This window comes from Bradyrhizobium sp. cf659 (genome assembly GCF_900113725.1).
Classification (GTDB): domain Bacteria; phylum Pseudomonadota; class Alphaproteobacteria; order Rhizobiales; family Xanthobacteraceae; genus Bradyrhizobium.
Window position 1 is genome coordinate 1 of record NZ_FOQJ01000017.1, and the last position, 111,699, is coordinate 111,699.

Annotated in this window: 89 protein-coding genes and 1 pseudogene; 40 read left to right on the forward strand and 50 right to left on the reverse strand. The window is 64.8% G+C overall.

Annotated features, from left to right (window positions below):
- Nucleotides 1-239 precede the first annotated feature (239 nt).
- Nucleotides 240-1,412, reverse strand: coding sequence for a M20 aminoacylase family protein (locus BM118_RS37730; RefSeq protein WP_092192769.1), 1,173 nt, complete (start codon nt 1,410-1,412; stop codon nt 240-242).
- Between the two features lie 173 nt (nt 1,413-1,585).
- Between BM118_RS37730 and BM118_RS37735 the strand changes: the two genes are divergently transcribed.
- The 6 genes from BM118_RS37735 to BM118_RS37760 all read left to right on the forward strand — a co-directional run bounded on the left by BM118_RS37735 (nt 1,586) and on the right by BM118_RS37760 (nt 7,108).
- Nucleotides 1,586-3,205 (forward strand): GMC family oxidoreductase, encoded by a 1,620-nt coding sequence (locus tag BM118_RS37735; protein WP_092192771.1) that lies wholly within the window; start codon nt 1,586-1,588, stop codon nt 3,203-3,205.
- Between the two features lie 12 nt (nt 3,206-3,217).
- On the forward strand, nt 3,218-4,099 hold the full coding sequence (locus BM118_RS37740; RefSeq protein WP_092192773.1) for an alpha/beta fold hydrolase: 882 nt from the start codon (nt 3,218-3,220) through the stop codon (nt 4,097-4,099).
- Nucleotides 4,100-4,362: 263 nt separating this feature from the next.
- Nucleotides 4,363-5,307, forward strand: coding sequence for a metallophosphoesterase family protein (locus BM118_RS37745; RefSeq protein ID WP_092192775.1), 945 nt, complete (start codon nt 4,363-4,365; stop codon nt 5,305-5,307).
- Between the two features lie 25 nt (nt 5,308-5,332).
- Nucleotides 5,333-5,668, forward strand: coding sequence for a cupredoxin domain-containing protein (locus BM118_RS37750; RefSeq protein ID WP_092192777.1), 336 nt, complete (start codon nt 5,333-5,335; stop codon nt 5,666-5,668).
- Between the two features lie 127 nt (nt 5,669-5,795).
- The gene (locus BM118_RS37755; protein WP_177235044.1) at nt 5,796-6,344 is read left to right on the forward strand and encodes a sigma-70 family RNA polymerase sigma factor; all 549 of its coding nucleotides are present in this window, start codon (nt 5,796-5,798) and stop codon (nt 6,342-6,344) included.
- Nucleotides 6,341-7,108 carry an anti-sigma factor family protein gene (locus BM118_RS37760; RefSeq protein ID WP_092192779.1) on the forward strand — a complete coding sequence of 256 codons (768 nt, stop codon included), beginning with the start codon at nt 6,341-6,343 and terminating at the stop codon, nt 7,106-7,108. Before BM118_RS37755 ends, BM118_RS37760 begins: the two co-directional genes overlap by 4 nt.
- Before the next feature lie 423 nt (nt 7,109-7,531).
- Here BM118_RS37760 and hpnO read toward each other — a convergent pair whose 3' ends face one another.
- Nucleotides 7,532-8,923 carry an aminobacteriohopanetriol synthase HpnO gene (hpnO, locus tag BM118_RS37770; protein WP_092192783.1) on the reverse strand — a complete coding sequence of 464 codons (1,392 nt, stop codon included), beginning with the start codon at nt 8,921-8,923 and terminating at the stop codon, nt 7,532-7,534.
- A gap of 141 nt (nt 8,924-9,064) precedes the next feature.
- On the opposite strand from hpnO, the gene BM118_RS37775 reads away from it, so the two are divergent.
- Nucleotides 9,065-9,745: a DUF2147 domain-containing protein gene (locus tag BM118_RS37775; protein ID WP_177235045.1), complete on the forward strand. Its 681-nt coding sequence runs from the start codon at nt 9,065-9,067 to the stop codon at nt 9,743-9,745.
- On the opposite strand, the gene BM118_RS37780 is transcribed toward BM118_RS37775, so the two are convergent.
- Nucleotides 9,713-12,301 carry a hopanoid transporter HpnN gene (locus BM118_RS37780; protein WP_092192787.1) on the reverse strand — a complete coding sequence of 863 codons (2,589 nt, stop codon included), beginning with the start codon at nt 12,299-12,301 and terminating at the stop codon, nt 9,713-9,715. The two genes, BM118_RS37775 and BM118_RS37780, sit on opposite strands and share 33 nt — an antisense overlap.
- A 463-nt stretch (nt 12,302-12,764) precedes the next feature.
- On the opposite strand from BM118_RS37780, the gene ispH reads away from it, so the two are divergent.
- Together ispH and hpnH are read left to right on the forward strand one after the other, a co-directional pair.
- Nucleotides 12,765-13,691, forward strand: coding sequence for a 4-hydroxy-3-methylbut-2-enyl diphosphate reductase (gene ispH / locus BM118_RS37785; RefSeq protein WP_092192789.1), 927 nt, complete (start codon nt 12,765-12,767; stop codon nt 13,689-13,691).
- A gap of 35 nt (nt 13,692-13,726) precedes the next feature.
- Nucleotides 13,727-14,887 carry an adenosyl-hopene transferase HpnH gene (gene hpnH / locus BM118_RS37790; protein WP_028172325.1) on the forward strand — a complete coding sequence of 387 codons (1,161 nt, stop codon included), beginning with the start codon at nt 13,727-13,729 and terminating at the stop codon, nt 14,885-14,887.
- Between the two features lie 569 nt (nt 14,888-15,456).
- Here the strand turns inward: hpnH and BM118_RS37795 are convergent.
- Nucleotides 15,457-15,789 carry a DUF6572 domain-containing protein gene (locus BM118_RS37795; RefSeq protein ID WP_092192791.1) on the reverse strand — a complete coding sequence of 111 codons (333 nt, stop codon included), beginning with the start codon at nt 15,787-15,789 and terminating at the stop codon, nt 15,457-15,459.
- 148 nt (nt 15,790-15,937) lie between these two features.
- A complete protein-coding gene (locus tag BM118_RS37800; RefSeq protein WP_244550333.1) occupies nt 15,938-16,429 on the reverse strand; it encodes a transposase in 492 nt (163 codons plus the stop codon).
- Between the two features lie 637 nt (nt 16,430-17,066).
- Between BM118_RS37800 and BM118_RS37805 the strand changes: the two genes are divergently transcribed.
- Entirely contained in the window at nt 17,067-17,303 is a 237-nt protein-coding gene (locus BM118_RS37805) for a hypothetical protein (protein WP_143099592.1), read from the forward strand.
- 198 nt (nt 17,304-17,501) lie between these two features.
- Here the strand turns inward: BM118_RS37805 and BM118_RS37810 are convergent, their stop codons facing one another.
- The 6 genes from BM118_RS37810 to BM118_RS40975 all read right to left on the reverse strand — a co-directional run bounded on the left by BM118_RS37810 (nt 17,502) and on the right by BM118_RS40975 (nt 23,679).
- Nucleotides 17,502-18,251: a phosphorylase gene (locus BM118_RS37810; protein WP_177235046.1), complete on the reverse strand. Its 750-nt coding sequence runs from the start codon at nt 18,249-18,251 to the stop codon at nt 17,502-17,504.
- On the reverse strand, nt 18,248-20,230 hold the full coding sequence (shc, locus tag BM118_RS37815; protein WP_092192797.1) for a squalene--hopene cyclase: 1,983 nt from the start codon (nt 20,228-20,230) through the stop codon (nt 18,248-18,250). Before shc ends, BM118_RS37810 begins: the two co-directional genes overlap by 4 nt.
- A 51-nt stretch (nt 20,231-20,281) precedes the next feature.
- Nucleotides 20,282-21,538 carry a hydroxysqualene dehydroxylase HpnE gene (gene hpnE / locus BM118_RS37820; RefSeq protein ID WP_092192799.1) on the reverse strand — a complete coding sequence of 419 codons (1,257 nt, stop codon included), beginning with the start codon at nt 21,536-21,538 and terminating at the stop codon, nt 20,282-20,284.
- The gene (gene hpnD / locus BM118_RS37825) at nt 21,538-22,377 is read right to left on the reverse strand and encodes a presqualene diphosphate synthase HpnD (RefSeq protein ID WP_092192801.1); all 840 of its coding nucleotides are present in this window, start codon (nt 22,375-22,377) and stop codon (nt 21,538-21,540) included. Before hpnD ends, hpnE begins: the two co-directional genes overlap by 1 nt.
- On the reverse strand, nt 22,367-23,251 hold the full coding sequence (hpnC, locus tag BM118_RS37830; RefSeq protein WP_092192803.1) for a squalene synthase HpnC: 885 nt from the start codon (nt 23,249-23,251) through the stop codon (nt 22,367-22,369). Before hpnC ends, hpnD begins: the two co-directional genes overlap by 11 nt.
- Nucleotides 23,252-23,445: 194 nt before the next feature.
- On the reverse strand, nt 23,446-23,679 hold the full coding sequence (locus tag BM118_RS40975; protein WP_008144014.1) for a hypothetical protein: 234 nt from the start codon (nt 23,677-23,679) through the stop codon (nt 23,446-23,448).
- A gap of 460 nt (nt 23,680-24,139) precedes the next feature.
- Here BM118_RS40975 and BM118_RS37845 point away from each other — a divergent pair, with 460 nt between their 5' ends.
- Together BM118_RS37845 and BM118_RS37850 are read left to right on the forward strand one after the other, a co-directional pair.
- Entirely contained in the window at nt 24,140-24,637 is a 498-nt protein-coding gene (locus tag BM118_RS37845; RefSeq protein ID WP_027544089.1) for a hypothetical protein, read from the forward strand.
- 63 nt (nt 24,638-24,700) lie between these two features.
- Nucleotides 24,701-25,546, forward strand: coding sequence for a hypothetical protein (locus BM118_RS37850; protein WP_092192805.1), 846 nt, complete (start codon nt 24,701-24,703; stop codon nt 25,544-25,546).
- Between the two features lie 32 nt (nt 25,547-25,578).
- On the opposite strand, the gene BM118_RS37855 is transcribed toward BM118_RS37850, so the two are convergent.
- The 4 genes from BM118_RS37855 to BM118_RS37870 all read right to left on the reverse strand — a co-directional run bounded on the left by BM118_RS37855 (nt 25,579) and on the right by BM118_RS37870 (nt 32,064).
- Nucleotides 25,579-27,945 carry an efflux RND transporter permease subunit gene (locus BM118_RS37855; protein WP_092192807.1) on the reverse strand — a complete coding sequence of 789 codons (2,367 nt, stop codon included), beginning with the start codon at nt 27,943-27,945 and terminating at the stop codon, nt 25,579-25,581.
- A 205-nt stretch (nt 27,946-28,150) separates the two neighbouring features.
- Complete coding sequence (gene eutC, locus BM118_RS37860; protein WP_092192809.1) at nt 28,151-28,936, reverse strand: ethanolamine ammonia-lyase subunit EutC; 786 nt, start codon at nt 28,934-28,936, stop codon at nt 28,151-28,153.
- Between the two features lie 6 nt (nt 28,937-28,942).
- On the reverse strand, nt 28,943-30,529 hold the full coding sequence (locus tag BM118_RS37865) for a B12-binding domain-containing radical SAM protein (protein ID WP_177235047.1): 1,587 nt from the start codon (nt 30,527-30,529) through the stop codon (nt 28,943-28,945).
- Between the two features lie 152 nt (nt 30,530-30,681).
- Nucleotides 30,682-32,064 (reverse strand): ethanolamine ammonia-lyase subunit EutB, encoded by a 1,383-nt coding sequence (locus BM118_RS37870; RefSeq protein ID WP_092192813.1) that lies wholly within the window; start codon nt 32,062-32,064, stop codon nt 30,682-30,684.
- A 314-nt stretch (nt 32,065-32,378) separates the two neighbouring features.
- Between BM118_RS37870 and BM118_RS37875 the strand changes: the two genes are divergently transcribed.
- Complete coding sequence (locus BM118_RS37875) at nt 32,379-34,109, forward strand: methyl-accepting chemotaxis protein (protein ID WP_092192815.1); 1,731 nt, start codon at nt 32,379-32,381, stop codon at nt 34,107-34,109.
- A 269-nt stretch (nt 34,110-34,378) separates the two neighbouring features.
- Here the strand turns inward: BM118_RS37875 and BM118_RS37880 are convergent, their stop codons facing one another.
- Nucleotides 34,379-34,840, reverse strand: a complete 462-nt coding sequence (locus BM118_RS37880) for a cupin domain-containing protein (protein ID WP_092192924.1) — start codon at nt 34,838-34,840, stop codon at nt 34,379-34,381.
- 108 nt (nt 34,841-34,948) lie between these two features.
- On the opposite strand from BM118_RS37880, the gene BM118_RS37885 reads away from it, so the two are divergent.
- A complete protein-coding gene (locus tag BM118_RS37885; RefSeq protein WP_092192817.1) occupies nt 34,949-36,508 on the forward strand; it encodes a winged helix-turn-helix domain-containing tetratricopeptide repeat protein in 1,560 nt (519 codons plus the stop codon).
- A gap of 238 nt (nt 36,509-36,746) precedes the next feature.
- Nucleotides 36,747-37,262: a GNAT family N-acetyltransferase gene (locus BM118_RS37890; RefSeq protein ID WP_092192819.1), complete on the forward strand. Its 516-nt coding sequence runs from the start codon at nt 36,747-36,749 to the stop codon at nt 37,260-37,262.
- Nucleotides 37,263-37,396: 134 nt separating this feature from the next.
- Here the strand turns inward: BM118_RS37890 and BM118_RS37895 are convergent, their stop codons facing one another.
- Complete coding sequence (locus BM118_RS37895) at nt 37,397-38,617, reverse strand: MFS transporter (RefSeq protein ID WP_092192821.1); 1,221 nt, start codon at nt 38,615-38,617, stop codon at nt 37,397-37,399.
- Between the two features lie 24 nt (nt 38,618-38,641).
- A complete protein-coding gene (locus tag BM118_RS37900; RefSeq protein ID WP_092192823.1) occupies nt 38,642-40,033 on the reverse strand; it encodes an FAD-binding oxidoreductase in 1,392 nt (463 codons plus the stop codon).
- A gap of 114 nt (nt 40,034-40,147) precedes the next feature.
- On the opposite strand from BM118_RS37900, the gene BM118_RS37905 reads away from it, so the two are divergent.
- The gene (locus tag BM118_RS37905) at nt 40,148-41,731 is read left to right on the forward strand and encodes a winged helix-turn-helix domain-containing tetratricopeptide repeat protein (RefSeq protein WP_092192825.1); all 1,584 of its coding nucleotides are present in this window, start codon (nt 40,148-40,150) and stop codon (nt 41,729-41,731) included.
- A 92-nt stretch (nt 41,732-41,823) separates the two neighbouring features.
- Here BM118_RS37905 and BM118_RS37910 read toward each other — a convergent pair whose 3' ends face one another.
- The 17 genes and pseudogenes from BM118_RS37910 to hpaR all read right to left on the reverse strand — a co-directional run bounded on the left by BM118_RS37910 (nt 41,824) and on the right by hpaR (nt 65,433).
- Entirely contained in the window at nt 41,824-43,041 is a 1,218-nt protein-coding gene (locus BM118_RS37910; protein ID WP_092192827.1) for an acyl-CoA dehydrogenase family protein, read from the reverse strand.
- Between the two features lie 110 nt (nt 43,042-43,151).
- Nucleotides 43,152-44,363, reverse strand: a complete 1,212-nt coding sequence (locus BM118_RS37915; protein WP_092192829.1) for an ABC transporter substrate-binding protein — start codon at nt 44,361-44,363, stop codon at nt 43,152-43,154.
- A 119-nt stretch (nt 44,364-44,482) separates the two neighbouring features.
- Nucleotides 44,483-45,058, reverse strand: coding sequence for an HdeD family acid-resistance protein (locus BM118_RS37920; protein WP_092192831.1), 576 nt, complete (start codon nt 45,056-45,058; stop codon nt 44,483-44,485).
- A gap of 128 nt (nt 45,059-45,186) precedes the next feature.
- The gene (locus tag BM118_RS37925) at nt 45,187-46,299 is read right to left on the reverse strand and encodes a sensor histidine kinase (protein ID WP_092192833.1); all 1,113 of its coding nucleotides are present in this window, start codon (nt 46,297-46,299) and stop codon (nt 45,187-45,189) included.
- A gap of 3 nt (nt 46,300-46,302) precedes the next feature.
- On the reverse strand, nt 46,303-48,936 hold the full coding sequence (locus tag BM118_RS37930) for an ATP-binding protein (protein ID WP_177235048.1): 2,634 nt from the start codon (nt 48,934-48,936) through the stop codon (nt 46,303-46,305).
- A 199-nt stretch (nt 48,937-49,135) separates the two neighbouring features.
- Entirely contained in the window at nt 49,136-50,659 is a 1,524-nt protein-coding gene (locus tag BM118_RS37935; protein ID WP_177235049.1) for an FAD-dependent oxidoreductase, read from the reverse strand.
- A gap of 77 nt (nt 50,660-50,736) precedes the next feature.
- Nucleotides 50,737-51,633 (reverse strand): alpha/beta fold hydrolase, encoded by an 897-nt coding sequence (locus BM118_RS37940; protein ID WP_092192835.1) that lies wholly within the window; start codon nt 51,631-51,633, stop codon nt 50,737-50,739.
- A gap of 117 nt (nt 51,634-51,750) precedes the next feature.
- Nucleotides 51,751-52,578: an HD domain-containing protein gene (locus BM118_RS37945; RefSeq protein ID WP_092192837.1), complete on the reverse strand. Its 828-nt coding sequence runs from the start codon at nt 52,576-52,578 to the stop codon at nt 51,751-51,753.
- A gap of 301 nt (nt 52,579-52,879) precedes the next feature.
- On the reverse strand, nt 52,880-53,758 hold the full coding sequence (locus BM118_RS37955) for a transglutaminase family protein (RefSeq protein ID WP_092192839.1): 879 nt from the start codon (nt 53,756-53,758) through the stop codon (nt 52,880-52,882).
- Nucleotides 53,755-56,268, reverse strand: coding sequence for a circularly permuted type 2 ATP-grasp protein (locus BM118_RS37960; protein ID WP_092192841.1), 2,514 nt, complete (start codon nt 56,266-56,268; stop codon nt 53,755-53,757). The genes BM118_RS37955 and BM118_RS37960 overlap by 4 nt, the downstream gene beginning before the upstream one ends.
- Nucleotides 56,269-56,295: 27 nt before the next feature.
- Nucleotides 56,296-59,565: a transglutaminase family protein gene (locus tag BM118_RS37965; RefSeq protein WP_092192843.1), complete on the reverse strand. Its 3,270-nt coding sequence runs from the start codon at nt 59,563-59,565 to the stop codon at nt 56,296-56,298.
- A 308-nt stretch (nt 59,566-59,873) separates the two neighbouring features.
- On the reverse strand, nt 59,874-61,178 hold the full coding sequence (locus BM118_RS37970) for a methyl-accepting chemotaxis protein (RefSeq protein ID WP_177235050.1): 1,305 nt from the start codon (nt 61,176-61,178) through the stop codon (nt 59,874-59,876).
- Nucleotides 61,156-61,674: a PAS domain-containing protein gene (locus BM118_RS37975; RefSeq protein ID WP_092192930.1), complete on the reverse strand. Its 519-nt coding sequence runs from the start codon at nt 61,672-61,674 to the stop codon at nt 61,156-61,158. Before BM118_RS37975 ends, BM118_RS37970 begins: the two co-directional genes overlap by 23 nt.
- Nucleotides 61,675-61,916: 242 nt before the next feature.
- Nucleotides 61,917-63,440, reverse strand: coding sequence for a UxaA family hydrolase (locus BM118_RS37980; RefSeq protein ID WP_092192847.1), 1,524 nt, complete (start codon nt 63,438-63,440; stop codon nt 61,917-61,919).
- A 167-nt stretch (nt 63,441-63,607) separates the two neighbouring features.
- On the reverse strand, nt 63,608-64,384 hold the full coding sequence (locus BM118_RS37985) for an HpcH/HpaI aldolase family protein (protein WP_244550334.1): 777 nt from the start codon (nt 64,382-64,384) through the stop codon (nt 63,608-63,610).
- Between the two features lie 115 nt (nt 64,385-64,499).
- Nucleotides 64,500-64,949 (reverse strand): annotated as a pseudogene (locus BM118_RS41980) (Ldh family oxidoreductase); the annotation flags it as partial.
- Entirely contained in the window at nt 64,915-65,433 is a 519-nt protein-coding gene (gene hpaR / locus BM118_RS37995; protein ID WP_092192851.1) for a homoprotocatechuate degradation operon regulator HpaR, read from the reverse strand. The pseudogene BM118_RS41980 and the gene hpaR, both read right to left, overlap by 35 nt.
- A gap of 111 nt (nt 65,434-65,544) precedes the next feature.
- Between hpaR and hpaH the strand changes: the two genes are divergently transcribed.
- The 6 genes from hpaH to BM118_RS38025 all read left to right on the forward strand — a co-directional run bounded on the left by hpaH (nt 65,545) and on the right by BM118_RS38025 (nt 72,116).
- Complete coding sequence (hpaH, locus tag BM118_RS38000) at nt 65,545-66,351, forward strand: 2-oxo-hept-4-ene-1,7-dioate hydratase (protein ID WP_092192853.1); 807 nt, start codon at nt 65,545-65,547, stop codon at nt 66,349-66,351.
- A 30-nt stretch (nt 66,352-66,381) separates the two neighbouring features.
- Nucleotides 66,382-66,780 carry a 5-carboxymethyl-2-hydroxymuconate Delta-isomerase gene (locus BM118_RS38005; protein ID WP_092192855.1) on the forward strand — a complete coding sequence of 133 codons (399 nt, stop codon included), beginning with the start codon at nt 66,382-66,384 and terminating at the stop codon, nt 66,778-66,780.
- The gene (hpaE, locus tag BM118_RS38010; RefSeq protein ID WP_092192856.1) at nt 66,773-68,311 is read left to right on the forward strand and encodes a 5-carboxymethyl-2-hydroxymuconate semialdehyde dehydrogenase; all 1,539 of its coding nucleotides are present in this window, start codon (nt 66,773-66,775) and stop codon (nt 68,309-68,311) included. The genes BM118_RS38005 and hpaE overlap by 8 nt, the downstream gene beginning before the upstream one ends.
- A gap of 127 nt (nt 68,312-68,438) precedes the next feature.
- On the forward strand, nt 68,439-69,422 hold the full coding sequence (gene hpaD / locus BM118_RS38015) for a 3,4-dihydroxyphenylacetate 2,3-dioxygenase (protein ID WP_092192858.1): 984 nt from the start codon (nt 68,439-68,441) through the stop codon (nt 69,420-69,422).
- Nucleotides 69,423-69,595: 173 nt separating this feature from the next.
- Nucleotides 69,596-70,465: a fumarylacetoacetate hydrolase family protein gene (locus BM118_RS38020; protein WP_092192860.1), complete on the forward strand. Its 870-nt coding sequence runs from the start codon at nt 69,596-69,598 to the stop codon at nt 70,463-70,465.
- A gap of 25 nt (nt 70,466-70,490) precedes the next feature.
- Entirely contained in the window at nt 70,491-72,116 is a 1,626-nt protein-coding gene (locus BM118_RS38025) for a thiamine pyrophosphate-dependent enzyme (protein WP_092192862.1), read from the forward strand.
- Here the strand turns inward: BM118_RS38025 and BM118_RS38030 are convergent.
- From BM118_RS38030 to BM118_RS38040, 3 genes are read right to left on the reverse strand one after another with little or no spacing between them, the layout of a single operon-like run.
- Nucleotides 72,094-73,338 (reverse strand): MFS transporter, encoded by a 1,245-nt coding sequence (locus tag BM118_RS38030; protein ID WP_092192864.1) that lies wholly within the window; start codon nt 73,336-73,338, stop codon nt 72,094-72,096. The genes BM118_RS38025 and BM118_RS38030 overlap by 23 nt on opposite strands.
- Before the next feature lie 54 nt (nt 73,339-73,392).
- On the reverse strand, nt 73,393-74,046 hold the full coding sequence (alkB, locus tag BM118_RS38035) for a DNA oxidative demethylase AlkB (RefSeq protein WP_092192866.1): 654 nt from the start codon (nt 74,044-74,046) through the stop codon (nt 73,393-73,395).
- 9 nt (nt 74,047-74,055) lie between these two features.
- Complete coding sequence (locus BM118_RS38040) at nt 74,056-74,805, reverse strand: 2OG-Fe(II) oxygenase (protein WP_092192934.1); 750 nt, start codon at nt 74,803-74,805, stop codon at nt 74,056-74,058.
- A 252-nt stretch (nt 74,806-75,057) separates the two neighbouring features.
- On the opposite strand from BM118_RS38040, the gene BM118_RS38045 reads away from it, so the two are divergent.
- Nucleotides 75,058-75,816: a transglycosylase domain-containing protein gene (locus tag BM118_RS38045; protein ID WP_092192936.1), complete on the forward strand. Its 759-nt coding sequence runs from the start codon at nt 75,058-75,060 to the stop codon at nt 75,814-75,816.
- Between the two features lie 9 nt (nt 75,817-75,825).
- On the opposite strand, the gene BM118_RS38050 is transcribed toward BM118_RS38045, so the two are convergent.
- Both BM118_RS38050 and BM118_RS38055 read right to left on the reverse strand, forming a co-directional pair.
- Nucleotides 75,826-76,512 (reverse strand): DUF2848 domain-containing protein, encoded by a 687-nt coding sequence (locus BM118_RS38050; protein WP_092192868.1) that lies wholly within the window; start codon nt 76,510-76,512, stop codon nt 75,826-75,828.
- Complete coding sequence (locus BM118_RS38055) at nt 76,505-77,854, reverse strand: amidase (RefSeq protein WP_092192870.1); 1,350 nt, start codon at nt 77,852-77,854, stop codon at nt 76,505-76,507. The genes BM118_RS38050 and BM118_RS38055 overlap by 8 nt, the downstream gene beginning before the upstream one ends.
- A 176-nt stretch (nt 77,855-78,030) precedes the next feature.
- Here BM118_RS38055 and BM118_RS38060 point away from each other — a divergent pair, with 176 nt between their 5' ends.
- The 4 genes from BM118_RS38060 to BM118_RS38075 all read left to right on the forward strand — a co-directional run bounded on the left by BM118_RS38060 (nt 78,031) and on the right by BM118_RS38075 (nt 81,927).
- The gene (locus BM118_RS38060) at nt 78,031-78,444 is read left to right on the forward strand and encodes a Zn-ribbon domain-containing OB-fold protein (RefSeq protein WP_027544056.1); all 414 of its coding nucleotides are present in this window, start codon (nt 78,031-78,033) and stop codon (nt 78,442-78,444) included.
- A 3-nt stretch (nt 78,445-78,447) separates the two neighbouring features.
- On the forward strand, nt 78,448-79,587 hold the full coding sequence (locus BM118_RS38065) for a thiolase C-terminal domain-containing protein (RefSeq protein ID WP_092192872.1): 1,140 nt from the start codon (nt 78,448-78,450) through the stop codon (nt 79,585-79,587).
- Nucleotides 79,588-79,732: 145 nt separating this feature from the next.
- Complete coding sequence (locus BM118_RS38070) at nt 79,733-80,647, forward strand: SDR family oxidoreductase (RefSeq protein ID WP_092192874.1); 915 nt, start codon at nt 79,733-79,735, stop codon at nt 80,645-80,647.
- 113 nt (nt 80,648-80,760) lie between these two features.
- Entirely contained in the window at nt 80,761-81,927 is a 1,167-nt protein-coding gene (locus tag BM118_RS38075; protein WP_092192876.1) for an SMP-30/gluconolactonase/LRE family protein, read from the forward strand.
- A 71-nt stretch (nt 81,928-81,998) separates the two neighbouring features.
- Here the strand turns inward: BM118_RS38075 and ppc are convergent, their stop codons facing one another.
- Nucleotides 81,999-84,797, reverse strand: coding sequence for a phosphoenolpyruvate carboxylase (ppc, locus tag BM118_RS38080; protein WP_092192878.1), 2,799 nt, complete (start codon nt 84,795-84,797; stop codon nt 81,999-82,001).
- A 1,130-nt stretch (nt 84,798-85,927) separates the two neighbouring features.
- Here ppc and BM118_RS38085 point away from each other — a divergent pair.
- Entirely contained in the window at nt 85,928-86,353 is a 426-nt protein-coding gene (locus tag BM118_RS38085; protein ID WP_092192880.1) for a CBS domain-containing protein, read from the forward strand.
- A 1,248-nt stretch (nt 86,354-87,601) separates the two neighbouring features.
- A complete protein-coding gene (locus tag BM118_RS38095; protein ID WP_092192884.1) occupies nt 87,602-88,327 on the forward strand; it encodes a hypothetical protein in 726 nt (241 codons plus the stop codon).
- A 154-nt stretch (nt 88,328-88,481) separates the two neighbouring features.
- Here BM118_RS38095 and BM118_RS38100 read toward each other — a convergent pair whose 3' ends face one another.
- Nucleotides 88,482-88,886 carry a YccF domain-containing protein gene (locus tag BM118_RS38100; protein WP_092192886.1) on the reverse strand — a complete coding sequence of 135 codons (405 nt, stop codon included), beginning with the start codon at nt 88,884-88,886 and terminating at the stop codon, nt 88,482-88,484.
- 187 nt (nt 88,887-89,073) lie between these two features.
- Between BM118_RS38100 and glgX the strand changes: the two genes are divergently transcribed.
- Complete coding sequence (glgX, locus tag BM118_RS38105) at nt 89,074-91,191, forward strand: glycogen debranching protein GlgX (RefSeq protein ID WP_092192888.1); 2,118 nt, start codon at nt 89,074-89,076, stop codon at nt 91,189-91,191.
- A gap of 157 nt (nt 91,192-91,348) precedes the next feature.
- Here the strand turns inward: glgX and BM118_RS38110 are convergent, their stop codons facing one another.
- On the reverse strand, nt 91,349-92,893 hold the full coding sequence (locus tag BM118_RS38110) for an acyl-CoA synthetase (protein ID WP_092192890.1): 1,545 nt from the start codon (nt 92,891-92,893) through the stop codon (nt 91,349-91,351).
- 162 nt (nt 92,894-93,055) lie between these two features.
- Nucleotides 93,056-93,865 carry a crotonase/enoyl-CoA hydratase family protein gene (locus BM118_RS38115; RefSeq protein ID WP_092192892.1) on the reverse strand — a complete coding sequence of 270 codons (810 nt, stop codon included), beginning with the start codon at nt 93,863-93,865 and terminating at the stop codon, nt 93,056-93,058.
- Nucleotides 93,866-93,970: 105 nt separating this feature from the next.
- On the opposite strand from BM118_RS38115, the gene BM118_RS38120 reads away from it, so the two are divergent.
- Nucleotides 93,971-94,843 (forward strand): SDR family oxidoreductase, encoded by an 873-nt coding sequence (locus BM118_RS38120; protein ID WP_092192894.1) that lies wholly within the window; start codon nt 93,971-93,973, stop codon nt 94,841-94,843.
- 224 nt (nt 94,844-95,067) lie between these two features.
- Complete coding sequence (locus tag BM118_RS38125; RefSeq protein ID WP_092192896.1) at nt 95,068-96,645, forward strand: fatty acid--CoA ligase; 1,578 nt, start codon at nt 95,068-95,070, stop codon at nt 96,643-96,645.
- Nucleotides 96,646-96,844: 199 nt separating this feature from the next.
- Here BM118_RS38125 and BM118_RS38130 read toward each other — a convergent pair whose 3' ends face one another.
- On the reverse strand, nt 96,845-98,119 hold the full coding sequence (locus tag BM118_RS38130) for an acyl-CoA dehydrogenase family protein (protein WP_092192898.1): 1,275 nt from the start codon (nt 98,117-98,119) through the stop codon (nt 96,845-96,847).
- 212 nt (nt 98,120-98,331) lie between these two features.
- Between BM118_RS38130 and BM118_RS38135 the strand changes: the two genes are divergently transcribed.
- A complete protein-coding gene (locus BM118_RS38135; protein WP_092192900.1) occupies nt 98,332-99,111 on the forward strand; it encodes an enoyl-CoA hydratase-related protein in 780 nt (259 codons plus the stop codon).
- Nucleotides 99,112-99,360: 249 nt separating this feature from the next.
- On the opposite strand, the gene BM118_RS38140 is transcribed toward BM118_RS38135, so the two are convergent.
- Genes BM118_RS38140 through BM118_RS38150 form a run of 3 tightly spaced genes read right to left on the reverse strand, consistent with a single transcriptional unit; the run spans nt 99,361 to nt 101,513 of the window.
- Nucleotides 99,361-99,738 carry a DUF6285 domain-containing protein gene (locus BM118_RS38140; RefSeq protein WP_092192902.1) on the reverse strand — a complete coding sequence of 126 codons (378 nt, stop codon included), beginning with the start codon at nt 99,736-99,738 and terminating at the stop codon, nt 99,361-99,363.
- Nucleotides 99,739-99,741: 3 nt separating this feature from the next.
- On the reverse strand, nt 99,742-100,728 hold the full coding sequence (locus BM118_RS38145) for a phosphotransferase family protein (RefSeq protein ID WP_092192904.1): 987 nt from the start codon (nt 100,726-100,728) through the stop codon (nt 99,742-99,744).
- Complete coding sequence (locus BM118_RS38150) at nt 100,725-101,513, reverse strand: enoyl-CoA hydratase/isomerase (protein WP_092192906.1); 789 nt, start codon at nt 101,511-101,513, stop codon at nt 100,725-100,727. The genes BM118_RS38145 and BM118_RS38150 overlap by 4 nt, the downstream gene beginning before the upstream one ends.
- Nucleotides 101,514-101,680: 167 nt before the next feature.
- Here BM118_RS38150 and BM118_RS38155 point away from each other — a divergent pair, with 167 nt between their 5' ends.
- The 4 genes from BM118_RS38155 to BM118_RS38170 all read left to right on the forward strand — a co-directional run bounded on the left by BM118_RS38155 (nt 101,681) and on the right by BM118_RS38170 (nt 105,319).
- Nucleotides 101,681-102,460, forward strand: a complete 780-nt coding sequence (locus tag BM118_RS38155) for an SDR family NAD(P)-dependent oxidoreductase (protein ID WP_177235051.1) — start codon at nt 101,681-101,683, stop codon at nt 102,458-102,460.
- A gap of 118 nt (nt 102,461-102,578) precedes the next feature.
- Nucleotides 102,579-102,959 carry a VOC family protein gene (locus tag BM118_RS38160; protein ID WP_092192910.1) on the forward strand — a complete coding sequence of 127 codons (381 nt, stop codon included), beginning with the start codon at nt 102,579-102,581 and terminating at the stop codon, nt 102,957-102,959.
- A gap of 292 nt (nt 102,960-103,251) precedes the next feature.
- Nucleotides 103,252-104,529, forward strand: coding sequence for an acyl-CoA dehydrogenase family protein (locus BM118_RS38165; RefSeq protein ID WP_092192912.1), 1,278 nt, complete (start codon nt 103,252-103,254; stop codon nt 104,527-104,529).
- A 172-nt stretch (nt 104,530-104,701) separates the two neighbouring features.
- Nucleotides 104,702-105,319: a flavin reductase family protein gene (locus tag BM118_RS38170; RefSeq protein ID WP_092192914.1), complete on the forward strand. Its 618-nt coding sequence runs from the start codon at nt 104,702-104,704 to the stop codon at nt 105,317-105,319.
- A 204-nt stretch (nt 105,320-105,523) separates the two neighbouring features.
- Here the strand turns inward: BM118_RS38170 and yghU are convergent, their stop codons facing one another.
- Both yghU and BM118_RS38180 read right to left on the reverse strand, forming a co-directional pair.
- Complete coding sequence (yghU, locus tag BM118_RS38175; protein ID WP_092192915.1) at nt 105,524-106,405, reverse strand: glutathione-dependent disulfide-bond oxidoreductase; 882 nt, start codon at nt 106,403-106,405, stop codon at nt 105,524-105,526.
- Nucleotides 106,406-106,671: 266 nt separating this feature from the next.
- A complete protein-coding gene (locus tag BM118_RS38180) occupies nt 106,672-108,312 on the reverse strand; it encodes a flavin-containing monooxygenase (protein ID WP_092192917.1) in 1,641 nt (546 codons plus the stop codon).
- Nucleotides 108,313-108,580: 268 nt separating this feature from the next.
- Between BM118_RS38180 and BM118_RS38185 the strand changes: the two genes are divergently transcribed.
- The 3 genes from BM118_RS38185 to BM118_RS38195 form a co-directional block, all read left to right on the forward strand.
- Complete coding sequence (locus BM118_RS38185) at nt 108,581-109,714, forward strand: nitronate monooxygenase (RefSeq protein WP_092192918.1); 1,134 nt, start codon at nt 108,581-108,583, stop codon at nt 109,712-109,714.
- A gap of 116 nt (nt 109,715-109,830) precedes the next feature.
- A complete protein-coding gene (locus BM118_RS38190; RefSeq protein WP_092192920.1) occupies nt 109,831-111,348 on the forward strand; it encodes an acetyl-CoA acetyltransferase in 1,518 nt (505 codons plus the stop codon).
- A 125-nt stretch (nt 111,349-111,473) separates the two neighbouring features.
- Nucleotides 111,474-111,699 (forward strand): DUF4372 domain-containing protein (locus BM118_RS38195; RefSeq protein ID WP_143099468.1); only part of this gene is annotated, 226 nt, incomplete at its 3' end.

The window sequence follows — 111,699 nt, forward strand, 5'->3', positions numbered from 1 at the left end:
TTCTGAGTCTCGACAACCAGAAAGTACCTGCTTCACGCCGGTTAAACCGGGCATGCTCCGCGACACAGTGAATCATTCCCCGGACAGCCCTGCGTTCTTACGGGGAGAGGGTTGGGGTGAGGGGCTGCTTCCGCGACCACGGTGAGAGACGGACTCGCGGAGAGTCCCCCTCACCCGGAATCCGCGCTACGCGCGCATTCCGACCTCTCCCCGCAAGCGGGGCGAGGTAAACCTGCGGCTTACGACGCCGCGAGCGATTCCTCGACCAGCTTGACCCAGTAGGACGTGCCGAACACGATCGCCTCGTCGTTGAAATTGTAGGCGGGGTGGTGCAGGCCGGCGCTGTCGCCGTTGCCGCAGAAAATGAAAGCGCCGGGGCGCGCTTCCAGCATGTAGGCGAAATCCTCGCCGCCCATCAGCGGCGGCATCTCGTGCACATTGGCTTCGCCCGCGACTTGCCTCGCGATACGCCGCGCCACCTCGGTCTCCGCGGCGTGGTTGTTCACGACGGGATAGTTGCGCTTGTAGTGCAGGTCGATCTTGGCGCCGGTGATCTGCGCCACGCCCGCCACCACTTCGTGCACGCGCTTCTCGACCAGCTTGCGCACCTCCGGCGACAGCGTGCGGATGGTGCCCTTCAGCGTCGCGGTCTGCGGAATGACGTTGCGGGCGTTGCCGGCGTGGAATTCGCAGATCGAGATCACGGCGGATTCCAGCGGATCGACGCTGCGCGCCACGATCGACTGCAAGGCGGTGATCACCTGCGCGCCGACCAGCACGGAATCGATGCATTTGTGCGGACGCGCGGCATGGCCGCCGAGGCCCTCGATCATGATATCGACCTCGTCGGTCGCTGCCATGATCGGACCCGGCCGGATCGCGAACGAGCCGATCGGGATGCCCGGGCCGTTATGCATGCCGTAGACCTGCTCGATGCCGAAGCGCTCCATCAGGCCGTCCTTGACCATGGCCGCGCCGCCGGCACCGCCCTCCTCGGCCGGCTGGAAGATCACGACGGCATCGCCGGCAAAATTGCGGGTCTCGGCGAGGTAGCGCGCCGCCCCAAGCAGCATCGCGGTATGGCCGTCATGGCCGCAGGCGTGCATCTTGCCCGGATTCTTCGAGGCGTAAGGCAGGTTGGTCTGCTCCTCGACCGGCAGCGCGTCCATGTCGGCGCGCAGGCCAATGGTCTTGAGCCCCTCGCCGGCCGGCTTGCTGCCCTTGATCACGCCGACCACGCCGGTCTGGCCGAGGCCGGTCACGACCTCATCGCAGCCGAATTCACGCAGGCGGTCCGCGACGAATGCTGCGGTGCGGTGAACGTCATACAGCAACTCGGGATGCTGGTGGATGTCCCGGCGCCAGGCCTGAATATCGGGTTGAAGGTCGGCGACGCGGTTCACGATGGGCATGGGGGTCTCAAGCTTTGTTGGGAATACAGGACTGTCTACCATGCAAGCCGCAGTCCACCTAACCGCCGCGGATCGGGGGGAGCCCTGTTCTCTCGTCATGGCCGGGCTTGTCCCGATCCGCTGCGTCTGCCTATTAGGACGGAACGTTAAGTGACCATCCGGGTGGAAGCAGAATGCCAAGGCGGCTCGAAGGTGAGTTTGACTACATTGTCGTCGGGGCGGGCACGGCGGGCTGCATTCTCGCCAATCGCCTGTCGGCCGATCCGAAAAACCGCGTCCTCATTCTCGAAGCCGGCGGCGACGACAACTGGATCTGGTTCCACATTCCGGTCGGCTACCTCTTCGCGATCGGCAATCCGCGCTCGGACTGGATGTTCAAGACCGAGGCCGAGCCGGGCCTGAACGGCCGCGCGCTCGCCTATCCCCGCGGTAAGGTGATCGGCGGCTGCTCGGCGATCAACGCCATGATCTCGATGCGCGGACAGGCCGCCGATTACGACCATTGGCGCCAGCTCGGCATGACCGGCTGGGGCTATGACGACGTGCTGCCGCTATTCAAGCGGCTCGAGGACCACTTCCTGGGCGCAAGCGAGCATCACGGTGCCGGCGGCGGCTGGCGCATCGAGGCGCCGCGGCTGTCGTGGGACGTTCTCGATGCCGTCGGCGATGCCGCAGAAGAAATGGGCATCAAGCGCATCCCGGATTTCAACACCGGCGACAACGAAGGCACGAGCTATTTCCACGTCAACCAGAAGCGCGGCCGGCGCTGGTCGTCGGCGCGCGGCTTTCTCAAGCCGGCACTGAACCGGCCCAATCTGCGGCTCGAGAAGCACGTGCTGGTCGACCGCCTCATCATCGAGCAGGGCCGCGCCGTGGGCGTGCGCTTCATCCAGAACGGCGAGGTCATCGAGGCGCGCGCGAAGCGCGAGGTGGTCCTCTCGGCGGGCTCGATCGGCTCGGTGCAGGTGCTGCATCGCTCCGGTATCGGCCCCGCCGACTGGCTGTCACCGCTCGGCATCGACGTGGTGATGGACAAGCCCGGCGTCGGCCGCAATCTTCAGGACCATCTCCAGCAGCGCGCGATCTACAAGGTCGAGGGCGTGCGCACGCTCAACGAGACCTATTACAACCTGTTCCACCGCGGCCTGATGGGGCTCGACTACGCCTTCCGCCGCCGCGGTCCGCTGACCATGGCGCCGTCGCAGCTCGGCATCTTCACGCGCTCCGATGCAACACGCGCACGCGCCAACATCCAGTTTCACGTGCAGCCGCTGTCGCTCGACAAGTTCGGCGATCCCCTGCACCGCTTCCCCGCCATCACGGTGAGCGCCTGCAATCTCCAGCCGACCTCGCGCGGCACCGTGCGGCTGCGCGCGGCGAGCCCGGACGAGAAGCCGATCATCGCACCGAACTATCTGTCGACCGACGACGACCGCCAGGTCGGCGCCGACGCCATCCGCACCACACGGCGGCTGATGCAGCAGAAGGCACTCGCAAAATACCGCCCCAGCGAATATCTGCCCGGTCCTTCCGTCGGTGACGACGATGCGTCACTCGCCAAAGCCGCGGGCGATATCGGCACCACCATCTTCCATCCCGTCGGCACCGCGAAGATGGGCGCGGCGAGCGATCCGATGGCGGTGGTCGACGAACGGTTGCGCTTCTACGGCCTCAGCGGCCTTCGCGTTGTCGACGCCTCGATCATGCCGACGATCACGTCGGGCAACACCAACACGCCAACCGCGATGATCGCCGAGAAGGGCGCGACGATGATCCTGGAGGATGCGAAGTAGCATCCTGTCCCCATGATCAATCCACATCGCTTCTCCATCGGCCCCACTGATGCGCAGATCGCCATGTTGCAATGGGGCGAGAGCGGGAAGCCGCCCGCCGTGCTCGTGCACGGCACCGGTTTCGTCGCCGACGTCTGGGGCGAGGTCGCTCGCGAGCTTGCGTCGACCTACACCGTCTATGCGCTCGACCGCCGCGGCCATGGCGCGAGCCACAAGCCCGGCACCTATCATTTCCTGGACTATGCCGAGGACGTCTGCCGGGTGTTCGATGCGCTCGATCTGCGCGACGTCTACGGCATCGGCCACAGCGCGGGCGCGACCGATCTTCTGCTTACGGCGAAACTTCGGCCGGGACTTTTCACGCGCTTGTTCGTGATGGAGCCGACCGTGATGGATCCGCGCGCGGCGCGCTCCGGGGGATTGAACGACGAATCCCTCGCCCGCGTCGAGGGCACGCTGCGCCGACGCGCCGAGTTCGACAGTGCCGACGCTGTGTTCGAGCGCTACCGCACCGCGCCGACGTTTGCGGATTGGACCGAGACCTCGCTACGCGCCTATGTCCAACACGGCTTCATGCAACTCGACGATGGCCGGGTCCGACTCTGCTGCACGCCCGAGATCGAGTACGCGATGCTGCGTCCGATCTATGAGGCGATGGAGCAGGTTTACACCGGCGATGCACGTGGCAATCCGTTTATGGGGCTCGCCGAGATCGATTGCCCGGTGCGCATCACGACCGCGGTGAAGTCCGGGCCGATCTACAAGGAGATGGCCTCGCGTGCGGTGTCGCTGATTCCGCGCGTCAGTACGCTGGTCTTTGAGGGCGCCGGGCACTGTGTGGCGCAGGAAGTGCCGGCGGCCGTGGTGGAAGCGATGCGCGAATTCGCGAAGTAAGTCTCGCGCCCCGGACGCGCTGCAGCGTGCAACGCTGCTGCGCAGAGCCGGGGCCCAGACTACCCGAGCCGCGTGGATCCCGGCTCTGCGGCGCACCGCCATAGCTCGTCGAAGACGCGCGTGAACGCGCTTTTGGGCGCTGCACAGCGTCCGGGACACGAGATCTCGCCACCTCACGAAATCGTCATCGCATCCGGGAATAAGTCCCGCCCTCCCCTGATCACCTCCCCGAAGCCCAATTCCGGGTGAAGTGGAGATGTGCGATGAGCGGACACGATCACGGGGAAGACGGCGTCAGCCGCCGCAAGGTGCTGGAATGCATGACCTGGGCCGGCACCGGGGTGCTTTGGACCGTCACGGGCGGCGTGCCGCGCTCGCTCGGCATTATCGATTCCGCGCAAGCTGCGACCGCTGCAGCGCCCGGCATGAGCTTCCTCCAGATCAGCGACAGCCATGTCGGCTTCGACAAGCCGGCCAATCCCAACGCGCTGGGCACGCTGGAGGAAGCCATCAACAAGATCAACGCGATGCCGGCCAAGCCGTCGTTCATGATCCACACCGGCGACATCACCCATCTGTCGAAAGCCGCCGAGTTCGACAATGCCGATCGCATCATCTCGCAGGCCAAGCTGGACGTGCACTACGTCCCCGGCGAACATGATTTCCTCGACGAGGAGGTGAAGTTCTATCGCGAGCGCTATGGCCGCGGCACCAAGGGCCAGGGCTGGTATTCGTTCGATGCCGGCGGCGTGCACTTCGTCGGCCTCGTCAACGTCGTCGACCTCAAGGCCGGCGGGCTCGGCAATCTCGGCGCCGAGCAACTCGCCTGGCTGGAGGACGATCTGCGCGGCAAGTCGAAATCGACGCCGATCGTGCTGTTCGCCCACATCCCGCTCTGGACCGTCTATCCGGAATGGGGCTGGGGCACCGAGGATGGTGGCCGCGCGCTCGAGCACGTCAAGGGTTTCGGCTCGGTCACCGTGCTGAACGGGCACATCCACCAGGTGATGCAGAAGGTCGAGGGCAACGTCACCTTCCACACCGCGCGCTCGACCGCCTTCCCGCAGCCGGCGCCGGGGGCCGCGCCCTCGCCCGGTCCGATGAAGGTCGAGGACGCAAGGCTCCGCTCCATGCTCGGCGTCGCCAGCATCAACTTCAAGCAGAACGAGCAGCGGCTCGCGATCATCGACACGCCGCTCCAGGGCTGAATCCAGGGTTGAACGGAAGCTGACAATGAAGACACTCAATCGCCGCGACTTCGGTATCGACTTCGGTCTCGCTTTGGCCGCGGCCGTCCTGTTGCCCGCCACGACTGCCCGTGCCGACGACATGGACGTGCATATCGACAATTTCGTTTTCCAGCCGGCCGAACTCAAGGTCAAGGCCGGCACCACCGTGACCTGGACCAACCGGGACGACATCCCGCACACGATCGTCTCGGCCGGCAAGTTCAGGTCCAAGACCCTGGACACCGACGACAAGTTCTCGTTCACCTTCACCAATGCGGGCGACTACAAGTATTTTTGTTCGTTGCACCCGCACATGACGGGGATGATCAAGGTTGAGTAACGTCTCGAACCAAGGCATCAACGTCTTGCCCGGCCGGTGGTCCCACGCCGGCCGGGCTCGTGTGCCTCCGGTCACACACAGGGACGAAACGAAGCCGCAAGCGGAACAAGAGGCAAAGCGAGGAGCGATGCCCGCCACCGACGATCTACAGAAGGCGCAGCGCTTCCGCGAAGCGGCGCTGCCCTATCTCGACGACGTCTACACGCTCGCGCGCTATTTGCTGCGCGACGCCTCCGATGCCGAGGACGCCGTGCAGGAGTGCTATCTGCGCGCGCTGAAGCATTTCGACAGCTATCGCGGGCCGACGATGAAGCCCTGGCTGTTCGCGATCCTGCGCAACGTCTGCAACGCCGAATATGCGCGTCGCGCGCACAGGCCCAGCGCGATCGAGGATATGCCCGGCGCCGCCGAACAGACGCCGATCTGGCAAGAGACGGAGGCAAGCCCGGAAACCGAAGTGCTGCGCAGCCGCGATGCCGGCGCCATCCGCAAGCTGATCGACGCGCTCGCCGAACCGTTCAAGGAAACCTTCGTGCTGCGCGAGATCAACAACCTGTCCTATCGTGAAATCGCCGACGCCGTCGGCGTACCCGTCGGCACAGTGATGTCCCGCCTCGCCCGCGCCCGCGCCATGCTGCGCGCGGCCTGGACGGCGGGAGAGGAGCAAGCGAAATGACCTGCGACGAAGCAAGGATCCTGCTTCACGCGCTGCTCGACAACGAGCTCGATGCCGGCCACGCGCGCGAGGTCGAAGCCCATATCGCGAGCTGCCCGGACTGCGCGGCCGAATTCGCAGCACAGCGCGAGATGCAGCGCGTGCTGGCCGACACCAATCTGCGCTACACCGCGCCGGCAAGCCTGCGCATGCGTATCGAAGCCTCTCTGCCTGGGCCGCAGCGCCAGCAACCGACCCGCCGCTCCGTGCTGCGCGGCTTTGCGATGGGCTCGGCGGTCTCCGCGCTCGCCGCCTCCGGCGTCGTCGCCGTGGTGCTGCGCCAGGACGACCAGCAGCGCATCCTGTCGGAGGTCGTCTCCGCCCATCTGCGCTCGCTCCAGGCCGGCCATCTCACCGACGTGGTCTCGACCGACCAGCACACGGTCAAGCCATGGTTCAACGGCAAGCTCGACGTCGCCCCGCCCGTGATCGACCTCACCGCGCAGGGCTTCACGTTGGTCGGCGGCCGGCTCGACTATATCGATGCCCGCGCGATCGGCGCGGTCGTCTACAAGCGCCGGCAGCACGTGGTCAATTTGTTCGTGTCGCAAACCTCGAGCACGGAATATCGCGCGCCCAAGACCGAGACCATGCAGGGCTTCAACTGCCGCCGATGGGGCAATCGCGGCCTGAACTTCTGGGCGGTCAGCGACATCGGCGCCGACGAGCTCGCCGAGTTCGTCGACAAGTTCGAGGCGGCGATGAAGGCGAATGTGGAGGGGTAGATTAAACTCAGTCGAGAAATCCCTGAGGGGCAAATGCTCTCAATGCTACGATTAATAGCCCCATCACGATCCACGTTGTGGCGGCGACCAAAGCTGCAATCTTGAAGTTCTTGAGGTGCGCCAAGCACTCCCGGGATATGTCGGGATCGTCCGGATCGTGCATCGCACGCAGGGAGACACGTATAGCCGTAAGCGGCCCGACCACGCGGGGCTTAGGCATTAGTTCTCTGTAACTGTTGTAGCTGAGCCAAGCGCGAGCGCCGGATACTACAAATGTCAGAAACAGGAAAAGCGAGAGAAGAACAATTGCAAATCGCATGAAGCGATATCTTGAGCCGCGACAGCAAATATGTCGAGCACAACGCGTTCGCCATTGTGCCTCATGCAACCGCGCTGGTCAGGCTGAGCTGCGGAGCGCTCCGCTTACGCCGACCTTCTCACCGCGTTGTCCACCAGCGTCTTGCCGAGCGACCAGATCGCGCCGGGGACCTTGTGGCTGCCGGCGATGACGTCGTCGAACGCCTTCTCGATCCAGCCGCAGTCTTCCTCGGTGATGGTGAGCGGCGGCAGCAGCTTGATGGTGTGGCTGCCGTGACCGGCGACTTGCGTCAGGATCTTGTGATCCTTGAACAGCGGCACGGTGATGAGCTGGCAGAACAGGCCCTTGTTGGCAGCTTCCAGCACGTTCCAGGACGCCCGCAGGCGCAGCGACTTCGGCGGGCCGAACTCGACGCCGATCATCAGGCCCTTGCCGCGCACTTCCTTCATCAGCTCGTAGCCGGGCACCATGCGCGTCAGCGCAAGGCGCAGCTCGGCGCCGCGCTTGGCGGCGGACTCGATCAGCTTCTCGGACTCCATGACATCGAGCGTGGCGATGCCCGCGGCCATCGCCAGGTCGTTCTTGGAGAAGGTGGAGCCGTGCACCACCGCACGGTCCATCTGGTTGAAGATCTTGTCGAAGATGGCCTTGCGCGTCAGCACCGCGCCGACCGGCACGTGGCCGCCCGACAGCGATTTCGACAGCAGCACCATGTCCGGCTCGACGTTCCAGTGCTCGACCGCGAGGAAGCGGCCGGTGCGGCCCATGCCGGTCTGGATCTCGTCGGCGACGAACAGCGTGCCGTATTTCTTGCAGAGTGCGGCCGCGCCGGGCAGGAACTCGTCCGTGGGCATGTTGACGCCCTTGCCCTGGATCGGCTCGACGACGAAGGCCGCAACCTCGCGCGAGGCCAGCGCCTTTTCGAGCGCGGCGAGATCGTTGAAGGGGACCGGGGTGCAGCCGGGCAGCAGCGGCTCGAAACCGGTGCGGAAGTTCGAATCCCCTGTCAGCGACAGCGCGCCATAGGTCAGGCCGTGATAGCCGTGGGCGCAATAGACGATGCCGGGACGCCCCGTGGCCCCTCGCGCGAACTTGATCGCGGCCTCGACGCATTCCGCCCCGGAATTGGCGAAGAACACCTTGTCGAGATAGGGAACGTATTTCAGGAGGCGCTCGGCGAGCACGCCGGCGAGCGTCGAGACGTCGAACTGGACGAGATTGGGCAGGTCGGCATCGAGCACGCTCTTGAGCGCCTCGCGCATGACCGGATGATTGCGCCCGATCGCAAACACGCCAAAGCCGGACAACAGGTCGAGATAGCGCGCCCCGTCGCGGTCGTAGAGGTACTGCCCCTGCCCCTTCTGGAAGCCGACATCGTAGCCGATGGTCTTGAGAACCCGAACGAACTGCTCGTTCAGATACCGATTATGCAGGGCACTGCGCTGGGCCTGACGGTCCGCGAACAGTTGAGACATGTCTGGATTTGGGCTGTGCATCCGCTACATACTTCGGTTGAGGGCCGTCTCGTCAACTGAAAACGGACCGTTACTCAAAACGGTCTGTGCGGCCTTTTGCCCTTTTTCGGACCATCTTCGCAAGCACAGCTTTAAACCATGTTGCACTGCCAAGGAACACTCATGCGTTTGGCCCTTTACACCGGAATTATACTGGCTGGCGGTTACGCCTGCCTGACTCCTGCTCTCGCCGCCGATCCCACCGGCGACTGGCGGGTCGCCGACGGCGTCGCCAACATTCGCGTTGCCCAATGCAATGGCAGCATGTGGGGTGCGGTTTCCTGGGAAAAGCAGCCCGGCGGCCGCGACGAGAACAATCCGGATGTCTCGAAAAAGAACAGGCCGACGCTGGGCATGGCGACCCTGATCGACATGAAGAAGAAGCCCGGCGTCGATCAGTGGGAAGGACAGGTCTACAACGCCAAGGACGGCCAGCTCTACAGCGCCACCATCACGCCGGCCGGTACCGACCAGCTCGAGATCAAGGGCTGCGTGATGGGCTTCCTCTGCGGTGGCGAGACCTGGACCCGGGTTGCCCCGCCGATCCCCTTGAGCCCCGCCAACGCCATGGCCAAGGGCGCCCCGAAGCCCACCGGCGCGGCACCGAAAGCCCAAGGCACGGCACAAGGCACAGCCCAAGCCGCAGCGTCCCAAGGCACGTCCCAAGGCACGACGGGCGCCACGGCGCCTGCGCCCACGCCGGCCCCGAAGACCGCTACCACGGCCAAGCCCGGTCAGAAGGGCGCCGCCGACCCCGTCGGCGACATCTGCCTACTCCCTGAGATTGCGGGGTTTGCCCATTAGGGCCGGCTGGAACAGCAGCACGGCGGCGAGCGTCGTCACCAGCGAGAGCGCCAGCAGCTTGCCCATGCTGGACGTGCCGGGATGGCTCGACAGCCACAGGCTGCCGAACGCGGTCGCCGTCGTCAGCGCGCTGAAAAAGATCGCGCGTGTCAGGCTGGTCTGAAGCAGGTTTGTTCTGCCCGAGCGCCAGGCCACGACATAATAGATCTTGAAGGCGACGCCGACGCCGAGCAGCAGCGGGAAGGCGACGATGTTGGCGAAGTTGAGCGGCAGGCCGATCAGCACGCAGATCTCGAGCGTCACGGCACCGGCAACCAGCAGCGGCACCAGCGTCATCAGCACGTCCACGAACCGGCGGAGCGTGATCCACAGCAGAAGGCCGATCACCAGCAGCGCGTAGATGCCGGCGTGGATGAAAGCCTTCACCACGGTGTCGCCGGATTTCAGGATCGAGACCGGCCCGCCGATCGCGGTCGGCTCGGCAACGAGCACCGCTGCCGCAAATTTGCGCAGCGTGTCGTTGTCGTTGGGATCGCCCTTGGGCAGTGCCTCCACACGGATGATGCCATCCTTGCTCTTCCAGGCACTGACGAGATCGGGCGGCAATGACTTCAGGGTGACCGGCTCGGCCTGCAGCGCGTTCCTGAGCTGGTCGAACACGATCTTCATCGGCGTGACGAACACGTCCTGCGCCTTGTTCCGCATGGCCTCGTCGGCATTGGCGAGCTTCTCGAGCGCGTCCGCAAGGCGGCGCGAGGCGACCGCACCCGCCCCCTTCGCATCACCGGCGGTCCGGCGCAGATTGTCGACCGAGGACTTCAGCGCATCGACGTTCTCCTTGTCCGTCGGCGCGGCATCGATCTGGTCGGGATTGAGCGCGGGGTTCAGCACCTTGGCGCCCTGTGCGATCAGCTTCAGCTTCGGCTGCTGGTCTTGCGGCACGAAGCTGTCGAGCGACATCACTCGCAGCACCTCCGGCACCTTCTCCAGCCTCGCCTCGACCTGCCTTGCCTGCTCCTCGGACGTCGTCATCACGTTGATGGCGTTGGCGCCGGTGTTGGGATCGTTGCGCAGATCGAGGAAGGTCGCGATCGATTCGGCCCTCGGGTTGCGCAGGTTCATCGGGTTGAAGTCGAACTTCATGAAGTAGAGCAGCGGCAGGCCGGCGAGCGCGAGCAGCAGCGTGCCCCCCACCACCAGCACGCGGTGCTTCTCCAGGAAGTGATCGAGCGGCGCCAGGAACGCGTAGCCGACCGGCTCCTTCTCGCCGGGCGGGTTCAGCAGCTTGAGCAACGCCGGCAGGATCGTGATGCTGGAGACAAACGCCACCAGCATGCCGACGCCGGCGATCTGGCCGAGCTCGGAGATGCCCTTGTAGTCGGTCGGCATGAAGCAGAGGAAGCCCGCCGCGGTCGCCATCGCCGCCAGCGACAGCGGCACGGCCGATCGTTTCGCGGCCAGCACCAGCGCACCCGAAAGATCGTTGTGCTTGTAGCGCTCGGAGCGGTAGCGAACGCTGTACTGGATGCCGAAATCGACGCCGAGGCCGACGAACAGCACCGCGAACGCGATCGACAGCAAATTGAGCGAGCCGACCATCATCAGGCCGGCGGCGGTCGTGATCGCGAGCCCGACGAAGAGATTGATGAACACCGCGAAGATGATCTTCGCCGAATGCAGCGCCAGCCACAGGATCAGCAGCACGACGAGGACGGTGCCGATTCCGTTGACGACGGCGCCTTCCTGGACGGTGGCATATTCCTCATTGGCGATCGGCACCGGGCCGGTCAGTCGCACCCGCGCCTGGTATTTGGTCGCGAAATCGAGCTCCGCCGCAGCCTTGCGGATCGCGTCGGTGGCGCCCTTGCCGGGCTCCAGCGCGTTGTAGTCGAGGATCGGCTTGAACTCGATGAAGGCGCGCTTGTCGGAAGCCGACAGCGGCTCGTCGCTGACGAGCTCGCGCCACGAGAAGCTCGCATTGCCCTTGTTGAGCACGGTCTCGACCGTCTGCGCGATCAGGTTGAAAGGCCGCGCGGTATTGTCGAGCTTGACCTGGCCGCGCTTGACGCCGGCAAGTCCCGTCTCCAGCGCGCCGGTCAGGCCGCGGATCGAGGGATCGCCCGCCATGATCTCGATCAGGGGCGCCGCCGCTTCGAACTGGCCGGTGGCCTTGGCGACCTCTTCGGTCGGCAGGAACAGCAGGCCGTTCCTCTCGAAGAACTCGCCGGTGCCGAGCTGCTGCATCGACTGGAAATTGGTCTTGTCGTCCTTCAGCTTGGCAAAGAGCGCGTCCGACGCCGCGGTCGCCATCTCCGGCGTCCTGGCCTCGACCACTGCCGTGATCGTCGCGTCGCGGTCGAAGGCGCGATCGAACTGCTGGTCGCGCTGGCGCCAGTCCAGATTCTGGGCAATCAGCGAATTGATGTCGGTGTTGATGGCGAAGTGCTGGGACGTGTAATAGCCGGCCCCCACCGAAAGCAGGAGCCCGAGAACGACGACGAGGGAGGCAAACCGGGTGCAGGCCCTGACGATGGCAACGACGACGCTTTGCAGCACTTCTTTTCTTTCTGCTGTTAACAGCTTGCCGGAAACGCCCGCTCTTTATCGGAGTTCCCGGGCGAAACCTATTGCTGTTTTGAGTGGTTCTCGCCGCAAGAAGGTTCGAGGCAAACGGCGCAGACCATGGCAAAATCATGCGGGACGGTCGGTATAGCCGGGGACTTGAGGCGGGAAAGTGACGAAGGAGTGAGCACAAATGTCGCCATTTTGCTCACGGCAATTTCTATACTATATTACCGCTTGATTGAGCCGGCAGGGAACCATAGGTCCATCGACCTTTCCTTTCTGCCGATTTTTTGACACAAAGTATTGCGCCTCCATGCGCTGGAGCCCGACGGGGGTGGGTGGCTACCGCGTGCGCGAAACCAATGGTGCGGATATTGCAGTTCATTGGTCAGCATCGGGGTGCCGCCGGGGAACTTTGAAAGCGGATTGGTGCAACTTGCGTGATGGGCGTCCTATGGAAGTTTATCTAGCGCAGCCGCGCGGTTTCTGCGCGGGCGTGGTGCGTGCGATCGAGATCGTGGAACGGGCCCTGGAGAAGTACGGCCCGCCCGTCTACGTGCGCCACGAGATCGTGCACAACAAATACGTGGTCGAGAGCCTGAAGAACAAGGGCGCCATCTTCGTCGAGGAGCTGTCCGAGGTTCCGCCGAAGGCGGTGACCGTTTTCAGCGCCCATGGCGTCGCCCGCAGCGTCGAGGAAGAGGCCGCCGCGCGCGACCTTCCGGTGCTCAATGCCACCTGTCCCCTGGTCACGAAAGTTCACAATCAGGGGAAGCGCTATATCACCAAGGGCCGCACGCTGATCCTGATCGGCCATGCCGGCCACCCCGAGGTCGAGGGCACGATGGGCCAGGTTCCAGGGCCGGTGCTGCTTGTCCAAAGCGTTGAAGAGGTTAAGGCCCTTGTGCTGCCGGCGGATACGCCAGTGGCCTACATCACCCAGACCACCCTGTCGGTGGACGACACCAGGGACATCATTTCGGCCCTCCAGGCCCGCTTTACAGATATTCAAGGCCCGGACATCCGGGATATCTGCTATGCGACACAGAACCGCCAATCTGCGGTAAGGGACTTGAGCAAGCTGGTCGACGTGATCTTGGTGGTGGGCGCTGCCAACAGCTCGAACTCGAACCGGCTCCGCGAAATCGGCACTGAAGCCGGCGTCGCGAGTTATTTGATTGCCGACGGCAGCGCGCTCAATCCGGAGTGGTTGAAAGATGCCAGGACCGTTGGTGTCACGGCCGGCGCTTCGGCGCCCGAGGTACTCGTGGATGACGTGATCGAAGCGATGCGGCGGATCGGACCAGTCAAGGTCTCGGTGCTGCCGGGCCGCGAGGAAAACATCGAATTCCGGCTTCCGGCCGAACTGGCTGCGAGCTGACCCACCCGAATTTCAAGCCCAGAAAGAAACGTGTAATGGCAATCCCCTTCTTCAAGGAAATGCGTATCGGCGGTTATTTGCTCAAGCAGAAACTGCTTGGCCGCAAGCGCTATCCGCTCGTGCTGATGCTGGAGCCGCTGTTTCGCTGCAACCTCGCCTGCGTCGGCTGCGGCAAGATCGATTATCCCGATGCGATCCTCAACCGCCGCATGACGGCGCAGGAGTGCTGGGACGCAGCCGACGAGTGCGGCGCGCCGATGGTCGCCATTCCCGGCGGCGAGCCGCTGATCCACAAGGAGATCGGCGAGATCGTGCGCGGCCTCGTCGCGCGCAAGAAGTTCGTCTCGCTCTGCACCAACGCGCTGCTGCTCGAGAAGAAGCTCGATCTGTTCGAGCCCTCGCCGTACCTGTTCTTCTCCGTGCATCTCGACGGCCTGAAGGACCATCACGACAAGGCCGTGTCGCAGAAAGGCGTGTTCGACCGCGCCGTCTCCGCGATCAAGGCGGCCAAGGCGCGCGGCTTCACCGTCAACGTCAACGCCACCATCTTCGACGGCCATCCGGCCGAGGAGATCGCAAAATTCCTCGACCTCACCGTCGAGCTCGGTGTCGGCGTCTCGATGTCGCCGGGCTACGCCTATGAGCGCGCGCCGGACCAGGAGCACTTCCTCAACCGCACCAAGACCAAGAAGCTGTTCCGCGACGTCTTCGCGATGGGCAAGGGCAAAAAGTGGAACTTCATGCATTCCGGCCTGTTCCTCGACTTCCTCGCCGGCAACCAGGAATACGAGTGCACGCCGTGGGGCATGCCCGCGCGCAACATCTTCGGCTGGCAGAAGCCCTGCTATCTGCTCGGTGAAGGCTATGCCAAGACCTTCAAGGAGCTGATGGACACCACCGACTGGGAGACCTACGGCACCGGCAAGTACGAGAAGTGCGCCGACTGTATGGCCCATTGCGGCTACGAGCCGACCGCGGCGACCGCAGCGCTCAACAACCCGCTGAAGGCGATGTGGGTGTCGCTGCGCGGCGTCAAGACCTCTGGCCCCATGGCGCCCGAGATCGACATGAGCAAGCAGCGCCCGGCGCAGTACATCTTCTCGGAGCAGGTCCAGAAGAAGCTCTCCGAGATCCGCAAGGACGAGGCCGCCGCCGCCGAGCAGAAGGCCGCACGGAAGGCTTCGACGGCCGCGTAAGCGCGGGCTACGAACACCGAAACACGAAAGGCCCGGTCGCCAACGCGACCGGGCCTTTTGCCTGTTCAGCGCGAACGCCCCCGAGGAGGCCGGAAGCGGTCCGCGGGCTGGGCTCCCTACCCTCCTCGCCTCGCCCGCTCGGGAGCCCTCCTACAAAAAATGAAAAACAACCCCATGCACAGTAGAACCGCGGCTGCTGGCCCGCACAGAGCCTCCTCCGTCAAGCCATTGCCGCGTCGAACAAATCGGATGCAAACCGGCAAGGACTGCAGCATCCGCGGCGCGGTTCGTTTTCGCAGCCCGACCCGCAATCAGCCGGACGTAATTCAAGGCCCGCAAGAATTTCGTATTTTACGAACACCATTTGACGCGTCGGGCAAAACAGTGGCACTATGCCATCCTGGCCATCCGGAAGCGGCAACGGCCAATCGCCGTAGGCGACTCGCGGAATCCCTGCTGATACCCAACTTCCGGGCAAACAGTGCGATAGGCAACTGCACTATCCTAGGAATTAGTGTGTCTCACTTAGGGGGGCATTCCATGGGTGTCACAGCAATATCGAGAGCCGCTCAATTGGGGCGCATAAGGTTAAACTGTAACCGAAAGCCCGCGCTTTCTATGGCGGCTCGCGCCTTCCCGAAGAAGAAGTCGGCCTTTTGGCTCAGCGGGAACTTCCCGACCAAGTTTATCACAATACCGCGCCCCTTGGCGTCGGGCACCTTTTTGAGCACTTCACCGCTTTCGATAAAGCGAAGATACGCGTTGAGCTTGTTCTGAAGAAGGACGAGATGGTCGCCTTCGTTGTCGTCCCACGGCAGATGATCGCTGATCGTGAGCCATAGCTCACCGGAAGCCTTGTCGATGGTCGCGACGTCAACTGTATCTGCCTGATCTACTGACATATTCAGGGCCCTCGAATAATTTGGACGGCTGTCGGAGGGAGCTGCGTTCCACCGGGGAAACCAGGTTTACCCACGCCGACGATTGTGCCCCCGGTCTGACCGATCTCCGGGAAAGCCAAGGAATTACGGTGACAGTGCACTAAATACATCATCCGTCTTCCTCCACGGATGTCTTGGGCCCGCGCTTGGCCGGCTTGAGGACGCGCCCGGTCTGGCGCTCGATGCGGGCGAGAAAGCGGCTATCTCCGAGCGGCCGGCCGATGCTCTCGGCCGAACGCAGCGCGCTGAACAGATCGGCTTCCGGTTCGGTTGCCAGCAAATCCGCGAACTCCGGAAAGCGATCGCGGATCGGCGCGAGCGCAGTCAGGCCGTCGTCCCTTCCGCGCAAATGCGCGCGCGTGCTCGACCAGCGCCAGTCCTGTGCCCGCTGCACCAAGCGCGCCCGCACCGGGTTGAGCGACACGTAGCGCAGCGCCGCCGCAAGATGCTGTTCGTCCATGGCGACGGCACCGAAGCGGCCTTGCCAGAAATGTCCGGTGCGCTTGCGTCGCCCCTGGATGGTCCCGGCATAGCTGCGGTGCACGCGCGCAAGCGCGCGGCGCAGCCCGTCGGGATCGGACGGCACCAGGATGAGGTGCACGTGGTTGGGCAGCCCACACCTCGACGCAGGCGGCCTTGCAGTTCGCAGCAAGCAGGTCGCGATACAGCGCATAGTCGCCGTCCTCGAAGAACGTGCGAGCGCGGCCGTTGCCGCGCTGGGTGACATGGTGGGGATGACCGGGGATGACAACGCGAGCAAGACGAGCCATGCCACAGCATGACGGCTGAAACCGGCGGCATCAATTTAGTGCACTGTCACTGTAATTTTCCAGCAGGGAGTTATTGAACTCAAGCTCGGTGATGAGCGCACCGGGACGGACCTATTCAATACCGTCCACGATCAGCTCCTGACCAAATACATGGCGGCAGATGAATGCCGTGCGGGCTGTCTACTCGTGACCATCGCAAGACATCGTCAGTGGGAACATCCAAAGACATGAGAGCGTCTAAGCTTCGAGCAGTTGATCGCCGTTCTTAACGACGAGGCTGAGCGGCTGGCAAATGGCCTCGGCGGCACCGTAAGGCTGATGGCGAGAGGGTTGGATCTCAGACCCAGGCTTTCGAAGGAGAAGGACACCCGATCAGGGGATCGGTAAGGGATGCCGGGCGATGCGGACTTGTGTGAGAGGCGGCGAAACACCATGTGTCAACGTTCGAAGTCCTTGGAGTTTGTGCCCATGAGTACCCGTCAACAAGTCACCTCCACCGAATTGAAGCAGATCATCCAGCAACGGCTTGGTTTTGCTGTTTTCGTCACGATCCATCGGAATGCGCAGCTTGGCTTCACAGCCACAGTAATCGCCCCGATAAAGGCAGTCGCCGTGCAGCAAGCGATCGATGCGATCGTGCAAGATCTGCGGCTTGCCTACGAACTCGTCGATCTGAAGGCTCATTCTTCAGCCTCCGATCGGTGACTGGCAATCAGCTACCTCAATAGCACCAACACCCAGATCAGTACGGCCAGCACGAACGGCGCCGCAGCAGCAGAGTTACGGTGGCTGTCACAGAAATTGGTCATTGAAGTTGCTCCATCGGGCTACAGGCATCAAAAGAAAAAGGCCCGATCGCCAATGGCGAGCGGGCCTTTTCTGTTGCTGGATCGACTACCCCGCTCAGGCCGCCTTGGACACCAGCGCCTCGCTCTCCACGAGCTCCGTCCCGATCAAATAGTCGCGGCAGCCGCGCAAGGAGCGCAGCGCGCGGTTGAAGTCGATGCCGGTCGAGACCAGCGCATGCAGCGTCGTCGGGTTGCGCACGATGCCGCGCAGCACGGCGGCCAGATCGATCTGGCCGTTCGGCTTGATCGCGGCGCGGGCGAGCGCCGGCAGCGCGCGATGGGCGGGATCGCTGATGACGCGCACCGCGGCAAAGGGCAGCCCGGCCTCGGCGGCATAGGCGGCCGCGATGTGGCTCTCCATGTCGACGGCGGAGGCTCCGGTCTCCGAGTGCAGCGCCGCCTTGCAGGACCGCCCGGTGACCACTTCCTCGGCGCCGGCAAGGCTGCCGCGAACGACACGGCGGCGCCCCGACGTCAGGCGGTCGATCAGGTCGTCGCCGAGCGACAGCCCGGCGGCCCAGCGGGTATCGCCCGAGAGCACCTCGGTCGCCAGCACGACGTCGCCGGAGCGCAGCGTCGGGTCGAGCCCGCCGGCCACGCCGAACGAGATCACGCCGCGAATCGTTTCAGGGTCCACCACGGTCAGAAGCGCCCGCAACTGGGTCGGGCTGCTGGACGAGCAGATGACCGCCATTCCGGGCCCGGCCGCGATGCGGGCCTCCTGAACCAGACCGGTCACAATGAGTATTGGCCGCGGATCAATGGCATTGCCCGCGGTAAGATAGTCCCCCGTCCCCAAAGTCACATTCCGACCCCTACCACCCTGCTGTTGGTGTTCCGCAAGTTCCGATACCGCGCCAGCGCCCACAGCGGGAAGAACTTTGGGTAACCATGATACCGTAGATAGAATACACGGGGAAAGCCTGTGGCGGTGTACCGCTGCTCGTCCCACAGTCCTTTTTCGTTCTGTGTTGCAATCAGGTACTCCACCCCGCGGGCGACGGCCGGGTGATCAACCTCGCCTGCCGCCATCAGGGCAAGCAAGGCCCATGCCGTTTGCGAGGCGGTCGAGGGGGCGGGTTCCCAGCCCTTGTAGTCCAGCCGGTAGCTGACGGCGTCCTCGCCCCAGCCGCCGTCCTTGTTCTGGATCGAGGCCAGCCAGGCGGCGGCCTTCCGGATCATCGGGTCGTCGTGGCTGACGCCGGCCATGTTCAGGGCGCAGAGCACCGACCAGGTTCCATAGATGAAGTTCATGCCCCAGCGGCCGTACCAGGACCCTTCCGGGTGCTGGGTCTTCCGGAGGTAGGCAACGCCATCGGCCACATGCTTGCTGGTCTTGGCGGTCTCGCCGAGCTGGGCCAGCATCGAGATGCAGCGCGCGGTGACGTCCTCGGTCGGCGGATCGAGCAGCGCGCCGTGGTCCGAGAACGGGATGTTGTTCAGGTAATATTCGAGATTGTTGACGTCGAAGGCGGCCCAGCCGCCGTCGTCGCTCTGCATGCCCTCGATCCACTCCCGGCCGCGGTCGATCGCAACGTCATAGCCGGTGACGCCGTGCTCCCGGCGCATCCGGTCCATCGACATCACCACGACCGCGGTGTCGTCGAGATCGGGATAATGGGCATTGTTGTACTGGAAGGCCCAGCCGCCGGGGCGCACGTCGGGCCGCTTCACCGCCCAGTCGCCCTTCACGCTGAGCTCCTGCTTCGGGATCAGCCAGTCGAGGCCCTGCTTGGCCGCAGGCACGGCCTTGTCGCCGCCGGCTTCCAGCAGTGCGTGGGCGGTCAGCGTCGTATCCCACACCGGCGAGACGCAGGGCTGGCAGTACGCCTCGTCATCGCCAATCACGAGCAGCTTGTCGATGCCCCGGCGCGTAATCGCGCGCGGCGGAAAGCTCTCGTCCTTGCCGAGCGCGTCGTACATCATGACGATGTTGGCCATCGGCGGATAGATCGCGCCCATGCCGTCCTCGCCGTTGAGCCGCTCCTCGGTGAAGGCGAGCGCGGCATCGATGGCGCGCTTGCGCAGGCTCTTCGGAAACAGCGGCTCGATGACGCGCAGGATCGCATCGAGCGAACGGAATAGCAGGAACCAGGCCATGCTCTGGTGCGGCGCCTTCGCGGTCATGCCGATCGAGCGCGGATCCTGGAGAAACAGCTCGTCGATGCCGACGCCCTTCGGATTCTTCGCGCGCGGCTTGAGCGCGGCGATGACCATCAGCGGCACCATGGTGGTGCGCGCCCAGTAGGAGATCTTGTTGATGTGGAACGGCGACCAGAACGGCAGCAGCACGATCTCGATCGGCAGCACCGGCACCGCGCGCCAGGTCACGACGCCGAACATCGCGAGCATGAAGCGCGTGAAGACGTTGCTGTGAACGGCGCCGCCGCGGGCGTGGATCGCCTCGCGCGCGCGCACCATGTGCGGCGCGTCGATGGAATCCCCGATCATCTTCAGCGCGAAGTACGCCTTCACGCTGGCGCTCATGTCGAACTCGCCGTCATGCACCAGCGGCCAGCCGCCATGGGCGCCCTGCACGCGGCGGAGATAGTTGCCGATCTTGGCTTCGAGCACGGTGTCGACCGGCTCGGCGAGATAATGGCGCAAGAGAATGTATTCGGCCGGAATCGTGCAGTCGGCCTCGAGCTCGAACACCCAATGGCCGTCGGATTGCTGCAAGCCGAGGACGCCTTGCGTCGCTGACGCAATGCTCGATTCCAAGATCTCCGCTTCCAAGATCCTCGATTCCTGGGCTTCGCGGGCGGTCGCGTTCACGGAATCCATCTCGCTCGATTACTCCGATGGTTGATTTGAATTGACCGGGACAAATTCCCGTCAGGGCCGCCGCGCGGCCAGCACCAGATCGGCTGCGCGATCACCGGACCGGACCGATCCCTCGATGGTTGCAGGCAATCCCGTAGCAGTCCAGTCGCCGGCGAGGAACAGGTTTTTCAGCGCCGTGACCGGCCCCGGACGCAGGGCATTCTGCGCCGGCGTGGCGGCAAAGGTGGCGCGGCGTTCGCGCACGATCTGCCAGGGAGGCAGCTCGCCGGAGACGCCCCCTGCTTCGCAGACGTCGTTCCAGATCGCCTGCGCGAGCTCCTCGCGCGGCATGTCGACGAGACGGTCGCCATTGCTGATGGTCACCGAGAGCCGGTTCGGGAACGCGAACAGCCATTCCACGACGCCGCCGATCACGCCCAGGATCGGCGGCGAACCCGGCGGCGGATCAATACGGAAATGCGCATTCACGATGGCGCGGAATTCGGTCGGCGTCTTCAGGCCCGGCAGCAGGCTTGAGGCGGCACGCGGCGGCACCGCCATCACGACGACGTCGCCCTCGGCGAGCTGGATCACATCCTCGCCGCCGAAATTCAGCGCGCCGGCCTTGCCGTCACTGGTCACGAACGAGCGCAGCTCATGGCCGAGCTGAACCGAGTGGCCACGCTCCTGCAAGAATTTTACGGCGGGCTCGATCAGCACCGCGCTGAGGCCGTCGCGCGCGATCAGTGGACGGCAGGCCTGTCCGCCGGCAAGCAGCGTCTCGCGCACAATCGCGCCGGCGAGCCCGGCCGAACCCTCGGGCGGATCGACGTTGAGGGCGGCGAGCAGCAGCGGCTGCACCAGGCGCTGATAGAGCACGCCTTCGGTAGGAATGGACTTGCCGACCAGCGTCGCCTCCGACGCCCAGATCAGCGGCGCCAGCTTGAGATAGTCGGTGAGGCCCGTGTCGGGAACGCGGCGGCTTTCGTCGAGCACCCAGGTCGGCAGCCGGCCGGCGCCGAGATCGATCTGCCAGCGCTGCCCGGTCTTGATATCGACGAAGGGAAACTGCGCGCTGTCAGGGCCGACGAGGCCCGCCTCGGTCCCGATCGCGCGCGCATAGGCGCGCGCATGGCTGTTGCCCGACAGCAGCAGATGATTGCCGTTGTCGATGGTGAGGTTGGTGGCGCCGTCGAAATAGGAACGGCAGCGGCCGCCGGCCTGGTGCGTCGCCTCGTGTACGGCGACCTTGAAGCCGGCATTGGCGAGCCGCACGGCGGCGGAGAGGCCGGAAATTCCAGCGCCGATGATGTGAGCTGTGTTTTGCATCAGATGAAAGCGTAACGGAGCAGGATCAGGATGCGTGTGATCTTCGACACACGCACCGGCTCGCGCGGCGCGTTGAAGCCGCGCGCGATCAGGAGGTCCAGAATGGCATGATAGTATTTCGACATGATCCGCGGCGCACGCACGGCGCGGCGCTTGTTGCGGTTCATGATCTCGTCCGACTTCTCGAAATGCATCTTCGCACGCTGCGTCAGCGGCAGGCAGACCTTTGGCAGCGCCCGCTCGCCGATGACGCGGTTCGGATCATTGGAGGTGATGCCGGCATGCAGCAGCGCTTCGCGCGGCAGATAGAGCCGGCCGAGGCCCGCGTCCTCGTCGATGTCGCGCAGGATGTTGGTGAGCTGGAGCGCGCGGCCGAGATGATGGGCGAGCAGGATGCCGTCCTCTTCCGGCATGCCGAACACCCGTACCGACAGCCGTCCCACGGCGCTCGCGACCCGATCGCAATAGAGATCGAGCGTCGCCATGTCGGGTGCGCGGATGTCCTGCGGCACGTCCATCTCCATGCCGTCGACGATGGCCAGGAAATCTTCGCGCTTGAGCCCGAAGGTCTTCACCGAGGTGACGTAGTCCTTCAGCCGCGGCGGCGGATTGCCCTGATAGAGCGCGTCGATGTCGTTGCGCCACTCCTGAAGCGCGGCGAGCCGCTCCTCGCGCGGACCGTCGGAATCGGCGATGTCGTCGACCTGCCGGCAGAAGCTGTAGATCTGGAACATCGCTTCGCGCTGGTCATGCGGCAGGATGCGCATCGCGGCGTAGAACGAGCTGCCGGATGCGGCCGAGCCATAACTGGCGCCGGGCGAGGTCGCCTCAAGCGTCATGTGCAGTCCCCGGTCTGGAAATGGCCCTGCGTCCGATCGCGCGGCGGCCGACTTCGCCGATCATGCCGGCGAGGCTGAAGGTGAGGAGCTCGAACTTGTTCAGGTGCACGCGCTCGCGCAGGGGATCGCGTACCTTGAGCAGGCGCACGATGCGGTCGGCATAGGCCTGGATCACCGAGATATCGACACCGAGGCGGAAATCCCTCACCTCCGCGCTCAGCGACTTGCTCTCGCCCAGCAGCGCCTCGTTGCGCACGGCGAGCGCCTGCAGGCAGGCCAGCATCGCCGGCGGCGACTGGGCGAGGCCGAGCTGCTCGACGGAGGCGCCGCTCGCGGCCAGCGCATCGCGCGGCAGGTAGACGCGGTTGAGCTCGCGAAAATCCTTGCCGCAATCCTGGAGGTGATTGTTGATCTGGAGCGCCGCGCAAAGCGCGTCCGATGCAGCCCAGGTCGAGGTGCTCTCGCCATGGACGTCGAGCATGAAACGGCCGACCGGCATCGCCGAGTAGCGGCAATAGTGGATCACCTCGTCCCAATTCTCGTAGCGCAGCTTGGTCACGTCCATGCGGAAGGCGATGAGCACGTCGAGCGCATGGCGCGGCGCCATGCCACGCTCGGCCAGCGCGCGCCGCAAGCTGACGGCTTCGGCCTGGGTGTCGCCCTTGCCGAGCAATTCCGCCTCGAGCAGATCGAGATAGGCGAGCTTCTGGTCGGGTGGCAGCGTCGCGTGGTCGGCGATGTCGTCGGCGGTGCGGACGAAATTGTAATACGCCAGGATCAGCGCGCGATGACGCGGATGAATGATCCAGGACGCGACGGGAAAATTCTCGTCGCGGTCACCCTTGCCGGATCGCAATTCGCTCGCAGAGGTCATCGAGGGCTGGTTTACAATCGTTTGGACAGGAAGGGCTTTTTTCGCTCGCGCGGGCCCATGCCGGCGATGCCGCCGCGGCCCCCATATAGGGGAATACGGCCGCAAAACCAATCCTGTCTCTCGATGGCTGCCCGTCGCGGATCGGCCCCGAAAAGGCGGCCCCGGGGGCCACCCTTGTGGGCCAGTGGCCGAGCTTACTGGTTGTGGTTCTTCAGGACCTGGTCGCAGGCCTGCGAGATCTTGGCCCGGTTCTCCTTCAGGCAGGCCAGGATGGTGAAATCGCCCTGGTCGATGACCGGACGGCAGAACTTCTGCACATCGCGCGTGCAGGCCTTCTGCTCGCTGTCCGTGCCGCGCCCCGCCTGGGCAAAGGCCGCCGTCGAAAGGGATGCCGACAGCAGGGTGAGAGCGACGAGAAGCTTACGCATTGTATTCCTTCATTCTGACGGCAGAATCGCACCGATCCCGGACAGCACAGGGCGGACGACCGGAACGGAGTGTTCTGATGGCAAGTCGCCGCGGAACGTGCGGCCTCGGAGAAGGCACAAGCACTGGCAAATGCGGCCAAATTGGCGCCACACTCACCAAATCAGGTCTTCCCTGCGCCTTCATTGGCAGATGTAAGAGGTTGATACTACGTCATAATTCAGGTAGCCCGCATTTTACTGCACGCCTGTTGCAGAGCTGCATCTCTCTGTCCCTCCGTTTCGGCCAGAAACACGCCGAAACACGGGAAATCGCAGCCGCCGGGCATGGCGCAAGGGCTTCGTGAACCACCGTCTCTGGCGGCCAGGCTTTGAACCTGACACAGGCTCGGAACACTAAACCTTCGATGTGGCGAGACGTTCTGATCTTGAGCGGACGTCGTTCCAAAACGGGATATTTGTGATGAAATTCTTTGGGCGATCTGGACTGGCAATCAAGGCGGCCGGCATTGGGGCGGCGCTGCTCTTCTCGGTTTCGGCAAGCCACGCACAGTCGTCCGGACCGTTTGCCGGTTTTGACGGCGCCTGGACCGGCACCGGCACGGTGTCGCTGTCCGACGGCTCCACCGAGCGCATCCGCTGCAAGGCGGACTACAAGGTCGCCGGCAGCGGTCTCAACCTGAAGCAGGCTCTGCACTGCGCGTCCGACAGCTACAAGTTCGACCTCACCAGCGACGTGACGAGCCAGGGCGACCGCATCTCCGGCAACTGGAGCGAGGCCAGCCGCAACATCTTCGGCAATCTCCAGGGCACCGCCGGCGGCGGCCAGATCGAGGTGTTCGTCGAGGCCAACGGCTTCGCCGCCAACCTGTCGCTGCGCACCAACGGCACCAAGCAGACGGTGCAGATCAGCTCCAAGGGCGAGATCCGCGGCGTCAACATCACGATGACGAAGGGCTGACGTCCGTCCCGCGTCGAGAGGAACACGCCCCCGGTTCTCGCGAGCCGGGGGCTTTTTGCTGACATGGACCCTATTCGCAGAAACCTGCTCAAGGCCGCCGGACTGTTCGCCGCCAGTCGCGCATGGGCCAATGATCAACCGTCAAGCCAGCGAGGGACGGACATGCAGCCTTCATCCGTGAAGCCGCGTCACGTGCTCTGCTTCCTCGGCAAGGACGAAAGCCTGCTGAACCCGCCGGAGGCCGCGGCCAGGACGATCGCGGATTTCGGCTTCGAGATCGACCGCACCTATTCGCAGGCCAAACCCGATCCGCATATGGAGCGCTCGTTTGGCGTGTGCTGGGACCGCGTCTTCCCGAAAGCCTGGTCCGCCACCGACGAAGCCGCCGTGGCCAACCACAAATCAGTGCTCTATGTACTGAGCCCGCCGATGGAGCAGCAGAAGACGGTCGCCTATTCGGCGGCCGCCTTGCGCATCGTCGAGGAGATGATCGAGGCCGGCGCCACCGCCGTGAAGGGCGAAAGCGCGGGTATTGCCCACGGCCTCGATCGATGGCGGCAACTGGCCGGTCAGGCGCGCAAGGGCGCGAGCACCTCGCAGGGTCTTGCCGTGACCCTCGCTGTCGCCAAAGCATGTCGTCTCGCCTTCGCCAAGCGCCCACTCGGCGGTGATCGCTACAACGAAACCGTCGGCTATCACCTCGTCGGCCTGCCGGAGATCTATGTCGCGAAATCGCGCGGCAACGAATGGGCCGCGGTCATGCTGATGGAGGAGCTCGCCAACGCGATGGCCGAGCGCGGCATCGACGCGACGCTGCGCGACCGCAAGCTCACGCTAACGCGGGAGCAGGACTACGCCGAGGACGACTTCAAGTTCAACCCGTACGGAATCATACGCGTCGAAGCGTGAGCGTGGCGTGGCGCATCGCCGCCACCCCACGCTCAGATCGCGCGCTTATCCGCGCCCTGAAGCTTGGCGTGCAGGTTGATCAGCCACATCGCCGTCGGCCGCAGGATGAAGAGGTCGGCGACGAGGGCCATGACCATCGAGAAGGCGCTGAGCCAACCGAACAGCCGCAGTGACGGCAGGTCGGAGAACACGGTGACGACGAGGCCGCAGGCCAGCACCACCGTGGTCAGGATCAGTGCCGGTCCGACCAGAACGGTCGCCCGCTCCACCGCGAGCGCCGAGCCGACGCCCGGCTTGCTCTCCAGCCTGAGGCGGTTGAGGAAGTGGATGGTCGCACTCAGCCCCAAGCCGAACGAGACGGTGAGCGCGACGACGCTGGCGAATTGCAGCCCCTCGCCCATCGCCCACAGCACCGTTCCCGACATCACGACGGGGAAGATGCCCGGCAGGACGCAGGCGAACATCACCACCCAGGAGCGGAAGGCGAGGCCGATGAAGATCGCGACCAGCGCGAATTCGACGGTGAGCCCGCGGTTCAGCTTCTCGATCATGCTGGCCGAATTGCGCGCCGCGATGGCGGCAAGGCCCGTCACCGCGACCTCGTAGCCGGGATGCTTCTTGCGGACGGCGTCGAGCTCGGTGTCGAGCTTGTCGACGATCGGCAGGAGCTGGCTGGAATCCTTGTCCGGCACGCGGCCTGCGACGACGACCGCATCCTGCTCGGCGTCGATGAACCGCCGCACCAGATGCTCGGGAATCACGCTGACATATTCCTTCAGCGTCGCGACGTCGGCGCTGCCGGCCTTTGCCGCAAGCCAGCGGCGCAGGGTCTCGACCGACCAGACGTTGCCGACACCGGCCGCCTTCTCCACGGTCGCATGCACGTCGGCGATCGTCTGCAGCGTCTCCGGCGAATAGAGCGATTCACCCTTGGGGAACTGGATCAGCACGTTGACCGGATTGGCGCCGGTGAGCTTGGCATCGAGCCGGTCGCTGGCGGCGACCGCCTGGCGCTTGTCCGGCACCTGATCGGCAAGCCGGTAGCGCGGCTCCAGATTGGCGTAGATGACGCCGAGGCCGCCGACGAACAGCACCGCGATCAGGCTGAACAGGCCGGGCCGGCCGACCATGCGCACCGCGATCCAGTAGCAGAAATTGCGCAGCGCCTGGACGCCGGCATCCGCGCTCTGGAACTTGACCGCGAAGACCTTCTCGTTGCGCACGAACAGCACGCCGAACACCGGCACCAGCGACAGCACCGCGACCAGCGCGATGATGGTGGCGGCGAGCCCTGCCTCGCCGAATTTGCGGATCAGGTCGGAGCTGGAGAACTGGAGCGCGATGAAGGAAATGCCGGCAGTGCCGTGCGTCAGCACGCAGGCCGGCCCCACCACCAGCACCGCGTTCTTGAACGCGGTGAACTTGTCCTGGCCTGCGATCAACCGGTCGCGCGCGGCGAAGGTCAGCTGCATCGAGTCCGAGAAGCTGATGACCATGATGAGCGGCGTCATCACGTTCAGGAACATGTTGAGATTGAAATTGGCCCAGCCGAGCGCGCCGAGCGCCAGCAGGATCGCGATCATCGGCGGGAACGCCGCCGCGATCATGAACGAGATCTTGCGGAAGAAGATGATGGCGATGACGCAGCCGGCGAGAATGCCGAGGATGTTGTAGGTCAGCCCGTCGCGCTCGACCGCGTTGCGGATCTCGAGCTGCATCACCGGCACGCCGGAGAGCTGCACGTTGAGCCCGGTGTCGCCGAGATCCTCCTTCATCAGCGCGCGGATGTCGGCGACGGTCTTGGTCAGCTTGCTGGAGGCGACCACCTCCGGATCGAGCGACAGCACGACCAGGGCCAGCGTGCCGTCCTCCGACAACAGCTTGCCGCGGATGATCTCGTTGTTCTTGACGGTCTCGATGAACTTGTCATAGGCCGCGCCCTCGGGCAGCTCGGGCGGGAACAGCGCCGCCGGCAGCTTGCCCGGCGCCGGCGCCTGGCGCGCCGAGAACAGCGAGACCAGCCCTCGCGTGCCTTCGACCAGCTGCATGTCGGTGATGAAGTCGCGCAGCTTCTCGAGGTTGTTCCGTGCCAGCAGGTTCTTGCCTTCGACCACGACGAGGACGTCGAACTCCTCGGCCGGAAACTTCTTCGTCACCTCTTCGTACTGGTGGAATTCGCGGGTGTCGGAACGGAACAGCTGCGACAGCGAATCGTCGATCTTGATCCGGTGGATGCCGAACACGGCGCCGACGATCAGGATGAGGAGGACGATGCAGGAGACGATCGGCGCCCGGACGGCGATCAGCCCGATGCGCTCCAGCCCGAAGGCGATGGAGGACGCAGGTCCCTGCTCGACCTTGTCGACATGAACCTCACTCTCGCTGTGCTTTTCGAGCATGCCTTATCCAGTTCCTAAATCGGCTCTAGCTGTGAGCTTATTGCGCTCCGCGAACGGCTTGAAAACGCCATACCAATGGGAGGCTTGCCCCTTGAAAATGCGCGGAAAATCGCCGCGAGGGGTTTAGCAGGTCCATAGCCTGTCTCGCAAGCAGGCGAAGTGTGGCCAAACCGATCAAGATGTGGCGATTTTGCCGGAATGCCCGTCATTCGGGCAAAGCCGTGCCAATTCGACGCGGTGAGCGGTCCGCGCTCTCGTCTTTCAGCGCGACGCCGGTGACCTCCCTTGCCAGCCCCTCGCGGACGAGCCAGGCGATCTTGGAGGCAGCCTCGTCATAGCTCAACCCAGCGTGGTGGATGTTCGACACGCAGTTGCGCTCGGCATCGGTGCGGCCCGGCTTCGGCGCGAAGGTCAGATAGGCACCGAGACTGTCGGGCGCGGACAGCCCGGGCCGCTCGCCGATCAGCGTCACGACCATGCGCGCGCCGAGAATGGCGCCGATCTCGTCGCCGAGCGCGACGCGCGCGCCTGAGGCGACGACGACATGGCCGAGCGCGACACCGTCGTCGGCTGCGAGCAGCGGCAGCAGGCGCGTCACCAGCGCCACCGCATGGGCGTGGACCGCCGCGGCCGACAGGCCGTCGCCGATCACGACGGCGAGCTGGCATGGCCCTGAGGCGATTCGCGCCAGAGCCTCGATCGAGCCGGCATCGAGCTGCCGTCCCAGATCCGGCCGCCGCAGATAGTCCCTGCGGTCGAGCGCCTGGCTCCTCGCCTCGGTGACCGCGAGACCGAGCGCGCCGAGATCTCCGACCAGAAGCGGCACATCGAAGACCGCGTGCACGGCATCGCGGGCACGGGCGTGGTCCAGTGTGAAATCGAGCAACGCCCGCGTCGGAACGCTCGCGCCGCTGCGGCCCAGCGCAACGCGCGCGGGCGTGAGCGACCGCAGATCGAGGGTCGGGCGGCGCGGGACGGCCGGATCAGACATGTTGCGTCATTCGGCGGGAACGGAAGCCTCGCGCAGCCGGATCGAGTAGTTCGAGGCGTTCTGCTTGCCGCTGGAGGCCGCGCGCGCAAAGGTGATGAGATGGTGTGCGATCAGGGTGCAGCCGATCAGCCCCTCGATGTCGCCGCGCTTGATGCGACCCAGCGCGAACTTCCAGAACACGCGCTTGTAGTCGCCGAGCACGCCGACCTTCCAGAAGATGTTGCGCAGCATGACGAGACCGCGCCTGATGTTGGGCCAGGTCTTCATCTCGTCCGGCACCGGCATCTTGAGGCGATGCACGTAAACGTGGTCGCATTGATACTGGAAGCGCGCGTAAACCTTCTCGGGCTCGTAAGCGACGCCCATGGCGTGCTTCCAGGACGCGACGACGTCGTCATAGGGCAGCAGGAAGTCGACGTTGGAATCGCGACCGTCGTCCTCGATCAGGCGCCCTTCCCGCTCCAGACGGTCCCACAACGGCGTCTTCGGCAGCGCCTGGAGCAGGTTGATCGTAAGCAGCGGAATCCGGGACTCCTCGACGAAGGCGAGCAGCGCCTCCGAGGTGTTCGGCTTGTCGGTGTCGAGCCCCATGATGATGCCGGACACCACCTCCATGCCGTAGGAGTTGATGGTTTGCACGCCTTCCAGGATCGGGACCATCATGTTGTGGTCCTTGTGCATCGCCTTCAGCGCATCGGGATCGGGCGTCTCGATGCCGCAGAAGATGGTGATGAAATAGGCCTCGCGCATCTTCTCGAGGATCTCGGGCCGCTTGGCGATGTTGAGCGTCGCCTCGCAGGCGAGCCGCACCACATAGCCGGTCTTCTTCTGCCATTCGATCAGATGCGGCAACAGGTCCATCGCCGCCTTGCGGTTGCCGATGAAATTGTCGTCGACGAAATAGACCGTGTCGGTCATGCCGCATTCGCGCAGACGGTCGAGCTCGGCGATGATCTGCTCCGGCGACTTGATACGCGGATTGCGGCCGTAGAGGCCGGGGATGTCGCAGAACTCGCACTGATAGGGACAGCCGCTGGAATACTGGATGCTGCCGAGGAAGTACTTCTTCACGTCGGCAAGCTCGTAGGCCGGGATCGGAAACTCCGTCATCGGCACCCGGTCCTTGGTGGTCAGCACCACCTGGGCCTCGGGGCGCGAGATGTCGCGCGACAGGATCTCGATCAGCTGGTTGGTGGCGTCGCCGAGCTCGCCGACATGCAGATAGTCGAACGACGGATAATAATCCGGACAGGCGCTGACGGAGGGCCCGCCGAGCGCAACCGGAAGATCGAATTCATGGGCGCGGCGGCAGATGTCGTTCATCTGCTGGCGCTGGATGTGCATGCCGCTGACGAAGACGGCTTCCGCCCAACCGAACTCCTCCTTCGTGGTGCGGCGCAGGTTCTCGTCGACGAATTTGACCTGCCAGTCCTTCGGCAGGTAGGCGGAGATCAGCAGCAATCCCTGCGGCGGCATGAAGGCGCTGACGCCGTCGGTCAGCGGATAGGAATGCTCGAACGTACCGAACGACGATGTGTAACGCGGAAACACGCAAAGAATCCGCCGCGACGTACCGTTGCTTTCAGCTCGCATCAAAGCTCCCCCGCCACGCTCGACCTGGTTGCGGAAATTGCCAGCCAGACACATAGCGTAATGCTGTCGCCGGAATTTCTCAATATTGTGGCGTGAGCTTAATTCCGAGAGCGGCCAATGGTTTCCCGGGGCGAGTTGGCGCCTCCCTCACCTCACGCGATCAGCCGGGAGGCAAAATCGGGTAGCAGGCCTGCATCGCCGGCAAGGCGGAAATCGGCGCCCACGATACCCGACTGCGCCAGCCAGTCGTCGAATTCCGGCGCACGGCGCAAACCGAAGACGTCGCGGACATAGAGCGCGTCGTGAAAAGACGTCGATTGGTAGTTCAGCATGACGTCATCGGCACCGGGGACGCCCATGATGAAGGTGACGCCAGCCGCAGCCAGCAGCGTCAGGAGATTGTCCATGTCGTCCTGGTCCGCCTCGGCGTGGTTGGTATAGCAGATGTCGATCCCGAGCGGCAGGCCGAGCAACTTGCCGCAAAAGTGGTCCTCCAGCCCCGCCCGGATGATTTCCTTGCCGTCGTAGAGATATTCCGGGCCGATGAAGCCGACCACGCTGTTGACCAGGAGCGGGGCATAGGCGCGCGCGACCGCATAGGCGCGTGCCTCGCAGGTCTGCTGGTCGACGCCGTGATGGGCATTGGCGGACAACGCGGAGCCCTGGCCGGTCTCGAAATACATCACGTTCTGCCCGACCGTGCCGCGCCGCTGCGCCAGCCCGGCCTCCTGCGCTTCCCGAAGCAAGGCGAGGTCGATGCCGAAGCTGCGGTTGGCGGCCTCGGTGCCGGCGACCGACTGGAAGACGAGGTCGACCGGCACGCCCTGCCCGATCAGCGACAGCGTCGTCGTGACATGGGTCAGCACGCAGCCTTGCGTCGGGATCTTCAGCCGCGCGATGATCTCGTCGAGCAGGCGCAGCAATTGGGCGATGACGGCCGGATCGTCGCTGGCGGGATTGATGCCGATGCAGGCATCGCCGGCTCCGAGCAGGATGCCGTCGAGGATCGAGGCGGTGATGCCCCTGGCATCGTCGAACGGATGGTTGGGCTGGAGCCGCGTGCTCATCCGCCCCTTCAGCCCGATCGTGTTGCGGAAGGCGGTGGTCACCTCGCATTTCCGCGCCGCCAGGATCAAGTCCTGGTTGCGCATCAGCTTCGAGACCGCGGCGGCCATTTCCGGCGTGATGCCGGCGGCGAGCTTGCGCAGGATCTCGGGCGTCGCTGCGTCCGACAGCAGCCAGTCGCGGAAGGCGCCAACCGTGAGCGAAGCCACCGGCGCAAAGGCCCTTGCGTCATGGCTGTCGATGACGAGGCGGGTGACCTCGTCGGTCTCGTAGGGGATGACGGCTTCCTGCAAGAACTGTCCGAGCGGGACATCCGCGAGCGCCATCCGCGCCGCGATCATCTGCTCGGCGCTGGCAGCGGCAATTCCGGCCAGCCGGTCGCCGGAGCGCGGCGGCGTCGCCTTGGCGAGCAGGTCGCGCAGATCCGGGAAGGCATAGGTCGTGGCGTCGATGGTATGGCGGTAGACCAAGGTCCCCTCCGGGGTTCGTCGGCCAACGGCCGACTCCAGACCGATCTCAAGGGCGGCCCGGCGTCAGGAATACGCGACTGGCGGCCGGCGCGCATGCCGATGTTTCGGGCATGTCGCGCGATCTCCGGGCCGATCTGCCGGAAACCGATAAGGCTACTCCAAATCACTGAGATATCTCACATTCCTTCAAGCCGGGGCAAGCGCTCCCGAGCCGCGCGTTAACGCCGCGTCCATCTTCGTTCCGCATAATTTTGCATAGATTCCACACGACCGCGCTCACCGGCCGCTTCAGGCCATTCGGGCCCCTGAAAACCATGACCATCGACCAATCTGGGAATGCCGCCGGCCTGGCCGGCCGCTTCACGCTTGCGACCAAGCTCTATGCGATCTTCGCGCTGTTCGCGCTACTCACGGCGGCGATCGCGATGCTGTCCGACTACAACAGCCGCCGCAACGCCGACCTGACCAGCGCGATCGAGACGGCGAACGCGGCCGCGCTGAACGTCGAGCGCGTCAACTCGCTGGTCTATGCGGTGGTGATGGAATCGCGCGGCGTCTACATGTCGACGGAGCCCGCCGTCGTGAAGAAATACGGCGAGGGGCTGCTCAAGTTCAACGCGCAGATCCTCGACGTCGTGAAGCGCTGGGAAACCATCGTCAGAGACGACGATGCCGAGCAGTTCGCCACCTTCAGGAAGCGCATCGAGCAGTTCGTCGAGTTCCGCAAGGAGCTGGTCCGCCGCGGCATAGAGATCAATGCGGCCGCGGGCCGCGAATGGGGCGACAACGACGCCAACCGCGCCGTGCGCTCGGCGCTGAACAAGGATCTCGAGGCGCTGTCCAAGGTCTATGCCGAGCGCGCCAGGCAGATCGCCCAGCAGACCGAGACCAACCGCACCCTGTCCTTCGTCCTGACCTGCCTTGCCGGCGTGGCGCTGGCGCTCGTCGTGATCGGCATCGTCATCATCGCCCGCTCGATCGCCCGGCCGCTCGCCTCGATCACCGCCACCATCAAGCAGGTCGCCGATGGCGCCGAGGACGTCGTGGTGCCGTACGGCCACCGCGCCGACGAGATCGGCGGGCTGGCCCGCGCGATCCAGATCTTCCAGGACGCGATGGGGCGCAACCGCAACCTCGCCTCGCAGGTCTCGCAGGATTCCGCCGCGCGCGAGCAGCGCGCCCGCCATATCGAGCAGTCCGTCGAGGCGTTTCGCGACGCGATCGGCGCGATCATGCGCGGCCTCAGCGACAATGCCTCGGTCATGCGCGAGACCGCGCAGACCATCACGCGCGTCACCGCGGATGCGAGCAACCGGGCGGGTATGGCGGCAAACGCCAGCGAGCAGGCCTCGCACAACGTCACGGCGGTCGCAGGCGCGGCCGAGGAGCTGTCGGCCTCCGTCGAAGAGATCGGCCGGCAGGTCCGGCAGAGCGCCGGCGCGGTCGAGCAGACCGGCCAGCGCACGGAGAAATCGATCTCCGAGATCGAGAGCCTCGCGGCCGCGACCCAGCGCATCGACGGCGTGCTCAACCTGATCCAGGCGATCGCCGAACAGACCAACCTGCTCGCGCTCAACGCCACCATCGAGGCCGCGCGCGCCGGCGATGCCGGCCGCGGCTTTGCCGTCGTCGCGCATGAAGTGAAAGCGCTCGCAGGCCAGACCGCCAAGGCGACCGCCGAGATCGGTGAGAACGTCTCCATGATCCAGGCCTCCACCCGCAACGCGGTCGACGCCGTGCGCGAGATCGGCGGCGCGGTGCGCGAGATCAACGAGGTCACCACGGCGATTGCCGGCGCCGTCGGCCAGCAGGACCAGGCCACGCGCGAGATCTCCTCCAACGCGCAATCGGCTGCCCAGGGCAACGAGACGCTGGTCGCCAACATCACCTCGCTGCGCGACGCCATCGGCGAGACCGATACGGCGGCATCCTCCGTGCTGACCGCGGCGAGCAGCCTGACTGCGACCGCGGAGACGCTGTCCCGCGAGGTGGAGAAGTTCTTCCAGAATTTGCGGTCGGATGCCCGCGCCGCCAAGGCGGGATAGCAGCGGGTTCGCCGCCGTGACGCCGGCGATGGGCACGCTCCAGACAAAAAACGCGAAAACAACCCCATGCACAGTAGCCGGCGCCAGCGATATCAACGGCTTGGCTGCCGGCGTGGCGATTGCTGATTTTACGAAGCCGATTTGACTCGTCGGGCAAAACACCGGCATGATGTCATCGTGGCGATGGCGCGCCGCTCGGGACCGGGTCGTCTTACCGGAGGGGTGTGCGTCTAGACTTTAGCGGCAAACGAACCCCGCCGGGACGAGGCTTACGCGCGCGTCGTCAAAGTCGAGAGCTGATCGGTGTCGTAGCGGTTTCGCAGATCGGCGAGCGCCTTTGGATCCGGTGCACCTTGCGCCGCGAGTTTCGCGAGCTCTTCGAAATAATGCTCGTGGCCGGGCGGAGAAACGGTCATCAGCACGCGAGCCGGCTTCGCACTGACATTCGTGATGTTGTGCGGCACTCCCGGCGGGATGAACAGATAGGTGCCGGGCGTTGCGCGGATCGTCCTGTCGCCGACATGCCATTCACACTCGCCCTCGAGCAGGTAGAAGGTCTCCTCCTGCACCCGGTGAACATGCCGCCCGGTGGCGAACCCCGCCGGGATCGTCCAGTCGAACATGCTCGTGTGCCTGGTATTTTCGCCGGTGACGAGGAACACCATGGGATGACCACGCAAGACGACCCCCTTCGTCTCATCGGGCATGCGAATGACGGCATCGGCGCTCATGTGATCCTCCATCGACCAAATGCTAATTCCTGCAAGCACTTGTCCAACATCGGCCGTCCGTGCCGGGATGTCGTGAATCCGTTCCCAAAAATCTGCTAAAAGCGTCGCATGACAGCCGGGGGCGACCTCTACCAGTTCGGCCCGTTCCGCCTCGACCCCGAGGCGGGCATTCTGTACCGAGGGGCCGAGCCGACCATGCTTGGGCAGCGCGCCGTCGCGCTGCTGCGCCGGCTGCTCGAAAACGCGGGCGTACCGGTGTCCAAGGACGCCCTGGTCGAGGCCGCCTGGGGCGGATTGGCGGTCGCCGATAACAATCTCACGGTTCAGATCGCAGCCTTGCGCCGGGTGCTGGCGGAGGCGGATGCCGAGAGCTGGATCGAAACGCTGCCGCGGCGCGGCTACCGGTATGTGGGACCGGCCGTCGTCACCAATGCGCCCGATGCATCGGCTGCCGCCCGCGCCGCGTCGGCACCGGCCTTGCCTGACAAACCGTCCGTCGCCGTTCTGCCGTTCTCGAACCTGAGCGGCGACCCGGAGCAGGAATACTTCGCCGATGGGATGGTCGACGACATCATCACCGGTCTCGCACGCATCAACTGGCTTTTCGTCATCGCGCGAAACTCGACCTTCACCTACAAGGGCCGCGCCGTGGACGTGAAGCAGGTCGGCCGCGAGCTTGGCGTGCGCTATGTGCTCGAAGGCAGCGTGCGCAAGGCCGGCGGTAGCGTGCGCGTGACCGGCCAAATGATCGACGCCTCGACTGGCGCCCACGTCTGGGCCGAGCGGTACGACCGCAGCTCCGACAACATTTTCGCAATTCAGGACGAGATCGCGCTCTCGGCGGTGGGCGCGATTGCGCCGAGCGTGCGGAAAGCCGAAATCGAACGTGTCAGGCGGAAACGACCTGACAGTCTCGATGCCTACGATCTCGTGCTGCGGGCCCAGCCTGACGTCGATTCAGGCATGCCGGAGCAAGTGACGAGAGCGCTTGCGTTTCTCGAGCGTGCCATCGCACTCGAGCCGGCCTATGCGCTGGCGCATGGCAATGCCGCGATGTGTCACCATTGCCTGTTCCTTCGCGCCGGCTTGCAGGAGGTCAACCGCGCCGCTTCGATCCGCCACGCCCGATCGGCCATTGTCCATGGACAGGACGATGCGCTCGCTCTGACATGGGCCGGATTTTCCATCGGCATGGATGCGCACGATCGCGCCGCCGCATTTGCCGCATTGGAAGCTGCCCTCGCCATCAGCCCGTCGTCGGCGCTGACCTACATTCTCGGCAGCGTTATCCTGGGATGGGGCGGCGAAGCGGAGCGCGCGATCGAATGGAGCGAGCAGGGTATACGGCTGAGCCCGTTCGATTCGTGGGCCTGGGCCGCGTTTGACGCGCAAGCAATGAGCCATTTGCTGCGCGGACGTTACGACGAAGCCTGTCGTGCGGCCTACAAATCCGTCCAAGCCAATCCGGCCCATAGCATCACTTATGTGCAATTGGCCGCCGCACTGGCCAAACTTGGCCGGCTGGACGAAGCAAGGGCGGCCGCCGCGCGTGGGCTCGAGCTTCAGCCGGCCTTTCGCTACAGCCGTCAGTTTGCTGGCGTAAACTGTGCGCCAGCGCTCGCGGAGGCTCTGGGCGGCGCACTGCGGGATGCCGGATTGCCGGAATAGCCCGGGATTCGACCAGCTTCTTGCCACGCGACGACATTGCCTGATCCGATTGAAAAGCGCTCGCCCCGGTTACGGGCACGATCGAGATAAGGGCTGACGCAGATCGGCTCGCCTTGAATCACAAGCGCCTGGCCAGCCACTACGCTTCCGCCGCGACTTGCCAATTGCTAAGCGGCCGCGATCTATCTATTTTCGAACTGCTATTCATGAAGCGCCCACCGATCGCAGGGGCTGCCCAGTGGCCATCACCGTTCGACCGATGACTCTGCAGGAAACTGCACTGATCATCGAGTATTTCCACACAGCGACGCCAGAGCACCTGGAAATGCTCGGGGTCGACCCGACACGACTGCCACCGGCATTACAATGGCAGCGACTTTATGAGCAAATGTTCGACCGGCCTGTCGAGCAGAGAAACGGCTTTTTGGTGAGCTGGCTCTCCGACGATCAGTTCCTGGGTTTCTCGACCGCTGACAAGATCCGCATTGGCCAGCACGCAAACATGCATTTGCACATCACGGATCCCTCGCTGCGCAAGCAGGGGATTGGCGTAGAGTGTGTCCGAAAGACCGTCGAACTCTATTTCCAGGTTCTAGAGTTGAAGCAACTCTTCTGTGAGCCCAATGCGTTTAATGTGGCTCCGAACCGCACGCTTCAAAAGGCGGGTTTCACGTACGTCAAGACGCACATGACCGTTCCGGGCCCTCTCAACTTCCACCAAGCGGTCAACCGTTGGATGATCGATCGAGGTTGATGGCAGTAAATCGCCGTCTCGACGAATTTATCAGTACGCGTCCTGGTTCACGTTTCTCTGATCGGCGGCGACTTGCAAAGACCGCGAGAATTGCTGGGACGCGTTTGTGTTGGCCCGGATGCGCCATTGTCTGCTTAAGAATGACCCGCCCGATCTGTGAGGAGGTCCCGCTTTTCGTCGGATATCGGTGAGACGGCCGGCCGATACCGGCGGGCAACGATACGGCGGAACAGCCAGAGGACAACCGGACAAGCCAGGAGCACGACGGCGCCGAAGTCGAGCGCGGCGCGCGCAGAGCCGGCCGACGTGGAGAGCTTTCCTCCGATCGCAGGTCCCGCGAGCATGCCGGCGTAGTAGACGGTGTAGAATAGTCCCATTCCGATCGGCCGCATCTTCTGATCGAGCACACGCGCAGGCAAGCTCATGATCGCACCGGCAGGCAGACCACAGACGATTCCAAGAGCGACGACGACGGGAAGCACCGTGCCGCTTCGCGACAGGAGAAGTGTCAGGAGAGCGAATGAGATGCAGCCCGTCACGAGGATGGCATCGCCGCGCTTGGTCCGATCGGCGAGGAAGCCGCCGAGCGGAACCGAAAGGGCGGCGAGCCAGAGCACGATACTGATGGTTGATCCGGCTGCTGCACCCGACCAGCCTTGCTCGACGAGCATCGACGGGCCGAAACTGAAGATCATCGCAAAACCGATGTTGTAGAGGCACCAGATCAGGCCGGCGGCAATCACGGCGCAGACCGTGTCGGCGGTCAGGCTGCCGCGCTCGCCTTCAACGGCGGCGGTCGCATCTGGCGCGCGATAGACCGAAGCGATGAGGCAGAGGCCGATCAGGATCACCCCTGCGACGGCGAGATTGACGGCATGGAGCCCGAACGTGGCCCCGACTGCCGGCAACAGCATGAGAGCGGCTGCGATACCAGCCGGCCATGAATTGATGAAGATGGCCATCGCGGTGGCGATCTCCCGACCGGCAAACCAGTCCGCGACCATCTTGGTCATCAGAACGTTCAGCAGAACGCCGCCGATGCCGGCCGTCAGCCGGCCCGCGATCTGCATGCTCCATGACGTTGACGTGGTCATCAGCAGCTCGCCTGCCAGCATCAGCAGGAGCCCGGCGAGAACCGTCACCTTGTCGCCATAGCGGCGGCCGATCGCGCCGCCGGGCAGCGCGAGCGCAGCGCCCGGCGCAAAATAGAGCCCGATCAGAACGCCGATATCGGCCAGACTCGCGCCCAGGCCCTGGCTGAGCTGCGGCGCGACGGCCGCGATGCTCTGAAACTGGAAAGCGATGGCGGCCCGCGCGACGAACAGGACAGCAAGAATGGTCCAGCGGCTTCGCATTTGGATCTTCCCCGATGCCGTGAACTATGTCGCCGGCCGGATATTCTGATTCAGACGGAAGAGATTGGTCGGATCATATCTGGTTTTGAGCGCGGCCAACCGTTCATAGTTCTCGCCATAGGCGTCGCGGACACGATCCTCGCCCTCATCGCCGAGATTGTTGGCGTAAACGCCGCCGGTCGAATAGGGCCTGACGGCGCTCCACAGCTCGCGCGCCCAACGCATGTTCGCGTCGTCGTCGGCCGGATCGTCCCAGATCGCGACCGGAAAGCAGTCGAACGCCGCATCGCGATTTGCGTAAGGCGAGTCGGACGTTGGAACCCGCGCGATTGCACCGCCGACGTGCTGGAAAACCAGCAGCGACGAGGTGTTGGGCGCCTTCGCATAGGCGTCGAGCAGCGCGTCGATCGCACCCGCAGGGATCTCGCGCAGGAACTGCGCCTTCCAGTAATAGCGCCGTCCGCGCGGAAACAGGGCATCGCCTCCCGACTGAATCTCGAGATAAGGGACCCTTGCGAGGCGGGTCTCGACGGGCGAGCCGAACCTGACGATCGGCGAAAGGGCTCGCTCACCGTCATGATGCGAGCCGACATAGCAGCCGGTGATGCTGAAGAACCGCTCGCCGGACGGCAGCGTGACCAGGGCTGCATCGACGTCCGCTTCGTCAGGAGCGCGGCGGGCGAATTCATCATAGAAGCGCATGGCCTCGCGCGCCTCGTCAAATCGATGCAGTGCGGACGCGACGAGCAGCGAGGTGCCGATGGCATGAAGCCGATATTCGAATGCGGTCACGATGCCAAAATTGCCGCCGCCACCCCGAAGGCCCCAGAAGAGGTCGGGGTGTTCGGTCGCACTGGCCCTCAGGATCTTTCCCTCGGCTGTCACCACTTCGGCGGCAATCAGGTTGTCGCAGGTCAGCCCGTATTTGCGTCCGAGCTTGCCAAAGCCGCCGCCAAGCGTGAGCCCGGCGATGCCGGTATCGCTGTTGACGCCCATGGTGGTCGCCAGGCCGTGCTCCTGTGTCGCCCTGTCGAACTCGCCCAGATTGAGGCCGGCCTCCGCGCGGGCGATCCGGCGGACCGGGTCGACCTCGATCTGCTTCATGTGCGAGAGGTCGATGACCATGCCGCCGTCGCAGACCGACAGGCCGGCGACATTGTGGCCGCCGCTGCGGACCGCGATGCAGATGCGATGAGATCTTGCGAACGCGACGGCTCGAGCGACGTCCTCGGCACCGGCGCAATAGGCGATCATGGCCGGCCGCTTGTCGATGGCGCCATTCCAGACCTTGCGCGCCTCGTCGTAACCGGCGCTCCCCTCGAGGACCACATTGCCCTTGAGCCGTAGCTGTGGAGTGGACCGCGGTTCGGCGTTCGATTTGCCCATCAGGTCGTCGTATGGCTGCCGCTGCTCCATCCGATTTGCTCCTCGCCACGAATGCCCAGGCCATCTTCTCACGGAGCGCCGGGTCGCTTCCTGAATCGGATCGGAAAAAGTTGCAAATTTCGCCAAAAATGATCTCTCTAGGCAATGGCGACGATCTACGAATTTGGTCCATTTCGTCTCGAGACAGACGCTGACACGCTGTTTCACGGAGCCGAGCCGGTCGCTCTTGGAGGGCGAGCGGTCGCGTTACTTCGGCTGCTTCTGGAAAGAGCGGGTAAGCCGGTTGCCAAGGACGCCTTGATGGAGACCGCCTGGCCGGGGCTGGCGGTCGAGGAAAGCAATCTGACCGTACAGATAGCCGCTCTGCGCCGCACGTTTGCCGCCGTCGAAGGCGGCAGCAGCTGGATCGAGACGCTGCCGCGCCGCGGTTACCGCTATGTCGGCCCGCCAGCCGCCACCTTGCCCGATGACAGCCGGCAAACGTGGCTCCCGTCCGCAAGCTCCGACAAGCCATCGATCGCCGTGCTGCCGTTTTCCAACTTGAGCGGCGATCCCGCGCAGGACTACTTCTCCGACGGGATCACGGAAGACGTCATTGCGGAGTTGTCGCGTTTCCGGTCGCTCTTCGTCGTGGCCCGCCATTCCAGCTTCGCTTACCGGGCCAGCTCGTCCGACATCAGAGAGGTCGGCCGCCAGCTCGGCGTGCGATATGTGGTGGAAGGGAGCGCACGCCGGATCGCGAAACGGGTGCGGGTGACCGTCAAGCTTCTGGATGCGGCGAGCGGCTTCACCCTCTGGACGGAGCGCTACGACCGCGAGATCGAAGACATCTTCGCCATCCAGGACGAAATCGTAGGCAAGATCGTTGCGGCGCTGCCCGGCCGGCTCGAGGACGCGGGCCGCGAGATCGCGAGAGGCAAGCAGACCTCAAACATCACGGCCTACGATCTCGTCCTGTTGGGAAACGAGAAATGGCGTCAATTGACCGTCAGGAGCATGGATGAGGCGGAAGGCTATTTCAGGAAGGCTGTGCGGCTCGATCCAGCCTATGCGCGTGCTCACGCCAATATAGCCTGGACGGTCGTCTGCGCTGCGTTTCTGGAATCACCCGCCGCCCCTCCCCTGGATGATGGTCGTCGCGACATCGAAATCGCGCTCGATCTTGACGAGAACGACGCCTGGTCGCACGGCGTCTTCGCACAACTTCTTTTCCTGCAAAACTGCGATCAAGAGGCCGAAACTCATTTCAAACGCGCTCTGGCGCTCAATCCGAACGACGCTGATGTCGCCGCCGCTTTTGCAAATATTCTGGTCTACTGGGGGCGCTGGCAGGACGCGCTTGCATGGATCAAATCGGCCAAACGGCTAAATCCATTTCCACCCAATATCTACCATTGGTACCACGCGCTGGCGCTCTATTCCGCTCGCGAATACGAACAGGCCATCAACGTTCTCAGGGAAGCGCGATCGAGCGACCGCTGGTCGCACGCGCTGCTTGCGGCGTGCTACGCGCAAACCGATCGACTGACGGAAGCGAGTTTCGAGGCGCGCACATTCATTCGAGAAAGATGTCTGGAATTGAGTGAGAACGGCGAAGCTCCGCCCCGCAACACGCTCGACCTCGCCCGGATGCGCGCCAACAGGTACAGAGACCCCGCCGACCGGGATCATTTCCTCGACGGACTTCGCAAAGCCGGCCTAGGTGATGGACTCTCCAACTCTGGATAGCGGCAACGTCGTTGGCACCGGCGACGGACGTTGCAAAGAGCGCTCCGATCAAGCGATCGAGGTTGCCGGACGTGCCGCAACGAGGACAAGCCCTACCCCGCCATCACCCCGCCCCGCCTGATCAGCTCCTTGCCGACCGCGGCCAGATGCACCTGATCAGGTCCGTCACCGATGCGGATGAAACGGGCGTAGACATAGGCGCGGGCGAGGAACGTGTCCTGCGAGACACCGGCGGCGCCGTGGATCTGGATGGCGCGGTCGATGACGCGGGCGGCCATGCTGGGCACCACGATCTTGGCCGCGGCGATCAGGTCGCGCGCGGCCTTGTTGCCTTCGCGGTCCATCCTGTCGGCGGCTTGCAGCGTCAAGAGCCGCGCCTGCGCGATCTCGCAGAAGGAGTGCGCGATGTCCTCGCGCACCGAGCCCTGCTCGGCGAGCGGCTTGCCGAAGGCTGTGCGCGATACCGCGCGCTGGCACATCAATTCGAGCGCGCGCTGGGCGCAGCCGATCAGCCGCATGCAGTGATGGATGCGGCCGGGTCCGAGCCGGCCTTGCGCGATCTCGAAGCCGCGGCCCTCGCCGAGCAGGATGTTCTCGGCGGGCACGCGAACGTTCTCGTAGACGATCTCGGGGTGGCCGACCGGCGCGTCGTCATAGCCGTAAGTGAGCATGTCGCGCACGATGCGCACGCCGGGCGTCGCCTTCGGCACCAGGATCATGGATTGCTGGCGATGGCGGTCGGGATGGTCGGGTGCGGTCTTGCCCATCACGATCAGGATCTCGCAATCCTCGTTCATCGCGCCTGACGTGAACCATTTGCGGCCGTTGATGACGTAGCTGTCGCCGTCGCGCTTGATCTCGCACTGGATGTTGGTGGCATCGCTGGAGGCGACCTGCGGCTCCGTCATCGAGAAGCCGGAGCGGATGCGCCCCTTCAGCAGCGGCTTCAGCCAGCGCTCCTGCTGCGCCGGCGTGCCGTAGTTCGCCAGCACCTCCATGTTGCCGACATCGGGCGCCGAGCAGTTGAAGACCTCGGGCGCCCAGAGGATGCGGCCCATGATCTCCTTCACGGGGGCGTATTCGAGGTTGGTGAGGCCCGAGCCGTGCTCACCGGAGAGAAACAGGTTCCAGAGCCCCTGCTCGCGCGCCAGCCGCTTCAGGTCCTGGAGAATTTGCGGCGTCCGGTAGCGCGTGGCCTCCGGCTTCACCTGCTCGTAATAGAGCTCCTCGACCGGCTCGACATGCGTCCGCATGAACTGGCTGACGCGCTGCTGAAGCTCAAGCGAACGGGCGGAGTGTTGAAAGTCCATGATGGTCTCCTCTTCCCTTCTCCCCTTGTGGGAGAAGGTGGCGCGAAGCCACCCTCTCCCACAAGGGGAGAGGGTGCACCGTCTCTATCTCGCGTTCGCTTTTCTCCGCATCACGTCCCGCGCAGCAGCTCGCTCGCCACGACCCAGTCGTTGCCGTCGAACTGGAGCATATAGCCGTCCTTGATCGGGCGGAAATCCTGCGGCGTGGTGTTGAGCGTGATGCCGGGCATCAAGAGCGACAGCGGCACGTTCTTTAGGTTGGCCGCCTGCGCCATGATGCTCTCGCGCGTCAGATTGTCCTTGCACTGCTTCAGCAGGACCACCAGGGCCTCGGCGACGGTGTAGCCGTAGAGGCCCGCGACGTTGTTGATGTCGGCATTGGGCAGGCGCTTCTTCATGAAGTCGATATAGGCCGTCATCGCCGGATCGTCCTTGGGCTGTTCGACGAAGGGCTTGAGCGCACCGAGCGAAAGCACGCCCTTGCCGGCATCGAGACCGGCCGGGACCATCACGGTCGCCTTGTTGGCGCAGCCGGAGGCGAGGAAACGCGTCGCCTGCCAGCCGACTTCGTGCGCCCTGCGGATCGCCTGCGCGCAGGCGCGCGGCGTCACCGAATAGATCATGAAGACATCGGCCTTGGTGTTGGCGAGCGTCAGCACCTGGGAATCGACGGTGGGATCGGCGACCTCGAAGCTCGAGGCCATCGCGAGCGCCTTGTCGGCGTCCGCGCCGAGCGCTTCCTTGACACCGCGCAGATATTCCTTGCCGGCGTCGTCGTTCTGATAGAGCACCGCGAAGCGCGCGTTGGGGTTCTTGGCGCGCGCATAGGCAACGTCGATCGCGGCCTCGCTGGTGTAGTTCGGCGCCCAGGGCAGCGCCATCGACCACGGCATGTTGGCGGGATCGTTCCACTTCGAGGCCGAGCTGATCAAAAAGAGCTGCGGCACCTTGTTGCTGTTGAGGTATTTCGCGATCGCCGAGCTCGGCGCGGTGCCCATGGTCGCGAAGATGAAGGCGACGCCGTCGCCTTCGACCAGCCGCCGCGCCGCTTCCATGGTCTTGGGCGGCGAGAACGCGTCGTCGAGCGACAAGAGATTGAGCTTGCGGCCGTTGACGCCGCCCTTCTCGTTGACCTCGTCGAAATAGGCCGAAATGACCCTGCCGGTAATCGCGAGCGGCGATGCGGGGCCGCTATAGGGCATGGTGTTGCCGATCTTGATCTCGGTGTCGCTGACGCCGGGACCGTAGGATTTTTGCGCGGAAGCGGGCGTGGACAGGCAGGCGGCAGCCAATGCTGCGGCCAGGGCCAAAGCGGCTTTCATGGATTCTCCCCGATGATTATCGCCGTGCGACGCCGTCAGGCGAGCGCGCGGCGCGCTGCTTTTTGTCAGCGCGTCAGATCAGCGGAGTTCCGCAACACGGTCTTGCGTCGAGTTGCTGGTTAGCGGCGTCGCCGCAGGCTGAAGCCCAGGCTGACCCAGCCGGCACCTGCCATGATCAGGTCGATGCCGAGAAACAGGCCAAGGATATAAACGCTGTTGACCGGCCAGCGCGCCAGGATCAAGAGCCCGAGCAGCAACGTGATGACGGCAGAGAGCGCCACCCAGACCCACGGGCTTTCGCGCTTCATGCTGAAGGCGAGAAACAGCCTGACGGCGCCCGAGGCGATCAGCGACGCGCCCAGGAACAGCGTCAGCAGGACTGCCGCAAGCAGAGGATTCTCGAAGGTGAGGAAACCGGCGATGACGTAGAGCACGCCGAGCAAGGCCCAGATCACGAACTTGCCCCAGCTCTTCATCTGGAACGCGCCGATGATTTCGGCCGCGCCGGCGACGATCATCATCGCGCCGACCACGATCACGCTCGCCACCGTCGCCATAACCATGCTGCCGAGCGCGACGAAGCCGGCGATGAGATAGACGACACCGAGCGCGACGATCCAGCCCCATTTGGCATGCAGCGCCGCGATGCTCGAGCCGAGGCTTGGATGATGAGACGTATCCGAGGCACTAGTCATGGCGGCCACTCCTGTACGCGGGCCCCCCAACGCACGACAGGATAGCACGCGCGGTGCAGGGGCGACAGCCAGCAAAGCAGCGCTTTGCGGTGCCAACATTGACGCAAATCAAGGTCGAATGTGACGCTTCAGTCCGGAATGCTGAAGTAGAACGCCGCGCCCTTGCCCACCTCGGCACTGGCCCAGATGCGTCCGCCGTGGCGTTGCACGATGCGCGATGCGATCGAGAGGCCGATCCCCGTGCCCTCGTACTGGTCGGAGTCGTGAAATCGCTGAAACGCCGCGAACAGCTTGTCGGCCTGCTGCATGTCGAAGCCGGCGCCGTTGTCGCGCACGCAATAGATCGTTTCGCACCCTTCGGTCCAGCCGATCACCGTGACCAGCGGCTTCTCCCGGGCGCGGGTGAACTTGAACGCGTTGGAGAGCAGATTGACGAGCACCTGCCGCAGCAGCGCCTGATCGCCGACGCAGCCGGGAATTTCGCCCACATGGACGACGACCTCACGGCCGCCATGCTGCCGGCGCAGCTCGTCCACGACCTCGCCGACAAGTGCTCCGGCATCGACCGGCCCCTTCGACAGCGGCTGGCGGCCGAACCGCGACAAGCGCAACAGTCCCTCGATCAGGCGCTGCATGTGCTCGCCGCCTGCCAGGATGGCGCCGGCCAGCTGCCGCGGCTGATCCGGCCATTGCGCGGAATGATCCTCGATCAGCGTCTCCGCATAGCCGACGATGACCGAGAGCGGACCGCGCAGATCGTGCGCGACGGAATAGGCGAATGCCTCGAGCTCGCGGTTGGCCGCTTCGAGCTCGAGGGTGCGCTCGCGGACCCGCAGCGCCAGCTCCGCATTCTCCAGGTGCAGGCGCCGCACCGCGAGCGCGCGCTCCAGCACGGGAATGACGACGCTGAGCCGGAACGGCTTGAGAATGTAGTCGAGCGCCCCCGCCTTCATGGCCTCGACCGCCGTCGCGATGGTCCCGTCGCCGGTCATGATGATGCCGACCAGATGCGGATCGATCTCCCGCGCGGCCCGCAGCAGCTCGATGCCGTCCATGTCCGGCATCATCAGGTCGGCGAGCAGGAGGTCGCATTTCGAGCGCCGCAGCTCCGCCAGCGCGGACTGGGCGTCGGTGAAGCCGACCGGCTCGTAATCCTCGCCGGGCAACGTGTCGCACAGCGCCCGCATCTGCGCCGCCTCGTCGTCAACCACCAGGATGCGGGCCTTCTTTGCGGTCGGCATTTCCTATTCGCTCACCTCTATCGCACCCTGGGCGCGGCCGGCCTCGCAGCATTGCGCCAGCGTTTCCCTCAATTCGCGAAGCTTCGGCGGCTTGCTCAGGAGGTGGTCGACATGGGCCGGAATGTCATCCTCGGACATCAGGCGCTTGCCCCATCCTGTCAGCATGATCACGGGCGTGGCGGGCGAGGCAGCCTTGATCGCGCTCGCCACCTTGCGGCCGTCGACGTTCGGCATGCCGAGATCGGTGATCACGGCGGCGAATATCTCGCCGCGCGCGGAGGCGGCGTGGAACGCGGCGATGCCCGCGACGCCGTCATTGGCCGTCGTCACGACGTGCCCCTCCGCCTCCAGCGTATTGCACAATGATTTGAGCAGGAGCGGATCGTCGTCGACCAGCAGCAGGCGCAGCCGGGAGAGCCTGCCGGATTCCAGCCTGTCCTGCGACGGCGTGGCGGGGGCGGCTTGCGGGACCGGAAAATTCAACGCCACGGTGGTGCCGCGACCGACGGCGCTGTCGATCTCGATCTCGCCGTTGTGCCGCCGGAGGACGCCGTAGACCATCGCCAGGCCCAATCCCGTTCCGCGCTCCCCTTTGGTCGTGAAGAACGGTTCGAGGCAGCGCCGGCGGGTCTCCTCGTCCATGCCCAGGCCGTCGTCATTGACCTCGATCCGCACCTGGCCGTGCCCGCCCGCGCCGCCGGCAAGCTTCGTGCGCAGCGTCAGCGTGCCGCCGCCGGGCACCGCATCGACGGCATTGAAGATGAGATTGATCAGCGCTTCGCGGATTTCGCTCTCGATGCCGGAGATCGCGGGCAATTGCTCCGCGAGCTCGGTGCGCAGCGCGATCACGGTTCCGCGAAGCTGCGGCATGTCGCTCCACCGCGCCCGCGTGAGGTCGACGACCTGCTGCACGAGCTGATTGAGATGGACCGGCATCAGCGTCAGTTGCGGCTCGCGCTGCCGGTAGAACTCGCGCATGCGCGCCACGGTATGGGCCACGTCGTCGACCGCCCGCTGGATCGTCTCCAGATAATCGCGCGTGCGCGCGCTCAGGTTCGGCTCCCGTTCCAGCAGCGATTGGGTGTACAGCGACACCGGCGAGAGCGCATTGTTGATGTCATGGGCTATGCCGCTCGCCATCTGCCCAAGGGCGCGCAGCCGCTCCTGCTGCATCACGGCCTGCTGGGTCTGCCGCAGATCCTCGTAAGCCTGTTGCAGCGCGCCATGGAGCTGCGCCTGATGGGCGGCGAGCGCGACATGCTCGCTCAATTGCCGCAGGAACTCGCATTCGCCGCTGCTGAAGCTGTCCCGCTCCTTCCGCGCCGCGACGAGGACGCCGAACACCCGGCTCTCCACCTGGAGCGGGGCCAGCACCATCGCGTGCAGCCCGCCCCGCGCGAGCCGGGCCGGGAACGGAAAGGCCGACCGCGTGATATCAGGCTCATAGACGAGTTGCCCCATCACGCAGCGCGAAAGGCCGTTTTCGTCGATGTCGATCCGCGACCGCTCCGGCATCGCGAGTTCAATCGCCAGCGCACCGCTCTTGATCCCGACGCATTCCACCGTCAGCACGTGATCGACCGCGTCGTGAAAGCACAGACAGCCGAAGTCCACGGGCAACTGGTCTTCGAGACTGCGGACCACCACCTGGAAAATGCTGTTGAGATCCTGCCGCTCGCCGATCGCGCGGGTGATCTGGTGCAGCAGGCTCAGCCGGGCGAGCTGCGCCTGGGCCTTCTGCTCCGCGTGCCTGCGCACGAGAACCTCGGATTCCAGCGCGAGATTGGACGCTGCAAGCTGCGCGGTCCGCTCCTCAACACGCACTTCCAGCTCCTCGTTCAAGCGCCCGAGCTGGGCTTGCGCCCGCATCCGCTCCAGCATGTCCGACGAGGCCATCTGCATCATCGAGAGCAGCAGGACGAGGCAGCCCGCGACCTTGCCGAGGTGAGCGACCATCGCCTCGGTGTCGTGCGGTGCCTGCGAGTACAGCATCGCGACGTGGCCGAGCAGAACGACCGCGCCCATCAGGGCCAGCGGCCCGAAGATGCGGTCCGTCATTCGCAGCCGCCAGCACAAGACGCAGGTGATCGCCCACAAGGGCGGCGCCAGGATCAGCACCGGACGGGTGATATCGAGCAGGCCCGGAGGACGATATGGCGGAAGGCGCTGGAAGATCGCAACCAGCAGCACGGCGACGACGGCCATGAACAGCGCAAAGGCCGGCATCCCGACCCGGCCCCGCCGCTCCGACCAGATCGCGGCAAGAATTCCGATCGCGAGGATGTGGGCTGCCGGCGGCCATGTCGCCGGCCGGAGAAATTCCCGCAGCTGCATGACGAAAGCCAGCGACCCCGACCATTCCACGATCACCAGGACGTGGAAGAACTCCATGACGAAGGTCGCGCCGAAGGCGATCGCGAGCCGCTTGGACAGCGGCTGTTCGATGCGCGTGCCCGTATCCCAGAGCAGCAACGCCAGCACCCCCGTGATGAGGGTGATGCTGGTGTCGAGAATGGTGTGGAGTTCCGGATAGTCCTGTCGCCCGGCGCCGAGCAGAAACGCGCTGCCAATGCCGAAGGCGATCAGGACGCCCGCGACACTGAGCGATCGATTTGCAGGCTTGGCCGCGCTGTCCATATCGCTACCAAAGGAACCATCTTTTGAGAAAGGGACGGCTCGAATCGAACGTCAGCGATGTTTCCCCCTTTTTTGCAGCGCATGCAATCTATACGTGCAGCAGGTGCAGGGGGAGCCGCCCGGCCATCCCGGCTCCTCGCCTGCGACAATCCGGCAGGTGAATTGGCTCGCCGGGGCACCGCCACGCGACGGCAGCGGCTCACGAACCCCGCCGCTCCATGTCGAGCTCGGCCTTGAGACTGTCGAGATCGCGGTAAATCGAGGCGACCGCAAGCACGTGGCCGCCCTTGCGGTACTTCAGCAGACAGTCCTTGCCTGCAATGCTGCCGTCGATCACGATGTCGTCAAAACTCTCGGCGTGGCCGACATAGTTGATCGGCACATCGTAATGCTGGCTCCAGAAGAACGGCACGGCATCGAAGCGTTCACGCCGGCCCAGCATGTTGCGCGCCGCGGTCTGGCCCTGCCGCTCCGCCACCACCCAGTGCTCGACACGGATGGTTTGCCGCGAATGCGGATCGGGCCAGCGCGCGATGTCGCCAGCCGCAAAGATACCGGCGATGCTGGTTTCGAGATATTCGCTCACGCTGACACCGCGATCCGCCGCAAGCCCCGCCTTCTCGGCCAGCGCAAGGCGCGGCTTGACGCCGATGCCGACCACGACAAGGTCGGCCTCGATGACGCCGCCGCTCTTCAGCGTCGCGCGCGTACCGTCGAGCCTCTCCACAGTGTCCCCGAGGTGGAAGTTGACGCCATTCTCTTCATGGAGCGCGCGAACGAAATCGCCCATCTCCGGTCCGAGCACGCGCTGCATCGGCCGCTCCTCTGGAGCGACCACGTGCACTTCGAGCTTGCGCGCTCGCAAGGAGGCCGCGACTTCCAGCCCGATGAAGCTGGCGCCGATCACCAGCACGCGCCTCGCGCTGCCCGTGGCCTTGATGATGGCACGGCTGTCGGCAACAGACCGCAAGGTGTGGACATGGGGCTGGTCGGCGCCCGGAATCTGCAATTTGACCGGCTCGGCGCCGGTCGCGAGCAGCAGCCGGTCGAACGGCAGTCTGTCGCCATTGCCCAGCGTGACGCTGCGTGTCTTCGCATCGATCGCGGAGACATTCGTGTTCAGCCTGAGATCGATGCCGGCGTCCTGATAATAGTCCTCGCCCCGCAGCGGCAGCCAATCCTCCGGTGCGGTGCCGGCGAGATAGTCCTTCGAGAGGTTCGGCCGGTCCACCGGCATGGCGCCGTCATTGCTTAGCATGGTGATGGCGCCCGCAAAGCCCTCGCGCCGGAGCATCTCGGCCGCCGCGAAGCCGGCCGCGCCGCCGCCGACGATGACGAACTTCTCGGGCGCCGGCGCGCTGCGGTGCGTCGCCGGCGGCTTCGGTGCCTCACGCTTGCGCTGAACGATGATCCTGTCCTGGTCCCGCGTCACCTCCCATACCGCCAGCGCGTTGAGGGCGGGCGGGCGCGTCGCCTCGCCTGATCGCAAGGAGAAGCAGGCGTGATGCCAGGGACAGCGGATGGTGTCGTCCACCACCAGGCCTTCGGCGAGCGGGCCGTGATAATGGCTGCAGGCGGGCTCGATCGCGAAGACCTCGCCGCCCGCCTGGACCAGCAACACGTCTTCCTCGCCGACATGGCCGAGCAGCTTGCCGTCCTTGAACGCAGTGAGCGCCACGCCTGTGGTCAGATCCGGTCCGCTCGGCTTGCTTTCCTCGCTCATGGTCATCTCCCTCGAGCTCAACGCGTAGCTCGGGATTGGACGGCGGGACCGGCGAAAAGTTCCTGCGATCGCGAAAATCAGGGCCCGGCGGCGGCCTTGCGCACGCCGATCACCGCCTGCGCCCATTCGGCCGGCCGCTCCTGCGGCAGGTTATGACCGGCGCCTGCGAACACGCGCCGCTCGAAAAAGCCCTCGAACTTGCGCGCGTGATGGGCGGTGCCGGAATTGACGCCGTCGCTGTCGCCGTCGATCGCGATCGTCGGGACGCGGATCGGCGGCTGTGCCGCAAGCCTTTCCTCGATCCCGGCATAGGCGGGATCGCCCGCGACCAGCGCGTAGCGGTGGCGGTAGGAGTGAATCACGACATCGACGAAGTCGGGATTGTCGAACGAGATCGCGCTCCGCTCGAACGTCGCATCGTCAAAGGCCCATGTCGGCGACCACATCGACCAGAGCTGGCGGGCGAAGCCGCGCCGGTTGCGCTCCAGCGCGCGGCGGCCACGCTCGTTGTGAAAGAGATATTGATACCAGAGCGCCGCCTCATGCGCCGGGGAGCCCGGCTCCATGGAGCGGGCGATGTCCTGGATGTTGTAGGAATTGCCGGAGACGAGCCCGACAACGCGCGCGGGGTACAGCGCCGCCACCACGCAGGCCGCGCGGCCGCCCCAGTCATAGCCGCCGACGACCGCGCGTTCGATGCGAAGCGCGTCCATGAAGGCCAGCAGGTCGGCGCCCAGCGCCGCCTGCTCGCCGGAGCGTAGCGTTTCCGGAAAACGAAACCGCGTCGGGCCGTAGCCGCGCAGCCAGGGCACCAGCACCCGCGCGCCGGCCTGCGCGATGATCGGCGCCGTCTCGGCATAGGCGTTCACGTCGTAGGGGAAGCCGTGGCCCAGGATGCAGGGCCAGCCATCAGGCGTGCCGTATTCGAGATAGGCGATGTCGAGGACATCCGTGGTGATGTTTTTTTGTTGCATGGTTTTCTCACGGATTTGCGGTCGTAGCCCGGATGAGCGCAGCGACATCCGGGGGTTGGCGACACCGGACCCGGATATCGCTTCGCTCATCCGGGCTACAAGGCTAGAAGCGTCCCCCTATTTCTGTGGGCCCGACAGCGAGATCTCGCGTTCGGCGCGGAACACATTGCTGTAGAGGTTGGCGATCCACTGCCGGCCGATCTCGGTCTTGTTGAGGTAGCCGATCTCGGTCTGAATATGCGGTGCGACGCTGTTCCAGTAGAATTGTGGATAGCGGTTCACGATGTCGGCGGGCGAATCGTAGCCGAGCTGGCGGTTGATGCCGACCTCCTCGAATTCGTAATAGAGCGCATTGGCCTTGCGCAGATAGTTGGGATCGCCGAGCTGGCCGATGAAGTCGGCGGCGCGCAGGATCGAGGCCTCGTCGTCATACTCCTGCCCTTCGCGCGCCGGGAAGCGTGTTCCCTCGATGGCGCGGGCGACGCGCTCGCTGTCGATACCGCGGATCGGCGGCAGCCGCCGCCGCACAAATAGTTTCGAGCGATCAACGTGATACATCATCAGGCTGGCATCCGAGGCGCCGCGCGGCAGCGACACCTTGGTCCCGGCCTCGTCGATGATGAAACCGTCTTCGTCGTCCTCCGGAAACAGGCCGCGGACATAGCCGATGTCGTGCGCAAGGCAGGCGATCAGGATATGGAGGTAGTCCTCCGCCGCAAGATGCGCATGGAGGTTACGTCCCGTGAGGATGGCCTGGGCGGCCAGCGTCACCAGCATCGTATGCTCGATGTTGTGGTACAGCGCGTCGCTGTTGCCGATGCACTCCATCGCGGTGCGTGTCGAGCCCTCCAGCACCCTGGCAGAGGGCTCGTCGTACCGGCGACGCATGAATGTGCCCAGCAACTTCTCCAGGGATTCGGCCGCCAGTCTCGGCAACGTGATCATGGATGCAGCCCCGCTTGTCGGTGGTGTCCCACGTCAACTCCCGACGTCTCATTCTTGTCCTCGACGCAGAGGCCAGCATAGCCCATCTTGGGCCGGGTGACCAAATCCCGGAACAAAAATACGGAAATATGTTGCAGTTGCGCGCTGCGACATCGCGGTTGCGGTCGCGGCGCGATGCATCCAGGGCGGGCCGGGCAGGACTGCGGCCGCCGGACGTCGGCGAGAGGGCCCCTGAATGGACTCCGGCAGGCGCATGCGCCTGCATCGTCCTGGACGATGCAGGGACGGCGGAGGCCCGCGGTCATTCCACCAGCAGCACGTCGACGGCGACGCCGAGCTTCTGCTTCGGCGAACCGACGATGATGCCATCGACCGGCGAGACGTCGGAGAAGTCGCGCGCGACCGCGAGCACGATATGGTCATTGGCGACCAGAAGATCGTTGGTCGGATCGAAATCGACCCAGCCGAGCTCCGCCCCGCACCACAGCGACACCCAGGCGTGGGTAGCGTCGGCGCCTTGCAGCCGCGGCTGGCCCGGCCGCGGAATGGTGCGCAGATATCCACTGACATAGGCCGCCGGAAGACCGAGCCCGCGCAGTCCTGCGATCATCACATGGGCAAAGTCCTGGCAGACGCCGTGGCGCTTGTCGAAGACCTCGTTGAGCGGCGTCGAAATCACCGTCGCCTTGGGATCGTAGCGAAACTCGGTGCGGATGCGGTGCATGAGATCGACCGCGCCGGCGAGGATGCCCGCGCCGGGCGCAAAGCTCGTCGCCGCATAGGCGCTGACCGGACGCAGCACCGGCACCAGCGGACTCGCGAAGACGTAGCCGACCGGCGATGACGGCCCGAGGCTGGTCGCCTCGAAGGCAATGTCGCGAATGCTCTCCCAGGCCGGGCTGCCAGCATCGCGCGCCGGCGGCCGGCGCGAGACCGAGACGCGCGAGCGCGAGTCGATACGCAAGTTGCGATGCGCGGCCTCGATCACGACGCTCTCGGTCAGCGTGCCGAAGAAATCGCGCCGCACGTTGCGCTCGGAGGGGCGCGGACGAATCTCGACATGGTGCGAGATCAGCTCCTGGCCGCCGCCGCTCCTCGGCTCCAGCCGCAGCGTGCAGCGGGCGAAGCTGACCGGACTCTCGTATTCGTAGGTGGTGACGTGACGGATGTCGTAGATCACGCCAGCCCCGTCAGCTTTTCCGGACGGCTAGCGTTCGGGCCATGCGGGAAGTAATGCAGCCCGATCGCCTCGGCGAGGCTGAGCAGATCCTGCTCCAGCGAGAACAGCGTCTTGACCTCGAGCTTCTCGGCCTCGGCGGTCGCCAGCATCGCCAGCACTGCGACTGCGAGGCGCTGCGGCTGCTCAATCAGACCGTGCTCCTTCAGGCTCGGCAGCGCTGCGATGTGCTCGTTCAGCATCGCCACCTGGAACGCCACCGAACGCGGGTTGTAGCTGTCGAGCACCGCGAGGTCGCGCACCGGGGCCAGGATCGGCGCCAGCAGATAGCGCGAGCGGTAGGTGATCTGGGAATCCACCAGCGTCAGCAGGATGTCGAGATCCTCGTCGCCGGCCTCGTCATACGCAAATTGACGTGCAAAGCGCGTGGTGTTGATGGCGCGCTCGGTGCGGCGGCCGATGTCGAGAAAGCGCCAGCCGGCGGCGCGGTTCATGTTCTCCTGCGCAAGGCCGGCAAAGCTCGCCAGCTCCTGCAAGGTCAGCTCGGCCGCGCTCAGCACGCTGTCGTCGTCCTCGACCTCGTAGGCGAGGCGCTCGGCCATCTCGGTGATGACCTGCCAGGCATCGGGCGACAGCCGCTCGCGCAGGGAGGTCGCGGTGCGCTGCGCCGCGCGCACCAGCGACAAGGCCGAGCCGAAACGCTCCGCGCTCTGCAACGCCTCGGCGGTGATGCGCCCCGGCGCCGCGCGCGAGGTCTGCGAGATCGCGCCCCAGGCCACCAGCAGGCGCTGGATGCGTTCGGCCGATTGCAGCGAGGCCGCGGTGCCCTTGTTGGGCCCGCTCGGCGAGCCCAGCGCGCGCACCAGCCGCAGTGTCGCCTCGGCGCGTTCGAGATAGCGGCCGAGCCAGAACAGATTGTCGGCGGCACGGCTCGGCAGCACGCCCGCGATGCGGCGGATCCGCACCTTGTCGGTCGCGGGCAGCAGCGTCGCGGTCGAGACCTGCTTGCCCGAGACGACCCAGACGTCGGCGGCGCGCGCGCCGTCGCCCATCGACACCGCGCGCGCGTCGGCCTGTTCGGCGATGCGGCAGAAGCCGCCGGGCATGATGGCCCAGCCGTCGGGCGTGGCGGCGGCGAACACGCGCAGCACGAACGGGCGCGGCGTGATCTGGCCCTGCTCCCACACCGGCATGGTCGAGAGCCGCACCACCTCCTGGCCGACATAGTCCATGCCGCGCGTGCCGATGGCGTCGATCAGGCGCTGCCGCCCGCCGGCGTCGAGCTCGCTCGCGAGCACGGGGCCGTTGCTGTCGAACCCGGGAACGCCGCGCCGGTAGGCGCCCTCGATCGCGACCTCGTCGAGCCGCGACAGCACCTCGTCGCGCGCGATGCGCTGGCCGCACCACCAGGTCGCGATGTGCGGCATCTTCAGCTCCTCGCCGAGCAGGCGGCGGCTGAGCGCCGGCAGGAAGCCGAGCATGGCGCGCGCCTCCAGCACGCCGGAGCCCGGCATGTTGGCGACGACGACGCCGTCCTTGCGCAGCACGTCGATCAGGCCGGGCACCCCCAGCCGCGAAGACGCATCGAGTTCGAGCGGATCGAGCGAGTTGGAATCGACGCGGCGGAGCAGCACGTCGAGCCGCTTGAGGCCCGCGACGGTACGGATGTGGACGCGGTTGTCGCTGACGGCGAGATCATCGCCCTCGACCAGGAGGAAGCCGAGATAGCGCGCCAGCGTCGCGTGCTCGAAATAGGTCTCGCTGAAGCTGCCGGGGGTGAGCACGCCGATCCGCGGCTCGTCGCGATCGGCACGCGCGCGCAGGCTGTCGCGAAACGCCTCGAAGAACGGCGCGACGCGCGGCACGTTCATCGACTTGTAGAGATCGGAGAAGGCGCGCGAGAGCACGAGGCGGTTTTCCAGCGCGTAGCCCGCACCCGATGGCGCCTGCGTGCGGTCGCCGAGCACCCACCAGCGGCCGTCGGGCCCGCGGCCGACATCGGCGGCATAGAGCGAGAGGTAGCGCCCGCCCGGGGGCGGCACGCCGCAGACGGGGCGGAGATATTCGGGACTGCCGGCGATCGCGGCCGCCGGCAGCGCACCTTCCGCGACCAGCCGGCCCTCGCCATAGATGTCGCGCAGCACGAGCTCGAGCAGCTCGGCACGCTGGGTGATGCCGTCACAAAGCTGCTTCCAGTCGGCCTCGTCGATCAGCAGCGGCAGATGGCTGAGCGACCACGGCCGGTCGGCACTGTCACCGGGGGCGCGGTAGGTGACGCCGGCCTCGCGAAGGTGACGGTCGGCCATGCCGAACCGCCGCTCGATCTCGTCGGGCGCAAGCGCCCCGAAGGCGTCGAAGAAGCGGCTCCAGACCGCGCGCGGGGCGCCATCGGGCCCCAGGAACTCGTCGGGAATGCCGGGCAGGCGGCGATAGTCGCGGACCCATTGCGCGAGGCGGCGCTGGCCTTGCACCCTACCCGCCTTGTCGTCCCCTTCGGCTGCGCCCTCGCCCATGCGCCTCTCCCTGCCCCACCATCATACTCATTGCAGGAGCGGGGTCCGCAAGTCGAGGGTCAGCGGAAACTCATTTGTGCGTTCCTCGGGCGGCGGCTGCATCGGCCCCGGCGTATGGCCGTGGTCCTGGAAGCGCGCCAGCCGCCGCGCCTCGGCCTCGTAGGTGTTGACCGGCTTGGTGTCGTAGCTGCGGCCGCCGGGATGGGCGACGTGATAGACGCAGCCGCCGAGCGAGCGGCCGTTCCAGGTGTCGATCAGGTCGAAGGTCAGGGGCGCGTGAACCGGAATGGTCGGGTGCAGGCCGGAGGCCGGCTGCCAGGCCTTGAACCGGACGCCGGCCACGGCCTCGGCGGAACGACCGGTCGAGGTCATCGGCAGGCGGCGGCCGTTGCAGGTGACGATGTGGCGGCCCTCGACAAAACCCTCCGCCTTGACCTGAAGCCGCTCGACCGATGAATCGACATAGCGCACGGTGCCGCCGGCCGAGCCCTCCTCGCCCAGCACGTGCCAGGGCTCCAGCGCCTGACGCAGCTCCAGCGTGACGCCGCCATGATGGATGCGGCCGAAGGCGGGGAAGCGGAATTCGAGCTGGGCCAGATACCATTCCGGCTCGAACGGGTAGCCGAACTGCTTCAGCTCGGAGAGCACGTCCAGAAAGTCTTCCCAGATGAAATGCGGCAGCATGTAGCGGTCATGCAGCGCGGTGCCCCAGCGCACGAACTTGCCTTGCTGCGGCTCGCGCCAGAACCTTGCGATCAGCGCGCGGATCAGCAGCTGCTGCGCCAGCGACATGCGCGGATCCGGCGGCATTTCGAGCGCGCGGAATTCGACGAGGCCGAGCCGCCCCGTCGGGCCGTCGGGCGAATAGAGCTTGTCGATGCAGATCTCGGCGCGGTGGGTGTTGCCGGTGATGTCGACGAGCAGGTGCCGGAACAGCCGGTCCACCAGCCACAACGGCGTCTGGTAGCCCGGCGGCGGCACGTGCGAGAGCGCGATCTCGAGCTCGTAGATGCTGTCGTGGCGCGCTTCGTCGATGCGCGGCGCCTGGCTGGTCGGGCCGATGAAGAGGCCGGAGAAGAAGTAGGACAGCGACGGATGCCGCTGCCAGTACAGCACGAGGCTCTTGAGCAGATCGGGCCGGCGCAGGAACGGCGAGTCCTGCGGTGAGGAGCCGCCGACCACGACATGGTTGCCACCGCCGGTGCCGGTGTGGCGGCCGTCGACCAGGAAGCGGTTGGCGCCGAGGCGCACCTTCGCCGCGTCCTCATAAAGGCCGGAGGTGATGTCGACCGCGTCGCGCCAGCTCCTGGCCGGCTGGATGTTGATCTCGATGACGCCGGGATCGGGCGTCACCTTGATGACCTCGATGCGCGGGTCGAACGGCGGCGGATAGCCTTCGACATGGACCTGGAGCTGCATCTCCTCGGCGGTCGCTTCCAGCGCCGCGACCAGCTCGAGATAATCCTCGATGCGCTCGACCGGCGGCATGAAGGCGCAGAGCACGCCGTCGCGGACTTCGACCGACATCGCGGTGCGCACCGGAACCGACGTGTTGAGATGCTCGGGCGCGACCCGTGGCGGAGCTTCCGGGCGCGCGGCGAGCGTGAACACCGGCAGCTTGCCGCGTGGCTCCATCGGGTCGCGCTCGATGATGTAGGGATATTGGTTCGGCGGGACGTGGCCGAGCGAGCCGATCGGCAGGCGCAGGCCGAGCGGGGAATCGCCCGGCGTCAGGAACAGATGGTTGCGCCGGAGCGTCCAGCGCTCGCTGCGCCAGCGCGGCGGCGCGTTCCAGCGCTGCACCGGCAGCACGAAGCCGCGCGGGTTGTTGAGGCCCTGCTCGAACACCCGCGCGATGCGCGCACGTGCCTCCGGATCGGACAATTTGGAGTCGGTCGGATCGACATTGACGGGAAGCTCGGCTTCCTTCTGAAGCCAGAGTGCGGTGTCTTCATAGGCCGGCATGATGTAGCCGGGATCGAGCCCGAGCCGCAGCGCCGCGCCCTCCATAAAGGCCTCGGCGTCCTTCGTCCCGGCTGGCCGCGGATTCTCGATCTTGGCGATCAGGTCGACATTCTTCCAGATCGGCACGCCGTCCTTGCGCCAATAGAGGCCGAAGGCCCAGCGCGGCAGGCTCTCGCCAGGATACCATTTGCCCTGGCCGTAATGCAGCAGGCCGCCCGGTGCGAAGCGCGCGCGCAGGCGGCGGATCAGATCGTCGCCAAGCGCGCGCTTGGTCGGGCCGACGGCCTCCGTGTTCCACTCCCCCGCTTCCAGATCGTCGACCGAGACGAAGGTCGGCTCGCCGCCCATGGTGAGCCGCACGTCCTCGCTCGCAAGATCGCCGTCGACCTGCTCGCCGAGATCGTTGAGCCGCGCCCAGGATTCGTCGGAGAACGGCTTGGTGATGCGCGGCGCCTCGCGGATGCGCTTGACGCTCATGTCGAAGGCGAACTCGACTTCGGCGAAGCCGGCACCGCCGGAGATCGGCGCGGCCGAGCGATAATGCGGCGTCGCGGCCACCGGGATATGCCCCTCGCCCGCCAGCATGCCCGAGGTGGCGTCGAACCCGATCCAGCCCGCGCCCGGCAGGTAGACCTCGGCCCAGGCGTGCAGATCGGTAAAATCGTTCTCGACCTCGGGCGGTCCCTCGATCGGATCGATGTCGGGACGGATCTGGATCAGGTAGCCGGAGACGAAACGGGCGGCGAGCCCTAGATGGCGCAGCGTCTGGATCAGGAGCCAGGCGGAGTCGCGGCACGAGCCGGCGCCAGAGGAGAGCGTCTCCTCCGGCGTCTGCACGCCGGGCTCCATGCGGATGATGTAGCGGACGTGCTTCTGAAGCTCGCGATTGAGATCGACCAGGAAGTTGACGGTGTTCGGGGCTTCGTGCGGGATCGTGTCGAGAAATTTCGCGAACAGGCGATCCGGCTTGACGGTCTCGAGATAGGGCGCCAGCTCCGTCTTCAGGTCCTTGGGATACTCGAACGGGAAGCTGTCGGCATAGGGCTCGACGAAGAAGTCGAACGGGTTGACCACGGTCATCTGCGCCGTGAAATCGACCTCGAATTTCAGCTCGGTCGTCTTCTCCGGAAAAACGTAGCGCGCCAGCCAATTGCCCTGCGGGTCCTGTTGCCAGTTCACGAAATGATTGGCTGGCGTGACCTTGAGCGAATAGCTCAGGATCGGCGTGCGTGTGTGCGGCGCCGGCCGCAGACGGATGGTCTGCGGGCCAAGATCGATCGGGCGGTCGTATTTGTAGTGCGTGACGTGGTGTAATGCGACGTAGATCGACACGGGGTGCGGTGCTCCAGCAGCTTTTTTGAGCAGAACACCTGACGTCAGTGCGATCAAGCACTAACAACGGGCAGAGGGTGCCTATGCAAGGTGCGGGCCGAGTGCGGGTGTTCGCCAAGGCCGCGCTGCTTCCCCTCTCCCCTTGTGGGAGAGGGTGGCTCGCCGCACAGCGGCGAGACGGGTGAGGGGTTCTGTCCGCATACACGCCTCTCGCTGTGCTGCGTGCGGAGAGAGACCCCTCATCCGGCGCTTCGCGCCACCTTCTCCCACAAGGGGAGAAGGAAGGGCAGCGTGCTCTTCGCGCAGCGCTACGCCGCCGACGTCAACCGCTGCAGGAACTGCGTGACTTCGCGCCGGAGCGTCTCGACCTCGCCATGGACGCGCTCGGAGGCGCTGTTGACGCGGCTCGCGACCCGCCCCGTGTCGGCGGCGGCTTCGCTGATGCCTGTCACGTTGGAGGAGACCTGCGAGGTGCCGGCCGACGCCTCCTGGACGTTGCGGGCGATCTCGCGGGTGGCAAGACCCTGCTGCTCGATCGAGGTCGCGATCGAAGCGGTGATCCCGTCGATCTCGGCGATGGTCTGCGCGATCGCCTCGACCGCTGCGACCGAATTGGTCGTCGATTGCTGCATCTCGCCGACCTTGGCGCTGATCTCCTCGGTCGCCTTCGCGGTCTGGTTGGCGAGGCTCTTGACCTCGGAGGCCACCACCGCGAAGCCGCGACCGGCCTCGCCCGCACGCGCCGCCTCGATCGTGGCGTTGAGCGCCAGGAGATTGGTCTGCTCGGCGATCTCGCTGATCAGCTTGACGACGTCGCCGATCCGCATCGCTGCATCCGCAAGCGTGCGGATCTCGCTGCCGGCACGATTGGCTTCGTTCACGGCGCGTCCGGTGCTCGCGGTCGAGCCGGTCACCTGACGGCCGATCTCGGCAATCGAGGACGCAAGCTGTTCCGCGGCGCTGGCGACGGTGGCGACGTTGCGCGAGGCATGATCGGAGGCGCTGAGCACGCCGGAGGTCTGCCGGCTGGTCTTCTCGGCCGCCGCCGCCATCTGGCCGGCGTCGGATTCGAGATCGGTGGCGGCCCCCATGAGGGTGCCGGCCACCTGGTCGAGATGCGTGCCGAACTGCTGTGCGAGGTCCGCGATCTCGACGACCCTGCGACCGAGACTGTCGGTGCCGGAGTTGATGACGGCGGCCGAACGGCGGAACGAGCCGGGCAATCCGCGCGCCAGGATCTTGCGGAAATACTTGCCGCGGCTGGCATAGTCCATCGACGCCGAGGCTTCGCGCTGGAAAGCATCGGTGATGTCGAGCATGTCGTTGACCGACTTCTGGATGGCGCCGATCCGCCCGGCCTGCCGCTCACTCAGGATGCGCGCCTCGAGATCGCCGCGCGCCGCCTTGCGGCACACATCCGCAACCTCATCGACCGCCACCGCCGTGCGACGCTGGCACCAGACTGCATAGCCGAGCAGCACGACCGTCGCGCCAGGCAGCGCCGCACCGGAGATTCCGGTCACACCCAGGAGCGAGAGGACGAACGCAACGACGGCGAGAACACACGCGAGCGCGGTCGCTCCCTGCGCCTTAGAGAGAGAGCACAAATTCATCGTAACCGACACCCTGTTGCTTGAGCAGGCCGACCATCGCATCGAAGCTCGCATGCATGCCGTCCTTGGCATTGGCATGCCGCGCCTCCTCCGCGCACAGCGTCTTGTAGATCGGCTTGATGCGCTCGACCTGCGCCGGATCCGGCTTGCGACGGTTGGAGTGATAGCCGACGATATTGCCGCGCTCGTCGAACGTCGGCGTGACGTGGGCGAACACCCAGTAATGACTGCCGTCCTTCGCCAGATTGACGACGTAGGCGAAGATCTCCTGCCTGGACTGAAGCGTGTCCCAGAGCAGCTTGAAGACGCAGCGCGGCATGTCGGGGTGGCGGATCAGGCTATGGGGCGCGCCCATCAGCTCGGCATAGCTGTATTTCGCCATGCGGAGGAAAATGTCGTTGGCGTAGGTGATGCGGCCCTTGAGATCGGTCTTCGATACGATCAGCTCCTCCTCACCGAGGAGATTTTCCACCCCAGTGGGACGTATCGCTTGCATCGGTTCGATCCTCGGATAAAGGCCGGTCCGCAACGTTGCGGAGCGCATCGCCCCCTGTCTATGGCAACAGTGTTAACCAGACGTAATCCCGGAAACTCCTGCGCGAGGCGCCCGCCTCCGTATCATTACGTAGCGAACGATCGTTGCATCCCGGCCAACCACACGGGTTGCCGATATCGTCGCGGGCACCGGTTCCGACGGCTTTTGATTTGCGTTTGCACTGCGCCGCGCGCCAAACGCGACTACATCGTCGCGCCCAGCACCCAGGGTGCGAACTCGGCGCCGCCGAAATCGAAGCTTTCGCTCTTGGTCGGCTGTCCAGACGCCGTCTTCAGGATGAGCTCGAAGATGCGCTGGCCGCACTCCTGGACGCTCTCCTCGCCTTCGAGGATGGTGCCGCAATTGACGTCCATGTCCTCTTCCATGCGCCTGTACATCGGCGTGTTGGTGGCGAGCTTGATCGAGGGCGCCGGCTTGCAGCCGAACACGCTGCCGCGGCCGGTGGTGAAGCAGACCAGATTGGCGCCGCCGGCGACCTGCCCGGTTGCCGCGACGGGATCGTAGCCGGGCGTATCCATGAACACGAAGCCCTTCTTGGTGATGGGCTCGGCGTAGCGCAGCACCTCGACGAGGTTGGTGGTGCCGGCCTTGGCCATCGCGCCGAGCGACTTTTCCAGGATGGTGGTGAGGCCGCCGGCCTTGTTGCCGGGGCTCGGATTGGCGTTCATCTCGGCGCCTTCGCGCTCGGTGTACGCGTCCCACCAGCGCATGAGATCGACCAGCTTCTCGCCGACCTCGCGGCTGACGGCGCGGCGGGTGAGCAGATGCTCGGCGCCGTAGGTCTCCGGCGTCTCCGACAGGATCACGGTGCCGCCGTGGCGCACGATGAGATCGCTGGCCGCGCCGAGCGCCGGATTGGCTGATACTCCGGAATAGCCGTCGGAGCCGCCGCATTGCAGCGCCACGGTGAGCTCGCTTGCCGGCACCGTTTCGCGCTTCACCTTGTTGGCGTCGGCCAGCGCCTCGCGCACGAAGGCAATGCCCGCTTCCACCGTCTTGCGGGTGCCGCCGACCTCCTGGATGTCCATCGCACGGAGGCGGCCGGCGAGCTTCTGCTCTTCCATCAGGCCGCCGATCTGGTTCACCTCGCAGCCGAGGCCGAGCACGATGACGTGGGAGAAATTGACGTGGCGCGCGTAGCCGCCGAGCGTGCGGCGAAGCAGCGCCAGCGGCTCGTTCTGCGTCATGCCGCAGCCGGTCTTGTGCGTGAGCGCGACCACGCCGTCGACATTGGGAAAATCGGCCAGCGGATTGTCGCCGGTAAAGGGGTTCTTCTTGAAGACGTCGGCGACGAGGCTCGCGACATGCGCGCTGCAATTCACCGAGGTGAGGATGCCGATATAGTTGCGCGTGGCGACGCGGCCGTCCGGGCGGCGGATGCCTTCGAAGGTCGCCGGCAGGTCGAAATTCGGCGTCGGCTTGACGTCGGCGCAATAGGCATAGTCCTTGGCGAAATCGCCCATGCCGCAGTTCTGGGTGTGCACGTGCTGGCCCGGCGCGATCGGCATCGTGGCAAAGCCGATGATCTGGCCGTAGCGCTTGATCGGCTCACCCACGGCGATCGGCTTGATCGCGACCTTGTGGCCGGAGGGAATGCGCTCGACCGTGGTCACGCCGTCGGCCACCGCTGTTCCCGGCGGCAGGCTCGCGCGCGCGATCAGCACGCCATCATCGGGATGCAGGCGGATGACGGGGCTGATGGTCATGAGAGGTCTCCTTAGGGTCTTCTTACTTGACCTCTCCACGTTCTTACGGGGAGAGGTCGGATCGCGCAGCGGTCGCGCGCTCGATCGTTAGATTAATTCGTGTTGAGAGAGGCTCCCCACCCTTTCCCTCTCCCCGTAAGAACGGGGAGAGGGAAAGGAGAGAGCTCTCAAGCCTTGCCGGCCGAATCCTTGCGGGTCGCGTTGACCTGCATCTTGGCGTAGGTCGTCATCAGGCCGACCTCGTTCGACAAGGTCACCAGCTTGAAGCCCATGTTGATGGCGCGCGCCGCGCCTTCGGCACCGCTGCAATGGATGCCCGGGTTGAGGCCGCGCTTGCCGCACTCCTTGATGATCTTGTCGTAGATCGCGAGGATCTCAGGCTCGGTGCGATCGAGCTTGGGCTCGAGGCCGTAGGAGAAGCCGAGATCGGACGGGCCGATATAGACGCCGTCGATGCCCTCGACGTCGAGGATCGCTTCCATGTTCTCGACCGCGGTCTTGGTCTCCATCATCGGCAGCAGAATGGTGTCGGCGTTCGCCGTCTTCTGGTAGGAACCCGCGGTGCCATACATACCGGCGCGGATCGGGCCGTTGGAGCGCACGCCCTGCGGCGGATATTTCGAATAGGAAACGAGGTTCTTGGCTTCCTGCGGCGTGTTGACCATCGGGCAGATCACGCCATAGGCGCCGCCGTCGAGCACCTTGCCGATGATGCCGGGCTCGTTCCAGGGCACGCGGACCATCGGGGTCACCGGATGCTTGTCCATGGCCTGGAAGCACTGCACCATCGACAGATAGTCCTGCACGCCGTGCTGCATGTCGACGGTGACGCTGTCGAAGCCGCATTGCGCGATCATCTCGGCCGAGAAGCCGGAGGGAATCGCGAGCCACGCGTTGACCACGGCCTTGCCCGACTTCCAGATTTCTTTGACCTTGTTCGCCACGTTGCCTTCCTTCTTTGTTGTTTGGACCGTCGTCACCATGACGAGCGCCGCGACAGCACGGCCCCGCTGTTAGCGCGAACCGGAGCGCCGCGCTACGCTCGCAATGACGCAAGACCTATGCGGCCGCCCTCTGGATGCTGATTTCGCTGACGCCGATCTCGCGGGCGGTATTCACTATCGCCGCCCAGGTGTCATCCGGCAAGGGGATGCCGTTTTGGCTGCGCCCGGCCCTGGTTTTCCGCTCGGGATCGCCGGGAATCAGCACCTGATCGCCCCCGGCCGCCGGCCTGGTGGCGCGGATGAAGTCGACATGGCGCGAGACCTCTGCATCGAACACATGGGAGGTATCGACCACCTTGGGATCGACATAGAACGCCAGCATGCCGTTGGCGAAGCGGCGGCCACCCGAGGTGGCCCCGGTTCCGGTCAGCGCGCCCTTCGGCAGCTTCTTGCCGCCGCGGCTGGCCACCAGCACCTCGCCCTCGGCGACGACCCAGGTCGCAAAGTCCGGCGCGATCGGGGCATGGCCCTCACTCCTCGGCACTTGCCTCGTTGCCGGCGCCGAGCCCCGCGAGACTCTGTTCTAGCTCGCCGAGCATCTCCTGCAATTCGGCGAGCTTGCGGGCGCCGAAGCGGCTGGTGATCTCCGCGTAGATCGCCTCCGAGGTCGGCGCCACGGAGGCCATCAGCTTCACGCCCTCCTTCGAGATCGAGACCATGCTGCGACGCTGGTCCGCCTTCGCCGTCTTGCGCTCGATCAGGTTGCGCGCCTCGAGATCGCGCAGGATGCGCGATAGACTCGGTCCGAGCAAAAACGCCGTGCGCGCGAGTTCCGTGACCTCGGCGGCCTCGATGGCCGCCAGCGCACGCAAAATGCGCCATTGCTGCTCGGTCAGGCCGTGCTCGCGCAGCGAGGGACGAAACTGCCGCATCACCGCCTCGCGTGCGCGCAAGAGCGACATCGGCAGCGAGCGCGAGAAGTCGCGCATCGGAACCTGCCGTGCGGCAGGCGCGCTTGCGTGGGCGGGATCAGCCGGTCTCTTCGTCATGACGCCCTTTCAAGCCGCAAAATGTTTGCAGTGCAGCAAGGCCAGATTCTGTTTGACGCATTCACTTAACATGTTAAGTATCTCCCCGCACCACGATTTGTAAGATCACGGATGGCGCTTTCCAACGACGATATCCAAGCTTGCGCGAGGCGTCTGCACCAGGCGGAGAAGACCCGCACGCAGATCCGGCAGCTCTCGCAGGATTTTCCTGACATCACCATCGCCGATGCCTACGCGATTCAGAAGGCCTGGGTCGACGTCAAGATCGCCGAGGGGCGCCTCGTCAACGGCCACAAGATCGGCCTGACCTCGAAGGCGATGCAGAGCGCGCTCAACATCGACGAGCCGGATTCCGGCGTGCTGCTCGACGACATGTTCTTCGCCGATGGCGGGATCATTCCGACCGAGCGCTTCATCGCGACGCGCGTCGAGGCGGAGCTCGCCTTCGTCATGAGCAAGCGCCTCGCTGGGCCCGACTGCACGATGTTCGACGTGCTCAACGCCACCGACTTCGTGGTGCCGGCGCTGGAGATCCTGGATACGCGGATCGAGCGCGTCGATCCCAAGACCAAGGCCACGCGAAAAATCTTCGACACCATCGCCGACAATGCGGCGAATGCCGGCATCGTGCTCGGCGGCCGGCCGATCCGCCCGCTGGATACCGATTTGCGCTGGATCGGCGCGCTTTGCTTCAGGAACGGCCAGCTGGAAGAGACCGGCCTTGCCGCCGGCGTGCTCAATCATCCCGCCACCGCCGTTGCCTGGCTTGCCAACAAGATCGCGCCGCTCGGCCTTGCGCTGGAGCCCGGCCAGGTCGTGCTGGCCGGCTCCTTCATCCGTCCGATCGAGACCCGCAAGGGCGACACAATTCAGGCCGATTATGGCGCCTACGGCTCGGTGAGCTGCTACTTCGCCTAGGCGAACAAAAAAGACAGGGAGTGAAACCGCATGCCGCATTTCACGATCGAATATTCGGCCAATCTCGATGGCCGCCTCGACATCGCCGCGGTGTGCGAAGTGGTGCGCAAGGCAGCGGTGGAGACCGGCATCTTCCCGCTCGGCGGCATCCGCGTCCGCGCTGTCAGGTGCGAGCATTATGCGATCGCGGATAACAGGCAGGATTACGGCTTTCTCGACATGGTGCTGCGCATCGGCGAGGGCCGTGACCTCAAGACCCGCCAGAAAGCCGGCGAGCACGTCTTCCAGGCGCTCTCCAAACATCTCGATCCCGTCTTCGCCGCCAGCAAGTTCGCCCTCTCGTTCGACATGCAGATCAACGACAAGGACACCAGCTGGAAGCGCAACAACATCCACGACGCCCTGAAAGTGGAGGCCGCCCATGGATAAGCCCACCCCGAAAGCCGATGTGTTCCAGGCCAACCGCGCCCGCGTCGCGCCGCTGCTCAAGAAGCTGCGCGCGGACGGCATCGGCCACATGATCGACGGCAAGATGGTCCCGTCGATATCAGGCGAGACCTTCGAGACGAAATCGCCCGTCGATGGCGCGGCGCTCGCGAGCGTCGCCCGCGGCAATGCCGAGGACATCGACGCTGCGGCGACCGCCGCTGCGCTGGCCTTCAAGTCCTGGCGCGACATGGGGCCTGCGATGCGACGCAAGCTGCTGCATCGCGTGGCTGACGCCATCGAGGACAATGCCGACGACATCGCCGTGCTGGAATGCATCGACACCGGGCAGGCCTATCGTTTCATGGCCAAGGCCGCGATCCGCGCCGCCGAGAATTTTCGCTTCTTCGCCGACAAATGTGCGGAGGCCAGAGACGGCCTGAGCACGCCGAGCGACGAGCACTGGAACGTCTCCACCCGCGTGCCGATCGGCCCGGTCGGCGTGATCACGCCGTGGAATACGCCGTTCATGCTCTCGACCTGGAAGATCGCCCCTGCGCTGGCCGCCGGCTGCACGGTCGTGCACAAGCCGGCCGAGTGGTCACCGGTGACGGCCGCCATTCTGGCGAAGCTCGTCAAGGAAGCCGGCGTCCCCGATGGCGTCCTCAACACCGTGCACGGCTTCGGCGAGGAGGCCGGCAAGGCGTTGACCGAGCATCCCGCCATCAAGGCGATCGGCTTCGTCGGCGAGAGCGCGACAGGTTCGGCGATCATGATTCAGGGCGCGCCGACCTTGAAGCGCGTGCATTTCGAGCTCGGCGGCAAGAACCCGGTGATCGTGTTCAACGACGCCGATCTCGACCGCGCGCTCGATGCCGTCGTGTTCATGATCTACTCGCTCAATGGCGAGCGCTGCACGTCGTCGAGCCGCCTGCTGGTTCAGCAGAGCATCGCGGAAAAGTTCGTCGAGAAGCTGACCGCGCGCGTGAAGGCGTTGAAGGTCGGCCATCCCCTCGATCCCGCCACCGAGATCGGACCGCTGATCCACGAGCGGCATCTCGCCAAGGTCTGCTCCTATTTCGACGTCGCGCGGAAGGACGGCGCGACGATCACGGTCGGCGGCAAGGCCTATGATGGCCCGGGCGGTGGCCACTATGTCGAGCCGACACTGGTGACCGGCGCGAACGGCAAGATGCGCGTGGCGCAGGAGGAGGTGTTCGGCCCGTTCCTCACCGTCCTGCCCTTCCGCGACGAGAAAGACGCGGTCGAGATCGCCAACGACATTCGTTATGGGCTCACCGGCTATGTCTGGACCAACGACATGGGCCGCGCATTGCGCGTCGCCGATGCGCTCGAGGCCGGCATGATCTGGCTGAACTCGGAAAACGTCCGCCATCTGCCGACGCCGTTCGGCGGCATGAAGGCCTCGGGCATCGGCCGCGACGGCGGCGACTATTCGTTCGACTTCTACATGGAAACCAAGCACGTCTCGCTGGCGCGGGGCACGCACAAGATTCAGAAACTGGGAATTTAGAACCACCGTCGTTCCGGGGCGGCGCGAAGCGTCGAACCCGGAACCTCGAGATTCCGGGTTCGGTCCTCGCGGACCGCCCCGGAATGACGGGGGTCCAATGACGGGGGCCTAAAGAGGGGAAACGCCAATGCCGGTACCGCAACATATCTTCGAGCCGCCCTTCAACATCATCCGTTCGAGCCACGCCGTGCTCGACGTGACCGATTTGAAGCTCAGCCGCGCGTTCTACGAGACCACCGTCGGCCTGCATGTCGAGGATGCCGACGACAAGGTCGTGTATTTGCGCGCGGCCGAGGAGCATCAGCATCACTCGCTGGTGCTGCGCAAGGCAGCCGTGCCCGCCTGCGCCCGGCTCGGCTTCAAGGTCGGCAACGACAAAGACCTCGACAAGGCCGCGGCCTTCCTCTCCGAGAACAGCCTCGCCTACGCCTTCGTCGATCAGTCCTTCCAGGGCCGCACGCTGCAATTCACCGATCCCTTCGGCTTCCAGATCGAGCTCTATGCGTCGATGGACCGCCGGCCGCATCTGCTCCGCCGCTTCGACCTCTACAAGGGCTGCCATCCGCAGCGGCTCGATCATTTCAACGTCTTCGCCGCCGAGGTGCAGGACACCGTCGATTTCTACGCGCGGCTCGGCTTCCGCCTCACCGAATACGCCGAGGAGGATGGGCCGAATGGGCGCATTGCGGCTGCCTGGATGCATCGCAAGGGCAACGTCCACGACTTCGCCATCACCAACGGCAAGGGTCCACGGCTGCACCACTTCGCCTATTGGACACCGACGGCGATGAACATCATCCATCTCTGCGACGTCATGGCTTCCTCAGGCTTCGTCAAGAACATCGAGCGCGGCCCCGGACGCCACGGCATCTCGAACGCGTTCTTCCTTTACGTGCGCGACCCTGATGGACACCGCCTCGAGCTCTACACCAGCGACTATTTCACCGGGGATCACGACCACGAGCCGCTGCGCTGGTCGCTGCGCGATCCGCGCCGCCAGACGCTGTGGGGCGCACCCGCCCCGCGTTCCTGGTTCGAGCAGGGCTCGCCGTTCACGGGCCAGGCCGTGCGCGAGCCGAAATTTGTGGCCGACGTGCTGGTGGCGGATTGATGATAGTGAGTTTCGAAATCCCTCTCCACCCGTCGTCCCGGCGAAAGCCGGGACCCATAACCACAGGGAGGAGTTTGGCGAAGACACGTTGTTCGGTACTCCTACCTTATCCAATCGATAGATTCCGCGGTATGGGTCCCGGCCTTCGCCGGGACGACAGGGAATAGTTGCCGATGAAGCTCCCCCGCCTCGCCACCTATTCCGTCAAAGGTGACACCCGTTACGGCGCCGTCCTCGATGGCGGCATCGTCGACCTGTCCGCGCGCCATGCAAAAGACTATCCGACGCTGCGCGAAGTTATCGCCGCCGGCAAGCTTGTCAGCCTTGCCGAGGAAGCCGCCAGCCTGACGCCGGATCACGCGCTTGGTGACATCACCTTTCTGCCGCCGGTGCCGGCGCCGGAAAAGATCATCTGCATCGGCGTCAACTATCCCGACCGCAACGCCGAGTACAAGGACGGCCAGGACGCGCCGAAATATCCGAGCATGTTCATGCGCTCGCCCCGCTCCTTCGTCGGCCATGATACGCCGCTGGTGCGCCCGCGAGCCTCCGTGCAGCTCGACTATGAAGGCGAGATCGTGCTGGTCATCGGCAAGGCCGGCCGGCACATTCCGGAAAGCACCGCGCTCGACCATATCGCCGCCCTCACGCTCTGCAACGAAGGCTCGGTGCGCGACTGGCTGCGCCACGCCAAGTTCAACGTCACGCAGGGCAAAAATTTCGATTCCAGCGGCAGCCTCGGCCCGTGGCTGGTGCCCTACACGCAGGAATCCCAGATCGCCGACATCAGGCTCACCACGCATGTCAACGGCGAGCTCAGGCAGGACGACCGTACCAGCCGGTTGATGTTTCCGTTCCGCTACCTCATCAGCTATATCTCGACCTTCGCAACGCTCGTCCCCGGCGATGTCATCGTCACCGGCACGCCGACCGGCGCCGGCGCGCGGTTCGATCCGCCGCGGTACTTAAAGCCCGGCGACGTGATCGAGGTCGAAGCCGAAGGCATCGGACGCTTGCGGAACGGCGTCGTCGACGAAGCCTGACCAACGATTGAAATGGAATAGCAGAATGACCACCCTCACCGGCGGCGAAGCGATCGTAAGCGGCCTAGTCGCCCACGGCGTCGACACCGTATTCGGCCTGCCCGGCGCGCAAATCTACGGCCTGTTCGACGCCTTCCACCAGGCGCAGCTCAAGGTGATCGGCGCGCGGCATGAGCAGGCCTGCGGCTACATGGCGTTCGGCTATGCGCGCTCCAGCGGCAGGCCCGGCGTGTTCAGCGTGGTGCCCGGCCCCGGCGTGCTCAACGCCAGCGCGGCGCTGCTCACGGCGTACGGCTGCAACGAACCGGTGCTGTGCGTCACCGGACAAGTGCCGACGCAGTTCCTCGGCAAGGGCCGCGGTCATCTGCACGAGATGCCGGACCAGCTCGGCACCTTGCGCACCTATGTGAAGTGGGCGGACCGGATCGAAACGCCCGGCAACGCGCCGACCACCATGGCGCGCGCCTTCCAGGAGATGACCTCCGGGCGGCGCGGCCCTGCCTCGGTCGAGATGCCCTGGGATATCTTTACCCAGCGCGCCGACACGGCGGCTGCACGGGTGCTGGAGCCGCTGTCCGCGCCGCTGCCCGATCCTGATCTGATCAAGCAGGCGGCCGCGCTGATCAAGGCCAGCAAGGCGCCGATGATCTTCGTCGGCAGCGGCGCGATCGAGGCGCGTGCGGAAATCCTCGAGCTTGCCGAGATGATCGATGCGCCTGTCGTTGCCTTCCGCAGCGGGCGCGGCATCCTCTCCAATGCGCATGAACTCGGCCTGACCATGGCCGCCGCCTACAAGCTGTGGCCGAACACCGATCTCATGATCGGCATCGGCTCGCGGCTGGAGCTGCCGACCATGTCGCGCTGGCCGTATCGCCCCGACGGCCTGAAGAGCATCCGCATCGACATTGATCCGGTCGAGATGCGGCGCTTTACTTCGGACACGGCCATTGTCGCCGATGCCAAGGCTGCAACCGCCGATCTCGCCGCCGCCGTCAGCAAGGCCGGCTACAGCAAGACCGCCGGCCGCCGCGCCGCGATCCGCGAGGCCACCGCGATCGCGCAAGCGGAGATCCAGCGCATCCAGCCGCAGATGGCGTATCTGAACGTCCTGCGCGAGGTGCTGCCGGCGAACGCGATCGTGACAGATGAATTGTCGCAGGTCGGCTTCGCCTCCTGGTACGGCTTTCCGATCTACGAGCCGCGCACCTTCATCACCTCAGGCTATCAGGGCACGCTCGGCTCGGGCTTCCCGACCGCGCTTGGCGCCAAGGTCGCCAATCCCGACAAGCCGGTGGTGGCGATCACGGGCGACGGCGGCTTCATGTTCGGCGTGCAGGAGCTTGCCACCGCCGTGCAGTTCAACATCGGCGTGGTGACGCTGGTGTTCAACAACAACGCCTATGGCAATGTCCGTCGCGACCAGCGCGAGCGCTTCGACGGCCGCGTGGTGGCGTCGGATCTGGTCAACCCGGATTTCGTCAAGCTCGCGGAGTCCTTCGGCGTCGCGGCTGCGCGCGTCACCGCGCCGGATCAGTTCAGGGCGGCGATGGAGAAGGCGCTCGCCCATGGCGGGCCGTATCTGATCTCGGTCGAGGTGACGCGGGACTCCGAAATCAGCCCGTGGGCGTTCATCCACCCGGCGAAGCCCTGAGGCCGGGCGCGCCCTGAAGCCGCGCCGCCGCGATCACCAACAGGCCCGCGCCTGCGACCGACCAGCAGGCGACCGGGGCCCATTGCAGCAGCGGCGCGTAATCAGGCATCTTCTGCAAGCCGCCCGCGACCGCGGCCATCCGCGCGAAGGTGCCGAGCGCCAGCGCCGAGAAGACGAGGCCGGTGACCTTTCCCTCCGCGCCGGTCGAGCCGATCGCCAGCGCGGCCGAGATCGCGCTCATCAGCATGCAGCCCCAGGCGGCGCCGGCGAGAAACTGCGCGGCGATCAGCGTGTTGAGGCTGCCGGCAAGCTCCGCCGCCGCGATCGCGACCGCTCCAAGCAATCCGGCGGCGCCCATCACGATCAGGCCGCCGCGGTGCTTGACGACGAGGCTCGCCGGAAACATCGCGATGTTGAAGCCGATCCAGAACACCGGCATCAGCCATTGCAGCTCGTCCGGCTTGGCGAAGCGTAGATAGAACGGCGCGCTGTTCATGGCGAAGTGCAACTGATAGCCGAGCGCGAGCGCCACCATCGCGACGATGAAGGCGAGCGGCACCAGGCCCAGCGGCTTGGCCGCCTCGGCCGGCGCCGGCGAGGCGGTGTCGCGCGCCACATCGTACTCGATCCGCGACAGCCCGAGCGCCGTCAGCAGCAGCACCGCGCCGGAGATCACGAAGGGCAGCCGGGCATCGTGCTCGCGCAGCACCACGCCGAGATAAGGCGAGACGGCGCCGGCAACGCCATAGCCCAGCATGGCCAGCGCCGCGAGGAACGGCACCTGCGGCCTGGCGCGGTACTTGCCAAGCAGGGTCAGCGGCGGCGCGCGCAGGGCCGATGACGTGATCGACCAGACCACGATCAGCGCGATCAACCAGACCTGCGCGCCCGCGCCGATCCCGGCCACGAAAGGCAGCGCGACGAAGGCCGCGCAGGAGATCGCCGCCAGCACGCCGACGAACAGGCCAAGCCGCCCGACGACGGGCGCGATCCTGTCGGCCGCAATCCCCATCGCGGTATCGGCGATGGTGAAGATGGCCTGGTCCAGCATCAGGATGAAGATCACGGCCGCCGGCGCGAGGCCGACATCCGCCGCGAGCCTTGGCAGATAGACGACGTAGGTCGTCCAGCCCAGCGTGAACACCAGTTGCAGCACGGCCAGATAGAGTCCCGTGCGCGCCGCGTTTGCGCTCGCGCCAGTCGAGACCTGTGCAGTGGTCATGTCGCCGCCTCCCCTCGCCGAAGCTTAGACGACGGCAAGGTTCGAGGAAATGCTTCAGAGCACCTTGCGGAAGGTCAGATTGATGCGCTGCCGCCCGAGCAGCGCGTGCTCGCCCTCGGCGAGCGGCGCCACGCCGTGATAGGCGAGCCGGTTAGGCCCACCCCAGACCACGACGTCGCCATGGACGAGCCGGAAACGGCGCGGCTTGTCGCTGCGCGCCATGCCGCCGAACAGGAAGGTCGCGGGCAGTCCCAGCGAGACCGAGACAATCGGCGCGGCGAAATCCAGTTCGTCCTTGTCTTGATGCAGCGACAGCCGCGTGCCGGGTTCGTAGCGATTGACGAGGCAGGCATCGGGCGCAAAGCCGGTGAAACCGCCCTGCTTCGCAGCCCGGCGCGCCAGATCGCAAAACACCGGCGGCATCGCGGGCCATGGCGCGCCGGTTCGCGGATCGACCGGGTCGTAGCGATAGCCGGTGTGATCGGTGATCCAGCCGCGCGAGCCGCAATTGGTCATCGCCACCGACATCAGATAGCCGCCGGGCGTGGTCATCCGCCGGAACGGCGACTGTGCAACGATCGCACGCACCGCGGCAATCAGCTCACTCTCGATCGGCTTGACGAAGCCACGCAGCAGCACGGCTCCATCCGCGATCTCCTCGCGTGACGGCTGCGCCTCTGCAACGCTGTCGAACAGATCAGCCGTCAACGCCTGCGCTCATTTGGCATCATGGAAAATCATACCCAATGTATGGCGCTGGCCGGACCTGATGCGGCTGACGCCATGGCGCAGGTTAACGCGATAAGTGCCGCGCGTCCCCTGCACCGGGCGGTGATGCACAGCGAAGGCGACCGCGTCGCCCTGCGCCAGCGGCACCACCTCGGCGCGGGACTGCATGCGCGGGCGCTGCTCGGTCAGCACGAACTCGCCGCCGGTGAAATCGCGGCCGGGCTCGGACAGCAGGATCGCGACCTGGATCGGGAACACGTGCTCGCCATAGAGGTCCTGGTGCAGGCAGTTGTAGTCGCCGGTCTCGTATTGCAGCAGCAGCGGCGTCGGGCGCGCCTGCCCCGCCTCGTGGCAGCGCTTCAGGAACGCCGCGTGCGCGGCGGGGTAGCGGATATCGATCCCCATCGCCTCGTTCCAGCGATTGGCGACGGCTTGAAGATGCGCGTAGAGCGCCGGGCGCAGCTCCGCGATCAGGTCGGGCAGCGGATAGGAGAAATACTTGTACTCGCCGCGGCCAAAACCGTGGCGGCCCATCACGATGCGGCTGCGGAAGTGCGTGTCGTCCGGATAGAGCGCGGCGACGGCGCGGCATTGGTCCGGCGTCAGCAGGCCCTTGAGGACGGCGCAGCCCTGGGTGTCGAGCTCGGCGGTGATTTGAGGCCAGTCGAGGGCGTCGACGTGCGCGGTGAGGTCGGTCGCGTCGTTGAGATCGGCGGGAACACGTTTCGCGATAGCCATGGCGATCATCCTATGCACTTTCCGTCATTCCGGGGCGCGACGAAGTCGCGAGCCCGGAATCCATCCATCCACCGCCTCTGCTGCACGATGGATTCCGGGCTCGCGCCCAAGAGGTCGCGCCCCGGAATGACGGAGGTTGGTGTCGCAGATCGCGGCCAGAACGGCCACCCGATTTCCGTGAGGCCCAACCGCCCCAATTCCGTCCGGTTCCAACGCAAATTTGTGCCCTACCCTCGCTTTAGTCTGCACTTGATGCGCAAATTCCTCGTCGTTGCTGCCAAGACCGTGCTGGCCCTGCTCTCGTTCGCGGGTGTGTGCCTTCTCGCCTTGTCCGGTTGGCTGGTCTGGCACTACGGCTACCGCATCGGACTTCCGACCGAAGCTCAGCTCGCAGCGGTTTCGCCGACAGGCCCGGCGTGCAGGGCCGATCCCAAGCGCGCCTACATTTCCCTCGCCGATATCCCGCCTCTGCTCCGGGACGCCGCGATCGCGTATGAGCAACCTGACTTCTACGAAGCCTGGACATTGAATCCGATTGCCGAGATTGCATTGGCCCTAGGTACTGGTCGCAGACCCCGATCGGCCGGCGTGACGCAATCTGTCGCGCGCTGCCTGCTGTCACTCACCCCAGGAAATGACCGACAGATCGACCCCGTCGCTTCGATCTTCTTCACGCAGCGCGTCACCCGCAGCCTGTCCCGGGACAGGATCCTCGAGATCTATCTCAATGAAAGCTATCTGGGTCGCGGTGCATATGGCGTGGCGGCCGGGGCGGAGGCCTACTTTGGAAAGCCGCTCGCGGACCTTGCTGTCGACGAGGTCGCATTCATCACGACGCGCGCGCGACAACCTTCCCCAGGCCGATCTTTCGACGCGCGCGCTCGAGATCACGCCATAGATCGCATGCAGACGGCTGGATTGATCGCCGAGACACAGGCGACAGCGGCCAAGAGCCGGCCGCTGCTTCTCAAGGACGTGCCAGGCACCCAAGCCCAGCCGGTTAATCAATGACGACGCTGGTCAGCCCCTCACCGGCAGCGTCACCACGTCATAGCCGTGCTTGATCGTCCGCTTCAGCATGGGATCCTCCAGCTCGAACTCGAACCGGTCGGCGGGGCGGATGCCGCCCTTGGCGGCGAAGGTGCCGCCGAACATGGCGCAGCCGTCGGGAAGCTTCTTGCCATCGAAGCCGCGCGCGATGAGGTCGGCGACCGGCAGCATCGCGTCCAGCGTGCCCTCCTGGTAGAGCACGCGCTCGCCCTTGATCCAGGCGTAGGAGCGCAGGATCATCCTGTCCCAGTGACCGATGACGTCCTCGAGCTCCCACAGCGTCGAGGCGATCGGCTTGTCGCACATCTGCTTGGACACCGTGACGTTGTAGGCCTCGACCTTGCGGTCGGTGTGGTCGGAGCCGCAGCCGACGAAGACGCGGCCCTGCCAGCCGATCAGCACGAACTCGACCTCGCCGCTGGAATCGCCGCCGCAGCATTCGATGCGGTCTTCCATGGTCAGCCGCCGCGCCGAGGCGCGGTAGTAGATCGGCGTCGACGCCGGCCGGGCAATGCCGACGGCCTCGAGCTCGGCGATGTGCTTGTCGCGCGCGACGGGATCGCGGCCGGTCCAGCCGGCGATGACCATCTGGTCGATCGCCAGCGTCAGCGGCGTGGTGGTGTCCTGGGCGTCGACGGTGAAAGTCAGGTCAAACACGAATTACGGCCTCCATGCCGGCAGCAAGCTCGAAAATACGGCGGTCCGATCCGCCCGCCCCCGCCAGCATCAGGCCGACGGGAACGTCGCCCTCGCGATGCGCGGGGAGAGAGATGGCGCAGCCGTCGATCATGTTGATCAGGGTGCAGTTGCGCAGCGCGCGCAGGTTCTGGGTGGTGAACGCCTTGTCGTCGGCAAGGTCGGCGATCTTCGGCGGCGTGTTGGCCGTGGTCGGCAGCACCAAGGCGTCATAGGGCGCGATGCGCGCATTGACGCGGGCGATCAGCGAGCGGCGCTCGTTGAGGAGGTCGATGTAGTCGGCCGCGCTCTGTGCCTCGCCGCGCATGATACGCACGGAAACGCGGGGATCATAGACGTCGCCCTTGGACGTGATGAGATAGCGGTGCCAGGCGTAACTCTCGGACGCCGCAAAGCCGCCCTTGGCGTTCATCGGGCCGATATCGTGGAATTCCGCCATCTCGACGCGTTCGATGATGGCGCCATGATCGGCGAGGTTCTTGAGCGCGCGCTCGAACGTCTCGGCCACGGCTTTGTCGAGGTCGTCGAGCGCGATCGTGGTCGGCACCGCCAGCCGCATGCCCTTCACCGGGCGGGGCCTCAGCGCAACGATCGGCTCGTTCGCGAGCACGGCATCGAGTATGGCACAGCAGCTGACCGATCGCGCTAAGGGCCCGATGCTGTCGAGCGAGAACGACAGCGGCACCGCGCCGTCGAGCGGCACGCGCCGCTGCGTCGGCTTGTAGCCGACGATGCCGTTGAAGGCGGCCGGAATCCGGCAGGAGCCGCCGGTGTCGGTGCCGAGCGCGCCGTGCGCCATGCCGTCGAGCACGGAGACCGCTGCGCCCGAGGACGAGCCGCCGGGCACGTGGCCCTCGGCCCGGTTCCAGGCGCCCTTCGGCGTGCCGTAATGCGGATTGATGCCGATGCCGGAATAGGCGAACTCGGTCATGTTGGTGCGGCCGATCAGGACGAAGCCGGCCTGGCGCAGGCGCGCCACCGTCGCCGCATCGTGCTCCGCCGGATCGGAATCGTCGAGCGCGCGGGAGCCGGCGCGTGTCGTCTGTCCCTTGATATCGAAGAGGTCCTTGATTGAGATCGGGATACCGGCATAGCGCGACGGCGCCGCCTTGACCTTGCGCAGGGCATCCATCGCGTCAGCCGTCGCGAGCGCGGCGTCCTTGTCGACATGGATGAAGGTGCGTTGGCCCTCGCCGGCCGGATCGGCGATCCTGGCAATGCACGCCTCGACCAGCTTGCGGGAGGTGGTGCGGCCATTTTCGAGGTCGTCGGCGAGCTTCGCCAGTGTCGGAAAATCGGGCATGTCTGTCTCACGGAATATTTGCGCGCGCAATCTATAGCGCTGCCTCAGTTCGACACAAGCACTGTGCGCATGATGGCATGCATGCGCATTGCTGGACCGTTGACGCGCCATGGTCAATTGTCGCATCAAGATCGAAACGGACGGCGTAAAGCCTGTCCCTTGGGAGGTTTTCCGACATGGCCGAACCGCAGCGCGCGCGACCGAAACCGACGCCGGAAACCCAGCATTTCTGGGACGGCACGAAAGCGGGCGAATTGCGCCTGCAACGCTGCGACGCCTGCGCGCATGTCTACTTCCCGCCGCGCCCGTTCTGCCCGTCCTGCGCCTCGCGCAAGGTCAGCATCTTCAAGGCGAGCGGCAAGGGCTTCCTCTACAGCTACGTGATCAACCACCGTCCCGCCGCGCCCGGCTTCACGCCGCCTTATGCGATCGCCGTGGTCGAGCTTGCCGAGGGACCGCGGATGATGAGCAACATCATCGACTGCCCGCAGACCCCGGAGGCGCTCGAGCTCGACATGAAGCTCGAGGTCGCCTTCCAGCAGCTCGACGACAAGATCACCCTCCCCGTCTTCCGTCCGGCGAAGGGGTAAGCCATGCGCAGCAACCAGGTTGCCGTCGTCGGCGCGGCCGAGACCACCGAACTCGGCGTCGTCCCCAACATGTCGCAGCTCCAGCTTCACGCGGACGCGGCGCTCAACGCCATCGCCGATGCCGGGCTGAAGCTGTCCGACATCGACGGCTTCGCCACCGCGGTCGAAACGCCGCAGCAGGTCTGCCACTATCTCGGCATCAAGCCGACCTGGGTGGACGGCACCTCGGTCGGCGGCTGCTCCTTCATGCTGCATGTTCGTCACGCCGCCGCGGCGATCGAGGCCGGCCTGTGCAAGACCGTGCTGATCACCCATGCCGAAAGCGGCAAGTCGATGATCGGCAAGCTGCCGCGCTCGACGCCGGCGGACAGCCTCAACGGCCAGTTCGAGGCGCCCTATGGCGTCTACGGCCCGCCCAGCATGTTCCCGATCCCCGTGCTGCGCTTCATGAAGACCTACGGCATCACCCATGAGCAGCTTGCGTCGGTCGCCGTGGTGCAGCGGGAATGGGCGGCGAAAAATCCGCGCGCGATGATGAAGGACCCGATCACGGTCGCCGATGTCCTCAATTCGCGCATGATCGCCTATCCGTTCCGCCTCTTGCAGTGCTGCCTCGTCACCGACGGCGGCGGCGCGCTGATCCTGACCTCGGCCGACCGCGCCAGGGATTTTCCGCGCAAGCCGGTCTACATCATGGGCACCGGCGAGAGCGTGGAAACGCCGATGGTCAGCCAGATGGAGACCTTCAATTCCTCACGCGCGTTCAAGACCGCGGGGCCGCTGGCGTTCAAAGAGGCCGGCATCGCGCACAAGGACGTCGACCATCTCATGATCTACGACGCGTTCGCGCATCTGCCGCTGTTCGGCCTCGGCGATCTCGGCTTCATGCCGCACGAGGAGACCGGAAAGTTCATCGCCGACGGCAACACGCGCCCCGGCGGCAAGCTGCCGCTCAACACCAATGGCGGCGGTCTCTCCTACATGCACTCGGGCATGTACGGCATGTACGCGCTCCAGGAGAGCGTGCGCCAGATGCGCGGCATCGCGCCGGCGCAGGTGCCGAACGCGAAGATTTCGGTGTGCCATGGTGTCGGCGGCATGTTCGCAGCATCAGGCACGATCGTGTTTACGAACGAGAGGTAGTTGCTGTCATTCCGGGGCGGCGCGAAGCGACGAGCCTGGAATCCATCGTGCAGCACGCGAAACCGGAGAAATGGATTCCGGGCTCGCGCCAAGAGGCGCGCCCCGGAATGACGATGGAAATTGGAACGCATAGCGGAGAACCCACATGACAAAATCACTACAAGACAAGGTCATCATCGTCACCGGCGCAGGCCGCGGCATCGGGCGGGAGATCGCGCTGCTCTGCGCGGCGGAAGGCGCCAAGGTCGTCGTCAACGATCCCGGTGTCGCCGCCGACGGCGCCGGCTCGAGCGCTTCTCCCGCCGAGGAGGTGGTCGAGGAGATCAAGAAGCGCGGCGGCACGGCGGTTGCCAATTTCGAGTCCGTGGCGGAAGCGATCCCTGCCAGCAAGATCGTGAAGACCGCGACCGATCATTTCGGCCGGCTCGACGGCGTCGTCAACAACGCCGGCATCTTGCGCGACATGATCTTCCACAAGATGAGCGTGGAAGCCTTCGAGGCCGTCATCAAGGTGCATTTGATGGGCTCGTTCTACGTCAGCCACGCCGCGGCGCGGATTTTCCGCGAACAAGAGAGCGGCTCCTTCGTGCACTTCACCTCGACCTCGGGCCTGATCGGCAATTTTGGCCAGGCCAATTACGCCGCCGCCAAGCTCGGCATCGTCGGCCTGTCGAAGTCGATCGCGCTCGACATGGGCCGCTTCAACGTCCGCTCCAACTGCGTCTCGCCGTTCGCCTGGACCCGCATGATCGGCACCATCCCGACCGAGACCGAGGCCGAGAAGGCACGCGTCGAGAAGATCAAGCAGATGGGACCGGAGAAGATCGCGCCGGTCTGCGCCTATCTGCTCTCCGATGCCGCCAAGGACGTCACCGGGCAAATCTTCGGCGCGCGCATGAACGAGCTGTTCCTGTTCAGCCAGAACCGCCCGCTGCGCTCGGTGCACCGGAGCGAAGGCTGGACGCCGCAATCGATCGCCGAACACGGCATGCCGGCGCTGAAGGGCTCGTTCTACAAGCTCGACCGCTCCGCCGACATCTTCCCCTGGGATCCCGTGTAATCGAATTCCCAGTCATTGTTGCGCTGCGATCTCCGATTGTCTGACCGGAGATCGCCCGCATTACGCCCGATTGCGGGCGAATGGTTTCCTTCCACAAAAAATGGGAGGCGACTATGACAAAATCACTGACCATTTCTACCGGTACTGATGAGCCCTGCCTCGGGCGCCGCACCCTCTTGAAGGGCGCGGCAGCGGCGGTAGCCGCGACCGGCGTTACTATGAGCGCAACCCTGGCAGCCTCCGTCGCGCCATTGGGCCAGACCGGCACTCCGACGATATCGACGGCCCCATTGCCCTTGGGACCACTTCCCGGCAGCCGCTACCCAGACTCCCGTCTGGAATCCGCCAAGAAGGGGCCGCCAACGTTCGGGCCTGCCGACTTCCCGGCCTTCGCCGGCACCATGGCGGTCGAGCGTGTTGCAACCGGCTTCCGTTGGGCCGAAGGTCCCGTGTATTTTGCAGCCGGACGATATCTGCTGTTCAGCGACATCCCCAACAATCGCATTATGCGCTTCTCGGAGGATGACGGTCATACCAGCGTCTACCGTCAACCCTCGATGAACTCGAACGGCAACACGATCGATCGCGAAGGACGCCTGATCACGTGCGAGCATAGCGGGCGGCGTGTGACGCGCACCGAACTCGACGGCTCGATCACCATCATTGCCGACAAATTCAATGGCAAGCGACTGAACTCGCCGAACGATGCGGTCGTCACCGCCGATGGCGCGATCTGGTTCACCGATCCGGCCTACGGCATCGGCGGCTTCTACGAGGGCGTCAAGGCGGACCCCGAGCAGGAGAAAAAGAACGTCTACCGCGTCGACCCGAAGACCGGCGACATCAAGGTCGTCGTCGACGACTTCGTGGAGCCCAATGGACTCGCCATCTCACCCGACGAAAAGAAGCTCTATATCTGCGACACCGGATTCACGGACGGACCAGACAACCCATCCCATATCCGCGTATTCGACCTCGATGTGGCGGCGGGGAAGGTGTCGAACAGCAAAGTCTTCGCAGAGATGCCAAAGCCGAGCATTACCGACGGCGTCCGCTGTGACACCGAGGGACGGGTCTGGTGTTCTGTGGGCTGGGGCGATCCGAACGAAGACGGCGTGCGCTGCTATACGGCCAACGGCCAACTGCTTGGCAAAATTCACATCCCAGAAACCGTCGCCAACCTGAGCTTCGGCGGGCAGCAGCGAAACAGACTTTATATCTGTGGCTCGTCGTCACTCTATGCCGTTTACACCAGTGTACAAGGCGCAATGAAGCCCTGATAGCTGCGGCGTCACGGCCGGGCTTGCCCCGGCCACCCACGTTAGCAACGAGGCGAGAAGACGCCGCGTTGCTAACCAGTATTCCGCAAGCCCGCCGAGATGCCGTTGATGGTCAGCTGAATCCCGCGCAGCACCTGCTCGTCCGGGTTCTGCGCGCGGTGCTCTTTCAGCAGCTCGACCTGCACGTGGTTGAGCGGGTCGAGATACGGAAAGCGGTGGCGGACCGAACGCTCCAGCAGCGGGTTGCCTTGCAGCAGCCGGTCCTGGCCCATGATGTCCAGAAGCGTCTCGATACAGGAATGCCATTCGCGGCGGATGCGGCCGAAGATCTTTTCGCGCAAGGCTTCATCCGGCACCAGCTCGGCATAGCGCGAGGCGATCGCGATCGAGCTTTTGGCGAGCACCATGTCCATGTTGGACAGGAGCATGCGGAAGAACGGCCATTCCTTGTAGAGCTCCTTGAGGAACGGCATGCCCTTGTCGGGATGATCAGTGATCCACTGCTCGACCGCGCTGCCAAAGCCGTACCAGCCCGGCAGCATCAGGCGGCACTGCGCCCAGGAGAACACCCAGGGAATGGCGCGAAGGTCCTCGATCGCGCGGGTCTTCTTGCGCGAGGCCGGGCGGCTGCCGATGTTCAGCGTCGCGATCTCGTTGATGACGGTCGAGGCCCAGAAGTAATCGACAAAACCGTCGGTCTCGTAGACGAGGCCGCGATAAGCCCTAAAGGCGAGACTTGAGAGCTCGTCCATCGCGGTCAGATATTCGCGGCGCGGCGCGCTCTGGCGCGGATGCAAGAGGCTTGCTTCGAGCGTCGCGGCGGCCAGGATCTCCAGATTGTTGCGCCCGACTTCGGCGTTGGAATATTTCGACGAGATGATCTCGCCCTGCTCGGTGATGCGGATCTGGCCGTTCACCGCGCCGCCGGGCTGCGCGATGATGGCGTCGTAGCTCGGCCCGCCGCCGCGGCCGACCGAGCCGCCGCGGCCGTGGAACAGGCGCAGGCGCACGTGATGGCGCTCGAACACGTCGACGAGGTTGATCTCGGCCTTGTAGAGCTCCCAGCCCGAGGTGACGAAGCCGCCGTCCTTGTTGCTGTCGGAATAGCCGAGCATGACCTCCTGCACGCTGCCGCGGCTGTCGACCAGGCGGCGGTAATCGTGCAGCGACAGCATGCGGTCCATGATGCCGCTTGACGCCTGCAAATCCTCGATGGTCTCGAACAGCGGCACGATGTTGATGGCGCTGCGCCCGGAGGGATGGACCAGGCCCACCTCCTTGAGCAGCACGGCGACCTCGAGCATGTCGGACATGCCCTTGCACATCGAGATGATGCATTGGGGGATCGCGTCCGAGCCGAACTTCGCATGCGCCTCCGCGGCGGCATGGAAGACGTTGAGCTCGCCCATGGTCTCGTCGCTGTACTTGACGAACGGGGACACCAGCGCGCGCGTGCTGCGCAATTCGTTGGTGAGCAGCGAGATGCGCGCGTCCTCGCCGAGCGCAAGATAGGACATGCCGGGGTTGGCGGCGTCCATCAGCTCGGCGATGGTGCGTTCATGCACGGCCGAGTTCTGGCGGATGTCGAGCCGCGCCAGATGGAAGCCGAAGCAGTCCACCGCGCGGCGCAGCAGCCGCAGCCGGCCGCGGGCGATGACGCGGGCGTTGTTGGAGATCAGCGAGCGGTGCAGCACGTCGAGATCGGCTTGCAGCTCCCTGACGCTCTCGTACGGCGCGCCCTTGCCGACCGGCCGGCGCGTGATCTCGACCTCGATCTTTTCCGCCGTTGCGGTCAGCCGCGCGTAGATGCCGGAGACCGCGAGGCGATACGGTTCGCCGCTCCGGTGCGGCGACGTATCGGGCGAGCGCTCCGCCAGCGTGCGCAGCTCCTCGGAGACGTCGGCGAGATGGGCCGCGATCGACAGCTCGGCGCCGAGCACGTGCAGCTCGTTCAGATAGAACTGCATCACCCGGCTCGACTGCAGCCGCAGCGTGCCGCGCATCACGTCGGCGGTGACGAAGGGATTGCCGTCGCGGTCGCCGCCGATCCAGCTGCCCATGCGCAGGAACGAGGCGAGCTCGCCGGCCGCCTGCTCGCCGCCCTCCTCCAGCCGGTCCTCCAGCACGTTCACCAGCCGCGGCACCTCGCGCAGGAAGGTGTAGTCGTAGAAGGACAGGCCGTTGGCGACCTCGTCGAGCACGGTGAGCTTGGTCCGGCGCAAGAGATTGGTCTGCCACAGCGTCAGCACCTCGCGGCGGAGCTGCTCGTCGCTGGCGGCGGCCTCGTCAGCGGTCAGCGCGACGCGCTCGCGGCGGTCGAGCAAGGCTGCGACCTCCATCTCGCGGTCCATGGTGCTCTTGCGGCGGACCTCGGTCGGGTGCGCGGTCAGGACCGGGCTGACGAGCGCGGTCTTGAAGAAGTTGCGCAAGGCATCGGGGCCGATGCCCGCGGCCTTGGCATGGGCCAGCGTGTCCGCCAGCACGCCGGAGCCGCCATTCTTGGCTGCGGTACGGGCGCGCATCTGGCGGATGTTGTTCTGGTCCTCGGCGATGTTGGCGAGATGGGAGAAATAGCTGAAGGCGCGGACGATCCGCACCGTCTCGGAGGTCGACATGCTGTCGAGGATCTGCTCGAGCTCGCGGCGGGCGAGCCGGTCCTCGTCGCGGTGGAACCGGATCGAGGTCTGGCGGATGCGCTCGACCAGGTCGAACAAGTCGGCGCCCTCCTGGTCGCGCACCGTGTCGCCCAGGATGCGCCCGAGCAGGCGAATGTCGTCCCGCAGCCGGGCGTCCGCCTCCAGCGCCTGGACGTCCTCCGGGCGATTGGGGCGCTGATCGGCGGCGTCGGGTGGTAATGTCTGGAGGGACATGGCTCGCTCCCCTGGTTCGAGCTCGCTTGACTGCCCGGCTCAGCCGAGTGTGCAAGTTTTTTGCCGCAGCGCAAGGTGAAGTTGGGGGCGGCGCGGCAAACATCGCCGGTCTCGGGCGGGACTACGTCTTGCTGGTCGGCGCGGACACATCTTTTCGATCTCGCGGCGCGAGCGCCCGAGCTTTGCTGACCGTTTCACCCTCATCGAGACGAGAGGGCGCAGGGAAGGCCGGGCGCCGGCTGGCACCCAAGGTCCGCACGCGAGAAGACGCACGCGGGACGACCACAGGTGACGCCGGGACATCCGGCCTTCCCTGCGCAATGGTCTTACGGCTTATGGCGCGCTCTCCCCGGGGAGCGATGCACTATTGCCCCCGTCGCCCTGCGATTGATCGATGCGCGCGCCGGTCGGCCGCCACATCACCGCAAGCCTTGACGCACAGACCCCGGGCGTCAGGACCACACGCTTTTGCCGTCCGCGAACGTTCCTCCCCGAGCCATCGGAGGCTCGCGCGTGCTCGCCCCCAATGCCGAAAAGAAACGCTGTGACCGCGCCGTGTCGTTCGCGGATCGCGATGGCTCACGGGGATTGCCCGCCCTGCCACCCCGTCACGCGCCGGCGCTACCGCGTCCATCGCATCCCAGCCTACGTATCGTGACGATCGCGAAACGTCCCTTTTGACAGGCCGGGATGAATGCTGTTTAACCGAAGCAACGAATTCGGTCAATCAGAATATTTGAGAGACGGTCGCTTGACCTGCATATGGCGTGTTTTGCCCGACGGCAGTGCAAAACATCGGATCCGTGGCAACGACTGAGCACCGCAATGCCGTACGCAGAACTGATGTCCGCTCCGCCACAAAGAGCGAACTCACCGACGGTCGCTCCTCTGTTCGTCTTTGGGCCAAGAGCAGCCATTGGCATAGTCTGCAAGCCAAATTTGTCCAGCGGGTCGTCGCAGCCGAATGCCCGCGCTTTGACGTAGATCAAATCAGACTTAGCCATTAGTAGTAATTTAGTTTTCGCATGGCGCGCATAGTTTAACGCGGCACGGTGTTCAAGCGTCTGTGCGAGTCAAACCAATAGGCGGCCTACTGGGAAACGACGCTTTTCGAAGGGCGGAGAATTTCGATGACGGTCCGCCAGTTACTCAATGAAAAAGGGCATGATGTTTTTACAATTGGCCCGGACAACACTGTCCTTGAGGCCATACAAAAGATGGCTGACCGGAATGCTGGTTCTTTAGTTGTAATCGAGGACGGAAACCCCATTGGCATCATTACCGAACGACATTACGCACGGAACGTGTTTTTGAAAGGACGTGCATCCCCTACAACTCGTGTCCGTGACATTATGGAGGCGAAGGTTTTATACGCTCACCTTGATCAAACTGTGGAAGAATGCATGGCCGTTATGACTGAGAAGAGAGTTCGCCACCTTCCCGTTATTGATCAGGGCAAATTGATCGGAATTGTATCGATTGGAGATTTGGTAAAAAGCATAATCAGTAAACAAGAATTCGTCATTGACCAGTTGGTACAATTTATTCACCGCTAATGCGGATCGACTATCGCGCCGATCACGCTTCTGATGTTTTCCGCTTTTGGTGATGGTTAATCGCGAAGAAATCGCCTTGTTTCCTGCAATCGAAGTTGAGTGTAGCCCTGCTCGGGCGGGGCTTCATAGAGTCCGCTCAGGGTCACGAGCCGTAATACTTGCGGTGAGCAAATCAAGTCGGCTCTGCCTTCGATAGGAGACATCAGCAAGACCTCCCATATTTGTCGAGATGGGCCAACAGGCGACTTGGCCAATGGCATTTACGCTGCGTTGGAGCATCATCCCGCCCGTAGGCGATCAAAGTTGGGGTTGGGGCCAATCAGAAAAGGGACCGGCGGGACGACACGTAAGCTCCCAATGGGCGTTATCGCCGACGTTCTCGTGAATCCAATCGATTTCGACGCTCTCGGTAAGCCGATCAATTCGGCCGGAAACGTTCGGCCTCCCATTCGCGTACTGACTGCTGAATCCGACTAGCAAGGGGGTGACCTTCGTGATCGGTACGACGTTATCGAGGAACGACACCGTTTGATCGTCCCCGCTCACAATGATGCTGAGATTGGTGACGGGCGCGAATTCCAACTCTGCTCCGGATGTAACCGCTAACCTACTCGTTCCTTGGCAACGCAAAGTCATCTTCGAGCTTTGCTGCTGCGCACCTGCGGACTGCATCAAGGCAAGCAACAGAACCACACACATTAACCTCATCGACGACAGACCCTCGTTGCTGTGTCAGATGTTATCTTCACCGGTTGACATCATAGCTGCCGAGACCTCCAGCGCAAAGTCGGCTTTGGGTCAAAAGCGCCGATTTGGCTGGCAACTGGCCATGTCCGATCAACCCTCAACTTCAGACATGGCGCGGCACCGCCGGAAGCGACGTGATGGGCCAGAAGCGGACTTCGCACCATTTCGCGGAGTGGACGATGGTCTCTGCAGGTTAAGCGGCAGTCATAGTGTTCGGCGGCCCGCGAGGCGGGCTTCTTTGCTCGCCGCCATAGCAAAGTGACGCCCTTAGCCGCAACCGCACGTAAGCTTGTCAGTAGTTAGCCTGTTCGCCAAACCAACCATGTAGTCGGAGGAGAAAATCCAAATACGCCCGAAGAGCGCTCACCCGAACGAAGGAGGGTGAGCGAATCATCCGCTGGACGGGCGTAGACGATCTAACATCTAGCGGGTCCCTCGGACTCGACAACTTCAGATAGCCGTGATGTAACCTTGCCTATTTGGTCAGTCTGGAGCGCCAACATGCACGCCCCCAAATGGATCGAGTTTAGGAATGCCGTCTTCTACTTTTCATCGATAGCCATCAATCTGTTCTTCTTTATGCTGGCTATTACGTACATCGTGCAAACAATCAGTATCAATTCCGGGCGTATTTCTGATCTGGCATTAATCGATTCAAATCTCAAAGCCTCGGCCGTCGAGCTGACGCAGAATCGAACTGCGGACGACGTCGCTGCCATTCGTGAGGCAATCAAAGACAATACCAATAGGCGCGCGAAGCAAAAGAAGGACATGGACTACGGGGACGAGCGGCATCACCACCTAGGGCTCGACGATTGCTTCCTTGGGCGCGACCCCCGATGTTTCCATCGAAATTCGAGTTGGTCCAACACCGCTCAACTAGGTCTCGCGGCGGGCGTCCTCGGCGCATGCTTGTCATTCTTTGTTCTACTTCGAAACGACGCGGTATCTGAGCAACCGAAGATGTGGACGCTATCCACGCTGATCTCGCTCGTTTGTACACTTCCGATTGGCGGTGCGATCGGGTTACTGGTCTTATTCCTTCTCCTGGGTTCTACAGGCACCGTGTTGACGCAGGTCTCGGGCGTGGTTCAAGTGGAAAGCCCATTTGGAGTCGCATTTGCTTGCACTCTCGCGGCGCTGTTTTCAGATAGACTGGTCCAAACTCTTTCGCGCCTTCTTGACAACATAAAGATCACTGCCTCTTCGACCAAGGCAGAAGTCTGAAGCTCCAGATGCATACTTGAGGAAGTCTGCTTTGGATCGAAAGCCCAGCTCCGCGGTGATACCGCATCAGGCCGTCCAGGAGTCATAAGCTGCCCCCCCCAACCCGGGCGACTTCCGCTCAGCCGACTTGGGCTGACGTTTCCCGGTCCACGCCTCACGCCGGCACGATCACCTTTCCGATCGGCCAGAGCGCGATGCCCGCGAGCTTCAAATGGGCCCAGGCGAAGGGGATGCCGATGATGGTGACCGCGAGGACCAGCGCGGTCACGAGATGGCCGAGCGCCAGCCACCAGCCGGCCAGCACGAACCAGATGATGTTGCCGATCACCCCGAGCGGGCCGGTGCCGATATCGTTCATCCCGCTGACCTCGTCGCGGCGCACCGCCCGCGAGCCGAATGGCAGCAACGTGTAGACGGCGATGTTGAACGCCGCACGCGCCCAGGGCAGGCCGATGATAGTGATGGCCATGATGACGGACGCCACCAGCCAGCCGAACGCCATCCAGGCGCCGCCGATGAGGATCCAGAGCAGGTTGAGCAGGATGGAGACGGGAGCCATGGGATTATCCGCGTTCAATGACCCCGCTCATATAGGCGCGTATAGGCGCGAAAACCACCTCTGCGAAGACACCTCCGGCTTTCGGTTCATCGAATTGACGCACGCAACGCTCAGAATAGACCAGTCGCTTGAAATATTCGGAGAGCGGTAACGTTGCCGCCGCGACGCAGGGGTCTTGGGGGATCAAATGTCCGATTTCGTCATCGAGGAAGGTCTGCCTTACCCTCTGGGCGCCCATTGGAGCGGCAAGGGCACGAACTTCGCGGTCTTCTCCGCCAATGCCACCAAGGTCGAGGTCTGCCTGTTCGACGGCGATCGTGAGACGCATCGCTTCGAGCTGCCGGAATATACCGACCAGGTCTTCCACGGATACATCGCTGGCGTCGGGCCCGGCACCTTTTATGGCTATCGTGTCTACGGTCTCTATCAGCCCGACGCCGGTCATCGCTTCAATCCCAACAAGCTCCTGCTCGATCCCTATGCCCGCGCGCACGCCGGAAGCCTGAACTGGAATCCGGCCGTGTTCGGCTACAAGATGGAGACAGGCGACGACCTCACCTTCGACGATCGCGACAGCGCGCCCTTCATGCCCAAATGCGTCGTGGTCGATCCGGATTTCGACTGGCAGGCCGAAGCCGCGCGGCAGAACGTCCATTGGGACGAGACCATCGTTTACGAAACCCACGTCAGGGGATTCACCAGGAAGCACCCCGACGTGCCGGAGACTCTCCGCGGCACCTATGCCGGCTTTGCCGCGCCGCAGCTGATCGACCATCTGACCTCGCTCGGCGTGACCTCGATCGAGCTGTTGCCGGTCCACTCGTTCATCAACGACGACAATCTCCTGAAAAAGAGCCTGGTGAACTACTGGGGCTACAACACCATCGGCTTCTTCGCACCGGACCCGCGCTACGCATCCGACGTGCCGAACAGCCTGCGCGAATTCAAGGAGATGGTGTCGAAGCTGCACGGCGCCGGGCTCGAGGTGATCCTCGACGTCGTCTACAACCACACCGCCGAAGGCAACGAGCTCGGGCCGACCCTGTCCTTCAAGGGCATCGACAATGCGAGCTATTATCGCCTGCTGCCGGACAGGAGGCGCTACTACATCAACGACACCGGTACCGGAAACACCGTCAACCTGTCGCATCCGCGGGTGATCCAGATGGTGATGGACTCCTTGCGCTACTGGGCCGGGCACATGCATATCGACGGCTTCCGCTTCGATCTCGGCACCATCCTCGCCCGCGAGGTCTACGGTTTCGACGAGCAGAGCGGATTTCTGAAGGCGATGGATCAGGATCCGCTGCTGTCGACCATCAAGCTGATCGCCGAGCCCTGGGACTGCGGGCCCGGCGGCTACCAGGTCGGCGGCTTCCCGCCGGGCTGGGCGGAGTGGAACGACAGGTTTCGCGACACGGCACGTGACTATTGGCGCGGCGAAGCGCCGCCGTCCGCCCTCGCAACGCGACTGCTCGGCTCGGGCGACATCTTCAACCGCTGGGGTGGTCGGCGTTCATGGGCCAGCGTCAACTTCATCACCGCCCATGACGGTTTCACACTGAACGACTGGGCGAGCTACAACGACAAGCACAACGAGGCCAACGGCGAGGGCAACCGCGACGGCAATGCCAACAACCGCTCCTGGAATTGCGGCGTCGAGGGGCCGACCGACAACCAGGACGTCGTCGCGCTGCGCCAGCGGCAGAAGCGCAACATGCTGGCGACGCTGCTGCTCTCGCAGGGCACGCCGATGCTGCTCGGCGGCGACGAATTCGGCCGCACCCAGCAGGGCAACAACAACGCCTACTGCCAGGACAGCGACATCTCCTGGTTCGACTGGAGCATGGGCGAGGACGCGCAAGAGCTGCTCGCCTTCACCAAGCGCGTGATCCAGCTCCGGCGCGACTACCCGATCCTGCGCCGCAGCCGCTTCCTGACCGGCTCGCACGACGCGCAGCTCGACATCCGCGACGTCGTCTGGGTCAGTGCCAATGGCGGCGAAATGACGAGCGCCGACTGGGAGAGCGGCTGGTTGAAATGCTTCGGCGCCGTGCTCGACGGCCGCGCGCGCAAGACTGCGATCCCGCGCCACGGCGAGGACGACAGCGTGCTGATCATCCTCAACAGTTATGAGGGGCCGGTGGACTTCAAGCTGCCTCATACCTCGGCCGGTCCATGCTGGTCGCTGCTGCTCGATACCAACCTCGCCGACGGCACCTCCAGCACCCGGTTTGACTTCGATAGTCTCTACAAGGTGCCGGGCAGATCGTTCCTTCTGTTCGTTGGCGGGGAACTGGCTTAGGGGCGGATCAGTGCCGTCTATCGAAGCCCCTCATCAGGTAGCCCGGATGGAGCGGCCCCCTTGTCGATTGTTGCGTGTAGCCCGGATGAGCGTAGCGACATCCGGGACTTTACCCTCACCTTCCCGGGTATCGCTTCGCTCACCCGGCTACGAACTGTCAGATCTTCCGGCCCGCCTGCTCCCAATAGGGATCGCGCAGGCGGCGCTTGAAGATCTTGCCGGAATCTTCGCGCGGCAGCCCTGAGCGGATCTCGATGTGCTTGGGCACCTTGTAGTCGGCGAGCGAGGTCTTGAGCCGCGCGCGGACATCGGCGGCCTCGAGCGTGATGCCGGCCTGCGGCTCGACCACGGCCATCAGCGCTTCGCCGAACTCGGCGTCGGGAATGCCGAACACGGCGCAATCATGCACGCCGGGCACGGCGTGCAGCACGGATTCGATCTCGGCCGGATAGATGTTGACGCCGCCTGATATCACCATGTCGCGCTTGCGGTCGCAGATGAAGACGTAGCCGTCTTCGTCGACATAGCCGACATCGCCGGAGGTAATGAAGCCGTCGCGGTCGATCTCGGCGCGCTTCTCCGGCTTGTTGTGGTAGGTGAAATCGGCCAGTTCGGCCATGCGGGAATAGATCTCGCCGATCTCACCCACACCCAGCACGCGGCCGTCCTCGCCGATGAAGCGCAGCTCGGCGCCGGGCGAGATCTTGCCGACCGTGCCGGGCTTCCTCAACGCATCCTCCGAGGTTGCGAAGGTGACCGCGCTGGATTCGGTCGAGCCGTAGAATTCGTAGATCACCGGCCCCCACCACTCGATCATGGCGCGCTTGACGTCGGCCGGGCAAGGCGCTGCCGCGTGGATGATATGGCGCAGCGAGGAGACGTCGTACTTCTTGCGCACCTGTTCCGGCAGCTTCATCAGGCGGATGAACATGGTCGGCACCATGAAGATGGTGTCGATCTTGTATCGTTCGATCAGCTCCAGAAACTCTTCCGCCTCGAAGCGCGGCATCAGCACCAGTGCGCCGCCGAGCTTGCCGGCGCGGATGCCGAACGAGTTCGGCGCGGAATGATAAAGCGGGCCCGGCAAAAGCGCGCGAGCGCCGGGCTTCAGACCGTAGATCATCGCGCGCATGCGCTCACCGGCAGCCGCTTGCTCCGGCGTCGGCGCATTGCGCCGCACGCCCTTGGGGTGGCCGGTCGTGCCGGACGTGTAGATCATGTTCATCGGCTGCGGCACGACGGGGCCGTCATAAGGCTGATGCTGCGCGAGCCATGTCTCGAATTCGATCGCGAAGTTCGGGGGCGCCAGATGATCCGGATCGATCTTGTAACCGGACAGGATCTCCGGCGGCGTCGGCACGCTGAGCACGGTGACGCCCGATGGAATCGCATCACGCAGGGCGTACAGCATGTCGGCATGTCCGATCAGGACGGACGTGCCGGTATCGTTGAGGATGTAGTTGATCTCTTCCGGCTTGAAGTGCCAGTTGATCGGCACGCCATAGGCCCCGAGCCGCATCGCGGCATAGGCGGCCTCCAGGAAGGCAATGTCGTTGCGCATCAGCATGCAGACGCAATCGCCTTGACGGACGCCGATCTTGCTGAGGCCGGCGGCGATGCGGTCGGCACGGTCAGCGACTTCGGCGTGGGCACGGCGGCGCTCGCCGGAGACGATGCCGAGGAATTGGGATGTTTCGTTCATTGTTGTCTTCCGATCTTTCGTCGGTTGAGAAACCTAAACACGGCTCAGCTCGTCATTCCGGGGCGATGCGAAGCATCGAACCCGGAATCCATTTCACCGCAAACAATGCGGCTCGATGGATTCCGGGCCTGCGCCTACGGCGCATCCCGGAATGACAAGTCGTTAATCCGCGAACCTCGGCGCGCGCTTCTCCAGATTGGCGCGCACCGCCTCGGTCTGGTTCGCACTGCCAATCAGCTTCTGCTGCTCGACCGACTCGGCGAGCAGCGCGGGGCCCGGATCGACCGAGAGATTGTTGAGCAGACGCTTGGCGGCACGGATCGCGTCGGGGCTCTTGCCGGCGATCTCGCGCGCGACGTCGAGCGCTGCGGCGCGCGGATCGTCGCAGATGCGCGTGGCGAGGCCATAGGTCATCGCCTCCTGCGCGGAGAAGATGCGGCCGGTGTAGGTGAGATCGCGCAGGATGTCGTCGCGCACGAGACTGGCCAGGATCGGCGTGCCCGCCATATCAGGGACGAGGCCCCATTTGATCTCCATCACCGACATCCGCGCATCGGGGGCGAGGAAACGCATGTCGGCACCGAGCGAGAGCTGGAAGCCGCCGCCGAAGGCGACACCATGCACGGCCGCGATTACCGGAACCGGAAGCTGGCGCCAGCCCCACACCGCCTGTTGCGGGAAATTCGCCTGGCCATGGGTGCGCTTGGTGAGGTCGCGATTTTCGCCACCCGGAATTCCGTTGCCGCCCTTCTCCTTCATGGCGGCAAACCGACCCATGTCGAGGCCGGCGCAGAAGGCCCGGCCTTCGCCGGATAGCACGACGACGCGGACGCTCTTGTCCTTCGAAAGCCGGTCCGTTGCGGCAACAAGGGCCTCGAACATGGCCTGATCAAGCGCGTTCATCTTGTCCGCGCGCACCAGGCGCACGTCGGCGACGCCTTCCGAGATCGAGATCGAGACGCGCTCTTCCATGGATGAATTCTCCCCTGTTCTTGTTCAGTGCCGCTTTACAGGAAGCTGGCGGCCGGATTTAGTCAATCGATCAATTAACCGACAATCGCTACAGGGGAAACACCCATGTTCAAGGAAAATCTTCTGGCCGGCCGGCGCATCCTCGTGACCGGCGGCGGGACCGGGCTCGGCAAGTCGATGGCGGCGCGCTTCCTCCAGCTCGGAGCCGAAGTGCACATCTGCGGCCGCCGCAAGATCGTCTGCGACGAGACCGCGACCGAGCTGATGGATCTCCATGGCGGACGCGTCACCAGTCACGGCGTCGACATCCGCAATGCGCTCGCGGTCGAGGAGATGATCGAAAACATCTTTCGCGACGGTCCCCTCACCGACCTCATCAACAACGCCGCCGGCAATTTCATCTCGCGCACCGAAGAGCTGTCGCCGCGCGGCTTCGACGCCGTCGCCAACATCGTCATGCACGGCACGTTCTACGTGACGCATGCGGTCGGCAAGCGCTGGATCGCGTTGAAGCAGCCGGGCAACGTCGTCTCGATCACCACGACCTGGGTGCGCAACGGCTCGCCCTATGTGGTGCCGTCGGCGATGAGCAAGTCGGCGATCCACGCCATGACGATGTCGCTTGCGACCGAATGGGGCCGCTACGGCATCCGCCTCAACACCATAGCGCCCGGCGAGATCCCGACCGAGGGCATGAGCAAGCGCATCAAGCCGGGCGACGAGGCCGGCGCGCGCACCAAGGCGATGAACCCGATGGGCCGTGTCGGCACCATGGAGGAATTGCAGAACGTCGCCGTGTTCCTGATCTCCGGCGGTTGCGACTGGATCTCCGGCGAGACCATCGCCATGGACGGCGCCCAGGCGCTCGCGATGGGCGGCAATTTCTACCAGCTCCGCGACTGGAGCGACGACGACTGGAAAACCGCGCGCGAAAGCATCATGGCCCAGAACGAGAAGGACCGGGCCAAGCGGGGGTAGATCCAATAGTCGTCCCGGCGCAGGCCGGGACCCATAGCCACCGAACGTCGTGTGGCGAAGACTAGCAATGACCGGTCTTCGCAAAATTGCGTCTTGTGGCTATGGGTCCCGGCCTTCGCCGGGACGACAACGTTGGAGCACTCGCGTTCCCCGCCCCCATCTTGTCATCACCCGCGGATGACGCCACACTCCCAGGCATAAGAACAAGACGTCACGGGAGAAACATGTCCACACAGCCATTGGCGAATCTCGCCGACATGGTGCGCGAGCGCGCGACGAGCCGCGGCAATGCCACCGCCTATGAGTTCGAGGGCCGCGTCACCAGCTTTGCCGAATTCGACGTGAAGACCAACAAGGTCGCCAACGCGCTTCTAGCGATGGGCGTGAAGAAGGGCGAGCGCATCGCCTATCTCGGCAAGAACAGCGACTTCTATTTCGAGCTGCTGATGGGCGCGATGAAGGCCGGCGTGGTGATGGCGCCGGTGAACTGGCGGCTAGCCGGGCCTGAAGTCGCCTTCATCGTGGCGGATTGCAAGGCGCCGGTGCTGTTCGTGGGACCGGAGTTCATCACACTGGTCTCGCAGATCAAGGACCAGTTGCCTGGCGTTCGCACCATCATCACCACCGAAGGCGGCGCGCCGGAATGGCAGGATTTTACGGCCTGGCGGGATGCGCAGAGCGGCGACGATCCGAAGGTGCCGATCGATACGAAAGACATCGCGATCCAGCTCTACACCTCCGGCACCACGGGCAAGCCGAAGGGCGCGATGCTGTCGCATGCGAACTTCCTCAACCTGGTGCAAACAGGCAATGCCGCGGACAAGCCGGAGTGGAACCGGTGGTCGACCGACGACGTGTCCCTGATCGCGATGCCGATCTTCCACATCGGCGGCTCGGGCTGGGGCGTGATGGGTCTCTATCACGGCGCCCGCGGCGTGATCGCGCGCGAGTTCGATCCGACCAAGGTGCTGGATTTCTTCGAGCAGTCAGGCATCACCAAATTGTTCATGGTGCCGGCGGCGATGCAGTTCGTGGTGCGGCAGCCGCGCGCGAAGACAGTCGATTTCTCCAGGCTGAAATACATGCTGTACGGCGCCTCCCCCATTCCCGCAGCGCTGCTGAAGGAATGCATCGAGGTCTTCAAATGCGGCTTCGTGCAGATGTACGGCATGACCGAGACGACGGGCACCATCGTCGCCCTGCCGCCGGAGGATCACGTCGAAGGGCTGGAGCGGATGCGCTCGGCCGGCAAGGCGCTGCCGGGTGTCGAGATCGCCATTCTGGATGCGGACGGCAAGCCGCTGCCACCGCGCCAGGTCGGCGAGATCGCGACGCGCTCGGGCTCCAACATGGCCGGCTACTGGAACTTGCCGGAGGCAACCGCGTCGACGCTGCGCGGCGACGGCTGGCTGCGCACCGGCGATGCCGGCTACATGGACGAGGACGGCTATCTCTACATCCACGACCGCATCAAGGACATGATCATCTCCGGCGGCGAGAACATCTATCCCGCCGAGGTCGAGAGCGCGCTATGCGATCATCCAGATGTCGCCGAGGCCGCCGTGATCGGCGTTCCCGACGACAAATGGGGCGAGGCGGTGAAGGCCGTGGTGGTGATGAAGCCCGGCAAGCAGGCGAGCGCCACCGACATCATCAACTTCACCCGCGAACGCATCGCCGGGTTCAAGACGCCGAAGACCGTGGAGTTTCTGCCGGCGCTGCCGCGCAATCCGAGCGGCAAGATCCTGCGGCGGCAGCTGCGCGAGCCGTATTGGGCGGGGAAGGATCGAAGGGTGAATTGATTTTCACCGTCGTCCTGGACAAGCGAACGAAGTGAGCGCTGATCCAGGACCCATTACCACCGAATTGAGTTTGGCGAAGACAGGTGGTTGCCAGCCGGCCCCAAACTGCTCCCTGGGGTAATGGGTCCTGGCTTGCGCCAGGACGACGTTGGGGGGACTGCGGTCGCCTGCAATAAACCGCAGTTCGCGCCGCAGCGACTCAGTGCTTCCCCGGCCCCATATACCCGAACAGGAACCCCGCCACCTTGCGCATCTGGATCTCCTCGCTGCCTTCCGTGATCCGGTAGCGGCGATGGTGCCGATAGATGTGCTCGAACGGCTTGTGGCGTGAGTAGCCCATGCCGCCGTGGACCTGCATGGCGCGGTCGGCGGATTCGCAGCAGAGGCGGTTTGCCCAGTAGTTGCTCATCGAGACGCGGTCGGAGAGCGTGCGCTCGATCTGCTCCTCGGTGAGCTGGTCCATCTCCCAGGCCGTCTTGCGGATCAGAAGGCGCAGCATCTCGGCTTGCGTCGCGAGCTCGACCAGCGGGAACTGGATCGCCTGGTTCTCGGCGAGCGCCCTGCCGAACGGTTTTCGCTCGCGCGCATATTTGACGCTTTCGTTGATGCAGTAGACAGCGGCGCCGAGCGAGCTGGCGGCCTGGCGGATCCGGTTCTGGTGCACGAAGCATTGCGCCAGCGACAGGCCGCGACCGACCTCGCCGAACAGCGCATCTTCAGGCACGAACACGTCGGTGAAGCTGACGCGGGGATGATCGGTCGGCATGTTGAAGGTCCACATGTACTCCTCGATCCTGACGCCGTGGCTCTTGGCCGGCACCAGGAAGCAGGTGATGCCGCGGGCATCGCCGTCATTGCCCGAGGTGCGCGCGAACAGCGCGCAGTGGGTGGCGACGTGCATGCCGGTCGTCCACATCTTCTCGCCATTGATGATCCAGCCCTTGACGTTGTCGCGGGTCGCCGGCACCGCCCGCGTTTCCATGTGCGTGGCATCCGAGCCGTGATGCGGCTCGGTCAATCCAAACGTGATGCGGTATTTGCCCTTGATCGAGCCGTCGATCATCGCCTTCTGGTCGTCGCGGCCGTAGCGGTCGAGCATGGTGACAACAGGGAAATTTCCGACGATGGAATGCTCGTTCTGAAGGTCGTTGTGCAGCCCGAGGCCTTTGGCGGCAAAATGCTCACGGATCACCGCCATCCAGAGGTTGGAGCCGTCCTTGCCGCCATACTGCTTCGGCACCGGAAAGCGCAAGTGACCGGCGGCGTCCGCGAGATCCTTGGCCTTGCGCAGCAAGGCCTCCCACTCGTGGCGCGGCAGGCCGCCATTCTCGAAATCGGTGCGCGCCCATTCGCGGCGATGATCGAAGAAGCGGATGTTGTCGTCGGCCGCTTCCAGCGGCTTGATCTCGCGTTCGATGAAACGGTCGAGCTCTCCGAGATAGGCGACGAGATCTGTTGGCAATGAGAAATCCACGGTTCTCTCCCGGATGATTTTTTCGTTTTGCGTTAAGGCGCTAACCGCGCTTTTGCTTCGCACGATTAAGGTGAGAAGAGCACGCGCAAGTCAAGCGAGCCGAGACGTGTCAGCTACGCAAGGCGCGCCCGCGCAATTCGATGGTGTCGCGGCGCCGACGCGCGGTAGTATGACGCCAATATTCCTTCAGGAGAAAACGCGGGGAGCGAGCGATGGAGCTGAAATTTTCCAAAGTGGAACGCAAGGGACCGATCACGATCGTCACGCTGTCGCGTCCCGAGGTTTACAATGCGCTGCACACCGACGCGCATTTCGAGCTCCAGAAGGTGTTCGACGATTTCTCGGCCGATGCCGAGCAATGGGTCGCGATCGTCACCGGCGCCGGCGACAAGGCGTTCTGCGCCGGCAACGACCTGAAGTGGCAGGCTGCCGGCGGCAAGCGCGGCTGGGACAAGGGCGGCTTTGCCGGCCTCACTGCGCGATTCGACTGCGACAAGCCGATCATTGCCGCGGTGAATGGTGTGGCGATGGGCGGCGGCTTCGAGATCGCGCTCGCCTGCGACCTGATCATCGCCTCGGAAAACGCCACCTTCGCCCTGCCCGAGCCGCGCGTTGGGCTCGCCGCGCTCGCCGGCGGCCTGCACCGGCTGCCGCGTCAGATCGGGCTGAAGCGCGCCATGGGCATGATCCTCACCGCGCGCCATGTCAGCGCCAAGGAGGGCCATGAGCTCGGCTTCGTCAACGAGGTGGTGCCGCAGGGCGAGGCGCTTGCGGGCGCACTGCGCTGGGCGGAGATGATCACCAAGAACTCGCCGATGTCGATCCGGGCCTCGAAGCAGACCATCCAGAAGGGCCTCGCCGTCTCGCTGGAGCAGGCAATCGAGGAGCAGCGGGAATATCCGGCGGTGAAAGCGATGGTGGCGTCGCAGGACTACATCGAGGGCCCGAAGGCGTTTTCGGAGAAGCGCCCGCCGAAATGGGTGGGGAAGTAGGGGCTTCCGTCATTCCGGGGCGCGCCACTTGGCGCGAGCCCGGAATCCATCGAGCGGCAGAGACTGCGGATGAATGGATTCCGGGTTCGTCGCTTCGCGACGCCCCGGAATGACGAGGAGAGTGTGGCGCACCACTGCATCAACACCGTCACTGCGAGCGCAGCGAAGCAATCCAGACTGTCTCTGCGGCGACAGTCTGGATTGCTTCGTCGCGAGGGCTCCTCGCAATAACGGAGGATGCAGCGCCGCCTACCCGTCTCGCGACAGCTCGCGCTTGTAGGAGGCGTAGTTCGGCTGATCGACCGCAAGCTTGTCCATCGTGGTCGCCCACAGATGCTCGGCGAGGCCCGGCGTTGCGAGGTCGAGCTCGCCCCTGGCGATGCGATCGGCGAGGGCGCGGTTGAGGTCCGTCACCGAGCCGTCGATGCCAAGCAGTGCACGCAGCCGCTCCACCTCTTTCGCATCGCTCCCCTGCTCCTGCGTCAGCTGCCGGGTCACGAGGTCGAGGATGTTGATGGCGACGCGCAGCTTGAACGCCTGATGGCCGGAGATCAGCGGCGTGATGTCGCTCCGGAGGAAATCGGCGACTGACTTGGTCAGCTCGACCGGTGTCGGTTCGTCCTGCATGCGTCAGCTCCCGCGCGGCGCCAAGAGCCGCAACAGATCGATCTCGGTCTCGGAGGCGCGGCGGCCGATCATGGCGCGCTCCATGGAATGGTCCGGTCCCTCGCGGAACCGCTGCATCATGCCACCGCACATGATGCCCCAGCGCAGCGTGCCCATCACTTCCCAGAATTTTACGCGCGCGGGATCGACTTTTCGGCCCGCCGCTTCGTAACCGGCGAACAATTCCTCGCGTGTGCCAAAACCGCCGACGGGCTTGTCGATCTCGCCGAACCGCCAGGAATTAACGCAGACCCAGCCGAGATCCTCCATGGGATCGCCGAGATGCGCAAGCTCCCAGTCGAGCACGGCGCGGACGCCGTCGGCACCGATGATGAGATTGCCGTTGCGGAAATCGCCATGCACCAGCGTCTCCTCGGCAGAGGGGCCGGGATCGTTGTCGCGCAGCCAGCGCAGCGCCAGCTCGAACACGGGCTTGGGCCAGCTCAGGCTGCGATAGTCGCGCTCGAATTCGCCGATCTCCTTCGCCGCAGTCATGCGCCGCAGCTCGGGCAGCTTGTCCAGCGGCAGCCTGTGCAGGCCCGCAAGCACGCCGCCGATCTGCCGCGCGAGATGCGGCCGCGCCGCCGCGAACTCGTCGTCGCGCAGGATCTTGCGCGCGATGGTCTCGCCCTCGACCCGCTGCATGATGAAGCCGGTGCCGAGATCGTCCGCGGCCGTCAAGACATGCATCACGCGCGGCGACGGCACGCCGGCCTCATAGGCAAGCTGCATCAATTGCGCTTCGGCGCCGAGCCCCGCCGCGCGCGTTGGAGCTGCGCCATAACCCTTCGGTGAGCGGCGCAGGATCGCGCCGATCGGTCCATCGGGATGCACGATGTCGAAGCGCCAGGTTTCCTGGCTGGCACCACCGGACAGCTTGGCCGCGCCGGTGACGCCGGTTGCCCCCTCGCACCAGCGCGCGACGCTGCGGGAGAGTTGCGCTTCGATCATTTGCCCTTGAACTGCGCCGGGCGCTTCTCCAGGAACGCGCCGACGCCTTCACGGAAGTCCTGCGTGTCGCCGGCGCGAAGCTGGCACTGGAATTCGAGATTGAGCTGATCCTCGAAGGAATTTTCCGGACTGTCCCAGTAGAGCTTGCGGATCAGCGACAGCGCAACCGTCGGGCCGCTGGCAAGCTCGCGCGCGAGCTTCATCGCCTCCTCCATCAGCACACCGTCGTCGTAGACGCGGTTGACGAGGCCCCATTCCAGCGCCTTCTCGGCCGGGAGCCTCTCGCCCATCAGCGACAGTTCGATCGAGCGGGCCCGGCCGACGAGGCGCGGCAGCAGCCAGGTCGAGCCGCAATCCGGCACGAGGCCGATGCGGCGGAAGGCCTGCAGGAAATAGGACGAGCGCGCGCACAGGATCATGTCGCCGAGCAGCGCGAAGCTCATGCCGGCGCCCGCCGCCGGGCCGTTGACCGCGGTGACGATGGGGCAGTGCAGATTGCGGATGCGGCGCAGGAACGGGTGAAAGCCGGTCTCCAGCGTCAGGCCGGCCTTGGTCTTCTTCGACTGGTTGTTGCGGCCCTGAAGATTAGCGCCCGTGCAGAACGCCCGTCCCGCGCCGGTCAGCACGACGCAGCGCACCTCGTCCTTCTTCTCCTCGATCGCATCGAGCGCGTCGGCGAGGCCGCCCAGCATGTCCACGGAGACCGCATTCATCACCTCCTGATGGTCGAGCTTGAGGATCGCGACCGAACCATCGAAATCGAGCGTGACGTGTTTGAACTGCATGGTTTCCTCGTCGGTTGCGGCCTGTGTCAGTTTCGCAGACCGGAATTAGTTTTGCCGGGGCGCATATTTGATTTTTGGCGCGGTCTTGTCCATGGTGATCAGAGCATAGCAAGCAATCTTGCGCGCAGCGGCTGATGCGCGTCATGCCAAAAACCGGGAAACGCGCCATGAGCCTTTTCGACCTCTCCGGCCGCGTCGCCGTGATCACCGGCGGCAATGGCGGCATCGGGCTCGGCATCGCGCAGGCACTGGCCGGCCAAGGCTGCAACGTTTCGATCTGGGGCCGCAATCCTGACAAGAACAACAGCGCTGCCGCGAGCCTGGCGGGCCTTGCCGGCAAGGTGGATACCCGCGTCTGCGACGTCACTGATCCGGCCTCGGTCAATGCCGCGATGAAGGCCACGCTCGACATTTTCGGCCGGGTCGACGGCTGCTTCGCCAATGCCGGCATCGGCGGCGGCGGCCGGCGCTCCTTCATCGAGCGCACCGAAGAGGAATGGCGCACGATGTTCGCGACCAATCTCGACGGCGTGTTCCACGCGTTCCAGGCGGCCGCCAGACACATGACCGACCGCGCCAATGCCGGCGATCCCTTCGGCCGGCTGGTGGCGACCTCGAGCCTCGCCTCGATCTTCGGCACCGCGCGCAACGAGCACTATGCCGCGACCAAGGCTGCCATCAACGCGCTGGTGCGCGCGCTCGGCGTGGAGCTGGCGCGCGACGGCGTCACCGCGAATGCGATCCTGCCCGGCTGGATCAAGAGTGACATGACCGCGGGGCTCATGGCCAACGACAAGTTCGTCGCCAATGTGATGCCGCGCATTCCGCAGCGCCGCTTCGGCGAGCCCGGCGATTTCGGCGGCATCGCCGTGTATCTGATGAGCAAGGCCTCGTCCTATCACACCGCGGATACGTTCGTGATCGACGGCGGCTATACGGCGTTTTGATCTTTTCAGGATCGCAACCCGGATGGAGCGCAGCACAATCCGGGATGACCAGAAACACCAGACCCGGATCTCGCTGCGCTCCGTCCGGGCTACAAAAGATATCGAGGGGACAGGGCAAATGTTTTCCCACATCATGATCGGCACCAACGACCTCGACAAGGCCAAGGCGTTCTACGACCAACTGCTCAGCACACTCGAGGTGCGGCCGGCCAAGGTCGACGGCCATCGCATCTTCTACTTCACCAAGACAGGCGTGTTCTCGGTGACGAAGCCGATCAACGGCGAGCCGGCGACCTGTGCGAACGGCGGCACCATCGGCTTTGCCGCCAACTCGCCTGAGCAGGTCGACAAGTGGCACGCGGCCGGCGTCGCTGCTGGCGGAACGCCGATCGAGAATCCGCCCGGCATCCGCGAGGGCGCGGGGAACAAGCTTTATCTCGCTTACCTGCGCGACCTCGACGGCAACAAGATCTGCGCGATGCACCGGATGCCGAACTAACAGCAGCAAGCGCTGTCATTCCCCGCGGAGGCGGGGAATCCAGTACGCCGCGGCCGCTCGATTCAATCACGTCCGTCGCAGCGTACTGGATCGCCCGCCCCAGTGCGCAAGTGCGCACAAGGCGGGCGATGACAGCGGAAGTTGTGGCAATCGTCCCCCGTTCAAACAACATTTCAAACACCTCGCGAAATTCCATCACGTGGCATGGGCCGCGTGAAAAAATGCGCGCTCGCACTTTGGCGGCGCTGCGATTATTCTCCCCAGTACGATCTCAGTCACCCCGGGAGGAACAATGACAAAACACACCTACATACCCCGCACCACCAACTACACCCTCAATCCCGGCGACGAGCTCAACGACCTCCGCATGTCGGACCAGGTCCGGCCGCTCTACGACCACGTCAAGAAGTTCATCCGGGACACCGTCGAGCCGATGTCGATCGAGTTCGCCAAGGCGGGCGAAACCAAGGAAGATCGCTGGAGCTTCACGCCGAAGCAGCTCGAAGTGCTCGAGGTCGCCAAGAACAAGGCCAAGCAGGAAGGCCTCTGGAACTTCTTCCTGCCCGATGACGAGACCGGCCAGGGCCTGAAGAATCTCGACTATGCCTATATCGCCTCCGAGCTCGGCAAGAGCCCGCTGGCCTCCGAGACCATGAACTGCTCTGCGCCCGACACCGGCAACATGGAGGTGCTGGAGCGCGTCGGCACCAAGGAGCAGAAGGAGAAATGGCTGAAGCCGCTGCTCAACGGCGAGATCCGCTCGGCCTATGTCATGACCGAGCCGAACGTCGCCTCCTCCGACGCCAAGAACATCTCGACGACGGCAAAGCTCGTCGGCGACGAATGGGTCATCAACGGCGAGAAATACTACATCTCCGGCCTCGGCGATCCCCGCTGCAAGATCCTCATCGTGATGGTGAAGACCAATCCGGACGCCGCGCCGAGCAAGCAGCAGTCGCAGATCCTGGTGCCGCGCGACACGCCCGGCGTCGAGGTGCTCGGCCCCATGTACGTGTTCGGCCAGGACCACGCCCCACGCGGCCACATGCAGATGCGCTTCAACAACGTGCGCGTGCCGAAGGAGAACATGCTGCTCGGCGAAGGCCGCGGCTTCGAGATCTCGCAGCTCCGCCTCGGACCCGGGCGCATCCATCACTGCATGCGCACCATCGGCAAGGCCGAGAAGGCACTCGACCTGATGGTGCAGCGTGGCCTCACCCGCGAAGCCTTCGGCAAGAAGATCGCCCATCTCGGCGGCAACATGCAGATCATCGCGCAGGCGCGCTGCGAGATCGAGGCGATGCGGCTGATGGTGCTGAAAGCGGCGAAGGCCATGGACGTGCTCGGCAACAAGGAAGCCCGCGTCTGGGTCTCCATGGTCAAGGCCATGGTGCCCGAGCGCGCCTGCAAGATCATCGACCAGGCGATCCAGATGCACGGCGCCACCGGCATCTCGCACTGGACCCCGCTCGCCGAGATGTACCAGGACGTGCGCCACCTGCGCTTTGCCGACGGTCCGGACGAGGTGCACTGGATGGTGGTCGGCCGGCACGAGCTGAGCATGGCTTGAAGTCTATCCCTCCCTCTCCCCGTACTTACGGGGAGAGGGCTGGGGTGAGGGGCTGCTTCCACAACTACGGTGACAGACGGACTCGCGGAGAGTCCCCCTCACCCGCCGCGCTCGACGCGCGTCGGCCTCTCCCCGCAAGCGGGGAGAGGCGAAGACCTCGCAAGGAGCATCCATGGACTACACCCCGAGCGACCTCACGCCGCGCGAGCGCTACAAGGTGCTGACCTCCTTCGTGCTGCCGCGGCCGATCGCGTGGGTGACGTCGATCGGGTCGACCGGCGTGGTCAATGCCGCGCCGTTCAGCTTCTTCAACGTGTTCTGCGAGGATCCGCCGCTCTGCATGTTCGCGGTGAACCGGAAACCGAACGGCGAGGAGAAGGATACGCTTGCCAACATCCAGCGTACCGGCGAGTTCGTGGTCAACATCGCGGACGAGCCGCTGGCGCGGGCGATGCACGAATCCAGCGGCGATTTTCCGCCCGAGATCGGCGAGCCCGGCTACCTCGGGCTGATGCTTTCGCCGTCGAAGACGATTGCCGTGCCGCGGCTCGCCGACACGCCCTGGGCCATGGAGTGCAGGACCTGGAGGACGATCGACGTCAACGGCGATCGCCAGTTGATCATGGGCGAAGGCCTGCATTTCTACATTCGCGACGAGCTCTGGGACGAGGCGGCGATGCGAGTGCACATGGACCGCTACCACCCGATCGGCCGCATGTTCGCCGACCGCTACTGCCGCACCGACGACCGCGTGGTGTTTCCGGCAGCGGAGGGTGCGAAGGGGAAGTAGCGGACGCTACAGCAAAGGCGCGCTCCCTGGCCCCGTTCTTACGGGACCGCGACGAGCTTCGCTCACGCTGAGAGCGTTGGGGCGAGGGGCTGCTTCCGAAAAGACGGTGACAGTCGGACTCGCGGAGAGTCCCCTCACCCGGAATCCGCGCTTTCAGCGCGCATTCCGGCCTCTCCCCGCACGCGGGGAGAGGGAGTACAGCACCTACGATGCAGCCGGCTCGCCGATCTTGTCCTGCGTCTTGGTGTCGAAATCGCCGGCGTCGTGGCGCTCGTGGAGCTGGCTTGCGGGATCGCCGGAGACGCGGTTGACCATGCGGCCGCGCTTCACAGCCGGGCGTTTGGCGATCTGGTCGGTCCAGCGCTGCACGTTCTTGTAGTCCTGCACGGAGAGGAACTCGCCGGCACCGTAGACCAGTCCCTTGGCGAGCGCGCCATACCAGGGCCACACCGCGATGTCGGCGATGGTGTACTCGTTGCCCGCGAGATATTCGTTGTCGGCGAGGCGCCGGTCGAGCACGTCGAGCTGGCGCTTGGTCTCCATCGCGAAACGGTCGATGGCGTATTCGATCTTGGTCGGTGCGTAGGCGTAGAAATGGCCAAAGCCGCCGCCGAGATACGGCGCGCTGCCCATCTGCCAGAACAGCCAGGACATCGCTTCGGTACGGGTCTTGATGTCCTTCGGCAGGAAGGCGCCGAACTTCTCGGCGAGATAGAACAGGATCGAGCCGGACTCGAACACCCTGACAGGCTCAGGGCCGGAGCGGTCCATCAGCGCCGGAATCTTCGAGTTCGGGTTGATGTCGACGAACCCGCTGCCGAACTGGTCGCCATTGCCGATCCTGATCAGCCAGGCGTCGTATTCGGCGCCCTTGTGGCCGAGCGCCAGAAGCTCCTCCAGCATCACCGTCACCTTCACCCCGTTCGGCGTCGCCAGCGAATAGAGCTGGAGCGGATGCTTGCCGACCGGCAGCTCCTTGTCGTGGGTGGGGCCGGCGATCGGCCGGTTGATGCTGGCGAACTGCCCGCCGTTCTCCTTGTTCCAGGTCCAGACTTTGGGCGGCACGTAGGCGGGGGCGTCGGTCATGCGGGGGCTCCGGGGCGGAAAGATGCGCCTGCATTAATTAGCCCGCGAACGGCCGATGACAAGGGCGCAGAAATGCATTGCCGGACGGGGCAACTCTATGTTTCGTCATGGCAAGCCACTTCCCCGCCGTCATTCCGGGGCACCCGGAGGGCGAGCCCGGAATCCATCAGGCCCCAGGAATGCTCGGAGAAATGGATTCCGGCTCGTCGCTCCGCGACGCCCCGGAATGACGATCGGAAAGAGCCAGGCTCAGGACGCGGCCGCAGTCAGCCCTGCTCCGCACGCCCCAGCAAAAACCCCTCATACCCCTTCGCCGCGACCTCGTCGCAGATCCGCCGGTAGACCCCGACGCCGCCGATATAGGGCATGAAGATGCGCGGCTTGCCGGGGATGTTGGCGCCCATGTACCAGGAATTGGCCTGCGGATAGAGCGTGCCATGGGCAACTTCGTTGACGTGCGCGACCCACTTGTCCTCCGCTTCTCCCCCCGCCTCCATCGTGGCAAGGCCTTGCTTGCGCATGTGGACGAGGCAATCGGCGATCCAGTCGACATGCTGCTCGATCGACACGATCATGTTGGACAGCACGGACGGGCTGCCGGGCCCGGTGATGATGAAGAGGTTGGGAAAGCCTGCGCTCATCAGGCCGAGATAGGTCTTGGGGCCCTCGGCCCATTTCTGGTTCAGCGTCCGCCCGCCGCGACCGCGAATGCCGATCCGGGCGACCGATCCGGTCATGGCGTCGAAGCCGGTCGCCATCACCAGCGCATCGACCTCGTGATCTGCCCCCGCGACACGGACAGCGTTCGCGGTGATCTCCTCGATCGGATTGGTCTTGATGTCGACCAATGAGACATTCGGCCGGTTGAAGGTCGCGAAGTAATCCGTATCGATGCAGATGCGCTTGGTGCCGATCGGATGGCTGTTCGGCTGGAGCAATTTCGCAGTGCTGGCGTCCTTGACGATCTCGGTGATCTTGCCGCGCACGTAGTCGGCGGCGGTGTCATTCGCGGCCAGATCCAGGCCGAGATTGTTGTAGGCGTACATGAAGGTGAGCCCGCCGCGATCCCAACGCGCCCCGTATCTGGCGTGCCTGTCATCCTCGCTGTCGTCGAGAGCGCCGCGATCGGGCTGCTCGGCATAGATGCCGTTGCGCGCGACCTCGCGGGCGAAGCGACGGATCTCCGAATAGTTGTTGCGGAACGCATCGCGTTCCTCATCGGTCAGCGTGGCGTTGCGGGCGGGAATCGAGAAATTCGCGGTGCGCTGGAAGACGGTGAGATGCTTTGCCTGCTCGGCAATGATGGGCGCCGACTGGATGCCGGATGAACCGGTGCCGATGAGGCCAACGCGCAGGCCCGTGAAGTCCACGGGCTCGTGCGGCCAGTTGCCGGTGTGGTAGACGGGACCTTTGAAGTTTTCGAGACCCTTGATGTCGGGCTTGCGCGCGTTCGACAGGCAGCCGGTGGCGAGCACGACGAACTTCGCTTCGACCGTCTTTCCGCCGGAAATCGTCACCGACCAGCCATTAGTCTGTTCATCGAAGACAGCGCGCTCGACGCGCGTGTCGAACTGGATGTCGCGGCGCAGATCGAAACGATCCGCGACATGGTTGGCGTATTTCAGGATCTCTGCCTGCGGCGCGTAGCGTTCGGTCCAGTCCCATTCCTGCTGGAGCTCCTCCGAGAACGAGTAGGAATATTGCATGCTCTCGACATCGCAGCGCGCGCCCGGATAACGATTCCAGTACCAGGTGCCGCCGACCCCGCCGCCCTGCTCGTAGACTCGCGCCGAGAAGCCAAGCCTGCGCAGCCGATGCAACATGTACATGCCGGCAAAGCCGGCGCCGACGATGACCACGTCATAGGCTTCACTGGCCTCGGCCGGACTCGATTGCGCTGGCGACATCGGTTGGCGCTCCCTCGTTGTTGTCTGTTGTTGTTCGCCAGCATTCTCTCACGTCGGCCAAAGCGCAAGAGGCTCATTCACGGCCGCCGCTCCGCTTATTTTGCGCGACGGAATGGCTCCTCGCGTGGCGTGGCGCCTATACGCAAGATGCGCGGCGAAATCCGGCTTGGCATCGCCGGCGACGATGAGTTAGCGTCGCGCGGCCTTCGCCAAGGACAACAAGAACGCAAAGCAATAACAGCAACGCGACGGCCGCCGGGAGAGAGCCATGAAATCGCCGATCTGCGACATGCTGGGCATCGAGTTCCCGCTGCTCGCCTTCAGCCATTGCCGCGACGTCGTCGCCGCCGTCAGCCGCGCCGGCGGCTTCGGCGTGTTAGGTGCCACCGTGCACACGCCTGATACGCTCGAACGCGAGCTGAAATGGATCGACGACCACGTCGACGGCAAGCCCTACGGCATCGACGTGCTGATCCCCGAGAACATCTCGACGGCGGGCGAGAAGGACGTCACCTGGAAGAGCCTGGAAGCGCGCGTGCCGCAAGAGCATCGCAACTACACGCGCGACCTCCTGAAGAAGTACGACATCGAGCTGACGACCACTGAAATGGCCGACAACCAGCCGCAGCCGTTCGACGGAAAGACGGCGCTTCAACTGCTCGAGGTCTCGTTCAATCATCCGATCAGGCTGATCGCGAACGCACTCGGCGTGCCGCCGAAAGCGATGATCGAGATGGGCAAGAAGCACGGCGTGCCGGTCGCAGCTCTCGTCGGCGCCAAGGAGCACGCGCTGCGCCAGGTCGCGGCCGGCGTCGATATCCTCGTGGTCCAGGGCACCGAGGCCGGCGGCCATTGCGGCGAGGTGTCGACCATGGTGCTGGTGCCGGAGGTGATCAAGGCAATCAAGAAGATCCGCGACGTGCCGGTGCTGGCGGCCGGCGGCATCATGACGGGACGGCAGATGGCGGCCTGCATGGCGATGGGCGCGGCCGGCGCCTGGACCGGCTCGGTGTGGCTCGCGACCGTGGAAGCCGAGACGACGGAAATCTTCCGCGAAAAGATGATCGCCGCGTCCTCGCGTGACGCGGTGCGCTCGAAGGGACGTACCGGAAAGCCCGCCCGGCAGCTCCGCTCGGTGTGGACCGATGCCTGGGACCGCGCGCCGGAGAGCCCCGGTGCGCTGCCGATGCCGCTGCAAAGCATCATCAGCCGCGACGCCTTCAATTCGATCGACCGCGCGGCGGCGGCTGGCAACGCCAGGGCGCGCGATCTCGTCAGCTACTTCGTCGGCCAGGGCGTCGGCCTGATCGACGGCGTGAAGTCGGCGGGCGCGGTGGTGCAGGAGTTCAAGGAAGAGTTTGCCGAGGCCGTCGAGCACATGAATGAGCTGGTGGCGGAGTAGCACCCACATCGTCATTGCGAGCGTAGCGAAACAATCCAGACTGCCGCCGCGGAAAGATTCTGGATTGCTTCGCTTCGCTCGCAATGACGAAGCAACTGATATCGTGAATTGAGGCCATGACCGACAATACCAACATCCCCGAAGACCGCATCCCCGTCATCGTCGGCATCGGCGAGATCGTCGACCGCCCCAAGGAGATCACCGAGGGCCTCGAGCCGTTCGATCTGCTCGAACAGGCGCTGCGGCGCGCCGAAGCGGATGCCGGGGCAAAGCTGCTCGGCGAGGTGCAGTCGCTCGACGTCGTCAACTTCCTGAGCTGGCGCTACCGCGACCCGGAAAAGCTGCTGGCGCAGCGACTCGGGATCACGCCTTCGCATTGCTATTACGGCCCGGTCGGCGGCGAGAGCCCGATCCGCTACATCCACGAGGCCGCAAAGCGCATCGCGCGCGGCGAATGCAGCGTTGCCGCGGTCTGCGGTGCGGAGGCGCAGTCGACCGCGACCAAGGCCGAGCGCGCAGGCGCGAAGCTGCCATGGACGCCGTTCGCGCATGATGTCGAGGAGCCCAAGCGCGGCGCAGCGTTCCAGAAGCCGCTGGCCGTGAAGCTCGGCGTGTTCCGGCCCGTCACGGTCTATCCGTTCTATGAGGCGGCCTCCTCCGCTCATTGGGGCCAGACGCCGCGCGAGGCGATGGCGGAATCGGGCACACTGTGGTCGCGCTATTCCGAGGCCGCCGCACAAAATCCAAACGCCTGGCTGAAGCGACGCTATGCGCCGGACGAGATCACGACGCCGACCGCGGACAACCGTCTCATCGCCTGGCCTTACAACAAGCTCATGGTCGCCAACCCCAGCGTCAACATGGGTGGCGCGCTGCTGCTCACCAGCCTTGCCAGGGCGCGCGCGGCGGGTATCGCCGAGGACAGACTGGTCTATCCGCTCGGCGGCGCCTCGGCGGAGGAGCCGCGCGACTATCTCCTGCGCGACCAGTTCTACGAGAGCCATCCGCAGAATGCGGTGCTGAAAGCCGCGGTGGACCTCGCCGGCGGCGACGGCACGGCATTCGAAGCGATCGAGCTCTATAGCTGCTTCCCCTGCGTGCCCAAGATGGCGCGGCGGACGCTGGGCCTTTCCGCCGACGTGCAGCCGACCGTGACCGGCGGCCTCACCTTCTTCGGCGCGCCGCTCAACACCTACATGACGCATGCGGCCTGCGCGATGGTGCGGCGCCTGCGCGATGGCGCCAGGCTCGGCCTGCTCTACGGCCAGGGCGGCTTCGTCACCAAGCATCATGCGCTGGTGGTTTCGAAGGCGCCGCCGCGCGCGGCGCTGGCGCAGGAGACGAGCGTGCAAGAAGAGGCCGACCGCAACAAGCGCGCGGTGCCGAATTTCGTCGCGGAAGCCTCGGGCAAGGGCAAGGTCGAGAGCTTTACGGTGCTCTACGGCCGCGGCGGGGATGTCGAGCACGGTGTGGTGATGCTGCGCACGGAAGATGACCGCCGCACGCTGGCACGGATTCCGGCGGGTGATACCGCGACGCTGGCGCATCTCCTCAACATGGATCGCACGCCGGTCGGCTCGCTTGGCGAGATCGCGATGGCCGGCGATGGCGTACCGGAGTGGCGGGTATCCTGATCTCCCTCTCCCCGTTCTTACGCAGGGCTGTCCGGGGAATGATTCACTGTGTCGCGGAGCATGCCCGGTTTAACCGGCGTGAAGCAGGTACTTTCTGGTTGTCGAGACTCAGAAGGTGACCGGGCATGCGGTTTAGCGATAGCATTTTTGGAAGGCTCCTTGAACCGATCAATCGGCGGCAATTTCAGGCTGCTGTGGATCGTGTGGACGGGGATGCCTACGACAAGTCGTTCAAGAGCTGGGATCATTTGGTCGCGCTGATCTATGCGCAACTGAGCGGTCACGCCAGTTTGCGTGCCGTGGTGACGGGCTTCAACGCCAACCCTCAGCACCACTATCATCTGGGAACGG

Bases quoted from the DNA above. Each gene is read 5' to 3' on its own strand.
- hpaD (WP_092192858.1), top strand. From the start codon at position 68,439: ATGCCGGTACCGCAACATATCTTCGAGCCGCCCTTCAACATCATCCGT.
- hpaH (WP_092192853.1), top strand. From the start codon at position 65,545: ATGGCGCTTTCCAACGACGATATCCAAGCTTGCGCGAGGCGTCTGCAC.
- BM118_RS37775 (WP_177235045.1), top strand. From the start codon at position 9,065: ATGCGTTTGGCCCTTTACACCGGAATTATACTGGCTGGCGGTTACGCC.
- BM118_RS38040 (WP_092192934.1), bottom strand. From the start codon at position 74,805: ATGGCTATCGCGAAACGTGTTCCCGCCGATCTCAACGACGCGACCGAC.
- BM118_RS37980 (WP_092192847.1), bottom strand. From the start codon at position 63,440: ATGACCATCAGCCCCGTCATCCGCCTGCATCCCGATGATGGCGTGCTG.
- BM118_RS38020 (WP_092192860.1), top strand. From the start codon at position 69,596: ATGAAGCTCCCCCGCCTCGCCACCTATTCCGTCAAAGGTGACACCCGT.
- hpaE (WP_092192856.1), top strand. From the start codon at position 66,773: ATGGATAAGCCCACCCCGAAAGCCGATGTGTTCCAGGCCAACCGCGCC.
- BM118_RS37945 (WP_092192837.1), bottom strand. From the start codon at position 52,578: ATGATCACGTTGCCGAGACTGGCGGCCGAATCCCTGGAGAAGTTGCTG.
- BM118_RS37850 (WP_092192805.1), top strand. From the start codon at position 24,701: ATGGACCCTATTCGCAGAAACCTGCTCAAGGCCGCCGGACTGTTCGCC.
- BM118_RS37755 (WP_177235044.1), top strand. From the start codon at position 5,796: ATGCCCGCCACCGACGATCTACAGAAGGCGCAGCGCTTCCGCGAAGCG.
- BM118_RS37970 (WP_177235050.1), bottom strand. From the start codon at position 61,178: ATGAATTTGTGCTCTCTCTCTAAGGCGCAGGGAGCGACCGCGCTCGCG.
- BM118_RS38135 (WP_092192900.1), top strand. From the start codon at position 98,332: ATGGAGCTGAAATTTTCCAAAGTGGAACGCAAGGGACCGATCACGATC.
- BM118_RS38005 (WP_092192855.1), top strand. From the start codon at position 66,382: ATGCCGCATTTCACGATCGAATATTCGGCCAATCTCGATGGCCGCCTC.
- BM118_RS38095 (WP_092192884.1), top strand. From the start codon at position 87,602: ATGCACGCCCCCAAATGGATCGAGTTTAGGAATGCCGTCTTCTACTTT.
- BM118_RS37905 (WP_092192825.1), top strand. From the start codon at position 40,148: ATGGCGACGATCTACGAATTTGGTCCATTTCGTCTCGAGACAGACGCT.
- BM118_RS37885 (WP_092192817.1), top strand. From the start codon at position 34,949: ATGACAGCCGGGGGCGACCTCTACCAGTTCGGCCCGTTCCGCCTCGAC.
- BM118_RS37975 (WP_092192930.1), bottom strand. From the start codon at position 61,674: ATGCAAGCGATACGTCCCACTGGGGTGGAAAATCTCCTCGGTGAGGAG.
- BM118_RS37855 (WP_092192807.1), bottom strand. From the start codon at position 27,945: ATGCTCGAAAAGCACAGCGAGAGTGAGGTTCATGTCGACAAGGTCGAG.
- BM118_RS37805 (WP_143099592.1), top strand. From the start codon at position 17,067: ATGAGTACCCGTCAACAAGTCACCTCCACCGAATTGAAGCAGATCATC.
- BM118_RS37920 (WP_092192831.1), bottom strand. From the start codon at position 45,058: ATGACTAGTGCCTCGGATACGTCTCATCATCCAAGCCTCGGCTCGAGC.
- BM118_RS38180 (WP_092192917.1), bottom strand. From the start codon at position 108,312: ATGTCGCCAGCGCAATCGAGTCCGGCCGAGGCCAGTGAAGCCTATGAC.
- BM118_RS38145 (WP_092192904.1), bottom strand. From the start codon at position 100,728: ATGATCGAAGCGCAACTCTCCCGCAGCGTCGCGCGCTGGTGCGAGGGG.
- hpnD (WP_092192801.1), bottom strand. From the start codon at position 22,377: ATGACGCTTGAGGCGACCTCGCCCGGCGCCAGTTATGGCTCGGCCGCA.
- BM118_RS38110 (WP_092192890.1), bottom strand. From the start codon at position 92,893: ATGAACGAAACATCCCAATTCCTCGGCATCGTCTCCGGCGAGCGCCGC.
- BM118_RS38185 (WP_092192918.1), top strand. From the start codon at position 108,581: ATGAAATCGCCGATCTGCGACATGCTGGGCATCGAGTTCCCGCTGCTC.
- BM118_RS37910 (WP_092192827.1), bottom strand. From the start codon at position 43,041: ATGGACTTTCAACACTCCGCCCGTTCGCTTGAGCTTCAGCAGCGCGTC.
- BM118_RS38030 (WP_092192864.1), bottom strand. From the start codon at position 73,338: ATGACCACTGCACAGGTCTCGACTGGCGCGAGCGCAAACGCGGCGCGC.
- BM118_RS37735 (WP_092192771.1), top strand. From the start codon at position 1,586: ATGCCAAGGCGGCTCGAAGGTGAGTTTGACTACATTGTCGTCGGGGCG.
- BM118_RS37900 (WP_092192823.1), bottom strand. From the start codon at position 40,033: ATGGAGCAGCGGCAGCCATACGACGACCTGATGGGCAAATCGAACGCC.
- BM118_RS38045 (WP_092192936.1), top strand. From the start codon at position 75,058: ATGCGCAAATTCCTCGTCGTTGCTGCCAAGACCGTGCTGGCCCTGCTC.
- BM118_RS37915 (WP_092192829.1), bottom strand. From the start codon at position 44,363: ATGAAAGCCGCTTTGGCCCTGGCCGCAGCATTGGCTGCCGCCTGCCTG.
- ppc (WP_092192878.1), bottom strand. From the start codon at position 84,797: ATGTCCCTCCAGACATTACCACCCGACGCCGCCGATCAGCGCCCCAAT.
- BM118_RS38085 (WP_092192880.1), top strand. From the start codon at position 85,928: ATGACGGTCCGCCAGTTACTCAATGAAAAAGGGCATGATGTTTTTACA.
- hpnE (WP_092192799.1), bottom strand. From the start codon at position 21,538: ATGCAAAACACAGCTCACATCATCGGCGCTGGAATTTCCGGCCTCTCC.
- BM118_RS38125 (WP_092192896.1), top strand. From the start codon at position 95,068: ATGTCCACACAGCCATTGGCGAATCTCGCCGACATGGTGCGCGAGCGC.
- ispH (WP_092192789.1), top strand. From the start codon at position 12,765: ATGGAAGTTTATCTAGCGCAGCCGCGCGGTTTCTGCGCGGGCGTGGTG.
- BM118_RS37745 (WP_092192775.1), top strand. From the start codon at position 4,363: ATGAGCGGACACGATCACGGGGAAGACGGCGTCAGCCGCCGCAAGGTG.
- BM118_RS37880 (WP_092192924.1), bottom strand. From the start codon at position 34,840: ATGAGCGCCGATGCCGTCATTCGCATGCCCGATGAGACGAAGGGGGTC.
- BM118_RS38070 (WP_092192874.1), top strand. From the start codon at position 79,733: ATGACAAAATCACTACAAGACAAGGTCATCATCGTCACCGGCGCAGGC.
- BM118_RS38140 (WP_092192902.1), bottom strand. From the start codon at position 99,738: ATGCAGGACGAACCGACACCGGTCGAGCTGACCAAGTCAGTCGCCGAT.
- BM118_RS38155 (WP_177235051.1), top strand. From the start codon at position 101,681: ATGAGCCTTTTCGACCTCTCCGGCCGCGTCGCCGTGATCACCGGCGGC.
- BM118_RS38055 (WP_092192870.1), bottom strand. From the start codon at position 77,854: ATGCCCGATTTTCCGACACTGGCGAAGCTCGCCGACGACCTCGAAAAT.
- BM118_RS37895 (WP_092192821.1), bottom strand. From the start codon at position 38,617: ATGCGAAGCCGCTGGACCATTCTTGCTGTCCTGTTCGTCGCGCGGGCC.
- BM118_RS37940 (WP_092192835.1), bottom strand. From the start codon at position 51,633: ATGCAACAAAAAAACATCACCACGGATGTCCTCGACATCGCCTATCTC.
- BM118_RS37795 (WP_092192791.1), bottom strand. From the start codon at position 15,789: ATGTCAGTAGATCAGGCAGATACAGTTGACGTCGCGACCATCGACAAG.
- BM118_RS37865 (WP_177235047.1), bottom strand. From the start codon at position 30,529: ATGCGAGCTGAAAGCAACGGTACGTCGCGGCGGATTCTTTGCGTGTTT.
- BM118_RS38115 (WP_092192892.1), bottom strand. From the start codon at position 93,865: ATGGAAGAGCGCGTCTCGATCTCGATCTCGGAAGGCGTCGCCGACGTG.
- BM118_RS37740 (WP_092192773.1), top strand. From the start codon at position 3,218: ATGATCAATCCACATCGCTTCTCCATCGGCCCCACTGATGCGCAGATC.
- yghU (WP_092192915.1), bottom strand. From the start codon at position 106,405: ATGACCGACGCCCCCGCCTACGTGCCGCCCAAAGTCTGGACCTGGAAC.
- hpnH (WP_028172325.1), top strand. From the start codon at position 13,727: ATGGCAATCCCCTTCTTCAAGGAAATGCGTATCGGCGGTTATTTGCTC.
- BM118_RS38075 (WP_092192876.1), top strand. From the start codon at position 80,761: ATGACAAAATCACTGACCATTTCTACCGGTACTGATGAGCCCTGCCTC.
- BM118_RS38190 (WP_092192920.1), top strand. From the start codon at position 109,831: ATGACCGACAATACCAACATCCCCGAAGACCGCATCCCCGTCATCGTC.
- BM118_RS37750 (WP_092192777.1), top strand. From the start codon at position 5,333: ATGAAGACACTCAATCGCCGCGACTTCGGTATCGACTTCGGTCTCGCT.
- BM118_RS37930 (WP_177235048.1), bottom strand. From the start codon at position 48,936: ATGGACAGCGCGGCCAAGCCTGCAAATCGATCGCTCAGTGTCGCGGGC.
- BM118_RS37925 (WP_092192833.1), bottom strand. From the start codon at position 46,299: ATGCCGACCGCAAAGAAGGCCCGCATCCTGGTGGTTGACGACGAGGCG.
- shc (WP_092192797.1), bottom strand. From the start codon at position 20,230: ATGGATTCCGTGAACGCGACCGCCCGCGAAGCCCAGGAATCGAGGATC.
- BM118_RS38170 (WP_092192914.1), top strand. From the start codon at position 104,702: ATGGACTACACCCCGAGCGACCTCACGCCGCGCGAGCGCTACAAGGTG.
- BM118_RS38120 (WP_092192894.1), top strand. From the start codon at position 93,971: ATGTTCAAGGAAAATCTTCTGGCCGGCCGGCGCATCCTCGTGACCGGC.
- BM118_RS37960 (WP_092192841.1), bottom strand. From the start codon at position 56,268: ATGGGCGAGGGCGCAGCCGAAGGGGACGACAAGGCGGGTAGGGTGCAA.
- BM118_RS37845 (WP_027544089.1), top strand. From the start codon at position 24,140: ATGAAATTCTTTGGGCGATCTGGACTGGCAATCAAGGCGGCCGGCATT.
- BM118_RS38065 (WP_092192872.1), top strand. From the start codon at position 78,448: ATGCGCAGCAACCAGGTTGCCGTCGTCGGCGCGGCCGAGACCACCGAA.
- BM118_RS38160 (WP_092192910.1), top strand. From the start codon at position 102,579: ATGTTTTCCCACATCATGATCGGCACCAACGACCTCGACAAGGCCAAG.
- BM118_RS37875 (WP_092192815.1), top strand. From the start codon at position 32,379: ATGACCATCGACCAATCTGGGAATGCCGCCGGCCTGGCCGGCCGCTTC.
- BM118_RS37760 (WP_092192779.1), top strand. From the start codon at position 6,341: ATGACCTGCGACGAAGCAAGGATCCTGCTTCACGCGCTGCTCGACAAC.
- eutC (WP_092192809.1), bottom strand. From the start codon at position 28,936: ATGTCTGATCCGGCCGTCCCGCGCCGCCCGACCCTCGATCTGCGGTCG.
- BM118_RS40975 (WP_008144014.1), bottom strand. From the start codon at position 23,679: ATGCGTAAGCTTCTCGTCGCTCTCACCCTGCTGTCGGCATCCCTTTCG.
- BM118_RS38060 (WP_027544056.1), top strand. From the start codon at position 78,031: ATGGCCGAACCGCAGCGCGCGCGACCGAAACCGACGCCGGAAACCCAG.
- glgX (WP_092192888.1), top strand. From the start codon at position 89,074: ATGTCCGATTTCGTCATCGAGGAAGGTCTGCCTTACCCTCTGGGCGCC.
- hpnO (WP_092192783.1), bottom strand. From the start codon at position 8,923: ATGCACAGCCCAAATCCAGACATGTCTCAACTGTTCGCGGACCGTCAG.
- hpaR (WP_092192851.1), bottom strand. From the start codon at position 65,433: ATGACGAAGAGACCGGCTGATCCCGCCCACGCAAGCGCGCCTGCCGCA.
- BM118_RS38025 (WP_092192862.1), top strand. From the start codon at position 70,491: ATGACCACCCTCACCGGCGGCGAAGCGATCGTAAGCGGCCTAGTCGCC.
- BM118_RS37730 (WP_092192769.1), bottom strand. From the start codon at position 1,412: ATGCCCATCGTGAACCGCGTCGCCGACCTTCAACCCGATATTCAGGCC.
- BM118_RS37935 (WP_177235049.1), bottom strand. From the start codon at position 50,659: ATGAGCGAGGAAAGCAAGCCGAGCGGACCGGATCTGACCACAGGCGTG.
- hpnC (WP_092192803.1), bottom strand. From the start codon at position 23,251: ATGACCTCTGCGAGCGAATTGCGATCCGGCAAGGGTGACCGCGACGAG.
- BM118_RS38150 (WP_092192906.1), bottom strand. From the start codon at position 101,513: ATGCAGTTCAAACACGTCACGCTCGATTTCGATGGTTCGGTCGCGATC.
- BM118_RS38165 (WP_092192912.1), top strand. From the start codon at position 103,252: ATGACAAAACACACCTACATACCCCGCACCACCAACTACACCCTCAAT.
- BM118_RS38100 (WP_092192886.1), bottom strand. From the start codon at position 88,886: ATGGCTCCCGTCTCCATCCTGCTCAACCTGCTCTGGATCCTCATCGGC.